The sequence below is a fragment of the Variovorax sp. M-6 genome (assembly GCF_052114385.1).
Taxonomy (GTDB): domain Bacteria; phylum Pseudomonadota; class Gammaproteobacteria; order Burkholderiales; family Burkholderiaceae_C; genus Variovorax.
In genome coordinates this window covers 1-109576 of the sequence record NZ_JBFREQ010000002.1, presented here as the reverse complement: position 1 = coordinate 109576, position 109576 = coordinate 1, and the positions used below count along the sequence as shown (strand labels likewise).

Sequence of the window (109576 nt, the reverse complement as noted above, 5' to 3'; positions counted from 1 at the left end):
GCCTTCACGCTTTCCGATTTCGATTTCGACCTGCCGCCCGAACTGGTGGCCCAGCATCCCGCCGCCGAACGCAGCGCCTCGCGCCTGCTCGACGGCACCGGCGCCGAACCGGTCGACCGCATCTTCAACCAGCTGCCCTCGCTGCTGCGGCCCGGCGACCTGCTGGTCTTCAACGACACCCGCGTGGTCAAGGCGCGGCTGTTCGGCGAGAAACCCACCGGCGGCAAGCTCGAGCTGCTGGTGGAGCGCGTGCTGCAGGGCGCCGAGGTGGTGGCCCACATGAAGGTCAGCAAGAAGCCGCCGGTCGGCACCACGCTGGCGATGACGGGCGGCTTCACGGCCACGCTGCTGGGCCGCTGGCCCGAGGAGGACGGCGCCCTGTTCCGCTTCCGCTTCGACAGCCCGGCCGGCGAAGACCCCTACGCGCTGATGGCGCGCTGCGGCCACGTGCCGCTGCCGCCCTACATCACGCACGCCGATTCGACCGACGACGAGAGCCGCTACCAGACCGTCTTCGCCCGCGTGCCGGGCGCCGTGGCGGCGCCCACCGCGGCGCTGCACTTCGATGCCGCCCTGCTGGCCGCGCTCGACGCCCGCGACATCGAGCGCGCCAGCGTCACGCTGCACGTCGGCGCCGGCACCTTCCAGCCGGTCAAGACCGAGAACATCGCCGAGCACACCATGCATGCCGAGCGCTACGAGGTGCCCGAGGCGACGCAGCGCGCGATCGCCGCCTGCAAGGCGCGTGGCGGCCGCGTCGTCGCGGTCGGCACGACCACGGTGCGCACGCTCGAAAGCTGGGCCAAGAGCGGCGAGGCCGCCGGGGACACGCGCATCTTCATCACGCCGGGCTTCCAGTTCGCGCACGTCGACCTGCTGGTCACCAACTTCCACCTGCCCAAGAGCACGCTGATGATGCTGGTCAGCGCCTTCGCGGGCTACGAACCCGTGATGGCGCTCTACGCGCACGCGATCCACGCAGGCTACCGCTTCTTCAGCTATGGCGACGCCATGCTGCTCGCCCGGGTGCAGCCATGATGCGCAGGCCCTGGCTTGCGCTGGCGATGCTGATGCTGATGCCGCTCGCCGCGGCGGCCCGCGGCTACACGCCGCAAGGCCGATGCGGGGACTATGCGCGGCTCGACATCCGCAGTCCGGCCGGCACCTGCGTCGCGTTGCTCGCCGACGAGAACGAAGGCCTGCGCGCACCGCGACGCGTGCTCGAGATCGCGCCCGGACGCTATTGGGTCGTCGACATGGGCTCGTGGGAGCCGCGCAAGGGCCGCCTGCTCGAGATGACGCTGCCCGCGGACGGCCCGGCGCCGCGCCGCGCGCGCTTCACGGTGCTCGCCGAGCAACTCGACCGCCCGCTCGGCCTGGCGCTCGGCCCGGACGGCAAGGCCTACGTCGGCGAAGCCGGCAGCATCTGGCGCACGCCGATCCCGGCGCCCGGCGGCGCGCTGCTGCGCGAGACGCTGATCGACAACCTGCCCAGGGACGGCAGGCACCCACTGAAGGAACTCGCCTTCGGCCCGGGCGGCCGGATGTACGTCAACATGGGCTCGGACTCCGACGACTGCCGCGATGGCGCGAAGGCGTACCCGCTGCCCTGCCCCGACGGCACCGGTCCGATGCCGCGCGCCGCGGTCTACGAGGGCATCTTCGGCGGCGATGGCTTCAAGCTGCAGGGCTTCAAGCCCTTCGCCACCGGCCTGCGCAACTCGGCCGCGCTGACGGTGCTGGCCGACGGGCCGGCCAAGGGCACCGTGCTGCAGGGCGAGAACTCGATCGACTACGACCCGGCCGACCAGCCACCCGAAGAGCTCAACCGCCTCCAGGCCGGCCGCGACTACGGATGGCCCTACTGCGTGGGCCGCCGCCAGCCGGCCCGCGGCTACGAGGCCCGCTTCGATTGCAGCCGTACCGAGGCGCCCTGGATGCTCTGGCCCGCGCACGTCGCGCCGCTGCAGATGCAGGTCGGGCCTGCCGGCAGCCGTTTCGCCGGCCAACTGCTCGTCGCCTGGCGCGGCCACCGGCCCGCGGGGCACCGCGTGGTCGGCTACAAGCTCGACGCCAAGGGAATGCCGTCGGGACGCCCGATCGACTGGCTCGCCGGCTGGACCGCCGCGCCCGGGGTGCGGCCGCTGGGCCGCCCGACCGGATTGACCGTCGACCGCCAGGGCCGGATGCTGGTGGTCGAAGACTTCAACCGCACCGTACTCATGCTGATGCCCGACGGGCCCGCCTCTGCAAGCCTCCAAAGATGACCACTCCACTGCCTCGCCTGCAATTCGAACTCCTCGCCACCGATTCGCAGAGCCACGCGCGCCGCGGCACGCTGACCCTGAACCACGGCGTGGTGCAGACCCCCATCTTCATGCCCGTGGGCACCTACGGCACGGTCAAGGGCGTGATGCCGCGCAGCCTGCACGAGATGGGTGCGCAGATCATCCTCGGCAACACCTTCCACCTGTGGATGCGCCCCGGCCTCGACGTCATGTCGGCCTTCGGCGGCCTGCACCAGTTCGAGAAATGGGACAAGCCGATCCTCACCGACTCGGGCGGCTTCCAGGTCTGGTCGCTCGGCGCGATGCGCAAGATCAGCGAGGAAGGCGTGAAGTTCGCGTCGCCGGTCAACGGCGACAAGCTGTTCCTCACGCCCGAGGTCTCGATGCAGATCCAGACCATCCTCAACAGCGACATCGTCATGCAGTTCGACGAGTGCACGCCCTACGACGTCGACGGCCACGTGACGACCGAAGCCGAGGCCCGCCAGTCGATGGCGCTCAGCCTGCGCTGGGCAAAGCGCTGCCAGACCGAATTCGCCAAGCTCGAGAACCCGAACGCCCTCTTCGGCATCGTGCAGGGCGGCATGTTCGAGAACCTGCGCGAGGAGTCGCTCGCCCAGCTGGTCGAGATGGACTTCCCCGGCTACGCGATCGGCGGCGTGAGCGTCGGCGAACCCAAGGACGAGATGCTGCGCATCATGGCCCACACGCCGCACCGGCTGCCGGCCCACAAGCCGCGCTACCTGATGGGCGTCGGCACGCCCGAGGATCTGGTCGAGGGCGTGGCGCAGGGCGTCGACATGTTCGATTGCGTGATGCCGACGCGCAACGCGCGCAACGGCACGCTGTTCTCGCGCTACGGCGATCTCAAGATGCGCAACGCCCGCCACAAGAGCGATCCGCAGCCGATCGACGCGAGCTGCAGCTGCCACGCCTGTGCGGGCGCGTCGGGCGTGCCGTGGAACGAGGGCGGGCGCGACGGCTTCAGCCGCGCCTACCTGCACCACCTGGATCGCTGCGGCGAGATGCTGGGCCCGATGCTCACCACCATCCACAACCTGCACTACTACCTGAACCTGATGCGCGAGATCCGCGAGGCGCTCGATGCCGGGCGGTTCGCCGACTTCCGCGCCCGCTTCAAGGCGGAACGGGCGCGCGGAATCTAGGTCTAGGCCGAAGAAGCGAGCGCGGGCATTCGCGTTCGCCTGGGTGGCGAGCGGCGCGGTGCAAGATCAAAATCCACACATGTCCGCATCCACCTCCCTCGTTCCCTCGGCCATCTACCCCTCGCTGGCCGGCCGCACCGTCTTCATCTCGGGCGGTGCCACCGGTATCGGCGAAGCCCTGGTGCGCGCCTTCCATGCGCAGGGCGCGCGGGTCGGCTTCTGCGATCTCGACGTGGCGGCCGGGCACGCGCTGGCGCAGCAACTGGGCGGCCACGACGAACCGCTGTTCCAGGAATGCGACGTCACCGACGTGGCCGCGCTCGGCGCGACCATCGCCGCGGTGCGCTCGCGCTTCGGCCCGATCCAGGTGCTGCTCAACAACGCCGCCAACGACCGCCGCCACCAGATGGCAGAGGTCACGAGCGAGGACTTCGACCGCCTCGTGGCGGTCAACTTCAAGCACCAGTTCTTCGCCGCGCAGGCGGTGGCGGACGACATGCGCGCGCTGGGCGGCGGCTCCATCATCAACTTCGGCTCGATCAGTTGGATGATCAAGGGCGCCGGCTACCCGGTCTACCAGGCCTGCAAGTCGGCCGCGCGCGGGCTCACGCGGTCGCTGGCGCGCGATCTGGGCAAGGCCGGCATCCGGGTCAATTCGATCGTCCCGGGCTGGGTCATGACCGAGCGCCAGCTGCGGCTCTGGGTCAAGCCCGAATCGGCCGCCGAGATCGACGCCGCCCAATGCCTGCCCGGCCGCGTGATGGCCGAGGACATCGCCAGCATGGCGCTGTTCCTCGCCGCCGACGATTCGAAGATGTGCACCGCCCAGGATTACGTGGTGGACGCCGGCTGGACCTGAAACGGCCCGGGCTGCGGCGCCACCGGCGCAGCAGCCGCATCCGCATCCGCCACCGTGCCGCAGGCATGGCAGAACTTGGCGAAGGCGCTCTTGCGCGCGTCGCAGGCGCGGCAATGGTCGAACAGGCCGATGCCGCAGTGCGGGCAGAAGTCGATCTCGTTGTTCTTGAGGTCCACCGGGCGCTCGCAGCCCGGGCAGACGCTCTTGGCCAGCCGCGCCAGCGCCGTGTCGTAGCTCAGTTCGTTGCGGCGCACCGTCTCGGGCTGCGCCTCGGCCAGCTTCTGGCGCGCCAGGTAGCGATTGAGCGCCAGGATGGCGTAGCGCCCGACCAGCACCGTGATCACGATCCCCACTGCATAGCGAACGTAGCCGCCGTAGCTCGGCAGGTAGGGCACCAGTTCGACGAAGAAGGCGAACAACGCGAAGTAGATGAAGCCCCAGACGAAGGGCCACCAGGTGCTCTTGCGTTTCTTCGCGAACAGCCAGCCGGCGATCACCAGCAGCGGCAGCGTGAGCGCCAGCCGGTACAGGAACACCCGCAGCTCGACCTTGCGGTTCTCGGCATCGAGCCGCTTCCGCGCCGCCTCCTCGAGCACCACCAGTTGCTGCCGCGCCCGCTGGCGCGACTGCCGGGCGTCGAGCGCGATCTGGCGCTGCGCGACGACATTGCGCTCGGCCTCGTCCTCCTTGGCTTTCAGTGCGTCGAGCGCCTTGGTGCGAGCGATCAGCTCGCTGTCCTGGTCGGGCTGGGCGGTGGCGTGGCGGGTGGCGAGCCAGTTGCCGAAGGTCTCGCGCGCGGCCCGGCTGGCCTGCTGGGCCGCGACCAGCTTGAGCTCGGCCTGTTCGCGGTCGCGCGCGGCCTGCTGTTCGTTGCGCTCGCCGTCGCGCACGGTGTTGCGCAGCGGGTCGGCCGCCGCGCGGTCGATGAAATCGTCGAGCTCGATCCGGTGTTCGACCCGAGGCAGGTCACCGACGATCGTGCTGCCGAGCCCGACCAGGAAGCTGGCGAACACAATCGCCACCACCCAAAGGCCGCGGCGAAACCACTTTTCGGACAGGCGCAGGGCTTTGCTCATCGCATTCCTCTTCTTGAGACGGTTTGTCGTTCTGGATCGAATGATTCTGGACGATGGCCGGCGTGGGGCCCCGGTTCACGGGAAACACGAACACCCCGGCCAGGATCACTGCCGCGACCATCAGGCCCATCTGCAGCGCCAGCCGCATGAGGTGCCGAGAGAGCGACACGCGCGCCCGGTACTCGCGCTCGTACGGACCGAAGTTGGTGGGCGTCCGGCTCACCACGGGTTCCCGCCTCCGAAAACCACAAACGTGACCAAATACAGATTCATGAAGGTCTCTCGTCCAGGAAATGAAAGTGGGCGGATGATGGTCCACCCCTTCGCCTCCTGAAGCGCTTTGATTCGGGGGTCGCGATACTCTGCGCCGCCGGTATCGCTACTTGATACCAAGCGGCATCCGGCGACCGGCCAGCAGATCCGCACGCGTGAAAGGCCGCTCGATGCCCGCCAGCCGGACGGCAATGACTTCAAGCGCGCCCTGGGTCGGTGCCGGCGTGCCGGGCCGCAGGAACAGCACCGGCGTGGCCAGGCTCAACAGCACCAGCGTCCAGCTCAGGCGTGGATGCGGCAGGCGGTGCTGCCACCAGAGAAAGGTCCCGCTGACCGCCACCCCGATCGCATAGCCCAACACCACTTCCGACAGCGAATGCGCATCGAGCGCCAGCCGGGTGGCGCCGATGAAGGCGGCGAACAGCCAGCCGAGCACCGCTGCGCCCACCCGGACCCGATGCTCCCAGCGCGAGGCCACCAACCAGCAGGCCACCGGCCAGACGCTCGCCGCGATCGCGGTGTGGCCGCTGAAGCCGGTGAAATCGAGCGAGACGCTGCCGATGCCCCAGCCGAGGAAGGCAATCTTCGAAACCGCAATCAGGGCGCCGCCGAGGCCGAACAGCAGCACCCACAGCACCGCCAGGGGCCGGGTACCGCTGCGAATGCCGAGCCACACCGCGATCCAGAGCGCGGCGGGCAGCAGGAAACCGCTGTCACCGAACCAGGTGATCGCATGCAGGATTTGACCGAGGTCGGGCATTGGGCGGGCGTCAGCTGCCGAGCAGCACGCTCACGCGCCGCCGCAGGCTTTCGGGCTGCACCTCCACGCGGGGCACCGCGCTGCCGACATGAAGCCCCACGCGGCTGAAGAGGCCGCGCCGGAACGGCCGTACCATCGCGACGTTCTGGCCGGCGCGCGTCTCGATCCGGCTGAAGTACGAGCCCCACAGATTGGTCAGCGCCATCGGGATCACCGGCGGGTCGATGCCATCGGCGCGGGCGGCGTCGAGGATCTTCATCACGCCGCCCTTGAACGGTTGCAGGCTGCCGTCGCGCGTGATCGCGCCCTCGGGAAAGATGGCGAGCAGGTCGCCCTCGCGCAGCACCTGCACGGCCTCCGCGAAGGCCTTCTCATAGGCCGCCGGGTCTTCCTTCTGGGGCGCGATCGGGATCGCCTTGGCCAACCGGAACAGCCAGCCGAGCACCGGCACGCTGAAGATGCGGTGGTCCATGATGAAGCGGATCGGGCGCGGGCTCGCGGCCATGAGCAGCACCGCGTCGATGAAGCTCACGTGGTTGCAGACCAGCACCGCGGGCCCGTCGGCCGGGATGTGCTCCTGGCCCCGGATGTCGAAACGGTAGACGAAGTGCGACAGCACCCAGGCCACGAAGCGCAGCAGGTATTCGGGAACCAGCATGAAGATGTAGAAAGCGACCACCGCGTTGGCGATGCCGGTGAAAAGGAAGATCTGAGGAATCGTGAAGCCAGCCTTCAGCAGCGCGCCGGCGATGACCGAGCTGGCGATCATGAAGAGCGCATTCAGGATGTTGTTGGCCGCGATGATACGGGCCCGGTGCGTGGGCTGGCTGCGCATCTGGATCAGCGCGTACATCGGCACGCTGTAGAGCCCCGCGAACAGCGACAGCAGTCCCAGGTCGGCCATCACGCGCCAGTGGGCCGGCTGGGCCGTGAACGCGCCCAGCCCCATCTGCGCCACGGGCGGCAGCGCCCGCGACGCGAAGTAGAGGTCGATCGCGAACACGCTCATGCCGATGGCGCCCAGCGGCACCAGGCCGATCTCCACCTGGCGCCGGCTCAGCGTCTCGCACAAGAGCGAGCCGATGCCGATGCCGACCGAGAACACCACCAGCAGCAGCGAGGCCACCTGCTCGTCGCCGTGCAGCACCTCCTTGGCGAAACTCGGAAACTGGGCCAGGAAGACCGCGCCGAAGAACCACATCCACGAGATGCCCAGCAGCGAGCGGAAGACGACCACGTTGCTGTGAGCCAGCTTCAGGTTGCGCCAGGTTTCGCTGACCGGATTCCAGTTGATCGAAAGGCCGGGGTCGGTGGCCGGCGCCGGCGGGATCGCCTGCGCCACCGCCCGTCCGCCCAGCGCCAGCAGCAGGCAGGCCACGGCCACCGTCACATGGCCGACCTGCGGCAGGGCGACCAGCAGGCCGCCCGCGACCTGCCCGAGCAGGATCGCGACGAAGGTGCCCATCTCGACCATGCCGTTGCCCCCGGTGAGCTCGCGCGGCGCGAGCACCTGCGGCAGATAGGCGAACTTGACCGGACCGAACAGGGTCGAGTGCAGCCCCATCAGGAACACGCAGCCGAGCAGCACCACGGCGTCCGCCCGCAGGAAGCCCCAGGCGGCGATTCCCATGATCGCGATCTCGAGGTTCTTGACGAAGCGGATCATCTTCGTCTTGTCGTATTTGTCGGTGAGCTGCCCTGCGGTGGCGGAGAACAGCAGGAAGGGCAGGATGAACAGGGCGCCGATCGCCAGTCCCGCCATGGCCGGCGGCATCCAGCCCAGCTGCAGCTGGTAGGTCACCATCACCGTGAAGGCGAACTTGAACAGGTTGTCGTTGGCGGCGCCCGCGAACTGGGTCCAGAAGAAGGGCGCGAAGCGCCGCTGCCGCAACAAGGCAAACTGGTTGGCGTGGGCGGGCCCTTCGGGCAGACGGGCGGGCGAGACTTCGGCAGGGGTGGTCATTCGAATGGGCGCAGCGGCCTGTTCCTCACGCCGTCAGGGGGGCGGCCCCGGAATTGTGCCGCAGGGTCTGCCGCCCCATCGCCTGCAGCGCATGCAGCACGGGAAGCGCCGCCAGGGCCGCCGTCAGGTGCTTGAGGCTGTGGCCCGACACCAGTTGCTGCGTCGCTTCGAGGATCGCAGGGTCGGCCAGCTCGAACAGCTTGGCGAGCGCATAGAAGAAGACCACCCGGCCGAGCCGGAGGCCGATGGCGCCGGGCACCGGCCGTGCCAGCGCCAGCGCGAGGACCAGCGCCAGGCCACCGAACTGCACCAGTGCCCAGGGCAGCGCATTGCCGCTGCGATGGCAGATCGCCGCCGCCAGCAGCCCGCCGGCGAGCGCGACCCAGGCGGCCGGCCAGCCGGCGCGTGCGCTGACCCGCTCGCACACCGCGACACCGACCAGGCCCGCGAAAGCCACCGCCATGCCGGCGCGATCCGCCGCCAGCCGCGTGGGATCGGGCTGCAGGTGATAGAAGGCCGAGCCGAGTGCGGTGAGGATCAGGCCGGCGAAGAACATCCARGCGCAATCGAGTGCATCGAACGGCAGCGGCTCGGCATCCTGCTGCGCGTCGTGGGCGCGGCCGAGCCAGTGCAGCCAGCGCAGGCCCCAGATGCCAACCACCGCGAAAGGCAGGTTGCTCAGTACGTCCATCGCATTCGGCAGCGCACCCCAGGGCCGGCCGTCGGCGAAGGGCGCGCTGCCCAGCGCCGGGGTCGGCACCGCGGGACCGAAGACCGCAGCGACCGAGAGTAGCGCGGCGAGCGCCAGCAGGGCACGCTCGCGATGGGAGAGGGACGACGGCAGGGACATGGCAGACTCCGATGGGTGGCTCGACGAGGCGGAATCTAGGTTGTCGACCCCGCGCCGGGCATCGAGAATCGATACGGAGCACTTTTTCACCACTTCGGGTATCAATCCGCAATACTCCCTCAGACATGAGCACCACCGTCGATCTGGTCAATGCACTCAAGAGCGAACTCAAGACCGCCCGCATGACCTATGCCGACCTGGCCAGATCTCTGGACATGGCGGAATCCAGCGTGAAACGGATGCTGGCCAAGGGCGACATGCCGCTGACCCGGGTCGACGCGATCTGCCGGGCGCTCAAGATCGACTTCGCCGAGCTGGCGCGCCGGGTGGCGGACGCTCAGCCCCTGCTCAAGGAACTCACCCTCGAGCAGGAGAAGGCGGTGGTCAAGGACAAGAAGCTCCTGCTGCTGRCAATCTGCGTGCTGAGCCAGTGGACGCTGGAGCAGATCGTCGCCGCCYACCGGATCAGCGAGGCCGAGTGCATCGGCTACCTGGTCCAGCTCGACCGGATCGGCATCATCGAACTGCGGCCGCTGAACCGCTACCGGCTCAAGCTCGCCAAGACCTTCCGCTGGCGTCCGCACGGGCCGGTGATGGACTTCTTCCGCGAGAACGTGGTGCTCGACTACTACCGCGGCGGTTTCGACGGCCCCGCCGAGGGCCTGCTGCTGGTGCATGGATCGATCAGCAAGTCCCTGGCGCCGGCCTTCCTCGACCGGCTGCAGCGGGTCGCACAGGACTTCGCCCAACARCACCAGACGGATCAGAAGCTGTCGCCCAAGGAGCGCGAGGGCTACACGCTGCTGCTGGGCATGCGCAACTGGGAATTCGAACTGTTCACGCGCCTGCGCCGGGCCTGAAAAACACGGAAACCGGTTTCTTCGATAAAATCCGGCAGGCAGAAAAGCGGACGCACGCGTCCCACCGATGGCGCAAACTCCCATGAACGCTCAGGTGAATCGCAATGCGATTCGACCACTGCCTATTTTTTGATCAATCGCCGACTGGAGAGTCACCACGCCAAGTGGTGCACCGAGGGAGCAAACCCGCTGCCGGGCGCAGCGGGTGAATCTCTCAGGTCACAGAGACAGGGGGAGCGGCAGTCTGAACCCCGGGTCTTGCCGCTTTCACAGGAAGCGCTAACGCTCGCCGTTCATGCAATCCCAAAAGGATTCGGACATGCGCGTAGTTGTACTCGGCGCCGGCTTGCTCGGCGTGACCTCGGCCTATTACCTTCAGCAGCTCGGTCATGAAGTGACCGTGGTCGATCGGCACGCCACGCCCGCGGCCAAGGCGCGCGGCCTGGCGGCGCCTGCGGACGCGAACCCACCGGCCACGCGGCCCGGACCCGCAGCGCCCCGGGGCGCCCAACGCTGGGCCAGGATGTGCAAGGGCATGCGCCGCCGGCTCACGCGCCTGCTCGACGAGGCCATGGGCACGCCGTCGAAACGCGATCCTCTCGACCATCTCGTGCGCCTGGCCGCCTACAGCCGCAAGAGCGCTCGGGCGCTGCGCGACGAAGCCGGCATGCCGCAGGGGCCGCGGACGGCCGGCCTCCTGAACCTCTTTACCGACCCCGCGGCCTTTCATGTGCGGACGGCCAGTGCGGCCCATTGGTCGAGGCTCGGTTGCGAGGAACGTCTGCTGTCGGCCGACGAAGCCATCGGCATCGAACCGGCGCTGCAGGCGATCCGCGGCAAGCTGGCCGGGGCGACCTACGCGCTCGAGGATCCGGTGCGCGATCCGACGCAGTTCGCGGCCAGCCTGGTGTTCCTCTGCCGAGCGGCGGGGGTGCGCTTCATGACCCGGCACACGGTGGTCTCGCTCGAGGAGCGCGACGGCCGCGTCGACCACGTCGAACTGCTCGATGCCGCCGGCCAGCCCGCCACGCTGCGCGCCCAGGCCTACGTGCTGGCGCTGGGGGCCTCGAGCGTGCCGCATGCCGAAGACCTGGGCATCGATATGCCGCTGCGCTTCGTGCGCGAGTACATCGTCACCATGCCGATCCTGCAGCCGGCGAAGGCACCGCGCATCGCGCTGCGCGACCGGCAGGGCAAGCTGCGCATCACGCGCATCGAAACGGCGGCCGGCGAGCAGCTGCGGGTCCAGGCCGTCGTGCGGGCCGGGCTCGACGAGGAGGCCGAGCCCGACTCGGACCGCTTCCAGGCGATCGTGCGCCGCACCGAAATGCTGCTGCCCGGCGTCGCCGACGCCGCGCAGGCCCGCTTCGAAACCGCCATGCATGCGGTCAGCCCGAACCGGCTGCCGATGATCGGCAAGACCCGCCTGCCCAACCTGTTCCTGAATACCGCGCCCGGCACCCGAACCTGGATCCATGCCTGCGGCGCGGGCAAGTCGATCGCGCGCATCGTCAGCGGCCTGCGGCCCGAGCTCGACTTCGCCTTCAGGCGCCCCTAGCGCGTTTCTGCCGTGCGCCGCTACAATCCGCGCACTGCAGGAGAGCGGGCCCACGGGCCCCACCGAAGGCGCAAACTCCCATAAACGCTCAGGTCGGCTCACTCGATGAGCCTGTACTGCAGTTCACTGTCAAAGCCGTCTGGAGAGCCATCACGCCGCTTGAATGTGCGCGTGGTGCACCGAAGGAGCAAACCCGTTGCGGGCGCAGCGGGTGAATCTCTCAGGTACCGAGGACAGGGGGAGCGGCAACTTGGACTCTCGGTCCGGTTGCTCTCGTTGTCGACAGCATTCCGTCTCCGTTGCGTTCAAGCGCTGCAACCTTCAAGGGTTCTCGATATGCGCGTGATCGTTCTTGGCGCCGGCCTGCTCGGCGTGACTTCGGCTTACTACCTCCAGCAACTCGGCCACGAAGTGACCGTGATCGACCGCCAGGCCACGCCGGCGGCGGAAACCAGCTTCGCCAACGGCGGCCAGATCTCGGTCAGCCATGCCGAGCCCTGGGCCAATCCGGGTGCACCGCTCAAGGTGCTGCAATGGCTCGGCAAGGAAGATGCGCCCTTGCTGTTCCGCATCCGCGCCGACATGCGCCAGTGGCTCTGGGGCCTGCAGTTCCTGCGCGAATGCACGCCGGCGCGTACCCGCCACAACATCGAGCAGATCGTGCGCCTTGGCACCTACAGCCGCGACACCCTGCAGCAGCTGCGGCGCGACACCGGCCTGGACTACGACCAGCGCACCCAGGGCATCCTGCATTTCTACACGACGCAGAAGGAGTTCGACGCGGCGCTGAAGCCGGCCGAGCAGATGCGCGCGCTCGGCTGCGACCGGAGGGTGATCTCGGCCGACGAGGCGGTGAAGCTCGAGCCTGCGCTCTCCCACATCCGCCCGCAACTCGCCGGCGCCACCTACACCGCGGAGGACGAATCGGGCGACGCCAACCGCTTCGCGCGAGAGCTGGTCAAGCTGGCCGAGGCAGCCGGCGTGCGCTTCCTCATGAGCCACACCGTGACCGCGCTGCGCGAAGCCGGCGGCAGCATCGACCACGTCGAGGCGACCGACAACGAGGGCCGCTTCCAGCGCATCCGCGGCGACGCCTTCGTGCTGGCGATGGGCTCGCTGAGCCCGCTCTACGCGGCACCGCTCGGGATCCGGCTGCCGATCTACCCGGCCAAGGGCTATTCGGTCACGATGCCGGTCAAGGACGCCTCGAAGGCGCACCAGGTCTCGTTGACCGACGACGAGTTCAAGCTGGTGTTCTCGCGCTACACCTCGGCCACCGGCGACCGGCTGCGCATCGCCGGCACGGCCGAGCTCAACGGCTACGACCGCGACCTGAACCGGGTGCGCTGCGAGGCCATCGTGCGGCGCGTGGAGCAGTTGTTCCCGGGCGCCGGCAACGCGGCCGAGGCCCAGTTCTGGACCGGGCTGCGCCCGGCGACACCAAGCAACGTGCCGCTGATCGGGGCGACGAAGCTGCCGAACCTGTTCCTCAACACGGGCCACGGCACCCTCGGCTGGACCCACGCCTGCGGCTCGGGCAAGTCGATCGCGCGCATCGTGAGCGGACTCGCGCCCGAGGTCGACTTCGCCTTCACCGGGCGGCGCGCCGGCCTTCAGTCATCGTTGGTGAAGACCGTCAGCACGCCGGTGTAGCCGTACAGGTGGTTGCGGGCGATCTCGCCGGCGGCGAAGAAGCCGACCAGCGGGACATCGCCCAGCGCATGCCGCACGATCTGCAGCTCGGCGCCGGGGGCGCCGAAATGCGGTCCGCCGCGGCCCGAGCAGCTCACGTAGATGGCGCCCGCGATGCGGCGTGCCGGATGCGGCGCGGCCTCAGCCTCGCCGGCCGCGACCGCGCGGGCGGTTGCCAGCGTCTGCTCCTGCGGCTCGAGCTCCTCGCGGATCTCGGCGCAGACGCGCATCAGGTCGGCGCGCGCCGCCTGCGCGTTGCGGCGGCAGAAGCTCATGCGCATGCCGGCTTCGGCGACATCGGCAATCGCCACGCCGCGACGCGTCGGATCGAGCCCGATGATGTGGCGCACCCGCACGTCGGAGCCCAGGTCGCCGGTGCGCCGGATGCCGTCGCTGCCGGCCTCGGCCAGGCCGACCAGGGTGGCGCGCACGGCATCGATCGCCTGCTCGGGCGCCTCGAGCGACACCCGCAGATCGGCCAGCAGCACATCGAGGGCGGGCTCGCCGTCGAGCTCCAGCAGCAGGTTGCCGTCGGCCTTGGTGATCTCGCGTTCGCGCGAAACCGGCTGGCAGCCCTGGGTCACGCGGGAGACCAGCCGCACGCCCTCGCCGAACACCACGCCCGAGAGGCCGCCCGAGAACACGCCGCCGACCGCCCCGTGGCCGCGGATGTTGCCGTTGCCGCCGATCGCGAACTGCAGCGAGCCGACGCGGCCGGACGAGAGGCCGCCGAACAGGTAGCCGGTGTCGGTGCGCTCCGCCATCTCGGCGATCAGCTCGCTCAGTTCGGGCGTGCGCGGGTCGGCGTGCACCAGCGCGGTGTGGGCCGCGAAGCCACTCGTTTCCGAGCTGGCGAGCGGCGCCACGCCCGAGAACACGCGGTATTGGTCGCTCGGCAGCTCGCACAGCATCACGCTGAGGGCCGGTTCGTCGAAATACTCTGCGTTGTTGGCCGCCACGCCGACCCCCACGGTGCCGGTCCAGTCGGTGATTTCGGGCAGTTCGGCGCCCAGGTGATCGAGGATCTCCTGCGCGTCTTCCCCGTAGTGGTCGGTGATGTAGAGCAGGCCCAGGGTCGGGGAGCGCGCATAGTCGGGCAGCGCCATCTGCGCTCGCAATTGGGCCAGCACCAGGCCGGCGGCCATGCGCCATTGCGGGTGGGTGGCATGCCCGGAAGGAAATAGCTTCATGGGCTCGGCTTTCTTGTGTCTCTCAAAGGCGGGGAATCGGCGTCAGCGCGCACGCTTGCGCGCCGGCGCCGGGCGTTTGGCAGCCGCAGCGCCGCCGCGGGTCGCCGACGGCGCCTTCTTTCGAGCGGCCGCCGGCTTGGCGGCGCTCTTGGCCGGTGTCGAGCGCGCGCCCGAACCGACCGCGTCGGCCAGCGGCTGCGCCATGGCCGGCACCTTGAGCTGCGAGGCGTCCTGCAGGGCCGAGCTGGCGATCTGCTGGAACTGCTGCGTGAGGGCACCCCACCATTGCAGTGGATCGACGACGCCTGCCCCATCCGTCGCGGCTGCGGCGGCGGCCTTGGCACGCGCGGGTGCCGAGGCCTCTTCTTCGACTTCCGGCGCCGCCTCGGGTGCCGGTTCGGGTGCGGCGGCCGGAGCCTCGGCCCGGAACGCGGGTGCCGGCGCCGGCGCTGCCTGCCGCGTGAAGGCGCTGGCGAGGTCTTCCATGCGCACGTTCATGCCGCGCAAGGTCGAGAGCGTCATCTTCTGCACCTCGAGCGCCTGGATCGTCGCCTTGAGCGCATGGCCATTCTGCTCGAGCCAGTACTGGACGGTCTTGAGCTCCTGGATGCGCTTGTCGACCTCCTCGACGCTCAGCGTCGGCGCCACCCAGTTCGACAGGCTCGGCAGCCCGGGCACGGCGCTGGGCGATGTGCTCCCGCCAGCCAGGTTCTTCAGGAAGTCGAATCCCGGAACGAACTGACTGAAGGCGAAAGGCTTGCTGGCGTCGCTCATGAGGGTGCTCCGGAAGTGTGGTTCTTGTCCGGGCAGCTTACTCCAAGCGTTCGCATTTTTGGGCTTGCCGGTGGCATCCGGGGCTCGCCATTGCGGCCCGGCTTGTGGACAATGACGACCAGACACAGAAAGTCACATGTCCATCTTCCATCTCGCCTTCCACGTGCGCGACCTCGACGAAGCCAGGCGCTTCTATGGCGACGTGCTCGGCTGCGCCGAAGGCCGCAGCACCGACACCTGGGTCGACTTCGACTTCTTCGGCCACCAGATCTCGCTGCACCTCGGCGAGCCCTTCGCCACCTCGCGCACCGGCCGCGTGGGGGACGTGATGGTGCCGATGCCGCACTTCGGCATCGTGCTCGAACTGCCCGCCTGGCGCGAACTCGCTGCACGCCTGGAGGCGGCCGGGGTCGACTTCGTGCTGAAGCCGCAAGTGCGTTTCGAGGGCCAGCCCGGCGAGCAATGGACGATGTTCTTCTGCGACCCCTTCGGCAATCCGATCGAGGCCAAGGGCTTCAGGTCGCTCGACACCGTCTACGACGCATGAGCTTGTCGGCAGCGCCACCCCAGCCCTCGACGCGCCTCCTGCGCTTCGGCGCGGCGGTGGCCGCGCTGCTGCTCGCCGGCGGCACGGCGCACGCGGTGCAGGACTGCGAGCTCAATGGCCAGGCGGTGAATCCGGCCCATGGCGGCAGCACCGCGGGCAAGACCGGCCTGATGCGCTGCAAGGACCGCGACAGCGGCCAGCTGGTGCGCGAGCAGCAGATCCAGAGCGGCACCTTCATGGGGCTGGTGCGCTTCTACGAGGACGGCAAGCTCACGAAGGAGCACAGCGTGAACGCGCGCGGCAACATGGAAGGCCGGGCCCGCGAGTTCTCGCCCACCGGCCAGGTGCTGCGCGATGCGACCTACGAGGACGGCCGCGAGATGGGCCTGGTGCGCACCTTCTATCCGACCGGGTCGCTGCGCCGCGTGACCTTCTTCGCCGATGTCGCGGGCGAGCGCGCTTCGGTCGAGTTCACCGAGCGCGGCCAACTCTCGGCCCTGCGCTGCGGCGACAAGCCGGTGCTGGCGCCGGTGGCCGACGACGCGAGGCTGTGCGGCTTCGGCGGCGGCGCGTCGAAGGTCGAATTGTTCGACGCCAAGGGAACGCTGCGGTCGCGGCTGTCCTATGTGGCCGGCAAGCGGGTGCGCAGCGAGGAGCTCTACGACAACGGCAAGCCCGCCGCGCAGGACGAGGTGGTGGGTAACCAGCGCACCGAAAGGCGCTTCTCCTCCGAAGGAATCAAGCGCCGCGAAGTGATCTCGCTGATCGGCGAGCGCGGCGTGGTCAAGCAGCGCGACCAGGAGTTCTCCGAGAAGGGCACGCTGGTGCGCGAGCAGCGCTGGAACACCGCCGGGGAGCCGCTGAGCGACGCAAGCTACTACCAGAACGGCCAGCCGCGCAGCAAGTCCGTCTACGGTGTGGGCCGCAATGCGCGCCAGATCGAAATCACCGAATTCCACGACAACGGCCAGGTCGCGGCCGTCGGCCGCTATCTGGCCGGCGATCGCTTGAGCCAGACCCCGATCGGCCCCCACCAGCGCTTCAGCGACGCCGGCATCCTCATCGCCGAATCGGTCTACGACGACAAGGGCCGCATCACGCGCGAACGCGCCTGGGATGCCAACGGCAAGCTGGAGCGCGATGACGAGGTGTTCGAGGACGGCTCGCGCAAGACCTTCGCAAAGCCGTAGCCCGAAGCCGGGTCAGGCTTGCGCCCCCTGGGGGCTGCGGCCCACACGCAGCGGGGGGAACGTGAGGGCCAGCTCAGGCCGGGGCCGGGCCGCCCCAAGGCGGCCTGCGGCCCCCTCGGGGGGCAGCGACCCACACGCAGTGGGGGAGCGTGGGGGCCCGTCAATCCAGCTTGATGCCGGCGGCCTTGATGATCGGGCCCCAGCGCTGCGATTCGGCGCGCGACAGGGCCGCGAACTGCTGCGGCGTGCCGGGCATCGCCTCCATGCCGAAGTCGTTGAAGCGCTTCTGCACCGCCGGCGCGGTGAATGCCCGATTGAGGTCGCCGTTGAGCCTGGCGACGATCGCCGGCGGGATGCCGGCCGGCCCCACGACGCCCTGGAAGGCGAACACCTCGGAATTCGCGACGCCCACTTCCGCCAGCGTCGGCACTTCGGGCAACAGCTTCGAGCGGCTGCCGGAGCCAATGGCCAGCACCCGCACCTTCTTGCTCTGCATGATGGACAGGCCCGAGGCCAGGTCCAGGAACATGGCCGGCACCTGGCCTCCCATCACGTCGGCCATCGCCGGCGCCGCACCGCGGTACGGGATGTGGGTGATGAAGGTGCCGGTGCGGACCTTGAACATCTCCATCGCCAGATGATGCGGCGAGCCGTTGCCCGGCGAGGCGTAGTTGACCTTGCCCGGATTGGCCTTGACATAGGCCAGGAAGGCCTTGAAGTCCTGCGCCGGGAAGTCCGGGTGCACCACCAGCGCCAGCGGGAACTTGCCGATCGCGCCGATGTAGCTGAAGTCCTTTTCAGGATTGAACGGCAGCTTGCTGAACAGGTGCTCGTTGAAGGCCAGCAGCGCGTTGTCGGCCGACATGATGGTGTAGCCGTCGGGCTTGGCCTTGGCGACCAGCTCGGCGCCGATGTTGGTCGAGGCGCCGGGGCGGTTGTCGATCACGATCTGCTGGCCCAGCGTCTGCCGCATGGCCTCGGCCAGGGTGCGCGCGATCACGTCGGTGCCACCGCCGGCCGGGTACGGCACCACCCACTTGATCAGCTGGTCGGGATAGGCGCCCTGGGCGCGGGCCCACGGAGCGGCGGCTGCGGCCGCGGTGGCGGCGAGGGTGGTGAGCAGGGTTCTGCGATCCATCGAATAGGTCTCCTGGTTTCGTGTGTTCTGAAATGTAAGGGGTCCGACCGGCGCCGGGCCGCCCCAAGGCGGTCGGCGCCCTCTCGGGGGGCAGCGAGTCCACGCAGTGACGAGCGTGGGGGTCGTCAAACCGACAGCGACGGCACCGGCAAGCCGTCCAGCGCCTGCGCGAGCGCGGCCCGGCAGCGCGCTTCGTCGCCGACCTGCTCGAACAGCAGCAGCGCGAGCCGGGCGAGGAACAACGATTCTCGCTCGGCGCCGGCTTCGCTGATGGCACGGGCGCACTCGGCGTAGACACGGTCGCGGGCTTCGGGGGGCAGGGCTGTCATGCGGACTCCTTGGTGGGCAGCGCGGCGGCGCGCGCCAGGGCCCGCAGCAGCGCACCCGCGGGCGGACGGCGCCAGCGCGCGGCCACATGGCCGTCGGGGCGCAACAGATAGACGGCGCCCTGCAGCGCGCCGAGCGCCGCGAACACCTCGGGATCGGCCTCGCCCGGCGACAGTTCGCACAGCGCGACCGGCAGCGGCCCGGCCTGTGCCCGCGCCACTTCGGAAGCCAGCGAGGCGTCTCGCTCCTGCATGTTCAGCACCAGCACGGTGAAGGCCGGACCGAGGCGGTCCGTCAGATGCAGGCCCGCGGCCAGCGCCTGCTCGGGCATGACTTCGCCCGCCAGCGGACCGGCGCCCAGCGCCTCGCCTTCGCTCGACAGCATCGAGTCCTCGTAGCCCACGGCCTGCGTCTGGCGCGGGTTGATCAGGTTCGCGATGCCGCGGTGCGCACCCGAGAGCGACAACGCCGCCTCGCGCAGCAGGTCGAAGCCGCGCGAGGGCGGCGACATGAATTCGGTGCTGCGCATCGCGTTCTCGGCATTGATGTGGAAGGCCGCGATGCGCTCCTGCGAGTAGCTGTCGAGCAGCGATGCCTGCGAGACGCCGCGAGCCACCAGCGCCAGCTTCCAGGCCAGGTTGTCGGCATCGTCGAAGCCGGAATTGAGGCCGCGCACGCCGAAGATCGGCATCGCGTGCGCGGCATTGCCGGCGAACAGCACGCGGCCGTGGCGGTAGCTCTCGAGCGTCATCGCGCCGGCACGGTAGACCGAGGTCCACACCGTGTGCCAGGGCAGGTGGCCTTCGCCGATGGCATCGAGATGGCGTTGCACGAAGTCCCGCACCGCCGCGGGCTGCAGCGCTTCCTCGGTGCTCTGGCCCGCGCGCAGCTGGTAGTCGATGCGCCAGATGTCGTCGGGCTGGCGGTGCATCAGCACGGTCGAGCCGGGGTTCCAGGGCGGATCGAACCAGGCGCGGCGTTCGGTCGGATGCGTGCTGTGCAGCTCGATGTCGATGATCACGTACCGGCCTTCGTAGCCGGTGCCGACCAGCTCGAGGCCGAGCGACTTGCGCACCAGGCTCTGGCCGCCGTCGCAGGCGGCCAGCCACTGGCCGCGCAGCGAGTAGTCGCCGAGCGCGTTGCGGGCCGCGAGCACCAGGCCGTCCGCATCTTCCACGAAGCCGGTGAGCTCGGTGCCCCAGCGGATGTCGATCAGGCCGGGCGTGGACGCGTTGCGGCGGCCGATCTCGTCCAGCAGGTACTGCTCGATGTAGTACTGCTCGAGGTTGATCATCGGCGGCAGCTTCTGCCTCTCGTCGTGCGGCATCTCGAAGCGGAACACCTCGTCGGTCTTGTAGAAGCTGCGCCCGCCCGTCCAGGGCAGGCCCTTGGCCAGGAAGGCCGGCAGCGCGCCCAGGCGCTCGATGATCTCGAGGCTGCGGCGCGAGATGCAGGCCGCGCGGCTGCCGACGCAGACCGTGTCGTCGGCCTCCAGGATCACGCTGCGCACGCCGTGGTTCGCGAGCCCGAGCGCGAGCGACATGCCGACCGGCCCACCACCCGCGATCACGACCGGATGGCGGCCGGGCTCGGCGCCCTGCTCCAGCGCCGGCATCCGGGGCTCGAAGCGCGTGTAGTGGAAGGCGCCGACCGAGGGCGGCAACTCGGCGGCGACCGGCGGCAGCGGACCGCCGGCGGCGTCGCCGGCACGCGCAGCGGGGGGATTCACGGCGGCAGTGTTCATGAACGGGATTGTCCCGATGCACCTGCATCGTCGATGTCGTAACTTCGTACGAAGTGCTAACCCTTGAATTGCAATGAAACGCTGGCCCGTCCGTGCCGCCGGCCAGGCCCTGGCGGCGCCCGTCGTCGGCGCCGTGCTCGCGGGCATCGGCACGCCGCACCTGGCCGCCAGCTACCTGACGGCGATGCAGCGCGTGCTGCCCGTGACCTTCTGCACCGTGTTCGCGGCGAGCGCCAACGGCCGCATCGAAACCGTCTCGGCCGCCAGCACCTATGGCCACACGGCCGAACGCACCGCCGAACGCTATGTCGCCGAGCGCTTCGACCGGCTGGACCCCCACATGGCCTGGCTGGCTGGTCGCAAGCTGCCCAAGCGCCCGCAGCTCTGGCTCGGCCACCACCGGGCCGAAGAGGTGGAAGACCCGGCCTACCGGGCCGCGTGCTACGGCGATGTCGGCATCCGGGAACGCAGTTCGGTGCTGCTGCTGCTGCCGACCGGCCAGCGGGCGGCCGTGAGCTTCTACCGCAGCCTCGCCCAGCCCGATTTCGGCGCTGCGGATTTCGCGCTGCTCGAAACCCACGCCGCACTGCTCGCCGACGCGACCGCCGCCCATGGCCGCAGCGCGGTCGCTGTCCGGGAGGCCGCGGAACCGGCGCTGGCATCACGCCTGCTGGGCCTGAGCCTGCGCGAGCGCGAGGTGGTCGGCCACCTGCTGGCCGGCAAGACCGCCAAGGAGACGGCGCGCGAGATCGGCATCGAGCTCACGACGGTGCGCACGCACCAGTACCGGGCGTTCCGGCGGCTGGGCATACGGAGCCTGAAGGAGCTGCTGCGCGGCGCGCGCGCATGAGAGCCCCCACGCTCCCCCACTTCGTGTGGGTCGCTGCCCCCCGAGGGGGCCGCAGGCCGCCTTGGGGCGGCCCGGCGCCGGCCTGAGAGCCCCCACGCTCCCCCACTGCGTGTGGGTCGCTGCCCCCCGAGGGGGCCGCAGGCCGCCTTGGGGCGGCCCGGCGCCGGCCTGAGAGCCCCCACGCTCCCCCACTGCGTGTGGGTCGCTGCCCCCCGAGGGGGCCGCAGGGCCGCCTTGGGGCGGCCCGGCGCCGGCCTGAGCCGGCTACCTCGTCGCCGCCGGGGCCACCACTTCCTGGTCGATCGCGCCGAAGACCGACTGTCCGTCGCGGCCCTTCATCTCGATCCGGATGGTGTCGCCGTACTTCATGAACTCGGTGCTGGGCTGGCCGTCCTGGATGGTCTCGATGCAGCGCTTCTCGGCGATGCAGCTGTAGCCCTTGGGCCAGTCCATGCCGCCCTTCCTCTCGACGCCCTTGTTGCTCACCGTGCCGCTGCCGACGATGCTGCCGGCGCGCACGTTGCGGGTCTTGGCGATGTGTGCAATCAACTGCCCGAAGTGGAAGGTCATTTCCTCGCCCGCATCGCACATGCCGACCTTGCGGCCGTTCCAAGTGCTCTGCAGCGCCAGGTGCACGCGGCCGCCCTGCCAGGCGTCGCCCAACTCGTCCGGGGTGACCGCGACCGGGCTGAATGCGGTCGCGGGCTTGCTCTGGAAGAAGCCGAAGCCCTTGGCCAGCTCGGCCGGGATCAGGTTGCGCAGGCTGACGTCGTTGGCCAACATCAGCAAACGGATGCCGTCGAGCGCCTGCGCCGGCGTGGCGCCCATCCTGACGTCGCCGGTGACCACCGCGATCTCGGCCTCGAAGTCGATGCCGAAGGCCTCGCTGGCGACCACCACCGGATCGCAGGGGCCGATGAAATCGTCGCTGCCGCCCTGGTACATCAGCGGGTCGGTGTAGAAGCTCTCGGGCACTTCGGCATTGCGCGCCTTGCGGACCAGTTCGACGTGATTGAGATAGGCCGAGCCGTCGGCCCACTGGTAGGCCCGAGGCAGCGGCGCCATGCATTGCGCCGGATCGAAGGGAAAGGCGTGCCGGGCCCGCCCGCCGTTGAGCGCATCGTAGAGATCCTGCAGCTGCGGGCTCATGAAGCCCCAGTCGTCGAGCACCTGCTGCATGCGGCTGGCGATGCCGGTGGCGTAGTGGGCGCTGGCGAGGTCGCGCGAAACGACGACGATCTGGCCGTCGCGCGAACCGTCTTTGAGAGTGGCGAGTTTCATGGGTGGCGGCGGATGCCGGCTCGGCATCGCTACTAAACTGGTTGGACGGGCGGCAGTGTACCGAGGTGAACCCTCTACGCCGGCGTCCGTTCCATCCTCGATGCCGCCCGCAGCCCTCCCCGACAGCCCCGACGCTCCGCGCCCGCCCTGGCGCGGGCTCGCGCTGCTGACCGCGGCCGTGGTGCTGGCCCACCTGGCGCTGCTGGGGCTGGCACCGCCGGCCGGCGCCCCGCGCCCCTCCCCGCTGGCCAACACTTTCATCACGCGCAGCATCGTCGTCGCGCCGCCGCCAGCTCCGGCGCCGGCCGCTGCTGCGGCGCCGGTGGTCAAGGCGGCTCCCGCGCCGCCCCGCCCCGTGCGGCCGCGGCCTGCACCCCGGCCCCGCCCCGCGATCGAGCCGGCGCCGGCACCGGCCGCCGCCGCCGCTTCGGTGCCGCCCGAGGCGCCGCCGAACGACCTCATCGCCCAGGCCGAGATCGACGCCGGCAACGCGCAGGCGCCCGAAGGGAACGCCGGTGGGGCCGCATCCGGTGCGTCCGGTGCATCCGGCGCAGGCGGCGGCGAGACGGCCGGCAATATCACCGGCCCGGTGGCGCTGCAGATTTCGGGCTCGGTTCGGCTGGCTTTCGCGGCCACCGCCCAGCAGGGCGCGCAGCCCCTGCAGGGCGTGTTCGGCGAGCTCGTCTGGCTGCAGGACGGCAGCCACTACGACGCGTCGCTGTCGTGGACCTTCCTCTTCAAGACCCTACGCAGCCAGCACAGCGCCGGAAACATCGGACCGACCGGGATCGAACCCCTGCGCTTCTCCGACAAGCGCAAGACCGAAGTCACCTCCCATTTCGAACGCGACAAGGGGCTGGTCGTGTTCAGCAGCAACGCACCGAGCGTGATGCTCCTGGCCGGCGCGCAGGACCGGCTCAGCGTGGTGCTGCAGCTCGGCGCCCTGCTGGCCGGCGATCCGGCGCGCTACCCGAGCGGCGCCGTGATCGCGGTGCAAACGGTGGGGCCGCGGGACGCCGAGATCTGGACCTTCAATGTCGAAGGCGAGGAGGAGCTCACCGTGCCGGCCGGCGATTTCAAGGCACGCAAGCTCACGCGCAATCCGCGCAAGCCCTTCGACGACAGGATCGAGCTGTGGCTGGCCCCCTCGCTGGGCTGGCTGCCGGTACGGATCAAGCAAACCCAGACCAACGGCGACTTCATCGACCTGCAGATGCGCAGCCAGGTGCCATTGCGCGCGTCCAATCCTTGAAAAAACACGCGGAAACAGGCGCCAGCCTACAAAACGTCGATGGATATTGAAACTGGCGCGTTGATTGCTATCTAACCATCATGAATGCCATCGACATCCTGACAGGACCCGACATGCAGATGCTCTACGACTCCGACTCCTTTGTGGTCGTGCACGTGCAGCCGACCGAAGGCGAGGCGCCCGCCGCACCCCACCTGCCGGTGCTGGCGCGCCACGGCTTCGAGATCGTCGACAAGCGCTCGGGCAAGGAGGTCTACCTCGACGGCTCCTGGGCGGAACTGTTCCAACAGCAGATCGCCGCCTGGCAACTCAACACCCCGACCCAGGAAGAGGTCGAGGACACGCTCGAAGGCTACGCCGAGTTGGCACACACTCCGGTTCTGGTCCACTGAGCGGGCACCCGGAGACGAAGGCACGCAGTCAACGATGCCCAGGCGTGTCAGTCCGCCTGGCCGGCGAGCCCAAGCAAGGCCTGCAGGATCGCCAGCCGGCTCTGTCCCAGCACCATGCCCTGCCAGGCAGGCAGTTCGCAATAGAAGGCATCTCGAATGGTTTTCCGGACGATTGCGGCCAGTGCCTGCGGCGCTTCGGGATGCCTGCGCAGCCACGCCTCGCCGCGCAAGGCGTCGACCATTTCTTCGAACGGCACGGTGCCGAACTCGAGCGCCATGAGCGTGCGCCGGGCATCGGGACAGGCGGCATAGATGGTCGAGGCCAGGTGGCCGGTGATGTCTGCCGAGCTGGACGTGCCGGCAAACGGCACTGCGATATCGGCACCCCACCAGCGCCTGGCACGCGCGACCTCCTCGGCGTCGCGCCGGCCGGCGAAGATCTTTTCGCCGTGGCCCCAGGGTCCGAGCCCCGTATGGACGTCGATCCACCCGATCTCCGCAAAAGCGGCCGCCTGCGTTCGCAACACCTGCTCCAGGGTGCGCAGCGACGCACTGCGCGCGGCGCCGCCGAAGAACAGGCCGTCGGGGTGCGTGTACTGCCCCTTGGAGACGGCGTCGCGATAGCGCAAGGCGCCGTGTCGGGCAATGTGGTCGGCCACGGCGCGGCGATTGGCTTCGTCCGGGGGCCACGCGGCCGGCAGCAGCAGCGGATGCAGTTCCGCATAGCCGGGATTGGCCGGCAGCGGGCCGCCGAAATCCTGGGCGTTCCGGTTCAGGTCGATGTTGTCCTCGTTGGTCCGGCTGATCCAGGAGAAGCCGTACGGATTCACTGCGTGGATCAGCAGCAGCGCGACCCCGGAGCGGGCCGCGCGCGCCAGCAGTTCGGCATCGGCCATCAAGGCCAACTGGCACGCCGAGCCGCAGAAGCCCTCGACGCCGTGGGTGGCGGAACTCACGATCAACACCGCCTTGGCACCCTCGGCGCCGATCAGGGCGACGTCGGTGGCCAGCGCTTCGCCCTCGGCGCCCCGGACCTCCAGCCCGAAGGATCGAAGTTCGGCTCGGCAGGCTTTCGCCGCGGTCAGGAAGCGCTCGCGCGCCTGCGCGTAGCTGGCGGAAAAGCTGCGCTCCACGGACGCGGCCAAGGCGGTCTGCGCACTCACCTACTTCGCCTCGAGCTTGATCGACTTCGCGATGGCGCGCAGCCGGCCCGCCTCGGCGGCGTAGCCGCGCGAAGCCTCGGCCAGGGTCGTGGCCGGCGCCATCATGAGGCCCTGCGCTTCGAGCTGGCTGCGCACCGCCGGATCGGCCAGCACGGTGTTGAGCGCCGCATGCAGCCGCTGCACCACCTCCTCGGGCGTGTCCTTCCGGACGAAATAGCCATGCCAGAGGTCGAAGCTGAAATCCTTGAGGCCCTTGCTGTCGTTCACACTGGGGTAGTTCTTGAGCATCGGCACCTCGGTCTTGCCTGACGGCGCCAGCGTTCCGATGATCTTCAAACGGCCCGATTCGGTCATGCCGATGAGTTGCTGCTGGATCGGCGCCAGCATGAAGTCGATGGTTCCCGCGCCCAGGTCCTGCATCAGCGGCGCGCCGCCCTTGTAGGGCACGTGCGTCATCGTGACGCCCAGCCGCTCGCCCAGATGTTCGCCGAGCATGTGATAGAGCGAGCCGTAGCCCACGCTGCCGAAGGTCAGCGGCCGGGTCGGGGAGGCGCTGCGGGCCAGCGCGATGAACTCGTCCATGTCGTTGGCCGGCAGGTCCTTGCGAGCCATCAACACCATCGGCGCCACCCCGATCATCTGGATCAGGCGGAAGTCGTCGCTCTTGTACTTGATGGCCGCATTCGCCAGCGGCACCAGGATGGTCTCGTTGGAAGAACCCTGGAACAGGTAGTAGCCGTCGCTCGGCGCATTGAGCACCTTCTGCGCACCGATGGCGCCTCCGGCCCCACCGAGGTTCTCCACCAGCACCGGCTGGCCCAGCAGCCTGGACAGCGGCGTGTGGATCACGCGGGCGATCACGTCCGACGACCCACCGGCGGGATAGGGGACCATGAGGTTCACGGGCTTCGAGGGGTAGGGATCTGCGGCCCTGGCGCCGACGGCCAGAAGCAGGGTGGCCAGGCAGATCGAGAGCGTCTTCTTGAGGTTCACGGGGGTTCCTTTGGGATTGCGGGGGCGACGGCAGACGGATGCTATAAAAGCCACCCGATTCGGAAAAGACAAAATCTTTGCCTCAAGGATCAGCTTTCGTTATCCCTTCACCGATCCGAGCCCGATGAAGCCCCAGCAACTGCGCACCTTCCTGGCGGTGGCGGAACACCGCAGCATCCACGCCGCCGCACGCGCCTTGTTCGTGTCGCAGCCGGCGGTCACGCGCACGATGCGCGAACTCGAACGCGACCTCGACGTGCCCTTGCTGAGGCGCAGCATCAGCGGCGTGGAACTGACCGAGGCGGGCCTCGCCTTCCAGGTGCGCGCCAGCCTGCTGGTCGAGGAAATGCGCCGCACCCGCGAGGAGCTGCAGTTCATGAAGGAGGGCGCCAACGGGCGCGTGGCGGTGGCGCTGACCTCCACGGTGGGCCTGACCCTGCTGCCGCCGGCGCTGGAGAGCTTCCAGCGGCAGATGCCCCGCGCCCGCGTGAGCATCAACGAAGACCCGGTGCCGCTGGCGCTGCGCAAGCTGCAGGACGGCACGCTCGACTTCATGGTGGTCAATACCCTCTCGGGCAGCCTGGGCACTGCCTTCCACCAGCAGCCGCTGTTCGACATGTCGCTGATGGTCGCGGCCAGGCGGCAACATCCGTGCGCCGCGGCCCGCTCGATACGCGAGCTCAACGAACATCTGTGGGTGGCGCCCGGCTACGCGCCCGACCAGGACTTCGTCGCCCAGCTGTTCGCCTCGCACGGCCAGCCCGCGCCGGCGCGCATGCTCGAATGCGAGTCCTTTGCGATCGCCATCCATCTGCTCACGCGCATGAATGCCTTCGCCCTGCTTTCCGCGGCATTGATCGAGCAGGAGCTGACGCCGCGCGGCGTGGTGGCGCTCTCGCTGCGGGAGCCCATCCCCCCGGCCCGAATCAGCATCGTGACCTTGCGCAACGCCCGTCTCACCCCGACCGCCCAATGCCTGATCGCCTGTCTGCAGGCCCAGCCGCTGCCGGCCGGCATGCGCCGCGCCGAGGCCTGAGGGCAACGCGCGGGTTAGCATCCGCCGATGCGTTCGAAACGGATTCCCGTCCAAGCTCGATATCTTTCCAGCCTCTCACTGGCGCTCGCCGCGATGCTCGCCGCCTGCACGACGACGGCGCCCACCGAGGCGCCGATCTCGCGCCGGGCGGCTGCGCTGCTGCCGACCGACGCGCTGTTGCTGGGCGAACAGCACGATGCCGCCGAACACCAGCAGATCGAGCGTGAAACCGTCGAGGCCTTGGTGCAGAACGGCCGGCTGGCCGTCGTTGCACTGGAGATGGCCGAAGAAGGCAACAGCACATCCCACTTGCCGACCGATGCAACCGAAGCGCAAGTGCAGGCCGCGCTGAGCTGGAACGACAAGGGCTGGCCCTGGACGGCCTACGGTCCGGTGGTGATGGCCGCGGTGCGCGCCGGCGTGCCCGTGATCGGCGCCAACCTGCAGCGCGCGCGCATGAAGGATGCGATGGCCGACGTTTCGCTCGATGCGCAGCTGTCGGACAGCGCGCGCGCCGCCCAGCAGGAGGCCGTGCGCAGCGGCCACTGCAACCTTCTGCCCGAGTCGCAGATCGTCCCGATGACCCGAATCCAGATCGCCCGCGATCGCGCCATGGCGCAGGTCGTCGCGAAGGCGAAGGTGCCGGGCAAGACGGTGCTGCTGGTGAGTGGCGCCGGCCACAGCAACAAGATGCTCGGCGTTCCCCAGCACCTGCCGACCGACGTCTCGGCGAAGGCGGTGAAGATGCAGGCAGGGGATTCCGCCACCGGACCCGGCGCCTTCGACGCCGTCTGGCGCACCCCCGCACTGCCCGAGAAGGACTACTGCGCCGGCGTCAAGCGTTCTTCCTGATCGAGTCCGCCAGCGTGTTGACCAGCGTGTCGATGTGCGACTTCTCGACGATGTAGGGCGGCGCGATCACCAGCACGTCGCCCGCGGGCCGCACCAGCGCGCCCTTGTGATAGCAGTCCAGGAAGATGTCGTAGGCGCGCTTGCCCGGCGCACCGGCGATCGGCGCCAGTTCGACCGCCGCGGCCAGGCCCAGGCTGCGAATGCCCACCACGTTGGGCAGGCCCTTGAACGCGCTGTGGAAGGCATCGCCCAGCACCTTGCCCATGTCGCCGGCGCGCGCGAACAGCTGCTCCTTCTCGAACAGCTCCAGCGTCGCGATGGCGGCCGCGCAGGCGACCGGATGGCCCGAGTAGGTGTAGCCATGGAAGAACTCCACCACGTGCTCGGGCGCCGAGGTCTTCATCATCTCGTCGTAGAGCTTGTCGCGGCAGATCACGCCGCCAAGCGGAATCACGCCGTTGGTCACGCACTTGGCGAAATTCAGCATGTCGGGCACGACGCCGTAGTAGTCCGACGCGAAATTGGTGCCCATGCGCCCGAAGCCCGTGATGACCTCGTCGAAGATCAGCAGGATGCCGTGCTTGTCGCAGATCTCGCGCAGCTTCTGCAGATAGCCCTTGGGCGGCACGTACCAGCCGGCCGAACCGGCGATCGGCTCGACGATGATGGCCGCCACGTTGCTCGGGTCGTGCAGCGGCAGGATGCGCTGCTCGAGGTCCGCCAGCGGGTCCTCGGCCCAGACCGGCTCCTGGTTGTGGATGTAGGCATGGTTCACCGGGTCGTGAATGAATCGCATGTGGTCCACGCGCGGCAGGAAGGCCGAGCCGAACACCTTGCGGTTGCCCGGGATGCCGCCGACCGACATGCCGCCGAAACCGACCCCGTGGTAGCCCTTCTCGCGGCCGATGAAGAGGTTGCGGTGGCCCTCGCCGCGGGCGCGGTGGTAGGCCAGCGCGACCTTCATCGAGGTGTCGGCCGCTTCGCTGCCCGAGTTGCAGAACAGGACCTTGTTGAGGTCGCCGGGCGCCATCGCGGCGATCATCTCGGCCGCCTTGAAAGCGCGGTCGTTGCTGACCTGGAAGGCGGTCGCGTAGTCGAGGGTGTCGAGCTGCTTCTTGATCGCCTCGTTGATGGGCTTGCGGTTGTGGCCTGCGCCCACGCACCACAGCGAGGAGATGCCGTCGATCACCTTGCGGCCGTCGTGGGTGGTGAACTCCATCCCGTCGGCCGCCACGAAGACCCGTGGATCCTTCTTGAACGAACGGTTGGGGGTGAAGGGCAACCACTGGTTGTCCATGTGGAGGTCGTTGAAGGCCATGAAGTCACTCCTGCAAGGTTGGGGCTGGCGGGGAAGTGGCATTTTGGCACCAGCCAGCCGCGCCGGCGGCCCTGCGACAATGGCGGGCCTTATGAACCCCGCGTACATCCTCACCCTCTCCTGCCCCGATCGCACCGGCATCGTCCACGCCGTCTCCGGCTTCCTGCTCGAGCGCGGCGGCAACATCGAAGAAGCGGCGCAGTACAACGACCACCACACCGGCCTGTTCTTCATGCGCGTGCGCTTCGCCTGCGCGCACGGTGAAGCCCAGTTGCGCGAGCAGATCGCCACCCTCGCGGACGAATTCGGCATGCGCTGGAAGCTGCACGCCGCCGCCGAACCGATGAAGACCGTGATCCTGGTCAGCAAGGAAGGCCACTGCCTCAACGACCTGCTGTTCCGCTGGAAGAGCGGTCTGCTGGCGATCGACGTGCGCGCCATCATCTCGAACCACCGCGAGTTCTACCAGCTGGCGGCGAGCTACAACGTGCCCTTCCACCACATTCCGGTGACCGCCGCGACCAAGGCGCAGGGCGAGGCGAAGCAGCTGGAGATCATCGAGGCCGAAGGCGCCGAGCTGGTGGTGCTGGCGCGCTACATGCAGATCCTCAGCAACGACCTGTGCGGCAAGCTGGCCGGCCGGGCGATCAACATCCACCACTCGTTCCTGCCGAGCTTCAAGGGCGCCAAGCCCTACTACCAGGCGCACGACCGCGGCGTGAAGCTGATCGGCGCCACCGCCCACTACGTGACCGCCGACCTCGACGAAGGCCCGATCATCGAGCAGGACGTGGAGCGCGCCGACCACACCGACACGGTCGAGGACCTCACGGCCCGCGGCCGCGACACCGAGAGCCAGGTGCTGGCGCGCGCCGTGAAATGGCACAGCGAGCACCGCGTATTGCTCAATGGGCACCGGACCGTGGTGTTCAAGTAACCGACCCAAGGGAGATCCAAAAATGAAAATTTCGTCCAAACACATCCTGGCCGCGCTGGCCTTCGTCGTCGCGGGCACCGCCGCAGCCCAGTATGTCGGTCCGTCCGGCGTCCGCCTCACGACCGTCGCCGAGGTGCTCAAGAGCGGCAAGAACGACCAGCAGGTGATGCTGCAAGGCGTGCTGCTGAAGAAGGTCGGTCGCGAGAAGTACGAGTTTTCCGATGGCACCGCCACCGTGCGGGTCGAGATCGACGACAAGATCTTTCCGCGCGAGACCATCGACGAGAAGACCCGCGTGGAAATCGTCGGCGAGTTCGAGAAGGACTTCATGACCTCGCCCGAGATCGACGTCGACACCATCCGCCGCCTTCCCTGACGAGCCGCCGCGATGAACGGCCTGCGCGGGATGGCCTGGCTGCTGGTGTTCCAGTCGGCCGGCGAACTGCTCTCGCGCGGCCTGTCGCTGCCGCTGCCGGGCCCGGTGCTCGGCATGATGCTGATGCTCGTGGGACTGCGATTCGACGCCGTGCGCGAGCCGGTGTCCGAATGCGCGAGCTTCCTGCTGGCGCATCTTTCGCTGCTGTTCGTGCCGGTCGGCGTCGGCGTCATGACGCACCTCGCGCTGCTCGGCCAGTACGGCGGGCGCATGCTGCTGGTGATTGCGCTGTCGACCTGGGTCGGCCTCGCGGTCACGGCCCTCGTGCTCTTCTGGCCCGACCGGAAGAATCATTCGCTCTAGCCGCATGCCGCGCTTCGTCGAACTCTGGATCTATCTCTCGGCCACGCCGCTGTTCGGGCTCACGGCCACGCTGGTCGTCTACCTGCTGGCGAACGCGGCGTACACGCGGGCCGGCGGCGCGCCCTGGGCGAATCCGGTGCTGTGGTCGGTCGTCGTGCTCGCCGGCGGCCTGCTCGCCACGCGGGTCGACTACCCGACCTACTTCGCAGGCGCGCAGTTCATCCATTTCCTGCTCGGACCGGCCGTGGTGGCCCTGGCCTGGCCGCTGTGGCAGCGACGCGCCGAGCTGCGCGCGCGCTTCGGCCGCCTGCTGCTCGCCGCGCTGCTCGGCGGCGCTGCCGCCGCCGGTACGGCGGTCGCGCTCGGCTGGGCCGTGGGCCTGCCGCACGACGTCGTGCTGTCGCTCGCGCCCAAGTCGGTGACGGCGCCCGTCGCCATGGGCATCTCCGAGAAGATCGGCGGCATTCCCGCCCTGTCGGCGGTGTTCGCCGTGCTGACCGGCATGATCGGCGCGCTGTCCGGCAAGTACCTCTTCGATGCACTGCGCATCGGCACCGACGCCACGGGCTTCGCCGCGCGCGGCTTCGGGCTCGGCACCGCGGCGCACGGCATCGGCGCCGCCCGCGCGCTGCATGTCGACGCCGATGCCGGCGCCTATGCGGGACTCGCGCTGGGCATGCAGGTCGTGCTGGCCGCCCTGCTCATGCCCCTGGTCTTCAAGCTCTTCCAGTGAAGCGCCCGGCTGCGGGCCGAGGTCTATTTCAGCAGCAGCCGAAGATCGATCGCATCCGTCATCGCCGCATAGCCGGCGTTGCCCGGATGGAGGTGGTCGCCACTGTCGTGCACGGGATTCAATGACTGCGGATTGGACGGATCGCGCAGCGCCGCGTCGAAATCCACCACCGCATGGACGTCGCGGCGGCTGCGGATCCAGCGGTTGACGGCTTCGCGCCTTGCTTCCTTTTCCTTGCTCCAGTAGGTCGAACCCTTGAAGGGCAGCAGCGTGCCCAGCAGCGTCTTGACCCCGCGCGCGCTTGCCTGCTCGATCAAGTGCTGAAGGCCGGCGGTGAGCTGATCCGCGGTGGGCTGGCCGCGGATCGGCCCGGCCGCGCCTTCCGGCATGCTGAAGCCGATGTCGTTGATGCCGAGCAGGATCACGACGTGGGTTACGCCGCGCTGCGCCAGCACGTCGCGCTCGAACCGGGCGATGCCCTTGGGGCCGACACCGTCGGCCAGCAGGCGATTGCCCGAGATGCCGGCATTGATCACCGCGACGGGGGCGGCGCCGCCGGACTTCGCGCGCAGCCTGGCGGCCAGCCGCTCGGGGTAGCGGACCGGGCGCCCTTGCTCCTCGACGGCGCCCGCGCCCTCGGTGATCGAATCGCCAAAGGCCACCACCACGCCGGTGTCGGCCGATCGCGCCGGCACCTGTGCACCCAGCAGCAGGGCGCCCAGCAGCAGCATCGGCAGGCATCGGAAAAACCGCTTCATGAGAAGCGCACAGTCTACGGAAATCCGGGGGCCCGATCGGGGTCCGGCTTTCACCAGGTGTCGACGTAGGCCGTGGCCGGCGGCCGAACCGCAGATGCCGAGGCGAGCCCGCGCACCAGCCAGGCCCGCGTGTCGGCCGGGTCGATGACCGCGTCGATCTCGAGCGTCTGCGCCATGTGGATCGCCTCGCCGTTCGCGTACTGCTGCGCGACCAGCTTCTTGAACAGCGCATCGCGCTCGGCGCCCACCGCCGCCGCTTCGAGTTCCTTGCGGAAGCCGAGTCGCACGGCGCCTTCGAGCCCCATGGCGCCGAATTCGCCGGTGGGCCAGGCCACCGTGAACACCGGGGCGTCGAAGCCGCCGGCGGTCATGGCCTGCGCGCCCAGGCCGTAGCCCTTGCGCAGCACCACCGCGAAGTACGGCACGCGCAGGTGCGAGGCCACCATGAACATGCGGCAGACGTGGCGCACCTGCGCCTGCGCCTCGATCTCGGGGCCGACCATGAAGCCCGGCGTGTCGCACAGCGCCACCAGCGGCAGGCCGTGCGCATTGCACAGCTGCATGAAGCGCGCGGCCTTGTCGGCGGCCTCGACATCGATCGCGCCGCCGAGGTGGTGCGGATTGTTCGCCAGCAGGCCGACCGGCTTGCCCTCGATGCGCGCCAGCGCCGTGACGATGCCGGCGCCGAAGCCGGCGCGCAGCTCGAGCATCGAGCCGGTGTCGGCCACGCCGCGCATCGCGGCGCGCACGTCGTACACACGCAGCCGGTTCTCGGGGATCGCCTGCCGCAGCGCGCGCGGGTCGGCGCATTGCCAATCGCTGGTCGGCCCCTGGAAATACGAGAGGTACTGCTTCGCCGCGGCGACCGCGTGGGCCTCGTCCTTGACCAGGATGTCGATCACACCATTGCGCGACTGCACGCTGCTGGGGCCGATCTGCTCGGGCGCGAAGGTGCCGAGGCCGCCGCCCTCGATCATGGCCGGCCCGCTCATGCCGATGTTGCTGGCCTCGGTGGCGATGATCACGTCGGCACAGCCGAGCAGCGCGGCGTTGCCCGCGAAGCAGCGGCCGTGCACGATGCCCACGACGGGCACCTTGCCCGACAGCGCGGCGAACTGGCTGAAGGTGTGGTTGTTCAGACCCGCGACGATGGGCATGTCGGTGTCGCCGGGCCGCCCGCCGCCGCCTTCGGCGAACAGCACCACCGGCAGTTGCAGCTGGTGCGCGATGCCGAGCATGCGGTCGGTCTTGTGGTGGTTGCGCATGCCCTGCGTGCCCGCCAGCACGGTGTAGTCGTAGGCCATGACCACGCAGCGCGACTTCTCGGGCCCGAACTGCTTCGCGTTGATGCTGCCGATGCCGGTCACCATGCCGTCGGCCGGCGTATGGGCGATCAGGTCCTCGAGCGTGCGGCGACGGGTCTGGGCGGCGATCGCGAGTGCGCCGTATTCGGTGAAGTTGCCCGGGTCCTCGGCCGAGTCGCAAAGGTCGGCGATGTTGGCGCGCGCGGTGCGGCCGCCCTGGGCATGGCGCTTGGCCACCGCGGCGGCGCGGTTGGCATCGAGGGTCGGCGCATGGCGATCGATCACCTTTTGCAGGTCGGGTCGGATCTCGTCGAGATGGCGCTCGTCATGCGCCTCGGCTTCGATCGCGTGCGCGTCCATCGCTTCGAGCCTGACCAGCGACTGGCCCTCGACCAGGTAGTCGCCCGGCGCCGCCAGCAGTGCGAGGACGCGACCGGCCGTGGGCGCATGCAGCAGGTGCTCCATCTTCATGGCTTCGAGCACACCGAGCTGCGCGCCCGCCGGCACCACGTCGCCGACGTCGACCTCGAACTGCACCAGCCTGGCGGGCATCGGCGCCTTGACCACGAGGCCGTCTTCCTCGTCCTGCGGCAATGCCGCCGCTTCGCGGGGGGCGGCCGCAGGCCGCGCCGTCTTCGCGACCGTCGCGTCGATGTGCGCGGCGGCGGCGAGCAGATCGCCCAGGTGGGCTTCGACGAAGCGCGTGTGCACCGCCTGCGACGCGAACTCGGGCCGCGCCGCCATCGCGCGCAGCAGCGCAAGGTTGGTCGCCATGCCGTCGACGTGGCACTCCTCGAGCGCCCGCAGCGAACGACGCACCGCGTCGGCGAAGCGCGGCGACGACGATTGAACGATCAGCTTGGCCAGCAGCGTGTCGTAGTGCGGCGAGGGTGCGAGGCCCGCATAGCCGTGCGTATCGACGCGCACGCCGGGACCGGCGGGCAGGTCGAAGCGCGACAGCGTGCCGCCGGACGGCCGCGCGTTGCCTTGCGCATCGAGCGTCTCGGCGTTGATGCGCCACTGCACCGCGAAGCCGCGCTGCGGCGCCGTGCGCTGCGTATCGACGCCCAGGTCCGCCAGGGTCTGGCCGGTCGCAACGCCGATCTGGAGCTGGACCAGGTCGAGGCCGGTGACCGCTTCGGTCACGGTGTGCTCGACCTGCAAGCGCGGATTGGCCTCGATGAAAACGAAGGGCAGCGTCGCCGACTGGTCGTCGACCAGGAATTCGAATGTGCCCAGGCTTTGGTAGCCGACCGCCTTCGCCATGCGCAGTGCGGCCTGCGTGACCTGCTCGCGCAGCGCTTCCGGCAGCGACGGACTCGGCGCGATCTCGACCAGCTTCTGGAAACGCCGCTGCAGCGTGCACTCGCGCTCGCCCAGGCTCGCCACCGTCTCTCCGTCGCCCAGCACCTGGACCTCGATGTGGCGCGCGTTGCGCATCAGCCGCTCGACGTAGACGCCCTCGACGCCGAACGCGGCCTTGGCTTCGGACATGCAGCGGGCATGGGCTTCCGGCAGCTCGTCGGCCTGGAGGACGGCCCGCATGCCGCGGCCGCCGCCACCGCCGATGGCCTTGACCATCACGCCCGCGCCGTCGGCCTGCTGCGCCGCGAAGAAGGCCTGCGCTTCGGACAGCGTCACCGCGGCGGGGCTGCCGGGCATCACCGGTACGCCGCATTGTTCGGCGAGGGCGCGCGCGCGCGCCTTGTCGCCGAACAACGCGAGCAGCGAGGGCGTCGGACCGATGAAGCGCAGGCCGGCGTCGGCGCAAGCCTGCGCGAAGTCCGCCCGTTCGCTCAGGAAGCCGTAGCCGGGATGCACCGCGTCGCAGCCGTGTTCGCGCGCGATGGCGATCAGCGCCGCGACATCCAGATAGGCCGAGGGCCCGGTCGCGTCGAGCGGCACGGCGGTATCGGCCAGCTGCACGTGCAGCGCCGTGGCGTCATCCCTCGCATGCACCGCGACGCTCGCGATGCCGAGGTCGCGCAGCGCGCGCACCAGCCGCACGGCGATCTCGCCGCGGTTGGCAATCAGAACTTTCTTCAACATCCGGTCAGTCCTTCAGCAGGCGGCGCAGCACCTTGCCGGCACCGGTGGTGGGCAAGGCCTCGATGAAGCTCACCGCGCGCGGCGCCTTGTAGCTGGCCATGTTCTCGCGCGACCAGGCGATCAGCGCGTCGGCATCGAGTTCGACGCCCGGCCTCCTCACGACGAAGGCCTTGACCACCTCGCCCTTTTCCGGGTCGGGTTGCGCGACGACCGCGGCCTGCGCCACGGCGGGATGCTTGATCAGGATGGTCTCCACCTCTTCGGGGAACACGCTGTAGCCCGAGACCTTGATCATCTCCTTGAAGCGGCCGATGAAGGTGAGATAGCCGTCGGCGTCGAGCTTGCCCATGTCGCCGGTATGCACCCAGCCGCCGCGCAGGGTCGCGGCAGTGGCTTCGGGCTTGTTCCAGTAGCCCTTGAACGAGCCCGCGCTGGCGAGCACGATCTCGCCGACCTCGCCCGCCGGCTTGTCCTCGCCCGTGTCGGTGTCGATGATGCGGATCGTGACGCCCGGCACCGCGATGCCCTGCGTGCCCCAGCGTGGCGCGTGGTGCGGCGTGTAGGTGTCGCAGGTATGGGTCTCGCTCAGGCCGTAGGCGGCCTCGAAGGAGCTGCAGTTCTTCGCGAAGCCGCGCCATTGCTGCGCGAGCGGCTCGGTGAAGGCGATGCCGAAGCTGGTGACCGGGTTCATGCGCAGGCTCGACAGGTCGTGGTCCGCGATGCCTTCCACGTGCATGCAGGCCACGTTCATCGGCGCGATGCTGTACCACCAGCTGACCCGGTAGCGGTCGATGGCCTGCAGCGTCGCGCGCGGCTCGAAGCGATGCAGCAGCACCGAGGTCGCGCCGGTCAGCACCGGCACGTTGACGCCCATCAGCATGCCGGCGATGTGATAGAGCGGCGCGATCGACAGCAGCACGTCGCCGCCGGAGACGCCGTTGCAGTCGGCCGCCGCGCGGGTCTTGAAGAGGGCGTTGCCGTAGCTCAGCATCGCGCCCTTGGGCAGGCCGGTGGTGCCGGAGGTGTAGGTCATGAGCGCCACGTCGTCGAGCGACACCTCGACCGGCGCCGGGCGCTGGCCGCTGCGCGTCACCGCGAGGAAGTCCTCGCAGCCGGCCGACAGGTCGCTCGGCTCGCGCGGCTCGCTCCGGGCAGCGGCCAGCTCGGCCGGCAGGTCCAGCGTGGGCGCGGCGGGCAGCAGGTCGGCATAGTGCACGACGAACACATGCGCCAGCGCGCTCGACGCGCGCACCTTGTCGACCACCGGCAGCAGCGACGAGGCCGCGACGATCACGCGGGCCTTCAGGTCGTTGACCTGGTAGGACAGCTCGTGCTCCTTGTTGAGCGGCCCGCTCGGACAGACGACGGCGCCGATCTTCTGGATGCCGAAGTGCGCGGCCAGGTATTGCGGGCAGTTGTTGAGGAACAGCACGACCGGTTCGCCCTTCTCCACGCCGATCGCCTGCAGGCGCGCGGCGAAGGCGTCGCTCGCGGCGTCCAGCTCGGCGTAGCTCACGGCCTGCCCGTACCAGATGCAGGCCGGGTGGGCGCCGCGCTCGCGCGCATGCGTACGCAGGTACTCGTGCAGCGGCTGCTGCGGGCGGTCGGGAAGCTGGATTGTCTCCATCGTGTCACTCTCACAGGGTTATCGATAGGGCTCGGCGCTTGCCATCGCCGCATGGTGCACCAACAATCCTACCCATGGGTATAACTTCGGCGACACAGCACAAACCCTCTGAGCGCGGCCAGGCGCCATCCACACGAAGCGACCTGCCGCAACGCACCGGCCGGCAGCGCACCGCCACGGCGGGCACCGACGTGCAGCGCGAGCGCATCCTGCAGGCCGCCGCGCAGCTCTTCGCCGCGCAGGGCTACGCACACACGACGATGGCGCAGATCGTGCGTGCGCTCGATGCCACCAAGCCTTTCGTTTACTACTACTTCCGCGACAAGCAGGAGATCTTCGAGACGCTGTCGTGGCGGCCCGCGGTCGACTGCTTCACTGCGATGGACTTCGCCGCCGGCGACCCGCGCCCGGCGGTCGACAAGGTCAAGGAAGGCATCGAGCGGCTGATCCGCGCCACGGTGGCGCATCACCCCTGCGCCTTCTTCGCCTACAAGGAGCCGCAGGTCTACCGGCCCGAGTACCTTGCGGCGCAGAAGAAGCTGGCTCACCACTTCTACGACCAGCTCTTCCCGCTGCTCGAGGAGGCCCGCAGCGACGGGGACCTCGACTTCGGCGAGACCAAGATCACCGCCTTCGCGGCGCTGAGCCTGCCCGGCTTCCTCTACAGCTGGTACCGGCCCGATGGCCGCCTGTCGCCCGACGAGGTGGTGGCCGAGCTGTCGAAGCTCGCCTGGCGGGTGCTGGGCCTGCGCGAGCGCCGGACCTGAACCGGGCCCCTCATTTCTTGCACGACACCGGAGACCGCCGATGACATTCCACCGCCTGCTCGCGCCCGCCGCGGCCACGGCCCTGCTCGCGGCCGGCGCTGCCCATGCCCAGCAGACCTACAAGATCGCCTACATCGACCCGTTGTCGGGACCGTTCGCGAACGTGGGCGAGCTGATGCTCACGCACACGCAGTACGCGATCGAGGACATCAACGCCAAGGGCGGCGTGCTCGGCGGCACCAAGCTGCAATTGCTCCAGTTCGACAGCAAGCTCTCGGCGCAGGAGAGCCAGAGCGCGCTGCAGGCCGCCATCGACCAGGGCGCACGCGCCATCGTCACGGGCGGATCGGGCTCGTCGGTGGTCAGCGCCCTGGTGCAGGCGGTCAATCGCTGGAACCAGCGCAATCCGGGCCGCGAGCTGCTGGTGCTGAACCACTCGTCGATCGACCCCGAGCTGACGGGCAAGGCGTGCAGCTTCTGGCACTTCCAGACCGACGCCAACACGGCGATGAAGATGAAGGCGATTGCCAACACCATCAAGAAGACGCCGGATGTGAAGAAGATCTACCTGCTGAACCAGGACTACGCGCACGGCAAGCAGTGGGCGAGCTACGGCCGCCAGCTGGTCGGCCTCGCGCGGCCCGATGTCCAGTTCGTCGGCGAGACGCTGCACCCGATCGGCAAGGTGAAGGACTTCGCCCCCTATCTCGCGAACATCAAGCAGTCGGGCGCCGATTCGGTGATCACGGGCAACTGGGGCCAGGACATGACGCTGCTGCTCAAGGCCGCGGGCGACGCCGGCTACGACCTGCGCTACTACAACCACAGCGCGGGTTCTGTGCCGGGAACGGTGCTGGCGGTATCACAGGCCAAGATGGGCCAGCTCACCTGGGTCGCCGAGTGGCACCCGGGCCAGGCCGACTCGTCCAAGGTCGACGCGCTCGCGAAGAGCTACAAGGCGAAGACCGGCAAGGACTTCCTGGCGCCGCGCATCGAGATGACGCCGCGCCTGCTGGCCGCCGCGATCAACAAGGCCGGCAGCACCGACACGCCCAAGGTGGCGCGCGCCTTCGAGGACCTGAGCTTCGATTCGGTGGTCGGTCCGGTGCGCATGCGCGCCGAGGACCATCAGCTGCTGCTGCCGCAGGTGGTCAACACGATCGCGCCGGTCGACGGCAAGACGGTCAAGGTGGGCTGGGAAGGCACGAACTACGGCTTCCGCACGGATGCAATCTACACCGGGAACGAGTTGGCCCAAGGCACCGACTGCAAAATGACGAGACAGTAGCTCTCCCCCAGGTTGGCTCACTTCGTGTAGCCGCCCCCCCTCTCCGGGGGCAACACCAGCGGCCCGGCGAAGCCGGTTCCGCGGTGTTCCTGGAACTTCGTTTGGGTTGCCCGTTGTCACGCGGGTGCGCTACCGTAGCGCCCGGACACGCAACTCCTGGAGATCCGCGCATGACCCGCACCCTTCGACTGATCGGCGCACCGACCGACATCGGCGCCAGCACCCGCGGCGCCGGCATGGGGCCCGACGCGCTGCGGGTGGCCGGCCTTGCCAACACGCTGGCCGGGCTGGGCTTCGAGGTGATCGATGGCGGCAACCTGGCCGGCCCGGGCACGCCCTGGGAGGTCCCGACCGAAGGGCTGCATCACCTGGACGAGGTGGTGGCCTGGAACCGCCTGGTCTACGACGCGGTCGACCTCGCGCTGGAGGCGAAGCAGCTCCCCGTGCTGCTGGGCGGCGACCACTGCATCGCGGTCGGCTCCATCAGCGCGATCGCCCGGCATGCGCGCCAGCGGGGGCAGAAGCTGCGCGTGCTGTGGCTCGATGCCCACACCGACGTCAACACCGAGACCACCAGCCCGAGCGGCAACATGCACGGCATGCCGGTCTCCTGCCTGCTCGGCCACGGGCCCGCGGCGCTCACCGGCTGGAGCGGCGAGCCCGCGGCGCTGGCGCACGACGCGATCCGGTTTCTCGGCATCCGGAGCGTGGACGCCGAGGAGAAATCGGCGATCCGGGCACTCGGCCTGGGCGTGTTCGACATGCGGCACATCGACGAGCACGGCATGCGCACCACCATGACCGAGGCGCTGCAGGATGTCGACGACGACACCCACCTGCACGTCAGCTTCGACCTCGACTGCCTCGACCCGGACTACGCCCCGGGCGTCGGCACCGGCGTGCGCGGCGGCCCGACCTGGCGCGAGATGCAGCTTTGCATGGAAATGATCGCCGACACCGGGCGGCTGGCCTCGCTCGACGTGGTCGAACTCAATCCGGCGCTGGACGTGCGCAACCGGACGGCGGAGATCGCGGTCGAGCTGATCGAGAGCCTGTTCGGCAAGTCGACGCTGGCGCGTTGACGCGACGCGGCGGCCGCAAAAAGGCGGCGCTTCGTGAATTTTCTCCCGCGGAGAACGAACACCCTCGAACTACATTCTTAAGTATTCTTTTTTGATACTGAGAAACCAAGATGGGCGTGCGGAAGATTGGATTGCTGGTGGAACAGCCGACGGATGGATCGTATTTCTGGGTGATCCACGAAGACGTCCAGCGCGACGGCCGCTTCGAACCGCTGCAGCGCGCCGAACGCTCGTTCGCGACCTACTCGGCCGCGCTGGCGCAGGGCTACGGCGTGCTTCAGCGCCTCTGCGGCCTGACCGGCCTGTCGGCTTACGCGGCCCGCTCGGTCGCCTTGTCTCCGGCCGCCTGATCGTTGCCGCCCGCGCCGGCTCAGCCGCGCGTCGGCGACGGCGGCACCGGGCTGAGCGGCACCTCGATCATCGGCTGTGGCGTCACCACCGGCGACGCCTCGACCGGCCGGCCTTCGGTCGCGGCCGGCAGGAAGCGGTCGATCAGCGAGAAGAAGCGGTCGTAGAAGCGCTCGTCGGTCAGGGTCTCGCTCGCCACCTTGACCAGGGCGTCGTCGCTCGAGCTGAACGGCAGCGACAGCGAACCGATCGCGCCCACCCCCACAGAGGCGGAGTTGTTGACCTTCTTGATGCCGTAGCGGTCCTGCAGCGCGCTGGCGAAGGCGATCGTGCTGCGGGCCCCGTTGCGGCCGTTGCCCTCGCGCGCGCAGACGACCCGGAACTCGACTTCCACATGCACCTCCGCGGCCGGCTGGAAGCTCTTGCGGCCGGTCACGAGGTCGGCATTTCCCGCCGTGATCATGTAGCCCTGGCTCAGCAGTGCGCGCCGCGCGGCCTCGCAGGTCTGCGCCTCGTTGGCGGCATAGCTTCGCGTGTGGGTGGTGGTGGAGTCGAACTCCTCCGGCTCGTAGGACACGCGCCGCGACGGCGCGAGGCTGCAGCTGGCGACCAGGGAGGAGAACAGCAGCAGCGTGGCGGCGGCTGCGCGGCGGGACGGAAGGCGCATGGCGGGCATGGGGGTGGGGCGGAACACGGAATGCTAGCAAGCCGCAGGAGCGCGGCCCCGCTTGGACATGCCGGACGCCCCGTCGTTCCCCGCTCAGGCGCTGCCGTCGACCGGCCGCCCGGTCACGGATAGAGGCCGCGCTCCTCGCGTGCCATCAGGATCCGCTCGCAGGCCACCGCGTAGGTCGCGGTGCGCAGCGTGATCTTGTGCTTGTCGGCGGTGTCCCAGATGTTGTTGAGTGCGTTCATCATGATGCGGTCGAGCCGCACGTTGATCTCGTCCTCGTCCCAGAAGAAGGACGAGAAATCCTGTACCCACTCGAAGTAGCTGACCGTGACGCCGCCGGCGTTGCAGATCACGTCGGGCACCACCAGCACGCCGCGGTCGGCCAGGATGTCGTCGGCGGTCGGCACGGTCGGGCCGTTGGCGCCCTCGAGCACCAGTTTGGCCTTGGTCTTCTGGGCCCGCTCGGCCGTGATCTGGCCTTCGAGCGCGGCCGGGATCAGGATGTCGCAGGCCACATCCCAGAAGGACTCGTTGTCGATCACGTCGCCGCCCTTGAAGCCGACCACGCCGTCGGTGCGCGAGAGCGGCACCAGCTTGGCGAGGTCGAGCCCCTGGTCGTTGACGATGGTGCCGGTGTGGTCCTGCACCGCGACGATCTTCGCGCCGGCCTCGGCGAACAGCTCGGCCGCCACCGAGCCCACGTTGCCGAAGCCCTGCACCGCGATGCGGGCGCCGCGCAGGTCGAGCCCGAGGCGGCGCGCTGCCTCGCGGCCGGTCACGAAGACGCCGCGGCCGGTGGCCTTGACCCGGCCCAGCGAGCCGCCCAGGTGCAGCGGCTTGCCGGTGACCACGCCGGTGGCGGTGCCGCCGACGTTCATCGAGTAGGTGTCCATCATCCAGGCCATGATCTGGGCGTTGGTGTTGACGTCGGGGGCCGGGATGTCGGTGTGCGGGCCGATGATGATGCCGATCTCGCTGGTGTAGCGGCGCGTGACCTTCTCGAGCTCCTTCTGCGACAGCTTCTTCGGGTCGACCCGGATGCCGCCCTTGGCGCCGCCGTAGGGCAGGTTGACCGCGGCGGTCTTGACCGTCATCCAGGCCGACAGCGCCATCACTTCCTCGAGCGTCACGTCGGGGTGGAAGCGCACGCCGCCCTTGCCCGGGCCGCGGCTCAAGTTGTGCTGCACGCGGTAGCCCTCGAAATGCGCAATCGAGCCGTCGTCCATCTCGATCGGGACGTCGACGATCAGCGCGCGCTTGGGGCGCTTGAGCGTCTCGACCCAGCGGGCCAGCCCGCCGAGGTAGGGCACGACGCGGTCGACCTGCGAGAGGTAGGTGCCCCAGGGGCTGTTGGCGGTCGGCTGGACATAGGAGAGGTCAGAACTCATGGCGATCCTTGTTGTTGAACGGCGAGCCGCGACGATAGTCCGGCGCGGCCCGGCGCACCATGACCTATGCGCGAAGCGTTGACGGTTATGCAGCGGCGGCAAGCGAGGCGCCGATGGCCCGGAATCCTTCGCCGAGCTGTTCACCAACGGATGCGGTCTTGACCGGATAATTCACATGCAATGAGCAATCCAGCGCCAGATCTCGACCGCATCGACATGAAAATCCTGAAAATTCTTCAGGAAGACGGTCGCATTTCCAACCTCAAGCTGGCGGAAACCGTCGCGCTCTCGCCCACGGCCGTCCTCGCGCGGGTCCAGCGGCTCACCCGCGAAGGCTTCATCCTCGGCTACGAAGCCCGGCTCGCCCCCGACAAGCTCGGCCGCGGCTTCACGGTGTTCGTCGAGGTGCTGCTCGACCGCACCACGCCGAACGTGTTCGACGAGTTCAAGGCGGCCGTGCAGGCGCGCGACGAGATCATGGAATGCCACATGGTCGCCGGCGGTTTCGACTACCTGCTCAAGACCCGGATGGCCGACATGTCGGCCTACCGGGCGTTCGCGGGCACGGTGCTGTGGCAACTGCCCGGCGTGCGCGAGACGCGCACCTATGCCGTGATGGAAGAAGTGAAAAGCAGCGCGCGCCTACCGCTCTAGCCAGCGAGTCGCCGCTCCCCTTCGGGGAATGCCGCGGAACCGGCTTTGCCGGGCCGCTGGCATTGCCCCCGGTCGGGGGTGGGCGCCCGACACGAAGTGCGGGCAACCTGGGGGCGAGCTCATCTCCCGCCGAAGATCGCCGTCCCGACACGCACCATCGTGCTGCCCGCCGCGATCCCGGCTTCGAGGTCGGCCGACATGCCGAGCGACAGCGTGTCGACCTCGAGGCCCGCCGCGCGGAGCTGATCGAACACCGCCGCGGCGCGCAGGAACAGCGCCCGCTGGGTCTCGAAATCGGCCGCCGGCTCGGGGATCGCCATCAGCCCGCGCAAGCGCAAGCGTGGCAAAGCCGCCACGGCGCGCGCCAGCGGCAACGCCTCCTCGGCCGCAACGCCGGACTTGTTGGCGCCGCCGTCGACGTTGACCTGCAGGCACACCTGCAAGGGCGCCAGATCCGCCGGCCGCTGCTCGGCCAGCCGCTCGGCGATCTTCAGCCGGTCGATGCTGTGGACCCAGTCGAAATGCTCGGCCACGAGCCGGGTCTTGTTGCTCTGCAGGGGGCCGATGCAGTGCCACTCGATGCGCGCGCGCAGGTCGCCCAGCGCCTCGATCTTGGCGACGCCTTCCTGCACGTAGTTCTCGCCGAAAGCCGTCTGGCCGGCCGCATGGGCGGCGCGCACCGCCTCCGGCCCGAAGGTCTTGGACACCGCAAGCAAGCGCACGCTCGCCGGATCGCGTCCGGTGGCCGCGCACGCGGTCACGATTCGGGCCCGAACTTGCTGGAGCTTGTCGTCAATCATCGTCATAATCATCAAAAGCGTATCAAAACGTCACCGAGGAATTGCGTGGACATTACCCAACTGCTCGCCTTCAGCGTCAAGAACAAGGCGTCCGACCTGCATCTCTCGTCCGGCCTGCCGCCCATGATCCGGGTGCACGGCGACGTACGCCGCATCAACGTGGACGCGCTCGACCACAAGGCCGTGCACGCGATGGTGTACGACATCATGAGCGACACGCACCGCAAGCACTACGAGGAGTTCCTGGAAGTCGACTTCTCGTTCGAGATCGATGGCCTGGCACGCTTTCGCGTCAACGCCTTCAACCAGTCGCGCGGCGCGGCGGCGGTGTTCCGGACCATTCCGTCGAAGATCCTCACGCTCGAGCAACTCAACGCACCGAAGATTTTCGGCGACCTGGCGCTCAAGCCGCGCGGCCTGGTGCTCGTGACCGGCCCGACCGGCTCCGGCAAGTCGACCACGCTGGCCGCGATGATCAACTACCTCAACGAAACCGAGTACGGCCACATCCTCACGGTGGAGGACCCCATCGAGTTCGTGCACGACTCCAAGAAGTGCCTGATCAACCAGCGCGAGGTCGGGCCGATGACGCTGTCCTTCGCCAACGCGCTGCGCTCGGCGCTGCGCGAGGACCCGGACGCGATCCTGGTCGGCGAAATGCGCGACCTCGAGACCATCCGCCTCGCGATGACCGCGGCCGAGACCGGCCACCTGGTGTTCGGCACGCTGCACACCTCGTCGGCCGCCAAGACCATCGACCGGATCATCGACGTCTTCCCGGGCGAAGAGAAGGAAATGATCCGCGCCATGCTGTCGGAGTCGCTGCAGGCGGTGATCTCGCAGACGCTGTGCAAGACCAAGGACGGCCAGGGCCGCGTGGCGGCGCACGAGATCATGCTGGGCACGCCCGCCATCCGCAACCTGATCCGCGAAGGCAAGGTGGCACAGATGTACTCGTCGATCCAGACCGGCAGCGGCCAGGGCATGCAGACGCTGGACCAGAACCTCACGGAACTCGTGCGCCGCAGTGTCATTTCCTCCGCCGAAGCGCGCGGGAAGGCCAAGATCCCCGAGAATTTCCCCGGCTGACCAGCCCTGCAGCAGCCGCACCCGGAGTATCGATATGGAACGCGATCAAGCCAGCCAGTTCATCAACGACCTGCTCAAGCTCATGGTGAGCCGCAACGGCAGCGACCTGTTCATCACGGCCGACTTCCCGCCCGCGATCAAGGTCGACGGCAAGGTCACCAAGGTATCGGCCCAGGCGCTCGGCGCGCAGCACACGCTGGCGCTCACGCGCTCGGTCATGAACGACCGCCAGACGGCCGAGTTCGAGCGCACCAAGGAGTGCAACTTCGCGATCTCGCCGACCGGCATCGGCCGATTCCGCGTCAATGCCTTCGTGCAGCAGGGCAAGGTCGGCATGGTGCTGCGGACCATTCCGGCCAAGCTGCCGACCATCGACGGCCTGGGCATGCCGCAGGTGCTCAAGGACGTCGCGATGACCAAGCGCGGCCTGACCATCCTGGTCGGCGCCACCGGCTCGGGCAAGTCGACCACGCTGGCCGCGATGATCGATTGGCGCAACGAGAACTCCTACGGCCACATCGTGACGGTCGAGGACCCGGTCGAGTTCGTGCACCCGCACAAGAACTGCGTGGTCACCCAGCGCGAGGTCGGCATCGACACCGACAGCTGGGAGGCGGCGCTCAAGAACACGCTGCGCCAGGCGCCCGACGTGATCCTGATGGGCGAAATCCGCGACCGCGAGACCATGGAGCACGCCGTGGCCTTCGCCGAGACCGGCCACCTGTGCATGGCGACGCTGCACGCCAACAGCGCCAACCAGGCGCTGGACCGGATCATCAACTTCTTCCCCGAGGAGCGCCGCGCCCAGCTCCTGATGGACCTGTCGCTGAACCTGCGCTCGCTGGTCTCGCAGCGGCTGATCCCGACCGAGGACGGCCACGGCCGCATCGCCGCGGTCGAGATCCTGCTGAACACGCCGCTGATCTCCGACATGATCTTCAAGGGCGAGGTCGGCGAGATCAAGGAGATCATGAAGAAGAGCCGCAACCTGGGCATGCAGACCTTCGACCAGGCGCTGTTCGACCTGTTCGAAGCCAATGCGATCAGCCTCGACGACGCGATCCGCAATGCCGACTCGGCCAACGACCTGCGGCTGCAGATCAAGCTCAACAGCCAGCGCGCCCGCACGACCGATCTGTCAGCCGGCACCGAGCACTTCGCGATCGTCTAGGCTCGCCCCCAGGTTGGCTCACTTCGTGTAGCCGCCCACCCCCTGCCGGGGGCAACACCAGCGGCCCGGCAAAGCCGGTTCCGCGGTGTTTCACAAACGGGCCTGGCTACGCCGGCCGAAGCCAGGGCGCGCTTGTTCATCGGCTGCGCGCAGCGCGCCTGTTCGTGGGCAGCCGTGGAACCGGCTTCGCCGGGCCACTGGCTGCGCCCCCGGTAGGGGGTGGGCGCCCCGACACGAAGTGCGGGGCAACCTGGGGGCGAGCGACAATACTTTTCATGAGCAGCCTCAACCCCAAAACCTACGACCCCGTCCCTTCGCAGAAGGTGGCATTCCTCGGCCTCGGCGTGATGGGCTATCCCATGGCCGGCCACCTCGCGCTGGCGGGCCACCACGTCACGGTCTACAACCGCAGCGCCGGCAAGGCCAAGGACTGGGAGGCGGAGTTCAAAGCGCAGGCCGCGGCCTCGGTGAGCCACTCGGCCACGCCGCGCGGCGCCGCGTCCAACGCCGACATCGTGTTCTGCTGCGTCGGCAACGACGACGACTTGCGCTCGGTGGTGCTGGGCGAGAACGGCGCTTTCGCGGGCATGGCCAGGGGCTCGGTGTTCGTCGACCACACCACCGCCTCGGCCGACGTGGCGCGCGAACTCTCCAAGGCGGCGCTCGAACGCGGCCTGCAGTTCATCGACGCCCCGGTCTCCGGCGGCCAGGCCGGCGCCCAGAACGGCGCGCTGACCGTGATGTGCGGCGGCGACCCGGCCACCTTTGCCAGGGTCGAGCCCGTGATCGCAGCCTTCGCGCGTGCCGTCACGCTGCTCGGCGAGAGCGGCGCGGGCCAGCTCGCCAAGATGGTCAACCAGATCGCGATCGCCGGATTGGTGCAAGGCCTGTCCGAGGCCATCGCCTTCGGCCAGCGCGCCGGCCTCGACATGAACGCGGTGCTCGCCGTGATCGGCAAGGGCGCCGCGCAGAGCTGGCAGATGGACAACCGCGGCAAGACCATGATCGAAGGCAAGTTCGACTACGGCTTCGCGGTCGACTGGATGCGCAAGGACCTCGGCCTGGTGCTCGACGAAGCCAAGCGCAATGGCGCGCGGCTGCCGGTGACCGCGCTGGTCGATCAGTTCTATGCCGACGTGCAGCAGGCCGGCGGCAAGCGCTGGGACACCTCGAGCCTGATCACCCGGCTCAAGTAGGAAGAACTCAGCGGACCGGCGAGGTCGTCACGCCGCCACTGGCCGGAGGCGTCGACGACGAAGGCAACGGCGGCAGCGGCTCCATCGGCGGCAACGGAACGCTCGAACGCGAGGCCGGTGCGCTGCTCGGCGAACCGGTGCCGCCCGGCTGGGACTGTTGCTGCAGCTGGTTCTGCAATTCGGCTTCGCTGACGATCTCGACCACCCGGACCACCTTCGTGACGCCCGAGACGCCGCGCGCGATGTCGGTCGCGCGATCGGTCTCGTGGCGGGTCGCGATGCCCATCAGGTAGACCGTGCCGCGCTCGGTCACGATCTTGAACGAGTTGGCGAAGATGTCCTTGGCATCGAGCAGCGAGGCCTTGACCTTGCCGGTGATGAAGGTGTCGTTGGAGCGATCCTGGAAGGTGCTCGGCGGACCGACGATCAGTTCGTTGACCACCGAGCGCACGTTGTCGACCCGCCGCACCACGTCCTCGACGCGGCGCTTGTCGGCTTCGCTGCCGACCGTGCCCGTCAGCAGCACCTGGCGGTTGAAGCTGGTGATGCTCACGTACATGTTGTCGTTGGCGATCTCGCGCACGCGTGCACCGCCGCGCAACTCGATGGCCTGGTCGTCGACCTGCGCGCCCGAGCTGCGGCGGTCGGTCGCCACCATGCCGACGCCGGCGGCCGCAGCCCCGCCCACCACCAGCGGCACGCAGGCTGTGAGGCCGGCGACCAGCAAGGCGCCTGCGGTCAAAGCCATCGCGATGCGTTGAGTGGATGTCGTCGTCATAGGGTGAAGCCTTCCGGTGCGTTGTGTGCCGCGAAGAGTTTAGCCGAGGGCCTCAGGGCGACAGCAGGGACGAATCGCTGTCCTGGTCGCCCAGCAATTGCGCATCCACGCCGTCGCACAGGCAGTGCAGCGCCAGCAGGTGAACCTCGTGGATGCGCGCCGCGCGCTCGTGGGGCACGCACACCTGGACGTCGGTCTCGCGCAGCGCGCGGCCCACGGCCCCGCCGGTGCCGCTGCCCGTGGGGGCGGCGTTGCCGAGCAGCGCCACCACCGTCATGTCGCGCGCATGCGCGGCTTCGACCGCCGCCAGCACGGCGGCGGACTGGCCGCTGACGCTCAGCACCAGCAGCACGTCGCCGGCCTGGCCCAGGGCACGCACTTGGCGCGCGAAACGATCGGCACCCAATGATTCGGCCGTGTCGGCGGCGGGATCGGTGGCATCGCCGGGCAGTGCGATCGCCGCCAGCTCGGGGCGATCGCGCTCGAAGCGGCCGACGAACTGCGCCGCGAACTGAGCCGCCAGCAAGCCGGACACGCCAGCGCCGCAGGCGAGGATCTTGCCGCCGCTGGTGACGCAGGCCAGCATGGCCTGCATGGCTTGGGAGATCGGTTTTCCGAGCAGCGGCCCGGCCTGGTATTTGAGGTCAGCACTGTCGATGAAGTGCTGCTGAATCCGTTGCTCTAGCATTTGGCCCGGATGATAACTGCGGGGCCCTGGCCGACTCTCGAAACAAAACGTGATTCGCCCCGCTCAGCCCGCGTCGAACGCCCCCTGGAGCCACTCGATGCGCTCTTCGACCAGCACGACGTCGAAGCGGCAGGGCGGCAGCACGCGCAACCTGCTGATGTAGTGCCGCGCCGCGAACACGATGCGGCGCTGCTTCGCACCCGTGATGCTGCCTGCGGCGCCGCCATGCGTTGCGCTGGCACGACCGCGAACCTCGACGAACACCAGGGTGCCGTCGCGCGGATCGCGCATGATGAGGTCGATCTCGCCGCCGCCGCGGCCGGGGGTTCGATAATTGCGCGCGACCAGGCCGAGCCCGGCCGCCTGCAGGTGCTCGAGCGCCGCGTCTTCGGCCGCGTCGCCGCGCTGCTTGGTCGTCGGCTGCGATGTCCGCCCTGCCGCCTTGTTCTGGAGATAAGCCATTGACTTCCATCGCTCCCGCTTCGTTCGGCGCCGCCCTGCTCGCCGCGCGCGATGCCGCGGGTGCGCAGCATTATCCGCAGGCCACGCTCTACGTGGTCGCCACGCCGATCGGCAACCTGGCGGACATCACGCTGCGCGCACTGCACGTGCTGCAACTGGTCGACGCGGTCGCCTGCGAGGACACGCGGCACACGCAGAGCCTGCTGCGAGCCTACGGCATCGACCGCCCGGGCGCGCAACTGCTGGCCCTGCATCAGCACAACGAGAGCGAGGCCGCGCAGGCGGTGATCGCGCGGCTGGCCGCGGGCGAGCGCATCGCCTACGTCAGCGACGCCGGCACGCCGGGCGTCAGCGACCCGGGCGCGCGCCTGGTGGCGGCGGTGCGCGAAGCCGGCCACCGCGTGCTGCCGCTGCCCGGCGCGAGCAGCGTGACCACCTTGGTCGGCGCGGCGGGGCTGGTCGCGGCGGGCGACCCGGGCAGCGGCTTCGTGTTCGCCGGCTTCCTGCCGAGCAAGGCGGGCGAGCGCGATGCCGCGGTGCTGCTGCTGGCCGACGAGCCGCGCAGCGTGGTGCTGCTGGAGGCGCCGCATCGCATCGAGGCGCTGGCGCGTTCGCTCGCCAGCCTGGGCGACCGCAAGGTGACCGTGGGCCGCGAGCTCACCAAGCAGTTCGAGGAGATCGCGACCGTCGCCGCCACCGCCCTGCCCGACTGGTTCGCCGCCAGCCGCGACCGCACGCGCGGCGAGTTCGCGCTGGTGCTGCACCCGAAGCCCGCGGCCGCCGATGACGGCGTGGAGGGCGAACGCGTGCTGCGTCTGCTGCTGGCCGAGCTGCCGGTCAAGAGCGCGGTGCGGGTCGCGGCCGAGATCAGCGGCGCGCCGCGCAATGCGCTCTATGAGGCGGCGCTGCGCATGCGCAAGGACGACGACGAAACCGCCGACTGAGGCGCGGTCATTTGTCGAGTTCCGGGTAGGCCCGGAAGATGCCGTCCTCGTTGAAGGCGATCCGCCGCGGGCTGCGCAGGTAGTCGCGCACCCGTTGCCGGCGGCGCACGTTGGCATGCAGCCTGGCGACCGCGGGGGTCTCCGCCAGCGCACGCGCCGTGGCCTTGGGGAAGGCATAGCGCAGCCCCGCCACCAGCTGGAACAGCGAGAGGTCGGCGTAGGTCAGCGCGTCGCCGACCAGGTGCCGGTCGCCGTCCGGATTGCGCTCGAGAATTTGCTCGAACCAGCCGAGAAACTTCGGAATGCGCTCCTCGCGGAAGGCCTTGGCGCGTGACTGCGCCGCCTCGCGCTGGTCTTCGTAGTAGAGCCCGGTCGACAGCGGATGGTGCGTGTCGTGCGCCTCGGCCACGCAGTCGGCGACGGTCAGCTGGATCTGGTGCGTCCAGAGACCGTCGGCCTCGCCCACGCCCGCGAGCCCGAGGCGCGGCCCCAGGTACAGCAGGATCGCCGCGGTCTGGCCGACCACGATGTCGCCGTCGACCAGGAAGGGCGGCGCGAACGAAGGTCGCGGGTTGGCCGGATCCCCGAGCCGGCGTCCCAGATTCGATTCGCCGCCGCCCTTGGATGGCGCTTCGCGCGCGACGTCGACATAGGCGGCACCGGCGGCCTCGAGCGCGAGGCGGACGAATTCGCCGCGGCCCTGGATCGTGGGCCAGTAGTGGAGCTGGTAGGTCAAGCGTCCTCCGCGTGACGATGGGGAGACTGCAAGGATACGGGGCGGCGTCTCGCCGTGCCCGCTACACTCCGGCTTCATGAGTCCCTCGGCTTCCCTCCGCGTCCAGCGGCCCACGGCAACGATCCCGCCCCGCGCGATGATCGCCGCCGTGCGCGCACGCCGCGTGTCGGTGCTGCTGCCGGACCTCCAGCCGGCCGCAGATTCCTAGGCCCGGCAGTCCGCTTCTTTCCCCTTTCAGCGCAAAATATCGACCGCCGGGCATCCAAGCCGCGCATCAGCGGCCGGCTCCCCGGGGTCGGTTCGCGTTCGACTGGAGAAGCTTCTCGTGATCCTCACGATGCCCACCTTGTGGCCCCCCTGGCTTGCGCGCCTGACGGAACTGCGCATCGACGTCAACCACGGCCCGAAGCGGCTCGACGGCGAGATCAGTTCCATCTACGACCGCATCCACAAGCCGGGCGACCGGCTGCATGGCATTCCCGAAATCCCGCTGAGCGACCCCGAACTCGTGATCCGGCATCGCGAGGCCGACGGCGAGTTCTATGTCTACGTGGAAGACATCCGCCGCAGGCAGCTGGCCGGCTACACCGTCTTCAACCGGCTGATCGAAGTGCATCGCCGCGCCGACCGCTACGTCCGGGCGCCGCATTCCAAGTACGACCCGCAGTACCAGCGGCGCGGACTGGCCACCGCCGTCTACCGCTGGGGACTGGATGCAGGCCTGTGCCTGCTCACCGGCGCGCGGCAGTCGCCCGCCGCCCACGCGCTCTGGCACAAGCTCGCGGCCGACTACGAACTGGGCTACGTCGACCTGCGCGACAAGACCCTGACCTACCTCGGGCACGAGATCTCGCCGCAGGTGCTGGGCGAGTTGCACACGCGCATGCTGCTGCTCGGCCGCGGCTGGACCCTGGCCCGTTTCACCGCCGCGACCGGGATGCGCTGAAGGGCCGAGGACGCTCGACCGACCCCGTCCACCTCATCGAATTGACCGAGAATCCGGGCCGATGCGCTTGACGATGGCCCGCCCCCTGATGTTGATTGCCGGGCTGCTGCTTGTTGCAGCCCCGGCAGCGGCCGACGAGCGCGCGCAGACGCTGGCGCGGCAGAACGGTTGCATGTCCTGCCACGGCATGGTCCACAAGCAGGTCGGCCCCGGCTTCGCGCAGGTCGCGGCACGCTATCGAGCCGATGCCGCGGCGCCCTCGCGCCTCGCGGGCCGGATCCGCAGCGGCAGCGTCGGCACCTGGGGCCGCGTCATCATGCCGCGGCAGCCCCAGGTGAGCGAGGCCGAGGCGAAGCTGCTGGCGCAATGGGTGCTGGCGCAGCCCTCACCGCCCTGAAGCGGCGGCCGCTCAGTGAGCGACCGATTTCGAGAACGCATTGACGACCACGACACCCGCAATGATGAGTCCGAGACCGACGATCGCCGGGCCGTCCAGCGACTGGCCGAACCAGAGCCAGCTGACGAGCGAGATGAGGACGATGCCGACGCCCGACCAGATGGCGTAGGCGATGCCCGTCGGCAGCACGCGCAGCGCAAGCGACAGGAAATAGAAGGAAATGGCATAGCCGGCCACCGTGGCCAGGCTCGGCCACAGCCTGGTGAAGCTGTCGGAGGCCTTCAGAAAGCTGGTCGCCAGGACTTCAACGACGATCGCGACGGCAAGGTAGACGTAGGTGAGGGACATGCGCGCACTCTACCCAATGGCCAAAGACGCGCGGTCCTCGATCGCCGAGACGCGTGGCCGCACCGGCGATCTCGCCCAACCTGGTCAGGCCGGATCGAATCCTGCGATCTGCCCGAGTGCCGACGCCAGCTCGCGCTCCTCTGCGCGGTCGAGCTGAAGCCTTTGGAGTTCGGCCCGGTAGCAGGGCAACATCAACGCCGCCGTCAGGGCGTGCACATCGTTGCTTCGCGCAAGGTAGTCGTTGCACGCGGCAATGCTTCGATGGATGTCAAGCGCCAGTGCCACGCGGGCGGAAGTGCGTTGTCGCGGTTCATGGAATTCAAGCGCCTCCATACGACCCCATGTCGGCCTTCACCCCGAGCCCTTGCATGAACGCCGGCGGATCGAACCCTTCCTCGGCGTACCTCTTCTGGATCAGTGCCCTGGCCGCAGCCATCGCGTCCGCGCTCGCCCACTCGACCACCGTCGCCACATTGAATTCGCTGGTGTCGCCCACCTGGGTCAGCACCAGGTTCTGCCTGCATCCGGGCATGGCGCCCAGCGCCCGGTCGACCCAGCGCAAGCGTTCGAGAAAGACCGCAACTACGTCCTGGGGCACCGCGAACTTGTCGATGCGATACACGGAACCCGATACCTGGTTTGCCATTGAAAACTCCTTTGGATGCGCGCTGGATTGCCCGCAGGACCTGAAGTTTCAAACCTCAAGTAAAGTTGAGGTCAAGCGATTCCGGAAAATTCATGCTGAAACCAGAAGACATCTCCGCCACGCTCTCGGTCGGCGAAGTGGCGCAGCGCAGCGGCGTGCCCGTGTCCACCCTCCATTTCTACGAGGCCAAGGGCCTGATCAGCAGCCACCGGACGGACAGCAACCACCGCCGCTATCCGCGCGCCGTGCTGCGGCGCGTCGCCTTCATCCGCGTCGCGCAGCGCGTGGGCATCGCGCTGTCGGACATCGCCGAAGCCCTGGACACCCTGCCCACGTCGGCCGCGCCCAGCCGCGCAGACTGGGCGCGGCTGTCCGCCAACTGGAGGGCCGAGCTGGACGAACGCATGGCGCAGCTCAAGAAGCTGCGCGACACGCTCGACGATTGCATCGGCTGCGGCTGCCTGTCCATCGACCGCTGCCGGCTGCGCAACCCCCTGGACAAGCTGGCGGCGGAGGGGCCGGGCGCGCAACGCCTGTGGGTCAGGCACGAGGCGACCGACTGAGCGCACGCCTGACGGCCTGACACCGATGCGACCGGGATGCGCCACAGGGCCGGCGACACTCGCGTGCGACCCGCAACCCGTCACCCCTGGATGGTTCATGCACACACAACCCCTCTTCGCGATGACGGAGCGACAAGCTCTGCACCAGGTCATGCGCAGCTACCCGCTCGCCACGCTGATCACGGCGGCGACCGGCACCGTGGAAGTCAACCTGCTGCCGCTCGAGCTGTCCGACCATGGCCCTCACGGCCGGCTGTCCGGCCACGTGGCACGGACCCACTCGCTGTGGACGACGGCATGTTCGCCAGGGTTCGAAGCAACCGTCGTGTTCCAGAGCCCGAACGCCTACATCTCTCCCCGCTGGTACGTCAACGGCCAGCGCAGCGGCCGCAATGCGCCGAGCTGGAACTACGTGGCCGTGCAGGCCCGGGGCTCGCTGCGATTCATCGAGGAGGCCGGCTGGATGGCTGCGCACCTGGCATCGCTGACCGCAACGCAGGAAGCCGCACGGGCAGAGCCCTGGTCGGTCGACGACGCCGCGCCCGGATTCCTGACTGAAACGGCGCGGAGGCTCGTGGGTTTCGAGATCGAGATCCGGGAACTGGCCGGAAAGCGATTTCTCTCGCAACAGCGCACCGAGGCCGACCGGCAAAGCCTGGTGCACCACCTGTCGCTCGAAGCGTCGCCGGCCGCCCGCGCGGTCGCGACCCTCATCCGGCCCTAGCGGCTTCGGTTGGCTACCAGCGCACCTTCTCAATCGCTTTCAATGAGGATCGGCGGGCGCGCCGAGCGCACGAGCTGGAAGCCCTCGCGCCGCACCGCGTACAACGGCAGCCGCATGCCGGCCTGCTCCGCTTTGCGGCGCAGCCGGCTGGCGATGACGTCGAGCCGCTTGGGATCGAAGTCCCGGGCATCGCGGTCGATGCTCCGGATGACCAGTTCGCGGCTCACGGCCTCGCCGTCGGCTTCCATCAGGCACGCCACGAAGGCGCGCTCGGTGGTGGTGAGCTTGAGCTGCAGGCCCTGCGGATCGCGCAGCACCCAGCCGCCCTCCGAGAGATGCCACGCGCCCGGGGCTTCCAGCGCCATCGGTGGTGCCGGCAGCGGCGATGCGGCCGGCGGCATCATGGCCCGCACCCGGCGGCCCAGCGCATGGATGGTCGCCACCAGCTCCTCGATGTGGAGCGGCTTGACCATGTAGACATCGGCGCCATGCCGAAGCGCGTCGATCCGGTCTTCGACCGCCCCCCGGGCCGAGGCCATGACGATGCCGATCGGGCCCGAGGCCCGCAGCGCCGACGCAATGGACAGGCCATCTTCGCCGCGCAGCCCGATATCGAGCACCGCGACCTCGCACGGCGCGAGCACATGGGCCTTGTAGAACGCCGCGGCATCGGCCACGCCGCGCACCTCGAAGCCGGCGCGCTCGAGCAGCAGCACGATTTCCTCGCGCAGGTCGTCGTCGTCTTCGACCACGCAGACGCGAAGCGCAGAGGATGCGTCGGCCCGGTTCATGCGCCGCGCCCGCGACGCGGCACCGGAACCCGGCGCTCAGTGCGCTGCGGGCCCATGCGACAGCGGCAGTTCGAAACGAAACACCGAGCCCCGGGCATCGGAGCGCAGCAGCACGACCGTGCCGCCATGCCCACGCGCGATCTCGCTGCACAGGAAGAGTCCCAGCCCGGTGCCGCTCGCACGATGCGAGTCCGCGCCACGAAAGAAGCGCTCGAAAATTCTTGTCTGTTCATCCGCCGGAATGCCTTCGCCATGGTCCTCGACGTCCACCCAGGCGATCCGGTCGCGGACGACGAGGCTGATGCCGACGTCGCGAGCCGTCGGCGAGTACTTGAGGGCATTCTGCACAAGGTTGTGCAACGCGATCTCGAGCAGCGCCCGATCCCCTCGCAGCGGCACCGCATCGCGAGGCAGCGCCAGCCGCACCCGCGACCGATCGGCGGGGCCGAGGGACTGGGGCATCGCCTCGATCAGCGCGCGCAGGTCGATCGGCTCCGCCTTCAGGACCACGCGATCGGCGTGCAGCCGGTCTTCCGCCAGGCAATTGACGACCAGCAGGTTGAGCCTCTGCACCGCGCGCCGGATCTTGGCCAGACGCGGCTGCAGCTCGACGCCGGGCAGGCCTATCGACTGCGCGGTCGCATCGATCACGGCGAGCGGCGTGCGGAACTCGTGCGACACCAGCGAAACGAACTGACGCTGCTGCCGCAAGGCCCCACGCTCGGCCGCCAGCGCGACCTGCAGCTGGCCTTCGGCCTGCCGCCGCAGTTCGATCTCGTCGGCCAGCAGCGACAGGCTCCGGTCCAGCTCCAGGGTGCGAAGCCGCACTTTCTCCTCGAGTTCTCGCTCGGCTTTCAAGGCATCGTCCAGCGCGCGCCGGCGCGCATGCCGCAGCTGGATCTCGGCCCGTCGCGTGCGGTCCGCGACGGTGACGGCGAGCACCAGCATGTAGATCAGCCGCACCGCCGCCCAACTCGGCCCCAGGCCTTCGTCGGGGCCGATGTCCGCCAGGCCCAGCCAGCGAAGCCGGCCCAGTGCGCTCGACAGCGCAATCAGCAGCAGCATCGCCGCCGGCCAGGCGAACTGCCATTGCTGCTTGACGAGGATCAGCCAGCCCACCATGCCGGCGCCCGCGAGCAGGCCCGCCAGGTCGATGACCGCGCTCCACGGCCCCAGCCAGTCGTGCTCGCCGACCAGCGCCGGGACGCCGGCCAGCAGGGTGAGCAAAGCGAAGACATCCACCACAGTCGCGGCCCGCGGCGCATGGCGCCTGAAGTCGAACAGGCGCGACACGAACAGGATGGTGGTCGCCTGGAACAGCGCCTGCAGGGCGCCGCGCAGGCTCAGGCTGCCCACCACTTCCGGCACCGCCATCGAAGGCAGCGTCTGCCAGGCATGCAAGGCCACCGCCGAGAACATGACGAGCGCGAAGTGGAGGAACAGCGCGTCGCGCAGCCAGCGCCAGAAGATCAGGTTGAGCATCAGCAGCGCGAAGGCCGCGCCCATGCTGGTGTTGAGGTAGAGGCTCAGCTGGCGCTGCTGGCGCTCGAAGCCGGCGGGCTGCAGCACTGCGAAGCCGTCGACGCCGGGTGTGTTCTCCAATCGCAGGTAGTGGTGCACCCCCGGCCGCTCGGGCTCCAGCTGCAGCGCAAAGAACAGTTCCGTGCCCACGTAGCGCCAGTTCAGCGGGTACTCGCGCCCGGCCTGGGGCGCGGCCTCGCCGGCCGGCGTCGAAGGGGCATACAGGAGTGCCGTGCCGGGCCGCACGGCCCGCACGCGCAGCAGCCACTGCGGCGGCGCGCCCGGGGTTCTCGCGAGCGCCAGGCGGACCCAGCACACCATGCCGTCCCCGCAACGCAGCGAGCCGCTGTCGGCCGCAACGAAGCCGGCATCGTGCCGGCCCGACAGCACGTCCTCGGGCGGCAGCGACGCGGCCGGGCCGCGCAGCACCTCGATGGCGCCGGCCAGGGCGAACGGCTGCGACACGCCATCGTTGGCATCCACCGTGGCCGCCCGCGCCGGCCATGAGGCGCCGAGTCCGACGCTCAGGACCCACGCGATCAGGACACGGCGACACCAGGCAAGATCAGTGAAGGTGCGCAGTCCCTGCACGGCTGACCGCGATGAAGACCTTGCGGACGCGCACGGCATGGCGCAGGGACGCGACCCCGCCGAGCTTGGATCCCTTGATGCCGGGCGTCACGGTCAGGCTCGCGGATGGACGGGAACGCGGGCTCAATGTCGCAGAAGGGTTGTTGGCTGGAGCTTGAAAATGTAACAGTCCTGCGACTCAGTCACCCGAGCGGTTGATTTCGGTGCGTACGCGGGGGGTGACAGGCGCTCTTGAGCCATAGGCTTGAAGGGTTGCGGCTTCGAGTTGCAGCGAGGCGGGCGGAGAATGCGACCATGACACTTGGTCGTACGTGGGCTGGCTTCGCGCGATCCGGGGCTGCCCGCACGAACGTCGGACCCAAGGAGTCCAGATGTCCTTGCTCAAGACCGTCCGCGTCGTCCGTGGGGTGCTGGACGGGCCCCTTGTTCGACCGGTGCGAGTGCGTTGGCAACGCGAGCTGTTCCTTTCAAGCGAAGGGGCCGGGGCCTACTATGGCGTGTTCGGCAGCTTCGCCGACGCCCGTGCCTGGCTTCCTCGGAGCAAGGAGTTCGACCATGCCCCGCTCGCAGCTCACTACATTGAAGTCCGCTGCAGAATGGTCTTTCCGTACGACTATCCCGTCATGCTGTGGCTCGAGCGCGCATTTCAAGGCGGGGCGGCCCGGGTGCTCGACTTCGGTGGGTCGGTCGGTGTGCACTACTACGCCTACCGCCGCTACATCGCCATGCCGGCCACCTTGGCATGGCGTGTGGTCGAGCTTCCGACGATGGTCTCCATCGGGCGAAGCCTGGCGGCCGCGAATGCGGCGACGGCCTTGTCATTCACCGAAGATCTGCCGCAGGCCGTCGTGGCGGCAGACAGTGACATATGGCTCTCCGCAGGCGCCATTCACTACATGGAGGACGCGCGACCTGCGCTGCTGCTGGAGCGGTGTGCCGTGCGTCCCAAGCACATCCTGCTGAACAAGCTTCCTCTCTACGGAGGCGAAGACTTCGTGACCTCGCAGAACATCGGCGATGGTTCATTCGCCCCGTTGCATGTCTTCAACCGAAGACGCTTCATCAGAGACATCGAGGAGGTCGGCTACACACTCTGGGACAGCTGGGCCGTGCCCGAACGCGCCCTGTACTTGAGCGGCGATTCGGAACACAGGCTCCCAAGCTTCACCGGGCTGTATTTCGTGGACAGCCAGCTCATCCCCGACAAGTCGAGAGTGCCCCCCTACAAGGCGGTCGACTTTCGCTTCCTGTAGCGATGGCCGGTCAGGCCAGGCGCCGCGCGCTCACTTCGCCGGCGCCGGTCGCACGCTCAGCGCCACCGATTCGGTGATGTTCGCAACCACCTGGTCGCCCACCTTCACCTCGCGCAGCACCTGCGGATCGCGCACGTGCACGTCGGTCAGCTGGCCACTGGTCCCCCTGAGCGTGACGATCTTCTTCTTGCGGTCGACGCTGAAGACATTGGCCACGATGGTCGTGCGCGTGGTGGCGACGCCGCCCGGCCTGGCGCCCTTCGCGGCCACGGCGGCCGATTCGGTCTCCACCCGCTCGCGGATGCCGTCGCCGCCCTTCCTCAGCGCCAGGGCGACGCCGATGCGGTAGCTCAGGCGGACCCGGTCGCCGACCTTGACCTGCTCGAGGTTCCTCACGGCCGGATCGACCCGCAGATCGGAGATATCGCCCCTCGGGCCCTTGATCGACACGATGCGGTTCGCCACGTCCACCGCGGTGATCTCGCCGGTGACGGAGAGCACGGCCGAGCCGCCCCGGGCGTCCTCGAGCTCGATGGCCTTGCGGGCCGGCTCGGTCTGCGCACTGGCGGTGCCGGCGAAAAGGGTCAGTGCGGCGCATGCCGCGATCAAAGCCTGTCTTTGGTGAATGTTCATGTTTGACCTGCGTGGGTGAGTGGGCGCACTCACCTTACGCGCGCGCAGATCGAATGTCACTTGCACTTTGGTGCAAGTGCGGCAGGCGAAGAAAAACCCGCTACGTCGGTGAACGTGCGGGTTTTGGGGCTTGAAGAGCCGATAAAGAGGGGTATCTGGTCCGCCGCCAGAAACCACATTCGCCCCGCAAACCCGCATGAATGCTGGGCTCGAGGACACGGCGGGCAGAATATGCCCCCAAATGTGCCCCCAAGCCCGGAAAAATGACGAAACTGACCGATGCCAAGCTCCGAAACCTGACCGCCCTTGGAAGGCACTTTGATGGAGGCGGCCTGTACCTCGAGGTCACTGCAGCTGGTGGTCGCTACTGGCGGATGAAGTATCGGTTCGGAGGCAAGGAAAAGCGCCTGGCATTCGGTGTGCATCCGACCGTTGGCTTGAAGGAGGCACGGGAGCGACGGGATGCGGCCAAGCAGGCTCTCGACCGCGGCATCGATCCCGGCGAGCAGCGCAAGGCAGCAAAGGCCCAGGCCGCCTTCGAGGCGGTCAACACGTTCGAGGCCGTCACGCGCGACTGGTTGGCGCACCAGGCGGGGCGGTGGGAGGCGATCACGCTGCAGCGAACCCAAGCCTCGCTCGAAGCCGACATCTTCCCGGAGCTGGGAAAGCGACCGATGGCCAGCATCTCGGCCCGCGAAGTCATGCAGGCCGTGAAGAAGATCGAGGCTCGTGGCGCCAGCGAGATGGCCACGCGGGTGCTGCAGCGGATCAAGTCCGCATTTCGGTTCGCGGTGACGCATGAGCGGATCGAGAGCAATCCGGTGCTCGACCTCGTGCCCTCCGAGATCCTGAGGCCGCGAAAGATCCAGCATCGGCCAGCGCTCGCAGAGGGGGATCTGCCCGAGTTCCTGGCGAAGCTGGATGCCTACGAGGGCGACCCGCACACGTTGCACGCGCTTCGCTTGTTGATGCTCACAGCAGTGCGGCCAGGTGAGGTGCGGGGCGCTCGCTGGAGCGAGTTCGATCTGCCTGCGGCGCTTTGGCGCATTCCCGCAGAGCGCATGAAGATGCGCGCCGCGCACGTCGTGCCACTATCGAAGCAGGCGGTCGCAGTGGTGGAAGCGATGCAGCCGCTCAGCGGCGAGCGTGAACTGACTTTCCCGAGCCCGTTCTATCCGAGCAAGCCGCTGAGCGAGAACACGCTCAACAGCGCGTTGGCGCGCATGGGCTACAAGGGTGAGGCCACCGCCCACGGGTTTCGTGCGCTGTTCTCCACGGTGGCGAATGAAGCGGGCTGGAATCCCGATGTGATCGAGCGACAGCTCGCGCACGTCGAACGCAACCAGGTCAGGGCGGCTTACAACCGAAGCGCTTATCTGGCCGACCGCGCCAAATTGCTCCAGTGGTGGGCGGACTACTTAGAGGGACGAAAGGCCAGCAAGTCTGACGGCCTTCCCCTCGCTACCCAGCTACGCAACGAGCTGGATCAAGCCATCTAGGCATCCAAAGGGCTCGTTCGGACCACAGATGTCGTTGGCAATGTTGGTTCGCATGTCCGCTCTGTATTTCGAAAGCAGTCAGTAACAATCTCAATCTTTGGATCGTCTGGGTTTTCGAGTGAAAAGCTGTTGCTCGGCCCAAAGACTCAACATGCCAGATTGGTCCGAGACAACGGTTTTTCCACTAGGCGTAAAAACTGTCACGAATGACTCTTCGATTGGCCTCGCAATTGTTTTTTCTGCATTCATCCATCCCATTACCCTCTTCTGAGTCAATGATTCAAGGATGCTGGATGTCGTTGTGCCATGCTTTGCCGCGAATTCAACAAAATCCAGATCGTCACACCGAAGGGTTCCGTCTTGAGCCGCACGCATCAACGCGACAGATTCCACCACGTTCGTATCGTGTGGCGTCCACGTTGAATCTTCTGGCTCAACATCGACGCTTGGGAGATGTTCAATGAAGTCCATCATAAAACCAGTCTGCCTCCTACCGTCAATCTCCCCATCAAAATACTTTTGGCGTAGAAAGGGCGCGAGTTTCTCTTGGTTTAGAGAGTCGTCCATGGGCAGCAGAATGTCGAGTTCAGTGCCAATCTTCGTCCACAACATCTCAAGCATGAGGCGTGTGGGATTTTCAGCATTGGATGCCATGGTGTTCCACCACCCCTCTACGTCATCCTGCCGGTCACAGTAGGGCATACCGTTGAGCTTTAGAACCGAATTGTTTCGGCAGACCACCAATGAGGGCAACGACATCATTCCTCTATCCGGACCTGGCCCCTGCCCAAGCAGATAACTGCTGATTCCTTTGCGAAGACTCAGTTCGTCCACATAACCTTCGTAGCCCAAAATGATGCGAACAGGGGCTAGATGTTCCATCAGAGTTATGTGATGAATCATCTGAAGCGGCTCAGGTAGGCCACTCACATCGGAAAACTTCGGGTAAAACCCAGTCGCTCTGGCAAAGTTCTTATGGGCAAAAGCAATGCTTTTTCCACTGTAGCCACCGGACGCCTCGAAGGCTTTGTGAAGTTGAGCGACTTTCATCATTTTTGTGAAAGCATCGGCAAGTGAGTCGCCATAGAGGGTCTTCTTCACCTCAAAGACAGCTAGCACGTCTCGTATAGGCCAAACCACCTTATCTGTATAGGGAATTTTTCGGCCTTCACCCTTTACCAGCAAAACATCGGCTTGATTGCTTTTCTCGCCAGCAAGGCCTTCTATGAATCCCTCAACAACCTGCACTCCCAACTCATTTGGGATTGCACGCCCGACAATATCTCGGGTCAGTCCCTCGTACATATCGCCGATAGTCGGGCCATGCTTAATGTCATGCCGCTTCAACACCGCTGCCTCTTTAGTTCTGAGAGCCTCTAGCAATTCCGATAGTGAAGTAATCATTTCTAAAAAATTGTTATTTCAGTCTATGTCACATGGCAAACAAGAGAAGGAAAATTTCGAGGCGGAATTGACAGCATCTCAGGGGTGAAGGCACGAAGGCCTGCTTCCAATTTGAAGCACGCATTGCTCCAAATGGATTAACCTTCTACTCCCGGCCGAACGCGGTCACATGCTCTAGATTTGCCTGTTTGCACGGATGCCATTTCATCCAGCACATGTCCGCAAATCCAGCAGACGTGCCAGCGCTTTTGCGTACTCCAACGGGTCTCCCAATGTGAAATTCGAACCGGATGTGTTTGAGTTTCTGAAACCCGCCCAACTGGCAAGGTCCGCGACCAGCCACGCCGGTGCTGTCTTCTGATAGTGGATTCGCAGATACCGCTCGCCATTTCGCAGGTCGTAGAGTTCCATCGAGCTCAGCTTGAAATCGTTCTGCAAGAACTTCAGCTTGGAGAAAGGCTCCTTTCCCGGCGGACGTATGCCATCGGACGTCAGCCAGCGGCGCAAGCCTGACACCTCGTAGATGCTGCGCAGCTCGTCGGTTCGGTCCGGCGGCCACGACTCGGCCCTCGGCGCTGTCGCTTGTGCACTGAGAGGCCGGGCTGGAGGGATGGTGGAGGCGGGCGGGCTGGTGGGGTGCGTGGCGCGGAACCTCGCAACTGCCGGCGGGGCGCTCGATACGGTCGGCAGCGCCGTGGCGTTGCCCAAGAGTCGATCCAAAATCGGTCGACCGCCCAAGCACTTCAAGCCGAGTGAAGCCGGCAGCGCTTGGGACTTCGGATAGACGACGACGTTTGCCCGCGTGCTGGGGTAACTGAAGCCCCAGTTGTCGATGCTGCGTTGAATCACGAGCAGCTTATCGGTCTCATCGGCGAGGAAATGCGCAAGCTCCCGGGCGTGCGCGCTGCTCGGCGCCTTGCGAATGAGTTCACGGCTACCGAACTTCGCGGAACGATACGGCACCATCTGAAGAACAACTACACGTCGAGAGATCTCATCGTATGCGTCATCCAGCGAATAGCCCCGCTCGCCCGCCAACGCCTGGGCGATTTCGGCGAACCCACCGCCCGTTTTCCAGTAGCTGGCACCAGGCGAATCCTTCAGGTCAGAACGTACGTCGTAGAACGCTCGAGCGCCAGGTGCATGTGTCTGGTGGAGATTCGCGGCCAAGCACTCATCGAGCACAGCGGCGCCGTCGGGGTTGCGCTGGCGCCATGCGGCGTCCTTCGCCGCATCGAAGTTCGGATTGAGCATGAAGAGCACGATGTCTGCGTGACGAATGCTCCCGTTGGCGGGAATGGGTGGCACCTGCAGATGAAGCTGATGTGGGCCGGGTGGCCCTGCAGCCACGAAAGGCTCATCTTTGGGGTGGACGAAGCGGTCTCGCGAATGCGTCCCCATCTCCCTCCAGAACTCTTCGAACCGCTTGATTCCGTCCTGCACCGCATTCCTTTCGCCGCGACGCGGCCGTCATGCCGTGGAGAGTACCAAGGCTCAGCCTTCGAGCGCACACATCCCGCCCCAGACCCCCGGCGCGCTATCGAGACCCCGCCCCGCCGGCGGGCTAAATGTCCCTCGTTCATCGAGGGTGTCGGGAGGGCCTTCAGCCAGCGCTGGCGCGGCTTTCGAGACCCTCGGAAGGGGTCGGGACGTGACGAGATTCGACGGGTTCTGACGGCCTCTCCGCGCCTCGGCCGCGAGCTCGTGACGTCACGCGCCCAAAGAAAAAGGCACCTGCAATCCGCAGGTGCCTCTCAGCGTCGATTGATAGCTACGGCCGTGACGTTACGCGGCGGACTCCAGCTGCTCCGAGCCGGTGCCGCCCTGGCCTTCCGCCATCGCCCGCCTCTTCCGATCGAGCGCGACGGCCGCCGGCGTCGTGAAGTGCCTGCGATCGTTGAACGGGCCGAGGTCCAGCGCGCCCAGCTCCTCGACCCGAACCCGGTCCCATTCGGGCAGCTCGCGGGCCAAGTCCATCAGCGCCTTCCAGACGAACTGGGCGCGCAGCTGGTCGACGTCGTCGGACAGCTTCTCGATGTCGCGATTGCCGGGGATGTGCGTCGCCAGCGCTACCGCGCGCCCCATGGCCTGGCCGCACTCCTCCAGCGCCTGGCAGACCTCCATGCGCGCGTAGGCCGCGCGTGCGTGCGCATGCGCCACCCGGAAGGCCTCGGCGATGCAGGAGGCCTCAGCCCTCAGCTCGAGCGCGCCGGCCTCCGACTGGGCGAGCGCGCTGCGCAACTCTTCGGCGATGGCCAAGGCATCGTTCTTGGCGAAGAGCGCGGCCTTCACCTCCTTGGTGACGATGTGGCTCGCCTTCGCGAACAGGCTCTGGAAGGTGCCTTGCGCCTCGGCAGCGCTGGCCTCGTGCGCGGCAATCTTGGCCCTCAGATCCGCCTGCACGGCCAGCATGTCGGCGTAGCCCTTGCCGGGGCCCTCCTCGTGCGCTTGGCGCGCGCCCGCCAGGTCCTTCAGGGCGTTCTTGTAGGCCTGCGTGGCCTGGTCGAGGTCTTCCTTGATGTCGCTCATGTTGGTCTCCCCTCAGCAATCGGTCATGTGGATCTCGGCCTTGGCGGTCTTGCCGTCGGCGGTGGTGAATTGCAGCGTGGCCTTCTGGTCGGCGCCGACGAACTCGCCGGTGAGGCCATGGAGGCGCTTCCTGGCCTCGGTGTAGGCGGCGATGGCGGCCTGCAGGTTGTCGTTGGCCGCGCTGAACTCTTTGCGGGCCTGGATCTCGTTTGCGAACATTTTTTTCCCCTGTGGTGATGGTTGATGTGTGACAGCTGGCTTGAGATGACTCGACGCCTTCATCCGGTGTCGAGCCACTCGATGAAGCCGGCCTCGGTCAAGGCGTGGCGGATGCGGATCGAGGTGGCGGGCGTGAGCCGGGGCAGGAGCGCCCCAAAGGCCGCACGCAGCCTTTGCAGGCGCCCTCGATCGGCCGCGACGTCCTCCAGCAGCTGCTGGGCCTCTGCAGCGGCCTTCTGTGCCCTGGCCTTCTGCTCGGCCAGGTCGCGCCCGAGGATCTCCACCTGGCGGGCCAGGCGCATGTTCTCGGTCAGCAGCGTGCCGGCCACAGTGGTGGAGTGCGCCGCGGTCTCGGCCTTCTTCTTGGCGCGGTGCCGGCGTTGCCGCTCGGCCGGAGTGAGGACTCGACCAGGCTCGGCAACGGAGATCTCGGCAGGGGTAGGGACAGCCAGAACCGCTCGGTTTTCGTAGTTCATCGCCAATCCCGCCTAGAAATCTGGTGGGACATGTGGGACAAGTGGGACAACAAGCAATGGCGCGGGTTTGCGCCGTTTTGAACTCGTGGGACGCTGGTGGGACACGTGGGACAAATCGGCTGTTTGCTTACATTTGTCCCACCTGTCCCACGATGCGCTTTTGACTCGTGGGACGCGCAAACCCGCATGGATGCTGGATGTCCCACTTGTCCCACGTGTCCCACCGGTTTTTCAGCAAGGTCAAACCGGAGGGCGCTTTGGCACGTGATGGCGATCATTCGCCGCCCTCCAACACCTGCCTGTTCACCACGTAGACGCGCGTCAGGCCGAGACCCGGCAGCCGGGGTTTCTGGCTGGACTTGCCATCGTTGCCGGGCACCAGCCATTGCGCCGAGATCAGCACCTTGGTGGCGTGCCGGAGATCGAAGCCGGCGCAGACCTCGCGCTTGAACACCTCGGGCAGCACCAGGTACTCCCGCTCGCCGTCGATGTCCTTGCGGAAGAAGCCCGCGCGGTTCGCGACCCGCTGCTCGAAGCGTGCGGTCAGATCCTCGAAACGGCTGGAGCCGTGCACCTCGAAGAAGGCGCGCACCTGGTCCATCAGCGTTCGGTCTTCCCGATTGCCCGCGCTGCCGAATGTCTCGATCCAGCTCGCGAAGCACTGCGCCGCCGCTGCCGTCGACGCACCGGCCTTCCAGCCCGTGACCCCGGCCTTGGTCGCCAGTTCGCCCGCGATCGCCACCAGGCCGAAGCGTTGCGCCACGCGCATGACCTGGCCGGAGGCGTCCTTGGGCACCTGCGCGGCCACGAAGGCATCGATGCCGGCACGCACCTGCACCGCGAGGGTCGGCCGCTGCCGCACCAGGGCATCGAGCCATGCCGGGCCTGCTGCGCCGTGGAACTGCGCGCAGGCCCGTTTGAGATCCTGCGCCAGGCCGGCCGGCGTCTCCGAGCCGTTCAGCTGCTCGAACATGCCCATGCCGGCCCCTGCTTCGGCGTCGATCTCGACCAGGCGGATTTCCTGGCCGGCTTTGACCTGTTGGCCGCTCTTCGCCATGACGGATGCCAGGCTCTCTTCGCCGCTGGACAGGAAGACAAGCCGCCAGCTCTGCGCCTGGCGCGCGGCCCCGGTCTTGGTCGCTCTGCCCTTGCCCTGGCCGTTGGCGAGCATGTAGACCGCCTCGCCGGCGTCCTTGGCCGGGCACTCCGACAGTTCATCGAGGATCAGGATGCCGTCGTTGTGCAGCGCCGCGATGCCTTCGAGGCCGTTGGCGGTGAACCGCCAGCTGCGCTTGTACTTGGTGGGGTGTCCCCACACCGAGGACGCCACGATCTGCGCCGTGCTCTTGCCGGTCGAACTGGCTCCACGGAAGTGGAAGCCGCCCGAGTCGCCGCCGGCACACTCCAGCAGGGCACCGGAGAAGGCCGCAGCGATGCCGAAGACCAGGCGGCTGTTGCCCACGGCACGCGCGGCCACGGCCTCGCGCCACTGCGCCAGGTCGCCCGATAGGGCGAAGGCTGGCTCGACCGCATGCACGTTCTGGAACACGGTGATCTCGTCGCCCGAGGCGTACTCGCGACCGGGCATGACGAAGAGATCGCCGTGCCAGCCCATGCGGTTGACACAGCGCGCGAACCGGCCCGGGTTCCAGACAAGCATGTAGGTCTGCAGGTGTTGGCGGCCGCTCTGGTTCGCCGCGATGGTCAAGCCCTGGTCCGCGAGGGCCCGGCGCATGTCCGCGCCATCGGTCTGCAGCATCTGCGTCGGCAGCGCCATCTCGTGCTGCACGCCTGAAGGGTCCTTCCAGCGCAGCAGCACGCCCCAGGAGACGCTGTGCTCATCGCGCGTGCGCGCCACGACGTACAAGGTGCTGCAGATCCACGTGCGGCGTTCTGCGCCCGTCTCCGGGTCCCGCGCGACGAACCACACGCCGTCCTTGTCGGAGACCTCGTAGCGGCCATTGCCGAACTCCATGGTCTGGCGGCCGGCGAGCACGGTGACGGCCGCCGACAGCTGCGTGAGGGCGTTGCCCTTCGCCAGTTCGTGGTGGCTGCTCTCGCGGCGCGCACGCTCGACCTGGTCGGAGAGCATCGCGACACGCACGCCGAGGGCATCGGCCTCGGCCTTGCGGCAGCGCTCGAAGTCGACCACGGGCAGCGCAGCGAGGCGCTGCACGGCATCAGCGAAGGCCTCGGCGGAGATCGGTCCCATGGTGGTGGGCTCGGCCTTCGCTGCGACGTCACGCTTGCGCGGCTTCGTTGGCGTCTTGGCTGGCACCTTGGCCTTGATCGGCGCCGGTGCCTTGGTCGAAGCCTTGCCGGCCTTCTTCGACTTGCGGGCGAGCGCTTTCACTGGCGCATCCGCCTTGATGTCTTGCGCCGCATCAGCATCAGCAATGTCGGGCCTCTGGTCCTTCATGGCCGCCTCCAGTCGCCGCGGTCGGCCCACACGTCCGCCCAGTCCGCGCCCACGATCGGTGGGATGAGGGTGTGCACGCACACGCCGCAGGCATTGGCCCTGCGCTCCAACTCGCGCGCCGCGCGCTGGCCCGTCTCGTTCACGTCGTTGTCGCCGAACACATACAGCTCGTGCGGCGTGCGCGGCCACTGGAAGTTCTTCATGCCGGAAGCGGAGACCGTGGCCCAGGTGGGCACTCTGGATCCTTCGGCCGCTGCCAGAGCGGTTTCGATGCCCTCGGCCACGCCCAGGCGGTAGGCGCCTTCGATGATGGCCGGAGGCGCCAGGCGGATCGCCGCGCCGCGCATGTCGCCCGTAGTGCCGGTGAGCTTCTTCGGGGTCGGCACATCGGCCTTCTTGCCGTCATCGGTGAGGTACGTGCGGTGCAGCGCGACCGTGGTCAGTTCGGCCGGCATGTGCGGGCCATCGGGATAGGTCTCGACCTGCACCGCAGCCAGCATCGCCGGATGCGTGCCGAGCTTGATCGCCTTGCCCTGGTCATCGATGTCCCAGTAGTCCAGCGATGGATGCAGGCGCAGCACCTCGGGCACCTTGACCAGGTCGAGGCCTCGGTTCTTGAGGTACTTGTGCACCGGGTCGCCTTCGGTGACCGCGACCGACTCGCGCCAGAGGGTGTCGATGCGCTCGCGGTTCTTGCGCATGGCGGCCGTCTTGTCGCGGTTGGACTGCGCGCGGTGCTCGGCCATGCGCTGCTCGTGCATGCGGCGCTCGGCCGGCGTCATGGCGTCGGTGTTGGTCGCGCACCAGGTCACGTAGAGGCCCGTGCGCCAGTCCCAGAAGGCGCCTGCAGCCGTGCCATCGAGGTGCAGCACGTAGCCGCCGGCGGTGTCGCCCTTCTTGCTGTTGGTGCTGAAGCGGTGAATGCGGCCATCGGGGACGATCGACTCCGGCGCCGCCATGCCGTGCGCGGCCATGCTGGCGGCGAACTGGTCGACGGGGTGCATGGTGGCCTTGCTCATGCTGCGGCTCCTGCCTGAAGAGGTTGGATGCGCCAGGCAGCGCGGGCGAGGCGGCCGGGACGGCGCAAGGGGCGGACGGCGGTGCGTCGGGTCGGGGCCTTCACGGTGGCACCAGGCACTGCCGCAGCAGGGGCAGCAGTACCAGGCGCGACTGATGGCCGCGACGTCATCGGCTTGCGTCCGAAGGCCAGCTCGAAGAGCGTCGCTTCGACGCCCTGCAGGCAATCGGCCAGGCGGTGCACGGTGCCCGTGAAGGCCTCCACGTCGAACGCATGGTGGTCGCGGCAGCGGTGCCCGATGACGTCATAGAGCGCGCAGAACGTGTGGCGCACGCTGAAGACGATGCGGCCTTGCGCCTCGATGGCATCGGAGAGGTCCGAGCCGGGCGCTTCGTCGCGGCCGATGGCGGCCATGCCATCGATCAACGGCTCGGCCTTCGCGAGTTGCTCGCCGAGGTCGCGCAGCAGGACGGCCACGCTTTCCACGCGCATGTCGGCGGTGGTGTCGGCATTGGACGCGCCGCAGTCGCTGAGCACGCGCAGCAGCTCGCGCACGGCGCCGAGGACTGCATCGATGCGCTCGCACTGGTTGCGCAGCGTGGCACTGGTGTGCGGCGCAGGCGTTGAGGGAACGGGGGAAGAAGACGCGCCTGAACAGGCGTGGGATTGCGCAGGCGCGCAGGAGCAATCAGCCATGAATGGCCTCCAAGGATGTCGATTTGCAACAACCGACGCACCCGAGACCAATCGAGGGCGGCGGCTCGACGGGTTGGTCTACCGGGACATCCTTGCGGAAACCGGCCGGGCTCGCGCCCGCCCGCCGAGCCGCCAAAAATGGAGGCACGAACGACGAAGCCGCAGACCCTGCGGGGAAACTGCGGCTTGCGTCGCAGGATGTCAACGGGAGACCAATCCCGGCCACGCCTCTTTTTGACGTGACGGGCGTAGTATAGCCAGCGGCCTCCCAGAGGGCACACCGCGCTGCTAACGCCACCGACGAGAGCATGGGAACCGCAGCGCAGGGCTTCATGCGTGCGCCTTTCGGGGGTTCGGTGCAGGGCGTTTCGCGGTGGTGTCGATCACTTTGCGATGCGCCGCTTGGCTGGAGGATGCGCGCGGCGTCTTGGTCGCCGAGGCCTTGCGCACAGTGCGCGGCATCTGCGGCGCCTCGGCTTGCGCAGTGGATGGCCGCCCCGCCATCCATCGCTCGAGGTCCGACAGGCGCCAGGCCACGGCGCGCTCGCCGACGCGCACGGCCTGCGGGAAGGCACCGGCCTGAAGGTAGCTGTAGATGCTGCTCCTGCCGAGGCCTGTCAGGTGCTTGACCTCGGGCAGACGCACCAGGCGATCCACGGCGACGCTGGCCGGTTGTTGCTTCTTCTCTTTCATTGCTTTCTCTCCCTTTGCTGTGCGGTGCCGGCCCCATGCCGGCTTGCCGCTTTCGATCGACAACACTTCTCCATGCCTGCGCATCGGTGCGCAGGCACAGGCCTTCGAAACGGGTATGGCGCGCGCCAGGCGCGCTGGATTCGCCCTATGCGGGCGGCGGCATGGGCGAGGTGGGCAGCGTCATGAGCTGCTCGACCAGCACCTTGCGGCGCACGTGCTTGCTCAACGGCAGGCGAATCTTGGGATCAGGGATTGCGGACGGTGACAGCGTCCGGTGGATCTCGGTGACGGCGGCGAACGTGTGGCCGCAGGCCGTGTTGCTGCAGGCGAAGTAGGTCTCGCGAGAGAGGTCCGAAACCTCGTAGCTACTGCGAACGTGCGCGGTGCTCTTGCAGTGCGGGCATCGCATCTTCATGGCTGCTTGGCCTTCATTCTTCGTTCTCCCTGGTGCTTCTTTTTGTGCATGGGGAGATCGTCCAACGGGAGTCGCTTTCGTCCAAGCGATTCCCTTTGTAGATCGGCGATCTACAAACGTTGGTTGGAGTGCACGCAAGTCAGGTGAGATCCGCGACGCGTCGCGGGGCGCCGTTTGCGACCCGGGCAGCCCTTTCTAGAGCGCGCGGATGTCCTCAGCTTGCCGTTGGGGTCCAAAATGGCCTGTGGTCGATCCGCCTCCGAAGCGCGCGCACGACCACACGGCAGTCAACAATCGGCCACAACCCATCGTTCGCCGACCAAGCCGAATCTCCGATCAGCTGACGTTGGAGGCGTGTGCACAACCGTTTCGATAGGGGCGCGACGGTCGATTCGCGGCAGGCTGTATCGCCAGTCCGCCGTGGTGACGGCGGAACCTAGAATTGGCGGATAAGGGTCTGAGGAGAAGCATATGGCCACGGCCAAGCAGGACTACGTTCGCTTCTTGCGGTGGTTGCACTCGTTGCAGCCGGCCGCTCCTGACCACGTCAGGCAGTTCGCGAACATGGTGCACGGCGACTTCGAGGCCGTCGCCGAAACGGCGCCCCAACGTCACGCCCGAGCCGCCCACTTGGCCGCCCTCGCTCGTCAAGGCTTGGCGACGACTGCTAGGGACATGCCGGAGGGCCAGGACGAAGACCAAGCGGCGGAATGGCCATGGACACGGCTTCGCAGCCTAGCAGTCGGGCCATTTCGCGGCTTCGTGCGCGAGGAGGTCTTCGACCTGCAGCGCCGGGTAGTTCTCTTCTACGGGCCCAACGGAGCGGGTAAGTCCAGCATTTGCGAGGCGATCGAGCGCGCCATGCTCGGGTCGGTCGAGGAGGCAGGTTTGAAGCGCCTCGAAGAGGCCGCGTATCTGCGCAACATCTATGCTGGCCGCTTCGCGGAGCCAAGACTCACAGTGACGGGCGCTGATCGCCGGGAAGCGCCCGTTCGCGCGAACGCGGACCTCTACCGCTTCTGCTTCATCGAAAAGAACCGAATCGACGCCTTCTCGCGAATCGCGCAGCGTCCGCAGGGGCAACGGGCGGAGCTGATCGCCACGCTGTTCGGCATGGAGAAGCTCAACGACTTCTGCAATCGCTTCAACGATCAGATCGATCCTGCCTTGGTCGTCGACGCTCGCAAGCAGAGGGACTTGCGACTCAAACAGGAAGCTTTCGCGCGAGACCGTGCGACGGCGAATGGCGAAGCCGAGACGCTCGCGCAGCACGACTCAGAAAACGAGGCCTACGCCGCGGCGTTCAGGCCCGAGACGACCTTCGCCCGCCTGCAGGAAATCATTGGATCGACGGAGGCGCCTGGTCGACTCGCCGAGCTGGACGGTCTGCTCAACGCGGTGCCAGGGTCAGTGATCGGCGTGGACAGCGTCAGCCTCGCGGCGGCTTTCGAATTCGCCAACACTGCGGCAGAGGCGCTGTCCACCACCACGCACGAGCTGCAGCGTCGCGCGAGCCAAGTCTCGTTCCGAGTACTGTATGGGGCGGTGGTGGCGTTGGAGACCGAACGCGCCGATCGGTGCCCCGCCTGCGAAACCCCACTGGACCAAGTAGCCCGCAACCCATTCGAGAAGGCGCGCGGAGGGTTGGGTGAACTCCGCGAGATCGCCGAGATGGAAGAGCGCCAAGACCGGCAGCGTGGCGCGCTGACGACGGCTTCGACCGAACTGCGCGCCGCACTGACGAAGCTCTCAGGCTTCGTCGTGACGCAAGGAGAGGCGGCCTCGGTCGTGGGCCGGCATCTGGTGGCGCTTCTGGCGCGGCCTGAAGGCGACGGCTGGTGGATGGACGTCTATCAGCCGAAGGCCGGGCAGGAAGACGGGCCGGCGTCTCTCGAGCAGCTCCTTGCCGTGGCCGAACGCGTCTTCATCGCCGACCAGACCATCCGGGCCCAGCACGATCGACGAGCTGAGCTCGCCGCTGAGCGCGAAGATCTGCTCGCGCGCCAGCGCCACTTCGATCAAAGAAAGCAGGCTCGCCAGAGAATCGTCGACGACGCGACCGCCGCACGCGAGAGCATCGCCGCCTTCGACGCGGCCAACGCGCGCCTCATCGCCGACGCCGAGCAGGAGCGGCTCGACATCTTGCGCGACGCACCGGTGCGCGACGCTTACGACATGTTCCTCCCCTATCTGCGGCGTTTCAGAAACGAGCTACCCGGCATGCTGATAGCGGGCCTCGGCGATGTGGCTCGTGACCTCTACAACGACTTCAACCGCGGCGACCGCGACGAGGACAAGCTCGCCCACCTCTACCTGCCGCTCACAGGCGAGCAGCGCATCCAGCTTGCGTTTCGAGGCGCCCCTGGCCGGCGCGTCGACGCGCTGCAAGTGCTGAGTGAAGGTCATATCCGATGCCTCGGGCTTGCGATCCTTCTGGCCAAGGCCACGAGCATCGGCTCGCCACTCTTGATCTTCGACGATGCCGTGAACGCGATCGACCACGACCATCGCCACGGCATAAAGGAGACGATCTTCGCCGGCGACCGCTTCCTCGCGACGCAGATCCTGGTCACGTGCCACAGCCCCGAGTTCATCAAGGACGTCAAGAACGCCATCCCGCGCGAACGGCGCGGCGATTGTCAGGAATACGCCCTCACGCATCACGAGGGCGACCACCACCCGCGCGTGCATCGGGACGTGCCCAGTAGCGCCTACATCGACAAAGCCCGAAACGATCTCGGCAGATTCCAGCTGCGCGACGCGCTGGCGAATTCCAGGCGCGCCTTGGAGATGCTGTCAAACAAAACTTGGAAGTGGCTGGGCTCACACGAGTTGGGTGAGCTCAGGCTGACGATGCATGGCCCGACCTCGCCGCTGAACGTGCGGGACCTGTGCGACTCGATCCGCGTCAAGCTTCGCGACAGCGCCACGTTCGACCACCCCAGCAAAGTGCCCATGCGCGACGCCCTGGAGGAAATCCTCAACGCCTCGAACCTGACGTGGAAATACCTGAACGGCGGAACGCACGAAGAGGAGGACCGGGACGAGTTCGACCGGGTCGAAGTGGAACTCGTTGTGTCCCGCCTGGAACGCATCGACGCCCTGGACCTGCGCACTCGCAGATGATCGCCTGGTCGGGGAGCGGAGTGCCGGACCCATGCCGCTAGGCCGCGCCGACGTGCTGCGGATCGAGGCCAGGCTGCTCAATGAGTGACCGCCTTTTAGGAGGCCTTAGATCGCAACGGGCCCTGAGCCGACCAAGCCAGCGTCTGATCGGCCGCCAAAAACCTGCCGTTCAAGCCAGCAATACGTGGATCTCGGGCGGCCGGTGCTTGCGAGAGCCTTCGGCCCTTGGTTCACTCGCACAGTCGGCTGCGCCGTGCGAGATACTTGACGGGTCAGGGAAGGAGAAAACGTGGCATTGGTCAAGATTGCGGGCACAGACAGTGTCTCCAAATTCAACGAGATTTTCAGCGCAGCTCATGCAAGGTGCCAGCGCGGCGGGGGTCTCCAGTACGAGCCACATTTTGTGCGGAGCCTTATCTCCGGACCAACCGTCGCAGCTTTGAACAACGCGTGTCCCAGTCTCTACGATGGCGCCAGGAACAAGGTGAGTTTTCGTGCGGCGTTCTTGCACCAATCCCCTTTCGCTAGTTTCACGGCTTCCGGAGCGGCGCTTTGCCGGCGTGAACTTGCAGACGCGATGTTTGTTGCCTATGTGACCGAACCCGATGCCGCGGGTGTGCACACGGTGGTCCGTCGTTCAGCGTGCCTGCTGATGTTCAAAACTTCCGATGAGCTGAACCCTAGAGCTTTTGCCTTTGATCCGGCAGCCGGCCCTCCCCCCTCTGGGACGGACGAACAGCAGTTCTACCTCTTCAACAGGTGGCCATCGTTCGAACTGCAGACAGGCAGCAAGCTCGCACCGAAGGTGCATGGCAACTTCGACATCGCGGTGCAGGGAGTTGCCCCCCCCACCACTTCGCACGATGTCGGCAAGTTCGCTGTGGTCTGGCAATCCCCGGCGAGCTTCCCGTCGACCTGGTTGGTCGATGCGAATCCGGTGCACTGGCTCGCGGGAGAGCCCATTCCGAACTTCTTGATGAAACCGCAGGATGCGTCGCTCGGAACGCTGCTCGATGAATTCATCGGAGGGGACGCTGACATCGGTCGAGACTTCTACCCGCAGCCGCCTGCCGTGCGGAACTGGAACGCTCTCATGGGCACACTGCTGGGCTACCCGCTGCCTGGACCGGCAGCGCTAGGATCGCCATTGCCAAGCGTCAATGGCAACTTAAGGAACAAGAGCTGGGCAAGTCAACTTCGAGACGTTAATCCGAATGGGCTTGGATTCATGACGTTGAACTCGGGGCCAGTCGGAATGGGGTTGATCGAAAGTGTCGATGCCGCGTTCGCGACCATCGCGCAGCACTCGCGCGAGTTGACTGGTTCCAGCGCGTGGCCGTTCGCTACATACCCGGGGTGGGGCTACTTTGGACGATCGGTCGGCAATCTGCAGGGCCATGTATTGGCTGAGGATGACGAAGGAAGCCCCTTTCCGGTTCTGATCGCAACCGTCAGCAGATTTCAGTCCGAAGAGCAGCCACGAGAATCTTCTCGGTTGACGCTGAGTATGCGAGCTGACGCTTGCCAGCTCGCAGCTCGATGCCTCCGGGAACTCAGGAGCGCACTGCCCTGAATTGCCGTCCGACTCGGATGAAAGGAACCCGGGTGTCCCGCCTTGGAAATTCGGCCGCGCCATGTTCGACACGGCGGCGGGGCAAAGGCGTCGTCGACCAGCTTGCGGCTCACCTGGCAGCGACAGCGCTCGGTCAGCGCAGCTTCAACTCCGCTACAGATGAATGCGAGAGCGACCTGTCCTCGGTGGCAGCTCATGGCCGCATCCTGCCTGTCGACCCTAAGCAAGACTGCGTCAATCGTCGACGTTTTGGTATTGCTCGATTTGGCACGCATAGGTACCCGGCTGGGTCGAGCACACCGAATAAGCGTGAGGCGGGGTGCCTGCACAGCCCGCCAGGGCGGACAAAAGAATCGCACTCGCCATCTTTTTCATGCCCCTCCTATCAGCGGTCTGCCGGCCGGATTGAGCGGCATTCTCTGACGTGACGAGGATGCCTTCCCAGTTGCCGCGAGCATAGCCAGCCGGGGTGTCGTCGGGAAGGCCCCGTTGCGGCCGTTGGGTTCGATCCCGATGCCGGTGATCCCCGATCGTCGAACAGGGCGCCAACGCCGCCGCCCGTCCCGGACGCCCCTTCAACTCGCAGAACACCAGCTGGGGGTGTAAGCCACGGGGGCATATCCAGAATGTGCCCCCACTTCCAGAATCTATGCCCCCAAAATGTGCCCCCATGTGCCCCCGGATGCTGGCAAACTCCGGCGGACCGTGTCGGACGCCCAGCGAGGTGTTTTCAGAGGAGAAATGAAAAAGTCCGGAAGAGTTTGAACTCTTCCGGACTTGTATCTGGTCCCGCCGCCAGGAATCGAACCTGGATCTCAGCCTTCGGAGGGCCGAATTCTATCCGTTGAAATACAGCGAGAGGGTGCTTCCGGAATATCGGAAGCCTCACATTATCGCCGATCAGCCGGCGCTCGCCACGGGTCGGTCGAATCCAAGCCCTTCGAGGTACACCCGGAAGGTCTGGCGCCCGGTCGCCACGAGGTCGAAAGCGGCCGGGTCGAGCAGCCAGTTCTGGATCAGTCCGCTGATCAGCGCATGCAGCCCCTGGGCCGCCGCCGCCGCCGGGATCGGCAGCCGCTTGCGGGCGCGGCGGGCGCCGGCCACCATCGCCTTCTCGAAGTCGATCACGCAGGTGTTGCGCGCCGCGAGGTGGCGCTGTTGCACCGACTCCATGTCGTGCGTGTACTCGACCTTGTGGGTGGCGATCTCGAAGACGCGGCGCACCTGCATGTCGGTGGTCATCAGCTTCAGCGCCTCGACCATCTGGTACTCGACGTCGTCCATCGGGCCGACATTGGCGCCGAGCACCGCCTTCGCCACCTCGTCCTCCAGCGGCAGCCTGACGCGTTCCATCATGGCGTTGAAGAGCGCCGCCTTGTCCTTGAAGTGCCAGTAGATGGCGCCCCGCGTCGCGCCGGCCTGGTGCGCGATCTGCTGCAGCGATGTCTGGGAAACCCCCTGGGCCTGGAACAGCACCTCCGCAGCGTCGAGCAGGCGGTTGCGCGTCTCCTGGGCCTCCTCTTTGGTGCGTCTGGCCATTTTGTCGTCTCCCCTTCTTAGAATCCCATCGCTTGGGCAAGGTCGTCACTATACATCCATGAATGTATGTAAACTACGGCTCTTTTCCCGATAGTCAAGATCGCCGTGTTGCTTTAGGCACCCGCGCGATCGCGCACCGTCCCCGTACTCCCTTCAAAGGAATCACATGCCCGACCTGCATGTCTCGCGCCCACTGTTGTTTTCGCCGCGCCTCGCCACCGTTGCCGCCGCCGTCGTGCTCGTCGCACTGACCGCCTGCAGCAAGGGCGAAGCAACGAAAGGCGGCGCCGGCGGCGGCGCCCCGCCCGCGCCCGAAGTCGGCGTGGTGGTCGCGACGCCGACCAATGTCGGCCTGGTGACCGAACTGCCGGGCCGCCTCGAGGCCTCCCGCGTGGCCGAGGTTCGCGCCCGGGCCGCGGGCATCCTGCTGCAGCGCGTGTTCCAGGAAGGCAGCGACGTCAAGGCCGGCCAGGTGCTGTACCGCATCGATCCCGCCCCCTACGCCGCCGCCGCGCAGAGCGCCGAGGCCAGCCTCGCGCGCGCCGAAGCCAACGCGGTGCAGGCCCGGGCCCTGGCCGAGCGCTACAAGCCGCTGGTCGAGGCCAACGCCGTCAGCAAACAGGAATACCTGAACGCGGTGGCCGCGCAGAAGACCGCCGAGGCCGATATCGCAGTGGGTCGCGCCGCGGTGCAGACCGCCAAGATCAACCTGGGCTACGCGACCGTGACGGCGCCGATCGCCGGCCGCATCGGCCGCTCGCTGGTGACCGAGGGCGCACTGGTGGGCCAGAGCGACGCCACGGCGCTCGCCGTGATCCAGCAGATCAATCCGCTGTACGTGAACTTCACGCAGTCGGCCACCGACGTGCTGCGGCTGCGCCGCGCGATGCAGGAGGGCCTGTTCAAGCGCGCCAGCGGCGGCGACGCAGCCAGCGTGCGCATCGTGCTGGAGGACGGCACCGAGTACGCGCAGTCAGGCCGGCTGCTGTTCTCCGACCTGACGGTCGACCAGACCACGGGCCAGATCACGCTGCGCGCCGAGGTGCCGAACCCGAAGGGCGACCTGCTGCCGGGCCTCTATGTGCGCGTGCGCCTCGAACAGGCCCAGGCCACCAATGCGATCACGGTGCCGCAGCAGGCCGTCACCCGCACCCAGCAGGGCGACACGCTCACGGTGGTGGGCGCGGACGGCAAGCTGAGCAAGCGCACGGTGAAGATCAGCGCCGCCCAGAACAACCAGTGGGTGGTGCTCGACGGCCTGAAGGCCGGCGAGCAGGTGATGGTCGACGGCTTCCAGAAGCTGCAGATGATGCCGCCCGGTACGCCCGTGAAGGCGGTGCCGTGGACCGGGCCGAAGGCTTCCGCGACCCCGGCCCCTGCCGCCTCGGCGGCTGCCGCTCCGGCTGCGGCCGCGAAGTAAGGAGCCCGCCCGCATGGCCAAGTTTTTCATCGACCGCCCGATCTTCGCGTGGGTGATCGCACTGTTCATCCTCGTGGTGGGCGGCGTGGCGATCACGCAGCTGCCGATCGCCCAGTACCCGCCGGTGGCCCCGCCGGCCATCGTCATCAACGCCGCCTACCCCGGTGCCTCCGCCCAGACGCTGGAGGACAGCGTGCTGTCCGTCATCGAGCGCGAGATGAACGGCTCGCCCGGCATGATCTACATGGAGTCGGTGGCGCAGGCCGACGGCACCGGTTCGATCACGATCAGCTTCGCGCCCGGGACCGACCCGGAGCTGGCGCAGGTGGACGTGCAGAACCGGCTCTCGCGCGCCACGCCGCGGCTGCCCGCGGCGGTGACGCAGCAGGGGGTGCGGGTCGACAAGTCGAACAACAACTTCCTGCTGTTCACGATCCTGTCGTCCGACAACCCGGCCCTCGATCCGATCGCCCTCGGCGACTACGCGGCACGCAACATCGTGCCCGAACTGCAGCGCGTGCGCGGCATCGGCCAGGCCCAGCTCTTCGGCACCGAACGTGCGATGCGGATCTGGCTTGACCCGGCCAAGATGCACGGCTTCAATCTGTCGTCGGCGGACATCAACGCAGCGATCCGGGCGCAGAACGCGCAGGTGGCCTCGGGCACCATCGGCGACCTGCCGAACGTGACCGGCCAGGCGATCGCGGCCACGGTGGTGGTCAACGGCCAGCTCAGCAACGTCGAGCAGTTCGGCAACATCGTGCTGCGCGCCAACACCGACGGCTCGGCCGTCCGGCTGCGCGACGTCGCCCGCATCGAGCTGGGCGGCCAGGCCTACGCGACCTCGGCGCGCCTGAACGGCGAGCCCGCGGTGGGCATCGGCGTCCAGTTGGCGCCGAGCGGCAACGCGCTCGAATCCGCCAAGCTGATACGCGCCAAGATGGAAGAGCTCTCGCACTTCTTCCCGCAAGGCGTGAAATGGGACATCCCCTACGACAGCTCGCGCTTCGTGAAGATCTCGATCTCGCAGGTGGCCGAGACCCTGGTCGAGGCCGTGGTGCTGGTGTTCCTGGTGATGTTCCTGTTCCTGCAGAACTGGCGCTACACGATCATCCCGACCATCGTGGTGCCGATCGCGCTGCTGGGCACTTTCGGGGTGCTGCTGGCGCTCGGCTTCTCGATCAACGTGCTGACCATGTTCGGCATGGTGCTGGTGATCGGCATCGTGGTGGACGATGCGATCGTGGTGGTCGAGAACGTCGAGCGCATCATGAGCGAGGAAGGGCTTTCGCCGCTGGAAGCCACGCGCAAGGCGATGAAGCAGATCTCGGGCGCCATCATCGGCGTGACCGTGGTGCTGATCTCGGTGTTCGTGCCACTGGCCTTCTTCGCCGGCTCGACCGGCAACATCTACCGCCAGTTCTCGGCCGTGATGGTGGCGGCGATCAGCTTCTCGGCCTTCATGGCGCTGTCGCTGACACCGGCGCTGTGCGCCACGCTGCTGAAGCCGGTGGAAGCCGGCCATCACCATGCCAAGACCGGCTTCTTCGGCTGGTTCAACCGCGGTTTCTCGCGCACCGCCAAGGGCTACGAAAGCCTGGTGTCGCGCATCCTGCGCCGCGCCACGCGCTACCTCGTGATCTACGCGGCGATCATCGGCGCGGTGGTGTTCGCCTACATGCGGGTGCCGACCTCGTTCCTGCCGCAGGAAGACCAGGGCAACATCATCGTCAACGTGCAGCTGCCGCCGGGCGCGACCCAGGAGCGCACGCTCGACGTGATGAAACAGGTCGAGGGCTTCATCCTCAAGCAGCCCGAAGTGCAGAGCATGGTGGGCGTGCTGGGCTTCAGCTTCTCGGGCCAGGGCCAGAACGCAGGCCTCGCTTTCGTGACGCTCAAGGACTGGGACAAGCGCAAGGAAGCCGGCCAGTCGGCCGAAGCGCTGGCCGGTCGCGCCTTCGGAGCGCTGTCGGGCGTGCGCGATGCCTTCATCTACCCGCTGAGTCCGCCGCCCATTCCCGAGCTGGGCAACGCCAGCGGCGTGACCTTCCGCCTGCAGGACCGCGCCGGCGCGGGCCACGAGGCGCTGGTGAATGCCCGCAACCAACTGCTGGGCATGGCCGCCCAGAGCAAGATCCTGACGCAGACGCGCCCCGACGGCCTGGAGGACGCGCCGCAGCTGCAGATCGATATCGACCGCGACAAGGCGAATGCGCTGGGCGTGACCTTCGACGCGATCAACACGACGCTGTCGACCGCGCTGGGCTCGAGCTACGTGAACGACTTCCCGAACCGGGGCCGCCTGCAGCGCGTGGTGGTGCAGGCCGATGCGCCGGCGCGGATGCAGCCGGAAGACCTGCTCAAGCTGAACGCGCTCAACGCGCAGGGCAAGCCGGTGCCTTTGTCGACCTTCGCGAGCACGCGCTGGATCACGGGCGCGCAACAGACCGTGCGCTACAACGGCTACCCGGCGATGCGCATCAGCGCCAGCACGGCGCCGGGCTACAGCACCGGGGCGGCGATGGCCGAGATGGAGAAACTTGCCTCGCAGCTGCCGGCCGGCTTCGGCTACGAATGGACCGGCCAGTCGCGGGAAGAAAAGCTCGCCGGCTCGCAGGCCATCATCCTGTACGGCTTCGCGATCCTGGCGGTGTTCCTGTGCCTGGCCGCGCTGTACGAGAGCTGGACGATTCCGCTGGCGGTGATCCTGGTGGTGCCGCTGGGCGTGCTGGGCGTGCTGCTGGCGACCATGCTGCGGTCCTATTCGAACGACGTGTACTTCCAGGTCGGGCTGATCACGATCATCGGCCTGTCGGCGAAGAACGCGATCCTGATCATCGAGTTCGCGAAGGACCTGCAGGCGCAAGGCAAGGGCGTGGTCGAATCGGCGCTCGCCGCCGCCCACCTGCGGTTCCGGCCGATCATCATGACCTCCCTGGCCTTCGGTCTCGGCGTGCTGCCGCTGGTGCTGGCCTCCGGCGCCGGCTCGGCGAGCCAACGCGCCATCGGCACCGGCGTGCTGGGCGGCATGGTCACGGGCACGGCGCTGGCCGTGCTCTTCGTGCCGGTGTTCTTCGTGGTCGTGCGCACCTTCTTCAAGGGCAGCGCACGTCAACACGAGGCCGACAAGCGCCATGCGCAGGCCGCCGGCATCGAGGAAGAAAAACATGACTAAGCAATTCATATCCACGGCCCTGGCAGGCGCAGCCGCGCTGATGCTGGCGGGCTGCTCGCTGATCCCGACCTACGAGCGCCCGGCGGCGCCGGTGCCGGCCACGTTCCCCAACGCGGCGGCGGCTCCGACCGCGCCCGGCCAGCCGCAGGCCTCGACCATCGCCTGGCAGGACTACTTCACCGATCCGCGGCTGGCCAGGCTGATCGAGACCGCGCTCGCGAACAACCGCGACCTGCAGGTGGCGATCCTCAACATCGAGCAGGCGCGGGCCCAGTTCCAGATCACCCGCTCGGCGCTGTTCCCGACGCTCAACGCGACGGCCAGCGGCTCGCGCCAGAGTCCCTCGCTCACCGGCCCGGGCGTGGCATCGAGCTACACGGTCGGCCTGGGCGTCACGGCCTGGGAGCTCGACTTCTTCGGCCGCGTGGCCAGCCTCAAGGACTCCGCGCTGGCCCAGTACCTGGCCACCGAGGAAGCCCGCAAGGCGACCCAGATCAGCCTGGTGGCCGCCGTGGCCAACGGCTGGCTGGCGGTGCTCGGCGACGACGAGGCGCTGGAGATCACGCGCCGCACCATGGTCACGCGCGACGACTCGCTCAAGCTCACCAAGCTGCGCTTCGACAACGGCGTGGCCTCGGAGATCGACTATCGCTTCGCCGAAGCGCAGGCCGAGACCGCGCGCGCTGCCTACGCCCAGCAACAGCGCCTGCGGATGCAGGACGAGAACGCGCTGGCCCTGCTCATCGGCGCACCGGTGCCGCCGGAGACCACCACCGGCAGCCCCGAGGGGCTGCAGGCGCTGGCGCCGATGCAGGAACTGCCGGCCGGCCTGCCTTCGGAGCTGCTGACCGAGCGGCCCGACATCCGCGCGGCCGAGCAGCAGCTGATCGCGGCCAATGCCAACATCGGTGCCGCACGCGCCGCCTTCTTCCCGCGCGTGACGCTGACCACCTCGATCGGCACGGCGAGCACCGAGTTCTCCGGCCTGTTCGACAGCGGTTCGAAGGCCTGGGCCTTCGCGCCGCAGATCACGCTGCCGATCTTCGATGCCGGGCGCAACCAGGCCAACCTGGACTCGGCCCGCGCCGGCCAGAAGATCGCGGTGGCGCAGTACGAGAAGTCGATCCAGTCGGCATTCCGCGAGGTGGCCGACGCGCTCGCGGGCCGCGCGACCTACGACGACGAACTGCGCGCCCTGGTGGCCCAGTCCAAGGCCGAGGAGGTGCGCTTCCAGTTGTCCGACATGCGCTATCGCGGCGGCGTGTCCAGCGGGCTCGACCTGCTGGACGCCCAGCGTTCGCTCTTCACCTCGCAACTCGCGACCGCCCAGGTCCGGCAGGCAAGGCTGCAGAACCAGGTCGTGCTCTACAAGACCCTGGGCGGCGGCTGGGCCACCAAGTGACGGCCGAGGGCCCTCGGGGCCGGCCCGGACGGCCGGGCCCCGGGGGGCTCTCTATAATCCGCGGTTGATCCAAAAAAAGCCCCCGATACTGAGGACGCAATGAGCGACGCACCGCACAACCAGGCCGCAGAAGAAGCCCACACCGGCCCGATCAAGAATCCGAAGCAGCTGCTGCTCGCGGTATTTTTCTCCTTCATCGTTCCGATCCTGATCATCGTCGGCCTGGTCTCGTTCGTCGTGTCCGGCACCCATCCCTCGGGTTCGGAGCAGGGCGAAGGCATGTCGCTCTACGGCGTTTCCAAGGACGTGCGCGATCGCGACATCGCCGATCGCCTCAAGAAGGTCGGCTCGGTCGAGATCCGCGACGCCAACCGCCCGCTCGCCACCGGCGAAGCCGTGTTCAAGGCCCAGTGCGTGGCCTGCCACGGCGCCCCGGGCATCCCGGGCGCTCCGCACCAAGGCGATGCCGCGGCCTGGGGCCCTCGCATCGGCCAGGGCTACGCCACGCTGCTGGAGCACGCGCTCAAGGGCAAGGGCGCGATGCCGGCGCAAGGCGGCGGCGACTTCGAGGACACCGAGATCGGCCGCGCGGTGGTCTACCTGGCCAACGCCGGCGGTGCCAAGTTCCCGGTGCCCGAACGGGCGGCCGCGGCGGCCCCCGAAGGCACGGCGGCGGCCGATGCGGCCCCGGCGGCCAAGTAGCCCGGATCGCCCCCACAACAAAAAGCCCGCGCGATGCGGGCTTTTTTGCGTTCTGTGAGCGCCTGCGCTCAGAGCGGATGCGCAGGCTGGCCCGCCGCCGGGCTCAGCACGTGCCCGAAACGGGCCGGAAGATCCTCGGCGCGGACGTTTTCGGGCACCCAGCGCCCCTGCTCGATCGCCTCGGCCGCCAGGCCCACGTCCTGCGTGTGGACCAGGCCCAACCCGATGTCGGCGACCAGGTAGAGCTTGCCGGCGTCGTCGAGCAGGCAGGCCGTGGGTTCGACCGGCCGGCCGCTGTGAGACGTGACCGAGAAGTCCTCGGCCACGCGCCAGATCCACGGCGCGGCCTCGAGTTCGACATACACCCGCTGCGGCCCGTTCTGGAAGAACCACTGGCCCCGCTCGTCGTGCTCGTAGTTGCGCTGGATGAAATCGATCAGCTTGTCGTGCCGCAACTGCGAGCCCTTGGCCTGCGCGAACGGCCCCATGGCCTGCGTGCCGTCATCGCGCATGAACCAGTTGCCACGCGCATCCAGCCCGAGCCAGCCGTAGCAGTGCGGCACGTTGGGCCATTTGGCCAAAGCCTGTTTGACGATGTCGTCCATAAGCATATTTTGCTCCTCCCCAGGTTGCCCCGCACTTCGTGTCGGGGCGCCCACCCCCCACCGGGGGCAACACCAGCGGCCCGGCGAAGCCGGTTCCGCGGCGTTCCACGAAGGCGGGCCTGGCTTCGCCTGCCCATTGGGTCAGGGGTGGTCTTTCAACCAGTCGATGACGCGTTCGGGCATGGCGCGGACGTGGCCGGGGGGTGCCCCGAGCGGGAAACCCACGTGGCCGCCGTGGGCGGGCTGCCAGAGCGTCACGTGGCTGCCGACCTCGTCCTGGCGCGGCAGGCTGGCCGCCGGCACGAAGGGATCGTTGATGGCGTTCACGGCCAGTGCCGGAATCCGGATCCGGTGCAGGTGCGGCTTGGCCGAGCCGCGGCACCAGTAGTCGTCGGTGCCGCGGAAACCGTGCAGCGGCGCGGTGAACACGTCGTCGAAGTCATGGAGGTCGCGGGCCGCGAGCAGCTTCTCGCGGTCGAACAGGCCCGGGTGCTGGGCCAGCTTGGCCAGCGCCTTGGGCTTCATGGTCGACAGGAACATGCGCGTGTAGACCAGCCGGTTGAAGCCGCGGCCGATGGCGGCGCCGCCGGCGGCCAGGTCCAGCGGCGCCGAGACCGAGGCCACTGCGCTCGCCAGCTTCGAGGCTTCGCTGCCGGCCTCCTCGGCCCAGCGCAACAGCGCATTGCCGCCGAGCGAAATGCCGACCGCCCGCATGGGTTGCGCGGGGTCCCGACGCTCCCGCAGCCGCGCAAGGATCCAGCCGATCTCCTCGAAATCTCCCGAGTGGTAGGCCCGCGGCGCCAGATTCAGTTCGCCGCTGCAGCCGCGGAAATGCGGCACTGCGTAGTCCCAGCCCTGCGCGTGCGCGAAGGCGCCGAAGACTTCCGCGTAGTGGCTGCGCGACGACCCTTCGAGGCCGTGGAACAGCACCAGCAGCGGCCGCGGTCCCGCTCCGGCGGCATCCAGGAAGTCGACGTCGATGAAGTCGCCGTCGGGCGTGGTCCAGCGCTCGCGCCGGTAGTCGGGCAGCGGCACCTCGGCGCGCCGGGCATACAGCGCGGGCCAGATGGTCTGCAGGTTGCCGCCGGGCAGCCAGCGTGGCGCGACGTATTGCATGGTTCAGTGCAGGGTCTGCGGCACCTCGCCGGCATCGCCGGGCTCGTGCGCGCTGCCGGGACTCGCGTGGTGCGCGACCATGCGCCAGCCCTGCGCGGTGCGGTGGTAGACGTTGGTGGCCAGCACGAAGGCATGGCGCGGCCCCTCGGCCGTCAGCACCTCGATGCGCTCCAGCACGTTGTGCACCGCGCTGGCGAGCGACTCGACCTTGCGCACGCGCGCCGGCGTGGCCTGGATCGTGCCGTTGCCGAACATGTGCTCGAAGGCCGCGCGGATCGCCTCCGGCCCAACCAGCCTCGGGCCGCCGGGATGGACGCAGAACACCTCTTCCTCGTCGGCCCAGCAGTTCATCAGGGCGTCGACGTCGCCGCGCTGCAGCGCTTCGTAGAAAGCGGCTTCGACGTCGTCGGCGGTGCCGCCGATGGCGCTGGCGCGGAGTTTGGCTTTGGTGGACATGGGTGGTACTGCCGGAAGTAGTGATTCTGCATCCGTCGCGTGACCGGCGCGCTCAGCGAGGCGCAGCCACCCAGCCTTCCACCACCGCGCTCAGTTCGCCCTGGGTGGCGCGCCACACCAGCTCGGGGGCGGCCACGTGCACGCCGGTCGGGGCGAGGCGCAGCGCGACGTCGATCAGTTCGGCCACCTTGGACGCCCGCACCGGCTGCTCGCTGGCCGGCACCATGAAGCGGGCGATCGACAGCATCCAGGCCGCCAGCCGGTCGCCCAGGTTCGCGAAGCGGACCGCCGCCGGCTTGCGCGCCGAGCGCACCAGCAGCACGCGCTCGAAGCCCAGCGCCACCACGGCCTGCTCGTCGAGGCTGGCCAGGCCGTGCTTCAAGGCCTCCGGCAGCCGGCCCTGGTCGTGCGGCTGGACCACCGCCAGCGTCTGGACGCCGCAGGCGCGCAGCCAGCCCGCGAGCGCCGGCAGTTGCGCCGGCTCGGGCGTCCACAGCGCGCGCTCGCGGTCGTAGTAGAGCCGAGGCGGCTCGAACAGCACCAGCGCGGTGTCGGCCCTGACCAGCGGCCACTGCGCGATCGGCAACGCCGGCGTCAGCACGGTCTCGACGCCGCGCAGGCCGTCGCGGATCGGCTCGCGCGCCAGCACGAGGGTGTGGTCGAAGCGATGGCGGCCGGCCAGCCGCCGAACCAGCTCGTGGCCGAGCGCGCCGGTCGCGCCGGCGATCAGCAGCGTGCCCTTCGGCGGGCCGCCGTCCGAGCCCGGCACAGGCCTGCGATTCGCGGCCTGCAGGGCCTGGAAAGGATCGATCGCCATCCATCTATGCTACCTTTGCCGACTTCGCACAGAGAGGGTTCGGACATGTTGAAACGCTGGCTTCTGATCATCGTCGCGGCGCTGTCGCTCGCGGGCTGCGGCTACAACGACTTCCAGCGCCTCGACGAGGCCAGCAAGTCGGCCTGGAGCGAGGTGCTCAACCAGTACCAGCGGCGCGCCGACCTGGTGCCCAACATCGTGGCCACGGTCAAGGGCCAGGCCAACTTCGAGCAGGAGACACTGACCAAGGTGATCGAGGCGCGGGCCAAGGCGACCTCGATCCAGGTCACGCCCGAGACGCTCAACAACCCCGAGGCCTTCAACAAGTTCCAGCAGGTGCAGGGCGAGTTGTCCAGCGCGCTGTCGCGCCTGATGGCGGTGTCGGAGCGATACCCCGAGCTCCAGGCCAACCAGGCTTTCCGCGACCTGCGCGTGACCCTCGAAGGCACCGAGAACCGCATCACCGTGGCGCGCAACCGCTACATCCAGACGGTCCAGGAATACAACGTGCTGGCCCGCAGCTTCCCGACCAACCTGACGGCCAAGGTGTTCAGCTACCAGCCCAAGGCCAACTTCACGGTTCAGAACGAAGCCCAGATCTCGACCCCGCCGACGGTCGATTTCAGCGCGCCGAAGAAGTAAGGCGCGGCCCATCACCATGACGGCTGGTGTGCGCATCCGGCAGGCGCTGACGGCCTTCCTCCTGATGGCGGTGGCGCTGTTCGGCGCCCAGGCGCAGGGCCTGCTGCCCGTGCCCGCGCTGAACGCGCGCGTGATCGACCAGACCGGCACGCTGAGCGCGGCCCAACGCAGCGCACTCGACGCCAAGCTGCAGGCCTTCGAGCAGAAGAAGGGCTCGCAGATCGTGATGCTGATGGTCGCGACCACCCAGCCCGAGGACATCGCGAGCTACGCCAACCGGGTCGGCAATGCCTGGAAGATCGGCCGCAAGGCGGTCGGCGACGGCATCCTCGTGGTGGTGGCCAAGGACGACCGCAAGATGCGCATCGAGGTCGCGAAGACCCTCGAAGGCGCAGTGCCGGACCTTGCCGCCGCGCGCATCATCGACGAGGCCATGAAGCCACGCTTCCGGCAGAACGATTTCGCGGGCGGCCTCGACGCGGCGGCCGACCAGCTCATCGCGCGCGTCAACGGCGAGGCACTGCCCGAAGTCGATGCACGCGGCGGCGACTTCGGCGACGGCCAGGGCTCCGCCCGCGGCTTCGACTGGCAGGACCTCGGCATCTTCCTGTTCGCGGCGGTGCTGGTCGGCGGCCCGATCGCGCGCCGCATCCTGGGCAAGATCCCGGGCTCGCTGGCGCTGGGCGGCCTGACCGGCGTCGTGGTGATGGTGCTGACATCGAGCCTCGTGATCGCCGTGCTGGCCGGGCTGGGCGCCCTGCTCTTCACGCTGCTGTCGATGGCCTTCGGTGCGGGCCCGGCCATCGGCCGCCGGGGCGGTGGCGGTTTCGGCGGCGGTGGCTTTGGCGGCGGCGGCTGGGGCGGCGGTTCGTCTTCTGGCGGCGGCGGCTTCAGCTCCGGCGGCGGCGGCGATTTCGGCGGCGGCGGCGCCTCGGGAGACTGGTAGCCATGACATCGCCTTCTTCTTCACCATCCTCCGCCTCGCTCTTCGCTCGCCTCGGCCGCCTGTGGCGCCATCGCTGGACCGACGAGGCCGACGTGCGCCGCGCGTTGCCGGCCGAACTGCTCGAGCGCCTGACGCGCCGCGTGGCGGCCAGCGAGCGGCGCCACAGCGGCGAGGTCCGCATCTGCGTCGAGGCCGGCCTGCCGCTGTCCTATCTGTGGCGCGGCGCGCCGGCGCGCGAGCGCGCGATCATGCTGTTCGGCAAGTTGCGCGTGTGGGACACCGAGCACAACAACGGCGTCCTGATCTATCTGCTGCTGGCCGAGCATGCGATCGAGATCGTCGCCGACCGCGGCATCGATGCCCACGTCGACGCCGAGCAATGGGCCGCGATGGCGCAGCGCATGGGTGCCGCATTCCGCGAGGGGCGCTTCGAGGACGGGCTGACGCAGGCGCTCGAAGAAGTATCGGCCTTGCTGGTCGCGTACTTTCCGCTGGCCGAGGGTCAGGCGGATCGCAATGAGCTCCCGGATGCGCCGGTGGTGCTGTAGGCAGCGGAATTGATCAGGTCGGCGACGCCGACGCCGACGCCGACGTGGGCCGTGGTTTGAACGAACGGCTCGACCTGACGAAGGCGAGCAGCGGTCTTTCCGTCAAGCCGTACGCAATCAACGCATAGACCACGCAGGACGAGAAAGTCAGGCCCCAGAAAACCGCGCTGGAGCCCGGACCCGCCGGGACGGCGATCCGACCGGAAAGCCAAGCGGCGGCCCATACCGCCATCACGACCATGTGAGAGAGATAGAGCGTGTAGGAGCAGTCTCCGAGAGCAACGAGAGGCTTCCAGACTCGCAGCCCTGCACGCTCTGCCGCGGCCATGCCCAAGAGCAGAAGCGAATAACCAGCGCCGATCAAGACCACACGGTCGATCGATGCGGTGGAGATCACATCCGACCCATCGACGGCGCCGAGCATGCAGGCTAGGACGACGAGCGCCAATCCCGAAACTGACAGCCCCACGGCCCGAGCACCGGAAAGACCTGCTCCGACTGGCGACACCCACAGGCAGCCAGCCAGAGCCCCGAAGATGAACTCGACGCCGAACGGATGCACGACGACGCGCTGATAGACGTCGGCCGGAACATCGCCGAAAGCCCGGAAGAGCAGAACACTCGCCAGCCACGCGGCCAGCACCCACGGCACTTTTTTCTTCGGAACAAGCATGAGCATCGCGAACACCAGATAGAACCAAAGCTCCAGCGTCAATGACCAGGCGACCACCAGGAGAGGCAGGGCTTCGGACGGAAGCAGAAGGAAGGATCCCCACAGGTCAATTTGTCGACCCGACTTGTTGATCATGGATGGCAGCAGAAGCTGAACCGTCACAAGCGTGAAGAAGTAGATCCAATAGGTCGGATAGATGCGGAAGGCCCGATGCAACAGAAAGCTCGCTGATTCCGTCAGCCCCTTGCGGTTGGCGGTGGTCATCGCCATGACAAATCCACTGACAACGAAGAAGAGATCCAGGCCAGTCTGTCCGAAGGTGAAGAGATCGGGTAGAACCGGATGAGACAGGAACTTTTGATCGAAGCCGTAGGCGTGGAACCCGAGCACCATGAGCGCGGCAAGTCCGCGCGCGGCCTGGAGGGTGTGTATTTTCTTCATGGGGTACACGCCACAGACCGAGGCGATTTCGAACCAACGAGTGGCTGAGGACGCCTGGCGGATGCAGACCTCTTCATTGAGCGTGGGTCACCCTGGCGGCCAATCGGGCATGCCCGCAAACTCGCGCGACGACGCGTTTGGAGAGCATCCGAACGGCGACGTCAAAACCATTGACGACGTCATCGGGGTTCTCGACCATGGCTTGCATGCTCGCGAATCGATACCTCGGATCGGCCGGTATGCTCCAGGCCGTGTCCCCGGAGGCGTCGGCTCCGTAGTAGAAGAAGTCGGTCGAGAGCCAGTCCGCTGAATCGGGAGCAGCCATGAGATGGGCCGACACGTTCACTCTCGGCTCGTAACTGCTCGACCACAACCGGGTCGCCATGCCTGCATCGGCAAATGCGACACACAGCACTGCCTCCGGGCGACGCGATTCTCGGTCGTCGCGGCGGCGCAGCGTGTTCGGCACAGGCGTGACGCCTTCGGCCTTCGATGTCTCGAAGCCTGCCGAGGTCAGATCGACAAGCAGATTGGCGATGAGCTTGGCGCCCAGCAATTCGCGAGTGACTCCCATCCTCTGACGGAAAGTCGCACATCTTCCTTCTTCGTCGTTCGTCCGGAGCGTCGCGACGGACATGAAGGCGGGTGCCAAGTTGCTGTCCCGGAATTGCAGCTGGGCCGGCGATGCGACAGGCATCAGTGCGATGGCTGGCGTGTCGGACTCCTCGTTGGGTCGACGCGACTCGGGACAATGATTCGACGCGCCCATCCTCGAATGCGGCATCAAGGCTGCCGACGCATATCGCTCTGTTCTCACTTCGCTCCCCTCTTCTCTAGAAACCGCTGTCGGGCTGACGTGCCACGTGCACTGCACAGGCCAATTCATTCGCCCGCGAGTCGGCAGTCAATCTGAGAAATAGAGGGTGAACGGCTTGGCCAACACACTTTAGAAATCGCACGCAGAGACGTCTACGAGAACGCTCCGAGGGATCCGTCAGAAACGTCCGCGATGTCGCTCGAAAGAGAGTTCTTAGTTCGGATCAGACGAGTCTCATGGATGAGTGACCGAGTCGCTCGGTAGCCTCATCCCTTGATTCACTTTTGAACTTTTCGCCAACAATGCTCAGCCAACGAACTCTCATAGAAAAGCTCTTGACCTTCGCCTGCGTCACGCTGGCCGGTTGTGGCGGCGGCGGTGCCGATGGCACCTTCTCCGACATGGCCCCACCTCCTTCAGCAAGCTCGAAGGATTCGGCTGTATCCATGGAGGCGGCCAAGCCGCCGACCGCTTGCACGATCGAACTCTACGGCGACTCCATCATGGCGGGCAATGGCTCCGCCGAGACGCCGGCAATGACGCTACAACGCGTGCGGCCCGGCCTCGAAGTCGTCGCGGACCATTCGGTAGCGGGCATGCAGCTCGCGGCGTTGGCGACGGTGTTTTCGAGCGAAGCGCGCAGCGCCCGCATCGTGGTGATAGAGAACGGCGTGATCGACTCATGGCGTGGGTTGCCGCCGAACAACTTCAAGGCCGCACTCGAAGCACTGATCTACCAGCTTCGCGCCGAGGGTCGCACGCCGGTGCTGACCGGCTACTCGCGGCAGGCGCCGAACGCCATTCTTTCCCTAGAGGCCATCGCGCGCCGGGACGCATATGATGGCCTCGCTCGGTCAGTCGCCGCCGCCGCCGGCATCGAGTTCGCAAATTGGGGCTCGGTGCAATTCGAAGGCGCAAACGATCTTCTGGATGGCGTGCACCCCAATAAGGACTACAGCGACCGCCTCGTCGAGCGCCTTGCCGTCACCCTCGACAAGGTGGCGCCGGAATGCGTCCCTGTGCAGACCGAGTCGCAGGTGGGCGAGACAAAGCCATGATGCACAGCGACGAGCCCGCAGCGGCAAGAGCCGGTTCGTTATCGAATCAAAGTTCCAGGTTCATCGGGCGATGTCCGCGCAGCATGTTCGTGCAAACGGTTTTAGCCAGCGCCGCGCGGCCTTGAAGCCGTGGCGGCTTCAAAGGCCAGATCATCAGCCTATGAAGACGATGACCTGTTCCTGCGGAACTTCCTCAAGGGCTACAGCAACTCAACCAATTCGTCGACCGGGGCCGTCACCGTGTGGTGCATCCACGCCCAGTGCGACGACCAGCCGCGCCGCGCCGGTCGTCATGCCAGCGATCCGGCCTGGGTCAGCAGATCGACCGCGTGCTCGCGCAAGTCGATGGCTCCGCGGCCCCGGGTATCAGATTCGTCCATCCGGCGATTTTGCAGGAACGCTGAAGCGTCGACGCCATGGGCGCGCCGGGCCTGCGTGCTACCAGTTCGTCCACTTGAGCTCGCTGGCCGCCGAGGCCACGGTGCGTTCGATGAAGCGCACCCCGCGCGCGCCCTCTTCCACGCGCGGATAGTCGGCTGCGAGCGGATCGGCGGGCCGACCCTCGAGCCGGGCGCGGATGTCCGCAGCGATGCCGCCGTACACATTCGCGAAGGCCTCGATGAAGCCCTCCGGATGGCCGCTCGGCAGCCGGCTCGCGCGCCGGGCCGACTCGGCGAGCCACGGCGAGCCGCGCGTGAGGATGCGCTTCGGGCCGTCGTGCGGAAAGTGCGTGAGTTCGCTCGGCTGCTCCTGCCGCCAGACGAGCGTGCCGAGCGTGCCCGAGACGCGCAGCCGCAAGTCGTTCTCCAGGCCGGTGTTGACCTGCGACGCCACCAGCACGCCGCGCGCGCCGCCGCGAAAATGCAGCAGCAGGCTGCCGTCGTCGTCCAGCGGACGGCCCGGCACCAGCGAACTGAGGTCGGCGCAGAGGCTCTCGATCTCGAGGCCGGTGACGGTCGCCACCAGGTTCTCGGCATGCGAGCCGATGTCGCCGATGGCACCCGCCGCGCCGCTCATCGCGGGGTCGCTGCGCCAGGCGGCCTGCTTGTTGCCCTCGCCTTCGAGCCGCGTCGCGAGCCAGCCCTGGTTGTATTCGACGACCACCTTGCGGATCTCGCCGATGTCGCCCGCGCGCACCATCTCGCGCGCCTGTCGGACCATCGGGTAGCCGGTGTAGTTGTAGGTGACGCCGAACACTGTGCCCTGCCGCGCCACCGCGGCGACCAGCGCATCGGCCTGTTCGCGCGTGTGCACCATCGGCTTGTCGCACACCACATGGAGGCCGGCGTCGACGAAGGCCTGCGCCACCGGGTAGTGGACGTGGTTGGGTGTGACGATCGAGACGAAGTCGATGCGCTCGCTCGCGGGCCGCCTCAGTTCGTCGTCGAGCAGCGCGCGCCAGTCACCGTGGTTGCGGTCATCGGGCAGGAAAAGATCGCGGCCCGAGGCCTTGGCCTTCTCGGGGCTCGACGACAGCGCACCGGCGACCAGTTCGATCTGCCCATCGAGCGCGATGGCCTTGCGGTGCACCGCCCCTATGAAGGCGTCGCGGCCGCCGCCGACCATGGCGTAGCGCAGCCTGCGAGAAAAAGTGTCGTATGTCATGCAGTTTCAAGCGCCGCGAAGCGCGCCCTTGGTGGAACACCGAGGAACCGGCTTTGCCGGGCCTCTGGTGTTGCCCCCGGTAGGGGGTGGGCGCCCGGACACGAAGTGCCGGGCAACCTGGGGGCGAGCAATCAGAACGGCGAGTCAGGGTGGTAGAAACTCTTCGCGTTGTCCTTGGTGATCAGCACCGAAGGAATGATCGTCGTCGCCGGCAGCTTCTCGCCCTTCAGCCGGGCCTCGGCCGTCAGCTTGATCGCGTCATAGATGAACTTCGGCGAGTAGCTCACGTCCGCCTGGATGCGCGGGTCCTTGCCGTCCATGATGGTCTTGACCATGCCCTTGGCGCCGGCACCGCCGAACACCACGAGGATGTCGTCGCGCTTGGCCTGCTCGATGGCCTTCAGCACGCCCACCGCCATGTCGTCGTCGGCGGCCCAGATGGCGTCGATCTTCTTGAAGCGTGTCAGGTAGTCCTGCGTGACCTTGAAGGCGTCGTCGCGGTTCCAGTTGGCGTACTTGGCGTCCAGCAGCTTGATGTCCGGGTAGTTCTTGAGCACGCTGTTGAAGGCGTCCATGCGCTCGTTGTCGAGCGTGGTCGCGATGCCGCGCAGCGCCACCACGTTGCCCTTGCCGCCCAGCTTCTTGGCGATGTACTCGGCCGGGATCTTGCCGAAGGCGGTGTTGTCGCCGGCGACGTAGGCGTCCTGCGCGCTGGTGTCGGTGAGGCCGCGGTCGACCACCGTGACGTAGGTGCCCTTGGCCTTCACCTGAGCGACCGGCTTGGTGAGCGCGGCCGACTCGAACGGGAAGATCACGAGCGCGTTGATCTTGCTCACGGTCGACAGATCCTGCAGCTGGTTCGCCTGCTCGGGCGCGTTGGCCGCGGTCTTGATCGTGATCTTCAGGTCCTTGTGTTCTTTCTCGAGGTCCTTCTTGGCCTGGTTGGCCCAGTAGTTGATGCCGCCCATGAAGCTGTGCGTGGCCGCCGGAATCGACACGCCGAGGTTGACCGGCTCGGCTGCCAGCGCCGGGAAGGCCGCGAAGCTCGCGGCGGCGACGGCGCTCAGCGCCAGGCGTCGGGTGATGGATGTCATGCTTCTTGTCTCCTGTGGTGAATGAACTTGAACGAACGAGAAACGTTGGCGGCCTAGCGCCGGCCGCGCTGAAGAAACGCCACGACGATGATCACGATGCCCTGCACGGCGGCGTTGAGGTACACGCTGATGATGCTGGTGAGGTTCAGGATGTTGCTGATGACCGAGAGCAGGATCGCGCCGATCACGGTGCCGGTGATGCTGCCCGCGCCGCCCTTGAGCGCGGTGCCGCCGACGATCACGGCCGCGATCGCCTCCAGCTCCCACAGCAGGCCGGTGGTCGGAGAGGCCGATCCCAGCCGCGGCACGTAGAGCAGCGTCGCGATGCCGACGCAGACGCCGAGCAGCACGTAGGTCATGATCTTCACGTGGTCGACGCCGACCGCGGCATAGCGCGCCACCTGCTCGTTGGAGCCGATCGCCTGCACGTAGCGGCCATAGGCGGTGCGGTTGAGGATCAGGCCACCGATCACCGCCACGATGAGGAACACCCACACCGGCACCGGGATGCCCGCGAGGCTCGCGTAGTACACCGGTGCATAGAGGTCCGACAGATCGTTGTCGAGCGTCAGCGCGCCGCCGTCGGCGAAGTAGGTCAGGAAGGCGCGGAAGATGCCGAGCGTGCCGAGCGTCACGATGAAGGGCTCGATCCGGCCCTTGGTGATCAGCAGGCCGTGCGCCAGGCCGAACACGGCGCCCAGAACCACAGCGAGCACGGCGCCCAGCACCACCGCCAGCAGCGGCGAACCGAGCGCCGGGCCCATCGCATTGATGGACATGATCACGCAGCCCGCGATCAGCGCCGCCATCGAGCCGACCGAGAGGTCGATGCCGCCCGAAATGATCACGAAGCACATGCCGACCGCGATGATGCCGATGAAGGCGGTGCGGGTGAGCACGTTCATCGCGTTGTCGAGCGTGGCGAAGTCGCCGTTGAGCAAGGTGCCCGCGATGCACAGCAGCACCAGGCCGATGACCGGGCCGAAGCCGTGCAGGCGCTCGGTCCAGCTGGACTTCGATTCGCCACGGTGGGTTGCTGCGGGGGTCTCAGGCGTGGACATGGGCGGTTCCGGTGGCATGGGCGATGAGATCTTCCTCGGTCAAGTGCTCCGCATCGAGCGTGGCCACGATGCGGCCCGCGCGCATCACCGCAACGCGGTGGCACAGGCCGATCAGCTCCATCAGCTCGGAAGAGACGACGATCACGGCCAGCCCCTGGCGGGCCAGTCGCTGGATCAGGAAATAGATGTCGCGCTTGGCGCCGACGTCGACGCCTCGCGTGGGCTCGTCGAGCACCACCACTTTCGGTTGCGGCTGGAGCACCTTGGCCAGCGCCAGCTTCTGCTGGTTGCCGCCCGACAGCGACGAGGCGCGCGCATCGAGGTCGCCGGTGCGAATGCCGTAGTCCTTCACCGCCTCGGCCAGCGCAGCGCGCTCGGCGTCGGGCTTCAGCCACGGTTGCGCATAGCGCTCGAGCGCCATCAGCGTGAGGTTCTGGCGCAGACCGAGGTTCACGTGCAGGCCCTTGCCCTTGCGGTCCTCGCTCAGGTAGGTCAGGCCGTGTTTCGCCGCGTCGCGCGGGTTGCGGAAGCTGCGCGCCTGGCCTTCGATCTCGACCGTGCCGCTCGCGGGGCGCAGCCCGAGCAGGCCTTCGAAGAGTTCCGTGCGGCCGGCGCCGACGAGCCCGGCGAAGCCGAGGATCTCGCCCGGACGCACCTCGAAGCTCGCGTTCTGCGCCCAACCGGGCACGATGAAATCCCGCACCTTCATGGCCGGCGCCGTCGCCGTGACGACCGCATCGCGCGGCGGATAGAGGTCCGCGAGTTCGCGCCCGACCATCAGGTTCGCCATCTGGTGGCGCGTGACCTCGGAGGTGAGCGAACGGGCCACGAAGCGCCCGTCGCGCATCACGATCACCTCGTCGGTCACCTGCTCGACCTCGTCGAGCTTGTGCGAGATGTAGACGATGGTCACGCCGTCCGCGCGCAACTGCGCGATCAGTTTGAACAGACGCTCGGTCTCGCCGGGCGTGAGCGTGGCGGTCGGCTCGTCCATGATCAGGAGCCGCGCATGGCGCGAAATGGCCTTGGCGATCTCGACCAACTGCTTCTCGGCCACGATCAGGCGCCGCACCTTGGTGCCCGGGTCGATGTCGAGCCCGACCTCCGCCAACGCGCTGGCCGCGTCGCGCGCCATCGCGACGTCGTCGAGCAGCCAGCCCCTCTTCTTCTCGTGGCCGAGGAAGATGTTCTGCGCCACCGTGAGGTCCTCGGCGAGGTTGAACTCCTGGTGGATCAGCACGATGCCCAGCGCCTCGGCATCGCGCGAACTGGCGAACCGCTGCGGCTCGCCGTTGACCTTGAGCGTGCCGCCGGTCAGCGGCTCGTAGCCGGCGAGGATCTTCATCAGCGTGGACTTGCCGGCGCCGTTCTCGCCCAGCAGGCCGTAGACGCGGCCCGGCTCGAGCGAGAAGCTCACGCCGTGCAGCACCTCCACCGGGCCGAAGGCCTTCACCACCTGGTCGAACTCGACCGCGACGGATCTCTTCACAGCAGAACCTCCGTGCTTCGCACTGCGGTGCGAGCGCCTTCGGGCGGCCGGGCGGCGCTCATGGCGCCACCCCGCGCGCCTTCAGCGTCTCCTGCATCGCGAGCACGCCGGCGCCGATCAGCCCGGCCTGCGCGCCCAGAGGCGTGTACTGGATCTCCAGGTGCCGCGTCGACAGCGCCAGCGAGCGCTGGTAGACGCTCTGCCGCACGGCGGCGAGGAACAGCGGCCCGATGCGCGTGATGCCGCCGCCGATGAAGACGTGCGACGGATTGAAGAAGTTCACGATCGACGCGAGCATTTGTCCGATCAGGCTGCCGGCGCGCTGCACGATGGCATTGGCGGCGGCATCGCCGGCGCGGCTGGCCTGCCCGACGTCGACCGCCTCGATGCGGCCCTGCATCCGCAGGCACTCGGCCAGAGCGGCGCTCTCGCCGGCTTCGGCGGCCTCCACCGCCATCCGCGTGATCGCCGGACCGGCCGCCATCGCCTCGACGCAGCCCAGGTTGCCGCAGTGGCAGCGCGGGCCCTCCTGGTCGACGCAGATGTGGCCGACGTCGCCCGCCGATCCGGCGGCGCCACGGTACACCTCGCCGTGACAGACGATGCCGCAGCCGATGCCGGTGCCGACCTTGATGACCAGGAAGTTGGATAGCGAACGCTTCAGCCGCCAGAGCTCGCCGAGCGCCATCAGGTTGACATCGTTGTCGACGAACACCGGCGCCGCATAGTCCTCGCGCAGGTAGTCCCGGATCGAGAAGCTGTCCCAGGCCGGCATCAGCGGCGGGTTCACCAGCTGCCCGATCTCGAAATTGACCGGGCCCGGCACCCCGATGCCGATGCCCAACACCTGCCTCGCCTCAAAGCCCAGCCGTGCAAGCAGCTCGCGCACCAGCACGCGCACGCGCGCCAGCACCACGCCCGGGCCTTCGCGCACGTCGGCCGCTTCCGCGTGATGCGCGAGCACCTGGAGGTCGAGTCCGAGCACCGCGACGTCGAGGCTGGTGGCGCCGATGTCGACGCCCACCACGACGCCGAGGCCGGCATGCAGCCGGAGATTCTCGGGCCGGCGCCCGCCGGACGATCGCTGCAGGCCCGCCTCGGCAAGCAGGCCCTGCTCGACCAGGCCGGCGATCAATGAATTGGCCTTGCTCTTGGAGAAACCGAGCTGCTCGGCCATGCCATGGCGCGACCCGCCGGCCGACCAGAAGGTGGTCTCCAGCAGGAGCATCTCGTCTGCGGTCAATCGGCTCCAGGGGGCCAAGTGCGTGTCTCCGTATTCGTTCTTCGCCGTTTCGCCCGGTGGAGCGAGTCGAAGCGAATACTAGAGGCGGCGCTTCAGCCGAACAAGTCTTAACTTCGGCCAAATGAAGGCCAAAGATAGGGCTCCAAGCTTCCCCAAACGCAAAAGCCGCCCGAAGGCGGCCTTTGCAGCATCAGCGCGCAGGCGCGCTTTACTTCTTTTGGCGGTACTTGCGCAGGGCCGCCAGCTGGGCGGCCATCACAGCCAGTTCCGACTGGGCCATCGCGATGTCGATGTCGGTCTTGGCGTTCTTCAGCGCTTCCTCGGCCGCAGCCTTGGCGACGTTGGCCTTCTCGTCATCGAGGTCCTTGCCGCGGATCGCGGTGTCGGACAGCACGGTCACGGTGGTGGGTTGCACTTCGAGAATGCCACCGGCCACGAAGACGAATTCCTCGCCGCCGTCGGCCGTTTCGATGCGCACCGCGCCGGGGCGGATGCGCGTGATCAGCGGCGTGTGGCGCGGGTAGATGCCGAGCTCGCCGGCTTCGCCGGGGAGCGCGACGAACTTGGCCTCGCCGGAGAAGATCGACTCCTCGGCGCTGACCACGTCGACGTGAATGGTGCCTGCCATGGGGATTCCTTAAGCGACCTTCTTGGCCTTTTCGAACGCTTCGTCGATGCCGCCGACCATGTAGAACGCTTGTTCCGGCAGGTGGTCGGCTTCGCCGTTCACGATCATCTTGAAGCCGCGGATGGTCTCGGCCAGCGGCACGTACTTGCCGGGCGAGCCGGTGAACACTTCAGCCACGTGGAAAGGCTGCGACAGGAAGCGCTGGATCTTCCGGGCGCGGGCCACGGCCAGCTTGTCTTCGGGCGCCAGTTCGTCCATGCCCAGAATGGCGATGATGTCGCGCAGTTCCTTGTAGCGCTGCAGCGTGCCCTGCACGGCGCGGGCCACGTTGTAGTGCTCTTCGCCGACCACCAGCGGGTCGAGCTGGCGCGAGGTCGAGTCCAGCGGGTCCACGGCCGGGTAGATACCGAGCGAAGCGATGTCGCGCGACAGCACCACGGTGGAGTCCAAGTGGGCGAAGGTGGTGGCGGGCGACGGGTCGGTCAAGTCGTCGGCCGGGACGTACACGGCCTGGATCGAGGTGATCGAGCCGACCTTGGTCGAGGTGATCCGCTCTTGCAGGCGGCCCATTTCCTCGGCCAGCGTGGGCTGGTAGCCCACGGCGGAAGGCATCCGGCCCAGCAGTGCCGACACTTCGGTACCGGCCAGCGTGTAGCGGTAGATGTTGTCCACGAAGAACAGCACGTCGCGGCCTTCGTCGCGGAACGACTCGGCGATCGTCAGGCCGGTCAGCGCCACGCGCAGACGGTTGCCCGGGGGCTCGTTCATCTGGCCGTAGACCATGGCCACCTTCGAGTCCTCGAGCTTCTCGAGGTTCACGACGCCGGAGTCGGCCATCTCGTGATAGAAGTCGTTGCCTTCGCGGGTGCGCTCACCGACGCCGGCGAACACGGACAGGCCCGAGTGCGCCTTGGCGATGTTGTTGATGAGCTCCATCATGTTCACGGTCTTGCCGACGCCGGCGCCGCCGAACAGGCCCACCTTGCCGCCCTTGGCGAACGGGCAGACCAGGTCGATCACCTTGATGCCGGTTTCCAGCAGGTCCTGCGAGGGCGAGAGTTCGTCGTACGCGGGTGCCTTGCGGTGGATCGAGGCGGTCAGCGCCTGGTCGACCGGGCCGCGTTCGTCGATCGGCGAACCGAGCACGTCCATGATCCGGCCCAGCGTGGCCTTGCCCACGGGCACGGTGATCGGAGCTTGCGTGTTGGTCACGATCAGGCCGCGGCGCAGGCCGTCGGAAGAACCCAGCGCAATCGTGCGGACCACGCCGTCGCCGAGCTGCTGCTGCACTTCGAGGGTCAGCGCGCTGCCTTCGAACTTGAGGGCGTCGTAGATCTTCGGCATCTTGTCGCGCGGGAATTCCACGTCGACCACGGCGCCGATACATTGAACGATCTTGCCTTGAACTGCTTCTGCTTGAGCCATGTCTGCTCCGATAAAAATTTAAATCTGTTGAGGGCCGAGGGGCTCAGACGCCCGCGGCCGCCGCGGCGCCCGAGACGATTTCCGACAGCTCTTTGGTGATGCCGGCCTGGCGGGTCTTGTTGTAGACCAGCTTGAGCTCGTCGATCACATTGCCCGCGTTGTCGGTCGCCGCCTTCATGGCCACCATCCGTGCCGAGTGCTCGGAGGCCATGTTCTCGGCCACCGCCTGGTACACCAGCGATTCGACATAGCGCACCAGCAGTTCGTCGATCACGCTCTGCGCATCGGGCTCGTAGATGTAGTCCCACGAGTGATGGCCCGACTCGGTGCGAAGCGTCTCCGCGGCCAAGGGCAGCAACTGTTCCACCAGCGGCTCTTGCTTGATGGTGTTGATGAACTTGGTGTAGCAGAGGTACACGGCCGAGATCTTGCCTTCGGCGTAAGCGTCGAGCAGCGTCTTGACCGGCCCGATGAGCTTGTCGAGGTGCGGCGTGTCGCCCAGCTGCGTGACGTGCGCGACGACGCGGGCGCCGATGCGGTTCAGGAACCCCAGGCCCTTGTTGCCGATGGCCACCGACTCGATCGCGTTGCCGGCGCTCTGCGCCTCGCGCAACTTGGCCGTCACCGCGCGCAGCAGGTTGGTGTTCAAGCCACCGCACAAGCCCTTGTCGCTGGTGACGACGATGAAGCCGACCGCCTTGGCGTCGCTCGTCTTCATGAAGGCGTGCGTGTACTCCGGGTTCGCCTGGCCGAGGTTGGCCGCGATGTTGCGGATCTTCTCGCTGTAGGGGCGGGCGGCGCGCATGCGTTCCTGCGCCTTGCGCATCTTGGAAACCGAGACCATTTCCATGGCCTTGGTGATCTTCTTGGTGTTCTCCACCGATTTGATCTTGCCGCGGATTTCCTTACCAGCTGCCATGAGCGTTCCTTCCTTGGTCGTCGATCAGGCGAACGACTTCTTGAACGCGGCGACCGCCGTGTTCAGTTCGGCTTCGGCGTCCTTGTCGAGCGCCTTGGACTGTTCGATCTTGTCGAGCAGCGCGCCATGGCTGGACTTCAGGAACTGGTGCAGCCCGTGTTCGAAAGCCAGGATCTTCTTGATTTCGATGTCGTCCATGAAGCCCTTGTTGACCGCGAACAGCGTCGCACCCATCAGCGAGATGGGCAGCGGGCTGTACTGCGACTGCTTGAGCAGTTCGGTCACGCGGGCGCCGCGGTCGAGTTGCTTGCGGGTCGCTTCGTCGAGGTCGGAGGCGAACTGCGCGAACGCAGCCAGTTCACGGTACTGCGCCAGGTCGGTACGGATACCGCCCGACTGGCCCTTGATGATCTTCGTCTGTGCCGACGAACCCACGCGCGACACCGAGATACCGGCGTTGATGGCGGGGCGGATGCCGGCGTTGAACAGGCTGGTTTCCAGGAAGATCTGGCCGTCGGTGATCGAGATCACGTTGGTCGGAACGAAGGCCGACACGTCGCCGGCTTGCGTTTCGATGATCGGCAGTGCGGTCAGCGAACCGGTCTTGCCCTTGACTTCACCCTTGGTGAAGGCTTCGACGTAGTCGGCGTTGACGCGGGCTGCGCGCTCGAGCAGGCGGCTGTGGAGATAGAACACGTCGCCGGGGTAGGCTTCGCGGCCTGGCGGGCGGCGCAGCAGCAGCGAAACCTGGCGATAGGCCACGGCTTGCTTGGACAGGTCGTCATAGACGATCAGCGCGTCCTGGCCGCGGTCGCGGAAGTACTCGCCCATGGTGCAGCCCGAGTAGGCGCTGACGTACTGCATGGCGGCCGATTCCGAAGCGGAGGCGGCGACCACGATGGTGTATTCCATCGCGCCGGCTTGTTCCAGAGCACGCACCACGTTCTTGATCGACGAAGCCTTCTGGCCGATCGCGACGTAGACGCAGGTCATGTTCTGACCCTTCTGGTTGATGATCGCGTCGATCGCCACGGCCGTCTTGCCGGTCTGGCGGTCGCCGATGATCAGCTCGCGCTGGCCGCGGCCGATCGGCACCATCGAGTCGATCGACTTGAGGCCGGTCTGCATCGGCTGGTCGACCGACTTGCGGGCGATCACGCCCGGAGCGACCTTCTCGATCACGTCGGTCATCTTGGCGTTGATCGGACCCTTGCCGTCGATCGGCTGGCCCAGTGCATTCACCACGCGGCCGATGAGTTCGGGACCCACCGGCACTTCCAGGATGCGGCCCGTGCACTTGACGGTGTCGCCTTCGGAGATGTGCTCGTACTCGCCCAGGATCACGGCGCCGACCGAGTCGCGCTCGAGGTTCAGCGCCAGGCCGAACGACGGCGTGCCGTCAGCCGACGGCGGGAACTCGAGCATTTCGCCCTGCATCGCGTCCGACAGGCCGTGCACGCGCACGATGCCGTCGGTCACCGACACCACGGTGCCTTCGTTGCGAATGTTCGCGCTGACGCCGAGACCCTCGATGCGGCTCTTGATCAGTTCGGAAATTTCTGCGGGATTGAGTTGCATGACTCTTTCCTTCTTTCTTTGTAAGGGGCTGACGGCCTCAGGCTGCCAGCGCAACTTTCATTTGTTCAAGGCGCGCTTTGACGGAGGTGTCGAGCACTTCGTCACCGACGACCACACGAATGCCGCCGATGAGCGACGGGTCCTGCTGGACCGTGAACTGCAACTTGCGGCCGAAGCGCTTTTCGAGCGCGGCGGAGATGTTGGCCAGGGCGGCGCCGTCGATCGGGAAGGCGCTGTACACCACGGCATCCGACGAGCCGGTCTGCGCGTTCGCCAGCGTGCGGAACTGCTTGGCGATCTCGGGCAGCGCGGTGAAGCGGCCGTTCTCGAGCAGTGCCATCAGGAAGTTGTTCGCGTGAGGCGGCAGCGGCGAACCGTGCACGCTGGCGACAACACCGAGCACCTGCTCGGGCGTGGCCTTGGGATTGTCCGCGAACTGAAGCAGATCGGGGTTGCCGGCGATGGCCGCGACGTCGTCGAGCCAGGCGCCGGTGGCGCCCAGGTCCGACGAGGACGCCTGGAACAGCGCTTCGGCGTAGGGACGTGCGATGGTGGCGAGTTCGGCCATGGCGTGATCAGAGTTCGGTCTGCAGGCGGGCCAGCAAATCGGCGTGGACGGCCGGATTCACTTCCTTGCGCAGGATCTGCTCGGCGCCCTTGACGGCCAGCGCGGCGACTTGCTCGCGCAGGGCCTCGCGCGCCTTCACGGCTTGCTGCTCGGCTTCGACGCGGGCGGCCGCAACGATCTTGTTGCCTTCTTCCGTGGCGCGGCCCTTGGCCTCTTCAACGATGGCCTGCGCACGACGTTCGGCATCGGCAAGACGCTGGGCGGACTCGTTGCGCGCCTGGCCGAGTTCGACTTCCACGCGCTTGTTGGCGGCGGACAGTTCGCTCTTGGCGCGGTCGGCGGCTGCGAGGCCATCGGCGATCTTCTGGGCACGATCGTCCAGCGCCTTGGCGATCGGCGGCCACACAAACTTCATCGTGAACCCGACAAGAATCAGGAACACGATCATCTGGACGATCAGGGTACCGGTAATGCTCACTTTTCACCCTCTCTTTGGGAATGAATCCGAGGCCATTCAGCGCGGAACGACATGGGTTCGACGAGAAAGCCTGGACCCGATTACTTCGGCAGGTTGGCGATTTGCGAGAGGAACGGGTTGGCCGTTGCGAACCACAGCGCGATACCGGTACCGATGATGAACGCGGCGTCGATCAGACCAGCCAGCAGGAACATCTTGGTTTGCAGTTCGCCCATCAGCTCGGGTTGACGTGCAGCCGACTCGAGGTACTTGCTGCCCATGATGCCGATGCCGATACATGCGCCGACAGCGCCCAGACCGATGATCAGGCCGGCGGCCAGTGCGACAAAGCTGATAACTTCCATGATGACTCCTAGAGGACTTTGGTTGAAGAGAAAAGAAAAAACGAAAGCAGATGATCAGTGGTGATCGTGCGCCTGGCCGATGTAGACCAGCGTCAGCATCATGAACACGAAGGCTTGCAGCGTGATGATCAGGATGTGGAAGATGGCCCAGGCCGTGCCTGCGATGATGTGGCCGAGCGCCAGGAAGATGCCGGTGGCGGACAGCGTCCAGGCGCCGCCCATCAGGGCGATCAGCAGGAAGATCAGTTCGCCGGCATACATGTTGCCGAACAACCGCATGCCGTGCGAGACCGTCTTGGCGACGAACTCGATCATCTGCATGGCGAAGTTGAAGGGGTACAGCGCCCAGTGGTTGCCGAAAGGCGCCGTGAAGAGCTCGTGGACCCAGCCGCCGAGGCCCTTGATCTTGATGTTGTAGTACAGGCAGATCAGCAGCACCGACACCGACAGACCCATGGCCACCGAGAGGTCGGCGGTCGGCACGACACGCATGTAGGCGTGGTGCGGGTCGCCGCCAGCGATGCCGAAGATCTTCGCCCAGATGGCCGGGAACAGATCGACCGGGAACAAGTCCATCGCGTTGAGCATGAAGATCCACACGAAGATCGTCAGCGCCAGCGGGGCGACGTACTTGCGGCTCTGCGCGTTGTGGACGATGCCCTTGGCTTGCTGGTCGACGACCTCGACCAGGATCTCGACCGCAGCCTGGAAGCGCCCCGGGACGCCCGAGGTGGCCTTGCGGGCGGCCAGCCAGAGGATCCAGCAGCCGACGACGCCGAGCAGGATCGAGAAAAAGAGCGAGTCGTAGTTGAAGACGGTGAGATCGGCCACACCTGCAGGCTTGGAGCTTTGCAGATGCGTCAAATGGTGAACGATGTATTCACCAGCGGTCATTCCGTGTTCCGCAGCGTTTTCAGCAGCCATCCGTTACTCGTCTCAAAGTTTCAGGCGCTTGGGGGCCAGCATCACCGCCACCCAAGCCGCCTTCATTGTCACCACCAAGCCCACCAGCATCGCCGGCCAGCTCAGCGCCGTAATCAGCCTTGGCGCGGCGATCAGCATCGCCACCGTCAAGGCCATCTTGACCATTTCCCACAAAAAGAACCCGAACACCGCAGTGCCCGGATTCAGGGACGCAAAGCGCCCGGTCAGCCCTCGTGCGAACACCGCAGCGGGAATGACCACTGCCAGCGCGCCGTATCCGGCGGACCATCCCAGATTTTGCCTCCCGGTCAGACCCCAGGCGGCCAACGCCACCAGCAAGCCCGCCACGACCTGAATCGCGATCACGCGCCACGGCGAGATCAACGGCTTCCTGTCGCGCAGCCGCTGGGCCTCCTCGGCGGTCAGCGGCTTGAAGTCGTCTTCCGGGTCGGTGATGTCCTCGGGGACCTCCCTCGATGCATTGCGGGCGATTGTTTTCATTTCGAATGAAGCCCGGATGACGACCCAGAATTTCTACAAAGCCATTGATTATAAGTAAAAACCCATGGCATTCCGCCAGCCCGTACGGCGGAGGAGGAAAAGTTCCCTTGGCGCGCGCCGAGGGATCCGCAAGCCGCTTGGGAAAGTCCCGAGCGCCCCCACCATAATTCCTCTCATGCACCCGATCGCCGACGCCCTCCCCGACGCCCTCTGCTACCTCGACGGCAGCTACACGCCGCTGCGCGACGCCAAGGTCAGCGTACTCGATCGCGGCTTCATCTTCGGCGACGGCGTCTACGAGGTCGTGCCCACCTACGGCGGCCAGCCCTTCTGCTTCGACGAGCACATGGCGCGGCTCGAGCGCTCGCTGGCCGAGCTCCAGATCCGCAATCCGCACTCGCCGGCGCAATGGCGGGCCATCGCGATGCGGCTGGTCGACGCCGCGGCACCGGCGCAGCGCGCGGGCATGCAGGGCATCTATATCCAGGTCACGCGGGGCGTGGCGCCGCGCGACCATGCGATGCCGCAGGGCCTGGTGCCGACGGTGTTCATGATGGTGAACCCCATGAAGCCGGTCGCCGATGCGGTGCGCGCCAAGGGCGTCGCCTGCGTGAGCGCGCCCGACTTCCGCTGGCAGAAGGCGCACATCAAGGCCACCAGCCTGCTCGGCGCGGTTCTGGCGCGCCAGATCAGCGTCGAGGCCGGTGCCGCCGAAACCATCATGTTCCGCGACGAGGGGCTCAGCGAGGCCTCGTCCAGCAATGTCTGGGTCGTGAAGGACGGCGTGGTCAGCGGCCCGCCCCGGGACCAGCTGGTGCTGGCGGGCATCCGCTACGGCCTGATCGAGCGCCTCTGCGCCGACGCCGGCATTCCCTTCACGCTGCGCCGCATCGCCCGCGACGAGGTCTTCGGCGCCGACGAACTGCTGCTGTCCTCGGCCAGCAAGGAAGTACTGCCGGTGGTGACGCTCGACGGCCGCAGCATCGGCGCCGGCAGCCCCGGCCCGATCTACCAGGCGCTCTACGCCGGCTATCAGCAGGCCAAGGCCCGCAGCCCCCAAGACCAAGGAGTCCCCGCATGACCACCGCACCCGACGCCCCGCTCGACGCCCGCAAGGAATCGTTGATCGAATACCCCTCGCAGTTCCCGATCAAGGTCATGGGCGCGAAGGCAGACGGCTTCGTGCACGCCGTGACGCAGATCGCCGAGCAGTTCGATCCGCAGTTCGACGCCACGACCATCGAGCTGCGCAACAGCAAGGCCGGCAACTACCTCGGCGTGACGATCACCGTGACCGCCACCAGCCGCGAGCAGCTCGACGACCTCTACCGGGCGCTGTCGAGCCACCCGATGGTGAAGGTGGTGCTCTGACCGCTGCGCTCGAGACGCGGCTGCTCGGCCGCGTCGACTACGCCCCGACCTACGCGGCGATGCGGCAGGCGACGCGCGAACGCACGCCCGAGAACCCCGACCAGCTCTGGCTCTGCGAGCATCCACCGGTCTATACCCAGGGCCTGGCGGGCAAGGCCGACCATGTGCTGAACCCCGGCGAGATCCCGGTGATCCAGACCGACCGCGGCGGCCAGGTCACCTACCACGGCCCCGGCCAGGTGGTGGCCTACCCCCTGATCGATCTGAAGCGGGCCGGCTACTACGTGAAGGAATACGTCTACCGGATCGAGGAAGCCGTGATCCGCACGCTGGCCCATTTCGAGGTCACGGGCCACCGCGTCGCCGGTGCGCCCGGCATCTACGTGCGGCTGGACGATCCGTTCTCGCATGCCGCGCTGACCGGGCCCCAGCACCCCGCGGACCCCTTCCGCGGCCTCGGCAAGATCGCCGCGCTCGGCATCAAGGTCAGCGGCCACTGCACCTACCACGGCGTCGCGCTCAACGTGGCGATGGACCTGGAACCCTTCACGCGCATCAACCCTTGCGGCTACGCGGGGCTGCAAACCGTCGATCTTTCTACAATCGGCGTTCAAACAACCTGGGACGAAGCCGCGCAGGTGCTGGGCCACAAGCTCGGCATCTACCTCGCGCCCTGAGCCCCGTCAAAGAGAAGCCATGAGCACAGCGCAGGGCCACCCCAAGCAAGCTCGCGCCACGGTGCGCAGCACGGAGGTTATTCAATGAGCACACTCGACGTTGTCCGCGACGCCCAAGGACCCGAAAGCTACAACCCCCTCGCCAAGCAGAAGGCCGCGGCCAAGCTGTCGCGCATCCCCGTCAAGGTGGTGCAGGGCGAGGTGCTCAAGAAGCCCGAGTGGATCCGCGTCAAGGCCGGCTCGCCGACCACCCGCTTCTACGAGATCAAGCAGATCCTGCGCGAGAGCAACCTGCACACGGTCTGCGAGGAAGCCTCGTGCCCCAACATCGGCGAGTGCTTCGGCAACGGCACCGCCACCTTCATGATCATGGGCGACAAGTGCACGCGGCGCTGCCCCTTCTGCGACGTCGGCCACGGCCGGCCCGACCCGCTCGACACCGACGAGCCGCTCAACCTCGCGAAGACCATCGCCCGGCTGCGCCTCAAGTACGTGGTGATCACCAGCGTCGACCGCGACGACCTGCGCGACGGCGGCAGCCAGCATTTCGTCGACTGCATCCGCAACATCCGCGAGCTCTCCCCGAAGACGCAGATCGAGATCCTGGTGCCCGACTTCCGCGGCCGCGACGACCGCGCGCTCGAGATCCTCAAGGCCGCGCCGCCCGACGTGATGAACCACAACCTGGAAACCGCGCCGCGCCTCTACAAGGAAGCGCGACCGGGCAGCGACTACCAGTTCAGCCTCAACCTGCTGAAGAAGTTCAAGGCGCTGCACCCTCAGGTTCCGACCAAGAGCGGCATCATGGTCGGCCTCGGCGAGACCGACGAGGAGATCCTGCAGGTCATGCGCGACATGCGCGCGCACGACATCGACATGCTGACCATCGGCCAGTACCTCTCGCCCAGCAACAGCCACCTGCCGGTGCGCCGCTATGTGCACCCGGACACCTTCAAGATGTTCGAGGAAGAGGCTTACAAGATGGGCTTCAGCCATGCCGCCGTCGGCGCGATGGTGCGCAGCAGTTACCACGCCGACCAGCAGGCGCACGCCGCAGGCGTCTAGGGCGTGTTCACCCTATTTCCAGGGTCGCGAAGGCATGCCAAGACGGGCCAATCAAGGCGCGCGACGCCGCATGTGCGTTGGCACATGCAAGGAGTGCAACGCGGAGTGGCACGTCTTGGCATGCCTTCCCTTCGGGTTGCCCGGCCTTCCCTTCGGGTTGCCCGGC

General features: G+C 67.6%; 108 protein-coding genes, 1 tRNA gene and 3 riboswitches (1 of these 112 cut by a window edge). Of the genes, 47 read left to right on the top strand and 62 right to left on the bottom strand.

Features of this window, described 5'->3' with window-relative positions:
• From queA to AB4Z46_RS02945, 4 genes are all read left to right on the top strand, one after another.
• On the top strand, positions 1-1038 hold the 3' portion of the coding sequence (gene queA / locus AB4Z46_RS02960) for a tRNA preQ1(34) S-adenosylmethionine ribosyltransferase-isomerase QueA (RefSeq protein WP_442281988.1). The gene continues 6 nt to the left of window position 1, outside the view; the window shows 1038 of its 1044 coding nt (coding positions 7-1044); its start codon lies off the left edge, out of view; its stop codon occupies positions 1036-1038.
• Positions 1035-2267, top strand: coding sequence for a PQQ-dependent sugar dehydrogenase (locus AB4Z46_RS02955; RefSeq protein ID WP_442281987.1), 1233 nt, complete (start codon positions 1035-1037; stop codon positions 2265-2267). Before queA ends, AB4Z46_RS02955 begins: the two co-directional genes overlap by 4 nt.
• Positions 2264-3454: a tRNA guanosine(34) transglycosylase Tgt gene (gene tgt, locus AB4Z46_RS02950; protein WP_442281986.1), complete on the top strand. Its 1191-nt coding sequence runs from the start codon at positions 2264-2266 to the stop codon at positions 3452-3454. The genes AB4Z46_RS02955 and tgt overlap by 4 nt, the downstream gene beginning before the upstream one ends.
• Before the next feature lie 79 nt (positions 3455-3533).
• Positions 3534-4313 carry an SDR family NAD(P)-dependent oxidoreductase gene (locus AB4Z46_RS02945; RefSeq protein WP_442281985.1) on the top strand — a complete coding sequence of 260 codons (780 nt, stop codon included), beginning with the start codon at positions 3534-3536 and terminating at the stop codon, positions 4311-4313.
• Here AB4Z46_RS02945 and AB4Z46_RS02940 read toward each other — a convergent pair.
• From AB4Z46_RS02940 to AB4Z46_RS02925, 4 genes are all read right to left on the bottom strand, one after another.
• Positions 4286-5389 carry a serine endopeptidase gene (locus AB4Z46_RS02940; RefSeq protein WP_442281984.1) on the bottom strand — a complete coding sequence of 368 codons (1104 nt, stop codon included), beginning with the start codon at positions 5387-5389 and terminating at the stop codon, positions 4286-4288. The two genes, AB4Z46_RS02945 and AB4Z46_RS02940, sit on opposite strands and share 28 nt — an antisense overlap.
• A gap of 379 nt (positions 5390-5768) precedes the next feature.
• Positions 5769-6422, bottom strand: a complete 654-nt coding sequence (locus tag AB4Z46_RS02935) for a phosphatase PAP2 family protein (protein WP_442281983.1) — start codon at positions 6420-6422, stop codon at positions 5769-5771.
• Between the two features lie 10 nt (positions 6423-6432).
• The gene (locus AB4Z46_RS02930) at positions 6433-8385 is read right to left on the bottom strand and encodes an MFS transporter (RefSeq protein WP_442281982.1); all 1953 of its coding nucleotides are present in this window, start codon (positions 8383-8385) and stop codon (positions 6433-6435) included.
• A 25-nt stretch (positions 8386-8410) separates the two neighbouring features.
• On the bottom strand, positions 8411-9235 hold the full coding sequence (locus tag AB4Z46_RS02925; RefSeq protein WP_442281981.1) for a hypothetical protein: 825 nt from the start codon (positions 9233-9235) through the stop codon (positions 8411-8413).
• 125 nt (positions 9236-9360) lie between these two features.
• Between AB4Z46_RS02925 and AB4Z46_RS02920 the strand changes: the two genes are divergently transcribed.
• The 3 genes from AB4Z46_RS02920 to AB4Z46_RS02910 all read left to right on the top strand — a co-directional run bounded on the left by AB4Z46_RS02920 (position 9361) and on the right by AB4Z46_RS02910 (position 13306).
• The gene (locus AB4Z46_RS02920; RefSeq protein WP_442281980.1) at positions 9361-10095 is read left to right on the top strand and encodes a helix-turn-helix domain-containing protein; all 735 of its coding nucleotides are present in this window, start codon (positions 9361-9363) and stop codon (positions 10093-10095) included.
• 134 nt (positions 10096-10229) lie between these two features.
• Positions 10230-10336, top strand: a riboswitch (glycine riboswitch).
• A 78-nt stretch (positions 10337-10414) separates the two neighbouring features.
• Positions 10415-11653, top strand: coding sequence for an FAD-dependent oxidoreductase (locus tag AB4Z46_RS02915; RefSeq protein ID WP_442281979.1), 1239 nt, complete (start codon positions 10415-10417; stop codon positions 11651-11653).
• A gap of 27 nt (positions 11654-11680) precedes the next feature.
• Positions 11681-11782: riboswitch (glycine riboswitch) on the top strand.
• Positions 11783-11900, top strand: a riboswitch (glycine riboswitch).
• Positions 11901-11989: 89 nt separating this feature from the next.
• Positions 11990-13306 (top strand): D-amino acid dehydrogenase, encoded by a 1317-nt coding sequence (locus AB4Z46_RS02910; protein ID WP_442281978.1) that lies wholly within the window; start codon positions 11990-11992, stop codon positions 13304-13306.
• On the opposite strand, the gene AB4Z46_RS02905 is transcribed toward AB4Z46_RS02910, so the two are convergent.
• Both AB4Z46_RS02905 and AB4Z46_RS02900 read right to left on the bottom strand, forming a co-directional pair.
• Positions 13267-14535 carry an FIST signal transduction protein gene (locus tag AB4Z46_RS02905; RefSeq protein WP_442281977.1) on the bottom strand — a complete coding sequence of 423 codons (1269 nt, stop codon included), beginning with the start codon at positions 14533-14535 and terminating at the stop codon, positions 13267-13269. The genes AB4Z46_RS02910 and AB4Z46_RS02905 overlap by 40 nt on opposite strands.
• Positions 14536-14577: 42 nt before the next feature.
• Entirely contained in the window at positions 14578-15309 is a 732-nt protein-coding gene (locus AB4Z46_RS02900; RefSeq protein WP_442281976.1) for a PhaM family polyhydroxyalkanoate granule multifunctional regulatory protein, read from the bottom strand.
• 136 nt (positions 15310-15445) lie between these two features.
• On the opposite strand from AB4Z46_RS02900, the gene AB4Z46_RS02895 reads away from it, so the two are divergent.
• Together AB4Z46_RS02895 and AB4Z46_RS02890 are read left to right on the top strand one after the other, a co-directional pair.
• Entirely contained in the window at positions 15446-15856 is a 411-nt protein-coding gene (locus AB4Z46_RS02895) for a VOC family protein (protein WP_442281975.1), read from the top strand.
• A complete protein-coding gene (locus AB4Z46_RS02890) occupies positions 15853-17046 on the top strand; it encodes a hypothetical protein (protein ID WP_442281974.1) in 1194 nt (397 codons plus the stop codon). The genes AB4Z46_RS02895 and AB4Z46_RS02890 overlap by 4 nt, the downstream gene beginning before the upstream one ends.
• 160 nt (positions 17047-17206) lie before the next feature.
• Here AB4Z46_RS02890 and AB4Z46_RS02885 read toward each other — a convergent pair whose 3' ends face one another.
• From AB4Z46_RS02885 to AB4Z46_RS02875, 3 genes are all read right to left on the bottom strand, one after another.
• On the bottom strand, positions 17207-18184 hold the full coding sequence (locus AB4Z46_RS02885; RefSeq protein WP_442281973.1) for a Bug family tripartite tricarboxylate transporter substrate binding protein: 978 nt from the start codon (positions 18182-18184) through the stop codon (positions 17207-17209).
• Positions 18185-18309: 125 nt separating this feature from the next.
• Positions 18310-18513 (bottom strand): hypothetical protein, encoded by a 204-nt coding sequence (locus AB4Z46_RS02880; protein WP_442281972.1) that lies wholly within the window; start codon positions 18511-18513, stop codon positions 18310-18312.
• Positions 18510-20255 (bottom strand): FAD-dependent monooxygenase, encoded by a 1746-nt coding sequence (locus tag AB4Z46_RS02875; protein WP_442281971.1) that lies wholly within the window; start codon positions 20253-20255, stop codon positions 18510-18512. The genes AB4Z46_RS02880 and AB4Z46_RS02875 overlap by 4 nt, the downstream gene beginning before the upstream one ends.
• A 73-nt stretch (positions 20256-20328) precedes the next feature.
• Between AB4Z46_RS02875 and AB4Z46_RS02870 the strand changes: the two genes are divergently transcribed.
• Entirely contained in the window at positions 20329-21105 is a 777-nt protein-coding gene (locus AB4Z46_RS02870) for a LuxR C-terminal-related transcriptional regulator (protein ID WP_442281970.1), read from the top strand.
• A 264-nt stretch (positions 21106-21369) separates the two neighbouring features.
• On the opposite strand, the gene AB4Z46_RS02865 is transcribed toward AB4Z46_RS02870, so the two are convergent.
• Positions 21370-22386, bottom strand: coding sequence for a fumarylacetoacetate hydrolase family protein (locus tag AB4Z46_RS02865; RefSeq protein WP_442281969.1), 1017 nt, complete (start codon positions 22384-22386; stop codon positions 21370-21372).
• 100 nt (positions 22387-22486) lie between these two features.
• Between AB4Z46_RS02865 and AB4Z46_RS02860 the strand changes: the two genes are divergently transcribed.
• Positions 22487-23638, top strand: a complete 1152-nt coding sequence (locus tag AB4Z46_RS02860; RefSeq protein ID WP_442281968.1) for a DUF3108 domain-containing protein — start codon at positions 22487-22489, stop codon at positions 23636-23638.
• A 113-nt stretch (positions 23639-23751) separates the two neighbouring features.
• Positions 23752-24030 carry a BTH_I0359 family protein gene (locus tag AB4Z46_RS02855; protein WP_286371057.1) on the top strand — a complete coding sequence of 93 codons (279 nt, stop codon included), beginning with the start codon at positions 23752-23754 and terminating at the stop codon, positions 24028-24030.
• A 47-nt stretch (positions 24031-24077) separates the two neighbouring features.
• On the opposite strand, the gene AB4Z46_RS02850 is transcribed toward AB4Z46_RS02855, so the two are convergent.
• Together AB4Z46_RS02850 and AB4Z46_RS02845 are read right to left on the bottom strand one after the other, a co-directional pair.
• A complete protein-coding gene (locus AB4Z46_RS02850; protein WP_442281967.1) occupies positions 24078-25193 on the bottom strand; it encodes a M14 family metallopeptidase in 1116 nt (371 codons plus the stop codon).
• Positions 25194-26186: a Bug family tripartite tricarboxylate transporter substrate binding protein gene (locus AB4Z46_RS02845; RefSeq protein WP_442281966.1), complete on the bottom strand. Its 993-nt coding sequence runs from the start codon at positions 26184-26186 to the stop codon at positions 25194-25196.
• A gap of 124 nt (positions 26187-26310) precedes the next feature.
• Between AB4Z46_RS02845 and AB4Z46_RS02840 the strand changes: the two genes are divergently transcribed.
• Entirely contained in the window at positions 26311-27222 is a 912-nt protein-coding gene (locus AB4Z46_RS02840) for a LysR family transcriptional regulator (RefSeq protein WP_442281965.1), read from the top strand.
• Between the two features lie 93 nt (positions 27223-27315).
• Positions 27316-28074 carry a ChaN family lipoprotein gene (locus tag AB4Z46_RS02835; protein ID WP_442281964.1) on the top strand — a complete coding sequence of 253 codons (759 nt, stop codon included), beginning with the start codon at positions 27316-27318 and terminating at the stop codon, positions 28072-28074.
• On the opposite strand, the gene AB4Z46_RS02830 is transcribed toward AB4Z46_RS02835, so the two are convergent.
• Positions 28058-29392: an aminotransferase class III-fold pyridoxal phosphate-dependent enzyme gene (locus AB4Z46_RS02830; protein ID WP_442281963.1), complete on the bottom strand. Its 1335-nt coding sequence runs from the start codon at positions 29390-29392 to the stop codon at positions 28058-28060. The two genes, AB4Z46_RS02835 and AB4Z46_RS02830, sit on opposite strands and share 17 nt — an antisense overlap.
• Before the next feature lie 91 nt (positions 29393-29483).
• On the opposite strand from AB4Z46_RS02830, the gene purU reads away from it, so the two are divergent.
• From purU to AB4Z46_RS02810, 4 genes are read left to right on the top strand one after another with little or no spacing between them, the layout of a single operon-like run.
• Entirely contained in the window at positions 29484-30329 is an 846-nt protein-coding gene (gene purU / locus AB4Z46_RS02825) for a formyltetrahydrofolate deformylase (RefSeq protein WP_442281962.1), read from the top strand.
• 22 nt (positions 30330-30351) lie between these two features.
• The gene (locus tag AB4Z46_RS02820; protein ID WP_442281961.1) at positions 30352-30705 is read left to right on the top strand and encodes a YgiW/YdeI family stress tolerance OB fold protein; all 354 of its coding nucleotides are present in this window, start codon (positions 30352-30354) and stop codon (positions 30703-30705) included.
• Positions 30706-30717: 12 nt separating this feature from the next.
• Positions 30718-31068 carry a CidA/LrgA family protein gene (locus AB4Z46_RS02815; protein WP_442281960.1) on the top strand — a complete coding sequence of 117 codons (351 nt, stop codon included), beginning with the start codon at positions 30718-30720 and terminating at the stop codon, positions 31066-31068.
• A 4-nt stretch (positions 31069-31072) separates the two neighbouring features.
• Entirely contained in the window at positions 31073-31801 is a 729-nt protein-coding gene (locus AB4Z46_RS02810) for an LrgB family protein (protein WP_442281959.1), read from the top strand.
• Between the two features lie 23 nt (positions 31802-31824).
• On the opposite strand, the gene AB4Z46_RS02805 is transcribed toward AB4Z46_RS02810, so the two are convergent.
• The 3 genes from AB4Z46_RS02805 to AB4Z46_RS02795 are packed head-to-tail and all read right to left on the bottom strand — an operon-like array spanning position 31825 to position 37539.
• Complete coding sequence (locus tag AB4Z46_RS02805; protein WP_442281958.1) at positions 31825-32559, bottom strand: SGNH/GDSL hydrolase family protein; 735 nt, start codon at positions 32557-32559, stop codon at positions 31825-31827.
• A 50-nt stretch (positions 32560-32609) separates the two neighbouring features.
• Positions 32610-35912 (bottom strand): carboxyl transferase domain-containing protein, encoded by a 3303-nt coding sequence (locus tag AB4Z46_RS02800; protein WP_442281957.1) that lies wholly within the window; start codon positions 35910-35912, stop codon positions 32610-32612.
• A 4-nt stretch (positions 35913-35916) separates the two neighbouring features.
• The gene (locus AB4Z46_RS02795) at positions 35917-37539 is read right to left on the bottom strand and encodes an AMP-binding protein (RefSeq protein ID WP_442281956.1); all 1623 of its coding nucleotides are present in this window, start codon (positions 37537-37539) and stop codon (positions 35917-35919) included.
• A 74-nt stretch (positions 37540-37613) separates the two neighbouring features.
• Here AB4Z46_RS02795 and AB4Z46_RS02790 point away from each other — a divergent pair, with 74 nt between their 5' ends.
• The 4 genes from AB4Z46_RS02790 to AB4Z46_RS02775 all read left to right on the top strand — a co-directional run bounded on the left by AB4Z46_RS02790 (position 37614) and on the right by AB4Z46_RS02775 (position 41026).
• Positions 37614-38306, top strand: coding sequence for a TetR/AcrR family transcriptional regulator (locus AB4Z46_RS02790; protein ID WP_442281955.1), 693 nt, complete (start codon positions 37614-37616; stop codon positions 38304-38306).
• Positions 38307-38346: 40 nt separating this feature from the next.
• Positions 38347-39594, top strand: coding sequence for a branched-chain amino acid ABC transporter substrate-binding protein (locus AB4Z46_RS02785; protein WP_442281954.1), 1248 nt, complete (start codon positions 38347-38349; stop codon positions 39592-39594).
• A 170-nt stretch (positions 39595-39764) separates the two neighbouring features.
• Entirely contained in the window at positions 39765-40676 is a 912-nt protein-coding gene (gene rocF / locus AB4Z46_RS02780; protein ID WP_442281953.1) for an arginase, read from the top strand.
• A 110-nt stretch (positions 40677-40786) separates the two neighbouring features.
• Positions 40787-41026 (top strand): hypothetical protein, encoded by a 240-nt coding sequence (locus tag AB4Z46_RS02775; protein ID WP_442281952.1) that lies wholly within the window; start codon positions 40787-40789, stop codon positions 41024-41026.
• A 20-nt stretch (positions 41027-41046) separates the two neighbouring features.
• Here the strand turns inward: AB4Z46_RS02775 and AB4Z46_RS02770 are convergent, their stop codons facing one another.
• The gene (locus tag AB4Z46_RS02770; RefSeq protein WP_442281951.1) at positions 41047-41691 is read right to left on the bottom strand and encodes a DUF2242 domain-containing protein; all 645 of its coding nucleotides are present in this window, start codon (positions 41689-41691) and stop codon (positions 41047-41049) included.
• A gap of 122 nt (positions 41692-41813) precedes the next feature.
• Positions 41814-43085, bottom strand: coding sequence for a Glu/Leu/Phe/Val family dehydrogenase (locus AB4Z46_RS02765; RefSeq protein WP_442281950.1), 1272 nt, complete (start codon positions 43083-43085; stop codon positions 41814-41816).
• Between the two features lie 180 nt (positions 43086-43265).
• Between AB4Z46_RS02765 and AB4Z46_RS02760 the strand changes: the two genes are divergently transcribed.
• A complete protein-coding gene (locus tag AB4Z46_RS02760) occupies positions 43266-43739 on the top strand; it encodes an Lrp/AsnC ligand binding domain-containing protein (RefSeq protein WP_442281949.1) in 474 nt (157 codons plus the stop codon).
• 119 nt (positions 43740-43858) lie between these two features.
• Here AB4Z46_RS02760 and AB4Z46_RS02755 read toward each other — a convergent pair whose 3' ends face one another.
• On the bottom strand, positions 43859-44545 hold the full coding sequence (locus tag AB4Z46_RS02755) for a YggS family pyridoxal phosphate-dependent enzyme (RefSeq protein ID WP_442281948.1): 687 nt from the start codon (positions 44543-44545) through the stop codon (positions 43859-43861).
• Between the two features lie 39 nt (positions 44546-44584).
• Between AB4Z46_RS02755 and AB4Z46_RS02750 the strand changes: the two genes are divergently transcribed.
• The 3 genes from AB4Z46_RS02750 to AB4Z46_RS02740 all read left to right on the top strand — a co-directional run bounded on the left by AB4Z46_RS02750 (position 44585) and on the right by AB4Z46_RS02740 (position 47995).
• Complete coding sequence (locus tag AB4Z46_RS02750) at positions 44585-45628, top strand: type IV pilus twitching motility protein PilT (RefSeq protein WP_442281947.1); 1044 nt, start codon at positions 44585-44587, stop codon at positions 45626-45628.
• Between the two features lie 34 nt (positions 45629-45662).
• Positions 45663-46799 (top strand): PilT/PilU family type 4a pilus ATPase, encoded by a 1137-nt coding sequence (locus AB4Z46_RS02745; protein WP_442281946.1) that lies wholly within the window; start codon positions 45663-45665, stop codon positions 46797-46799.
• Between the two features lie 275 nt (positions 46800-47074).
• Positions 47075-47995 (top strand): NAD(P)-dependent oxidoreductase, encoded by a 921-nt coding sequence (locus tag AB4Z46_RS02740; protein WP_442281945.1) that lies wholly within the window; start codon positions 47075-47077, stop codon positions 47993-47995.
• Positions 47996-48002: 7 nt separating this feature from the next.
• Here the strand turns inward: AB4Z46_RS02740 and AB4Z46_RS02735 are convergent, their stop codons facing one another.
• From AB4Z46_RS02735 to AB4Z46_RS02725, 3 genes are all read right to left on the bottom strand, one after another.
• Positions 48003-48773 carry a BON domain-containing protein gene (locus AB4Z46_RS02735; protein WP_442281944.1) on the bottom strand — a complete coding sequence of 257 codons (771 nt, stop codon included), beginning with the start codon at positions 48771-48773 and terminating at the stop codon, positions 48003-48005.
• A 52-nt stretch (positions 48774-48825) separates the two neighbouring features.
• A complete protein-coding gene (locus AB4Z46_RS02730; RefSeq protein ID WP_442281943.1) occupies positions 48826-49461 on the bottom strand; it encodes an SIS domain-containing protein in 636 nt (211 codons plus the stop codon).
• 63 nt (positions 49462-49524) lie between these two features.
• On the bottom strand, positions 49525-49923 hold the full coding sequence (locus AB4Z46_RS02725; protein WP_442281942.1) for a YraN family protein: 399 nt from the start codon (positions 49921-49923) through the stop codon (positions 49525-49527).
• On the opposite strand from AB4Z46_RS02725, the gene rsmI reads away from it, so the two are divergent.
• The gene (gene rsmI, locus AB4Z46_RS02720; RefSeq protein WP_442281941.1) at positions 49923-50867 is read left to right on the top strand and encodes a 16S rRNA (cytidine(1402)-2'-O)-methyltransferase; all 945 of its coding nucleotides are present in this window, start codon (positions 49923-49925) and stop codon (positions 50865-50867) included. The genes AB4Z46_RS02725 and rsmI overlap by 1 nt on opposite strands.
• Before the next feature lie 7 nt (positions 50868-50874).
• Here rsmI and AB4Z46_RS02715 read toward each other — a convergent pair whose 3' ends face one another.
• A complete protein-coding gene (locus AB4Z46_RS02715) occupies positions 50875-51603 on the bottom strand; it encodes a glutathione S-transferase (protein ID WP_442281940.1) in 729 nt (242 codons plus the stop codon).
• A 337-nt stretch (positions 51604-51940) separates the two neighbouring features.
• Between AB4Z46_RS02715 and AB4Z46_RS02710 the strand changes: the two genes are divergently transcribed.
• Together AB4Z46_RS02710 and AB4Z46_RS02705 are read left to right on the top strand one after the other, a co-directional pair.
• Positions 51941-52549, top strand: a complete 609-nt coding sequence (locus AB4Z46_RS02710; protein WP_442282242.1) for an N-acetyltransferase — start codon at positions 51941-51943, stop codon at positions 52547-52549.
• 61 nt (positions 52550-52610) lie between these two features.
• The gene (locus tag AB4Z46_RS02705; RefSeq protein WP_442281939.1) at positions 52611-52946 is read left to right on the top strand and encodes a c-type cytochrome; all 336 of its coding nucleotides are present in this window, start codon (positions 52611-52613) and stop codon (positions 52944-52946) included.
• 12 nt (positions 52947-52958) lie between these two features.
• On the opposite strand, the gene AB4Z46_RS02700 is transcribed toward AB4Z46_RS02705, so the two are convergent.
• The 3 genes from AB4Z46_RS02700 to AB4Z46_RS02690 all read right to left on the bottom strand — a co-directional run bounded on the left by AB4Z46_RS02700 (position 52959) and on the right by AB4Z46_RS02690 (position 53940).
• The gene (locus tag AB4Z46_RS02700; protein WP_442281938.1) at positions 52959-53294 is read right to left on the bottom strand and encodes an SMR family transporter; all 336 of its coding nucleotides are present in this window, start codon (positions 53292-53294) and stop codon (positions 52959-52961) included.
• An 84-nt stretch (positions 53295-53378) separates the two neighbouring features.
• Entirely contained in the window at positions 53379-53627 is a 249-nt protein-coding gene (locus AB4Z46_RS02695; RefSeq protein ID WP_442281937.1) for a hypothetical protein, read from the bottom strand.
• Entirely contained in the window at positions 53614-53940 is a 327-nt protein-coding gene (locus tag AB4Z46_RS02690) for an antibiotic biosynthesis monooxygenase (RefSeq protein WP_442281936.1), read from the bottom strand. Before AB4Z46_RS02690 ends, AB4Z46_RS02695 begins: the two co-directional genes overlap by 14 nt.
• Positions 53941-54032: 92 nt before the next feature.
• On the opposite strand from AB4Z46_RS02690, the gene soxR reads away from it, so the two are divergent.
• Positions 54033-54503, top strand: a complete 471-nt coding sequence (gene soxR, locus AB4Z46_RS02685) for a redox-sensitive transcriptional activator SoxR (RefSeq protein ID WP_442281935.1) — start codon at positions 54033-54035, stop codon at positions 54501-54503.
• A gap of 97 nt (positions 54504-54600) precedes the next feature.
• The gene (locus AB4Z46_RS02680; RefSeq protein ID WP_442281934.1) at positions 54601-55227 is read left to right on the top strand and encodes an FMN-binding negative transcriptional regulator; all 627 of its coding nucleotides are present in this window, start codon (positions 54601-54603) and stop codon (positions 55225-55227) included.
• A 29-nt stretch (positions 55228-55256) separates the two neighbouring features.
• Here AB4Z46_RS02680 and AB4Z46_RS02675 read toward each other — a convergent pair whose 3' ends face one another.
• The 3 genes from AB4Z46_RS02675 to AB4Z46_RS02665 form a co-directional block, all read right to left on the bottom strand.
• Positions 55257-56018, bottom strand: coding sequence for a response regulator transcription factor (locus AB4Z46_RS02675; protein WP_442281933.1), 762 nt, complete (start codon positions 56016-56018; stop codon positions 55257-55259).
• A 36-nt stretch (positions 56019-56054) separates the two neighbouring features.
• Positions 56055-58022: an ATP-binding protein gene (locus tag AB4Z46_RS02670; RefSeq protein WP_442281932.1), complete on the bottom strand. Its 1968-nt coding sequence runs from the start codon at positions 58020-58022 to the stop codon at positions 56055-56057.
• 82 nt (positions 58023-58104) lie between these two features.
• On the bottom strand, positions 58105-58257 hold the full coding sequence (locus tag AB4Z46_RS02665) for a hypothetical protein (protein ID WP_442281931.1): 153 nt from the start codon (positions 58255-58257) through the stop codon (positions 58105-58107).
• 244 nt (positions 58258-58501) lie between these two features.
• On the opposite strand from AB4Z46_RS02665, the gene AB4Z46_RS02660 reads away from it, so the two are divergent.
• On the top strand, positions 58502-59383 hold the full coding sequence (locus AB4Z46_RS02660; RefSeq protein ID WP_442281930.1) for a methyltransferase, TIGR04325 family: 882 nt from the start codon (positions 58502-58504) through the stop codon (positions 59381-59383).
• Positions 59384-59413: 30 nt separating this feature from the next.
• Here AB4Z46_RS02660 and AB4Z46_RS02655 read toward each other — a convergent pair whose 3' ends face one another.
• On the bottom strand, positions 59414-60016 hold the full coding sequence (locus AB4Z46_RS02655) for a hypothetical protein (RefSeq protein ID WP_442281929.1): 603 nt from the start codon (positions 60014-60016) through the stop codon (positions 59414-59416).
• 263 nt (positions 60017-60279) lie between these two features.
• Between AB4Z46_RS02655 and AB4Z46_RS02650 the strand changes: the two genes are divergently transcribed.
• Positions 60280-61515: a tyrosine-type recombinase/integrase gene (locus AB4Z46_RS02650; protein ID WP_442281928.1), complete on the top strand. Its 1236-nt coding sequence runs from the start codon at positions 60280-60282 to the stop codon at positions 61513-61515.
• Positions 61516-61605: 90 nt separating this feature from the next.
• Here AB4Z46_RS02650 and AB4Z46_RS02645 read toward each other — a convergent pair whose 3' ends face one another.
• The 10 genes from AB4Z46_RS02645 to AB4Z46_RS02600 form a co-directional block, all read right to left on the bottom strand.
• Positions 61606-62919, bottom strand: a complete 1314-nt coding sequence (locus AB4Z46_RS02645) for a DUF6602 domain-containing protein (protein ID WP_442281927.1) — start codon at positions 62917-62919, stop codon at positions 61606-61608.
• A 204-nt stretch (positions 62920-63123) separates the two neighbouring features.
• Positions 63124-64362: a hypothetical protein gene (locus AB4Z46_RS02640; RefSeq protein WP_442281926.1), complete on the bottom strand. Its 1239-nt coding sequence runs from the start codon at positions 64360-64362 to the stop codon at positions 63124-63126.
• A gap of 342 nt (positions 64363-64704) precedes the next feature.
• Positions 64705-65448: a hypothetical protein gene (locus AB4Z46_RS02635; RefSeq protein ID WP_442281925.1), complete on the bottom strand. Its 744-nt coding sequence runs from the start codon at positions 65446-65448 to the stop codon at positions 64705-64707.
• A gap of 12 nt (positions 65449-65460) precedes the next feature.
• Positions 65461-65667 (bottom strand): hypothetical protein, encoded by a 207-nt coding sequence (locus AB4Z46_RS02630; RefSeq protein ID WP_442281924.1) that lies wholly within the window; start codon positions 65665-65667, stop codon positions 65461-65463.
• A gap of 59 nt (positions 65668-65726) precedes the next feature.
• Positions 65727-66143, bottom strand: coding sequence for a hypothetical protein (locus tag AB4Z46_RS02625; protein WP_442281923.1), 417 nt, complete (start codon positions 66141-66143; stop codon positions 65727-65729).
• 274 nt (positions 66144-66417) lie between these two features.
• Entirely contained in the window at positions 66418-68562 is a 2145-nt protein-coding gene (locus tag AB4Z46_RS02620; protein ID WP_442281922.1) for a DUF927 domain-containing protein, read from the bottom strand.
• Entirely contained in the window at positions 68559-69581 is a 1023-nt protein-coding gene (locus AB4Z46_RS02615; protein WP_442281921.1) for a DUF7146 domain-containing protein, read from the bottom strand. Before AB4Z46_RS02615 ends, AB4Z46_RS02620 begins: the two co-directional genes overlap by 4 nt.
• Positions 69578-70135 (bottom strand): hypothetical protein, encoded by a 558-nt coding sequence (locus AB4Z46_RS02610; RefSeq protein ID WP_442281920.1) that lies wholly within the window; start codon positions 70133-70135, stop codon positions 69578-69580. Before AB4Z46_RS02610 ends, AB4Z46_RS02615 begins: the two co-directional genes overlap by 4 nt.
• Positions 70136-70606: 471 nt before the next feature.
• Positions 70607-70969 carry a helix-turn-helix transcriptional regulator gene (locus tag AB4Z46_RS02605; RefSeq protein ID WP_442281919.1) on the bottom strand — a complete coding sequence of 121 codons (363 nt, stop codon included), beginning with the start codon at positions 70967-70969 and terminating at the stop codon, positions 70607-70609.
• Between the two features lie 145 nt (positions 70970-71114).
• Complete coding sequence (locus tag AB4Z46_RS02600; protein ID WP_442281918.1) at positions 71115-71384, bottom strand: ogr/Delta-like zinc finger family protein; 270 nt, start codon at positions 71382-71384, stop codon at positions 71115-71117.
• A 471-nt stretch (positions 71385-71855) separates the two neighbouring features.
• On the opposite strand from AB4Z46_RS02600, the gene AB4Z46_RS02595 reads away from it, so the two are divergent.
• Both AB4Z46_RS02595 and AB4Z46_RS02590 read left to right on the top strand, forming a co-directional pair.
• Complete coding sequence (locus tag AB4Z46_RS02595) at positions 71856-74510, top strand: AAA family ATPase (protein WP_442281917.1); 2655 nt, start codon at positions 71856-71858, stop codon at positions 74508-74510.
• Between the two features lie 289 nt (positions 74511-74799).
• Positions 74800-76083 carry a hypothetical protein gene (locus AB4Z46_RS02590; protein WP_442281916.1) on the top strand — a complete coding sequence of 428 codons (1284 nt, stop codon included), beginning with the start codon at positions 74800-74802 and terminating at the stop codon, positions 76081-76083.
• Between the two features lie 784 nt (positions 76084-76867).
• On the opposite strand, the gene AB4Z46_RS02585 is transcribed toward AB4Z46_RS02590, so the two are convergent.
• A tRNA-Arg gene (locus tag AB4Z46_RS02585) sits at positions 76868-76942 on the bottom strand.
• Positions 76943-76983: 41 nt separating this feature from the next.
• Complete coding sequence (locus AB4Z46_RS02580; protein ID WP_442281915.1) at positions 76984-77622, bottom strand: TetR family transcriptional regulator; 639 nt, start codon at positions 77620-77622, stop codon at positions 76984-76986.
• Positions 77623-77788: 166 nt separating this feature from the next.
• On the opposite strand from AB4Z46_RS02580, the gene AB4Z46_RS02575 reads away from it, so the two are divergent.
• The 4 genes from AB4Z46_RS02575 (at position 77789) to AB4Z46_RS02560 (ending at position 84321) form a co-directional block, all read left to right on the top strand.
• Positions 77789-79042 carry an efflux RND transporter periplasmic adaptor subunit gene (locus AB4Z46_RS02575; RefSeq protein WP_442281914.1) on the top strand — a complete coding sequence of 418 codons (1254 nt, stop codon included), beginning with the start codon at positions 77789-77791 and terminating at the stop codon, positions 79040-79042.
• 13 nt (positions 79043-79055) lie between these two features.
• Positions 79056-82217: an efflux RND transporter permease subunit gene (locus AB4Z46_RS02570; RefSeq protein WP_442281913.1), complete on the top strand. Its 3162-nt coding sequence runs from the start codon at positions 79056-79058 to the stop codon at positions 82215-82217.
• Positions 82210-83619 (top strand): efflux transporter outer membrane subunit, encoded by a 1410-nt coding sequence (locus AB4Z46_RS02565; protein ID WP_442281912.1) that lies wholly within the window; start codon positions 82210-82212, stop codon positions 83617-83619. The genes AB4Z46_RS02570 and AB4Z46_RS02565 overlap by 8 nt, the downstream gene beginning before the upstream one ends.
• A 99-nt stretch (positions 83620-83718) precedes the next feature.
• Positions 83719-84321: a c-type cytochrome gene (locus AB4Z46_RS02560; RefSeq protein ID WP_442281911.1), complete on the top strand. Its 603-nt coding sequence runs from the start codon at positions 83719-83721 to the stop codon at positions 84319-84321.
• 68 nt (positions 84322-84389) lie between these two features.
• Here the strand turns inward: AB4Z46_RS02560 and AB4Z46_RS02555 are convergent, their stop codons facing one another.
• The 4 genes from AB4Z46_RS02555 to AB4Z46_RS02540 all read right to left on the bottom strand — a co-directional run bounded on the left by AB4Z46_RS02555 (position 84390) and on the right by AB4Z46_RS02540 (position 87315).
• Complete coding sequence (locus tag AB4Z46_RS02555) at positions 84390-84926, bottom strand: DUF2946 family protein (protein ID WP_442282241.1); 537 nt, start codon at positions 84924-84926, stop codon at positions 84390-84392.
• A gap of 141 nt (positions 84927-85067) precedes the next feature.
• Positions 85068-86042, bottom strand: a complete 975-nt coding sequence (locus AB4Z46_RS02550) for a YheT family hydrolase (RefSeq protein WP_442281910.1) — start codon at positions 86040-86042, stop codon at positions 85068-85070.
• Between the two features lie 3 nt (positions 86043-86045).
• The gene (locus AB4Z46_RS02545; RefSeq protein WP_442281909.1) at positions 86046-86498 is read right to left on the bottom strand and encodes a YybH family protein; all 453 of its coding nucleotides are present in this window, start codon (positions 86496-86498) and stop codon (positions 86046-86048) included.
• A gap of 52 nt (positions 86499-86550) precedes the next feature.
• On the bottom strand, positions 86551-87315 hold the full coding sequence (locus AB4Z46_RS02540; RefSeq protein ID WP_442281908.1) for a hypothetical protein: 765 nt from the start codon (positions 87313-87315) through the stop codon (positions 86551-86553).
• Between the two features lie 45 nt (positions 87316-87360).
• Between AB4Z46_RS02540 and AB4Z46_RS02535 the strand changes: the two genes are divergently transcribed.
• Genes AB4Z46_RS02535 through AB4Z46_RS02525 form a run of 3 tightly spaced genes read left to right on the top strand, consistent with a single transcriptional unit; the run spans position 87361 to position 89451 of the window.
• Complete coding sequence (locus tag AB4Z46_RS02535) at positions 87361-87957, top strand: LemA family protein (RefSeq protein ID WP_442281907.1); 597 nt, start codon at positions 87361-87363, stop codon at positions 87955-87957.
• A 16-nt stretch (positions 87958-87973) separates the two neighbouring features.
• A complete protein-coding gene (locus AB4Z46_RS02530; RefSeq protein ID WP_442281906.1) occupies positions 87974-88903 on the top strand; it encodes a TPM domain-containing protein in 930 nt (309 codons plus the stop codon).
• A 2-nt stretch (positions 88904-88905) separates the two neighbouring features.
• Positions 88906-89451, top strand: a complete 546-nt coding sequence (locus tag AB4Z46_RS02525; protein ID WP_442281905.1) for a TPM domain-containing protein — start codon at positions 88906-88908, stop codon at positions 89449-89451.
• A 13-nt stretch (positions 89452-89464) separates the two neighbouring features.
• On the opposite strand, the gene AB4Z46_RS02520 is transcribed toward AB4Z46_RS02525, so the two are convergent.
• Together AB4Z46_RS02520 and AB4Z46_RS02515 are read right to left on the bottom strand one after the other, a co-directional pair.
• Entirely contained in the window at positions 89465-90565 is a 1101-nt protein-coding gene (locus AB4Z46_RS02520; RefSeq protein WP_442281904.1) for an acyltransferase family protein, read from the bottom strand.
• Between the two features lie 73 nt (positions 90566-90638).
• A complete protein-coding gene (locus tag AB4Z46_RS02515; RefSeq protein WP_442281903.1) occupies positions 90639-91262 on the bottom strand; it encodes a hypothetical protein in 624 nt (207 codons plus the stop codon).
• A gap of 455 nt (positions 91263-91717) precedes the next feature.
• On the opposite strand from AB4Z46_RS02515, the gene AB4Z46_RS02510 reads away from it, so the two are divergent.
• Positions 91718-92440, top strand: a complete 723-nt coding sequence (locus AB4Z46_RS02510) for an SGNH/GDSL hydrolase family protein (protein WP_442281902.1) — start codon at positions 91718-91720, stop codon at positions 92438-92440.
• A gap of 438 nt (positions 92441-92878) precedes the next feature.
• Here the strand turns inward: AB4Z46_RS02510 and AB4Z46_RS02505 are convergent, their stop codons facing one another.
• The 14 genes from AB4Z46_RS02505 to AB4Z46_RS02440 all read right to left on the bottom strand — a co-directional run bounded on the left by AB4Z46_RS02505 (position 92879) and on the right by AB4Z46_RS02440 (position 106297).
• Entirely contained in the window at positions 92879-94045 is a 1167-nt protein-coding gene (locus AB4Z46_RS02505; RefSeq protein WP_442281901.1) for a Gfo/Idh/MocA family protein, read from the bottom strand.
• 131 nt (positions 94046-94176) lie between these two features.
• Positions 94177-95139, bottom strand: coding sequence for a substrate-binding domain-containing protein (locus AB4Z46_RS02500; protein WP_442281900.1), 963 nt, complete (start codon positions 95137-95139; stop codon positions 94177-94179).
• Between the two features lie 53 nt (positions 95140-95192).
• Positions 95193-96218: an ABC transporter permease gene (locus AB4Z46_RS02495; protein WP_442281899.1), complete on the bottom strand. Its 1026-nt coding sequence runs from the start codon at positions 96216-96218 to the stop codon at positions 95193-95195.
• On the bottom strand, positions 96187-97689 hold the full coding sequence (locus AB4Z46_RS02490) for a sugar ABC transporter ATP-binding protein (RefSeq protein WP_442281898.1): 1503 nt from the start codon (positions 97687-97689) through the stop codon (positions 96187-96189). Before AB4Z46_RS02490 ends, AB4Z46_RS02495 begins: the two co-directional genes overlap by 32 nt.
• Positions 97690-97747: 58 nt before the next feature.
• Complete coding sequence (locus tag AB4Z46_RS02485; protein WP_442282240.1) at positions 97748-98917, bottom strand: ROK family protein; 1170 nt, start codon at positions 98915-98917, stop codon at positions 97748-97750.
• 223 nt (positions 98918-99140) lie between these two features.
• A complete protein-coding gene (locus AB4Z46_RS02480) occupies positions 99141-99560 on the bottom strand; it encodes a F0F1 ATP synthase subunit epsilon (RefSeq protein WP_442281897.1) in 420 nt (139 codons plus the stop codon).
• Positions 99561-99569: 9 nt separating this feature from the next.
• Positions 99570-100985, bottom strand: coding sequence for a F0F1 ATP synthase subunit beta (gene atpD, locus AB4Z46_RS02475; RefSeq protein WP_442281896.1), 1416 nt, complete (start codon positions 100983-100985; stop codon positions 99570-99572).
• A 43-nt stretch (positions 100986-101028) separates the two neighbouring features.
• Positions 101029-101904: a F0F1 ATP synthase subunit gamma gene (atpG, locus tag AB4Z46_RS02470; protein WP_442281895.1), complete on the bottom strand. Its 876-nt coding sequence runs from the start codon at positions 101902-101904 to the stop codon at positions 101029-101031.
• A 24-nt stretch (positions 101905-101928) separates the two neighbouring features.
• Positions 101929-103482 (bottom strand): F0F1 ATP synthase subunit alpha, encoded by a 1554-nt coding sequence (gene atpA / locus AB4Z46_RS02465; RefSeq protein ID WP_442281894.1) that lies wholly within the window; start codon positions 103480-103482, stop codon positions 101929-101931.
• A gap of 37 nt (positions 103483-103519) precedes the next feature.
• Entirely contained in the window at positions 103520-104050 is a 531-nt protein-coding gene (locus tag AB4Z46_RS02460) for a F0F1 ATP synthase subunit delta (protein WP_442281893.1), read from the bottom strand.
• A gap of 7 nt (positions 104051-104057) precedes the next feature.
• Positions 104058-104528, bottom strand: coding sequence for a F0F1 ATP synthase subunit B (locus AB4Z46_RS02455; protein ID WP_442281892.1), 471 nt, complete (start codon positions 104526-104528; stop codon positions 104058-104060).
• Positions 104529-104608: 80 nt separating this feature from the next.
• A complete protein-coding gene (atpE, locus tag AB4Z46_RS02450) occupies positions 104609-104872 on the bottom strand; it encodes a F0F1 ATP synthase subunit C (RefSeq protein ID WP_019657641.1) in 264 nt (87 codons plus the stop codon).
• Between the two features lie 54 nt (positions 104873-104926).
• Positions 104927-105796: a F0F1 ATP synthase subunit A gene (atpB, locus tag AB4Z46_RS02445; RefSeq protein ID WP_442281891.1), complete on the bottom strand. Its 870-nt coding sequence runs from the start codon at positions 105794-105796 to the stop codon at positions 104927-104929.
• A 12-nt stretch (positions 105797-105808) separates the two neighbouring features.
• Positions 105809-106297 carry an ATP synthase subunit I gene (locus AB4Z46_RS02440; protein ID WP_442281890.1) on the bottom strand — a complete coding sequence of 163 codons (489 nt, stop codon included), beginning with the start codon at positions 106295-106297 and terminating at the stop codon, positions 105809-105811.
• A gap of 175 nt (positions 106298-106472) precedes the next feature.
• Here AB4Z46_RS02440 and AB4Z46_RS02435 point away from each other — a divergent pair, with 175 nt between their 5' ends.
• From AB4Z46_RS02435 to lipA, 4 genes are all read left to right on the top strand, one after another.
• Positions 106473-107378 carry a D-amino acid aminotransferase gene (locus AB4Z46_RS02435; RefSeq protein WP_442281889.1) on the top strand — a complete coding sequence of 302 codons (906 nt, stop codon included), beginning with the start codon at positions 106473-106475 and terminating at the stop codon, positions 107376-107378.
• Positions 107375-107668 carry a YbeD family protein gene (locus AB4Z46_RS02430; protein ID WP_442281888.1) on the top strand — a complete coding sequence of 98 codons (294 nt, stop codon included), beginning with the start codon at positions 107375-107377 and terminating at the stop codon, positions 107666-107668. Before AB4Z46_RS02435 ends, AB4Z46_RS02430 begins: the two co-directional genes overlap by 4 nt.
• Positions 107665-108345 carry a lipoyl(octanoyl) transferase LipB gene (lipB, locus tag AB4Z46_RS02425; RefSeq protein WP_442282239.1) on the top strand — a complete coding sequence of 227 codons (681 nt, stop codon included), beginning with the start codon at positions 107665-107667 and terminating at the stop codon, positions 108343-108345. The genes AB4Z46_RS02430 and lipB overlap by 4 nt, the downstream gene beginning before the upstream one ends.
• Before the next feature lie 84 nt (positions 108346-108429).
• Complete coding sequence (gene lipA, locus AB4Z46_RS02420) at positions 108430-109410, top strand: lipoyl synthase (RefSeq protein ID WP_442281887.1); 981 nt, start codon at positions 108430-108432, stop codon at positions 109408-109410.
• Positions 109411-109576 lie beyond the last annotated feature (166 nt).

What these genes read in the sequence shown, in the direction of transcription:
- AB4Z46_RS02955 (WP_442281987.1), top strand. Translation starts at nt 1,035, where the DNA reads ATGATGCGCAGGCCCTGGCTTGCGCTGGCGATGCTGATGCTGATGCCG.
- tgt (WP_442281986.1), top strand. Translation starts at nt 2,264, where the DNA reads ATGACCACTCCACTGCCTCGCCTGCAATTCGAACTCCTCGCCACCGAT.
- AB4Z46_RS02945 (WP_442281985.1), top strand. Translation starts at nt 3,534, where the DNA reads ATGTCCGCATCCACCTCCCTCGTTCCCTCGGCCATCTACCCCTCGCTG.
- AB4Z46_RS02940 (WP_442281984.1), bottom strand. Translation starts at nt 5,389, where the DNA reads ATGAGCAAAGCCCTGCGCCTGTCCGAAAAGTGGTTTCGCCGCGGCCTT.
- AB4Z46_RS02935 (WP_442281983.1), bottom strand. Translation starts at nt 6,422, where the DNA reads ATGCCCGACCTCGGTCAAATCCTGCATGCGATCACCTGGTTCGGTGAC.
- AB4Z46_RS02930 (WP_442281982.1), bottom strand. Translation starts at nt 8,385, where the DNA reads ATGACCACCCCTGCCGAAGTCTCGCCCGCCCGTCTGCCCGAAGGGCCC.
- AB4Z46_RS02915 (WP_442281979.1), top strand. Translation starts at nt 10,415, where the DNA reads ATGCGCGTAGTTGTACTCGGCGCCGGCTTGCTCGGCGTGACCTCGGCC.
- AB4Z46_RS02910 (WP_442281978.1), top strand. Translation starts at nt 11,990, where the DNA reads ATGCGCGTGATCGTTCTTGGCGCCGGCCTGCTCGGCGTGACTTCGGCT.
- AB4Z46_RS02905 (WP_442281977.1), bottom strand. Translation starts at nt 14,535, where the DNA reads ATGAAGCTATTTCCTTCCGGGCATGCCACCCACCCGCAATGGCGCATG.
- AB4Z46_RS02900 (WP_442281976.1), bottom strand. Translation starts at nt 15,309, where the DNA reads ATGAGCGACGCCAGCAAGCCTTTCGCCTTCAGTCAGTTCGTTCCGGGA.
- AB4Z46_RS02895 (WP_442281975.1), top strand. Translation starts at nt 15,446, where the DNA reads ATGTCCATCTTCCATCTCGCCTTCCACGTGCGCGACCTCGACGAAGCC.
- AB4Z46_RS02890 (WP_442281974.1), top strand. Translation starts at nt 15,853, where the DNA reads ATGAGCTTGTCGGCAGCGCCACCCCAGCCCTCGACGCGCCTCCTGCGC.
- AB4Z46_RS02885 (WP_442281973.1), bottom strand. Translation starts at nt 18,184, where the DNA reads ATGGATCGCAGAACCCTGCTCACCACCCTCGCCGCCACCGCGGCCGCA.
- AB4Z46_RS02880 (WP_442281972.1), bottom strand. Translation starts at nt 18,513, where the DNA reads ATGACAGCCCTGCCCCCCGAAGCCCGCGACCGTGTCTACGCCGAGTGC.
- AB4Z46_RS02875 (WP_442281971.1), bottom strand. Translation starts at nt 20,255, where the DNA reads ATGAACACTGCCGCCGTGAATCCCCCCGCTGCGCGTGCCGGCGACGCC.
- AB4Z46_RS02870 (WP_442281970.1), top strand. Translation starts at nt 20,329, where the DNA reads ATGAAACGCTGGCCCGTCCGTGCCGCCGGCCAGGCCCTGGCGGCGCCC.
- AB4Z46_RS02865 (WP_442281969.1), bottom strand. Translation starts at nt 22,386, where the DNA reads ATGAAACTCGCCACTCTCAAAGACGGTTCGCGCGACGGCCAGATCGTC.
- AB4Z46_RS02860 (WP_442281968.1), top strand. Translation starts at nt 22,487, where the DNA reads ATGCCGCCCGCAGCCCTCCCCGACAGCCCCGACGCTCCGCGCCCGCCC.
- AB4Z46_RS02855 (WP_286371057.1), top strand. Translation starts at nt 23,752, where the DNA reads ATGCAGATGCTCTACGACTCCGACTCCTTTGTGGTCGTGCACGTGCAG.
- AB4Z46_RS02840 (WP_442281965.1), top strand. Translation starts at nt 26,311, where the DNA reads ATGAAGCCCCAGCAACTGCGCACCTTCCTGGCGGTGGCGGAACACCGC.
- AB4Z46_RS02835 (WP_442281964.1), top strand. Translation starts at nt 27,316, where the DNA reads ATGCTCGCCGCCTGCACGACGACGGCGCCCACCGAGGCGCCGATCTCG.
- AB4Z46_RS02830 (WP_442281963.1), bottom strand. Translation starts at nt 29,392, where the DNA reads ATGGCCTTCAACGACCTCCACATGGACAACCAGTGGTTGCCCTTCACC.
- purU (WP_442281962.1), top strand. Translation starts at nt 29,484, where the DNA reads ATGAACCCCGCGTACATCCTCACCCTCTCCTGCCCCGATCGCACCGGC.
- AB4Z46_RS02820 (WP_442281961.1), top strand. Translation starts at nt 30,352, where the DNA reads ATGAAAATTTCGTCCAAACACATCCTGGCCGCGCTGGCCTTCGTCGTC.
- AB4Z46_RS02815 (WP_442281960.1), top strand. Translation starts at nt 30,718, where the DNA reads ATGAACGGCCTGCGCGGGATGGCCTGGCTGCTGGTGTTCCAGTCGGCC.
- AB4Z46_RS02810 (WP_442281959.1), top strand. Translation starts at nt 31,073, where the DNA reads ATGCCGCGCTTCGTCGAACTCTGGATCTATCTCTCGGCCACGCCGCTG.
- AB4Z46_RS02805 (WP_442281958.1), bottom strand. Translation starts at nt 32,559, where the DNA reads ATGAAGCGGTTTTTCCGATGCCTGCCGATGCTGCTGCTGGGCGCCCTG.
- AB4Z46_RS02800 (WP_442281957.1), bottom strand. Translation starts at nt 35,912, where the DNA reads ATGTTGAAGAAAGTTCTGATTGCCAACCGCGGCGAGATCGCCGTGCGG.
- AB4Z46_RS02795 (WP_442281956.1), bottom strand. Translation starts at nt 37,539, where the DNA reads ATGGAGACAATCCAGCTTCCCGACCGCCCGCAGCAGCCGCTGCACGAG.
- AB4Z46_RS02790 (WP_442281955.1), top strand. Translation starts at nt 37,614, where the DNA reads ATGGGTATAACTTCGGCGACACAGCACAAACCCTCTGAGCGCGGCCAG.
- AB4Z46_RS02785 (WP_442281954.1), top strand. Translation starts at nt 38,347, where the DNA reads ATGACATTCCACCGCCTGCTCGCGCCCGCCGCGGCCACGGCCCTGCTC.
- rocF (WP_442281953.1), top strand. Translation starts at nt 39,765, where the DNA reads ATGACCCGCACCCTTCGACTGATCGGCGCACCGACCGACATCGGCGCC.
- AB4Z46_RS02775 (WP_442281952.1), top strand. Translation starts at nt 40,787, where the DNA reads ATGGGCGTGCGGAAGATTGGATTGCTGGTGGAACAGCCGACGGATGGA.
- AB4Z46_RS02770 (WP_442281951.1), bottom strand. Translation starts at nt 41,691, where the DNA reads ATGCGCCTTCCGTCCCGCCGCGCAGCCGCCGCCACGCTGCTGCTGTTC.
- AB4Z46_RS02765 (WP_442281950.1), bottom strand. Translation starts at nt 43,085, where the DNA reads ATGAGTTCTGACCTCTCCTATGTCCAGCCGACCGCCAACAGCCCCTGG.
- AB4Z46_RS02760 (WP_442281949.1), top strand. Translation starts at nt 43,266, where the DNA reads ATGAGCAATCCAGCGCCAGATCTCGACCGCATCGACATGAAAATCCTG.
- AB4Z46_RS02755 (WP_442281948.1), bottom strand. Translation starts at nt 44,545, where the DNA reads ATGACGATGATTGACGACAAGCTCCAGCAAGTTCGGGCCCGAATCGTG.
- AB4Z46_RS02745 (WP_442281946.1), top strand. Translation starts at nt 45,663, where the DNA reads ATGGAACGCGATCAAGCCAGCCAGTTCATCAACGACCTGCTCAAGCTC.
- AB4Z46_RS02740 (WP_442281945.1), top strand. Translation starts at nt 47,075, where the DNA reads ATGAGCAGCCTCAACCCCAAAACCTACGACCCCGTCCCTTCGCAGAAG.
- AB4Z46_RS02735 (WP_442281944.1), bottom strand. Translation starts at nt 48,773, where the DNA reads ATGACGACGACATCCACTCAACGCATCGCGATGGCTTTGACCGCAGGC.
- AB4Z46_RS02730 (WP_442281943.1), bottom strand. Translation starts at nt 49,461, where the DNA reads ATGCTAGAGCAACGGATTCAGCAGCACTTCATCGACAGTGCTGACCTC.
- AB4Z46_RS02725 (WP_442281942.1), bottom strand. Translation starts at nt 49,923, where the DNA reads ATGGCTTATCTCCAGAACAAGGCGGCAGGGCGGACATCGCAGCCGACG.
- AB4Z46_RS02710 (WP_442282242.1), top strand. Translation starts at nt 51,941, where the DNA reads ATGCCCACCTTGTGGCCCCCCTGGCTTGCGCGCCTGACGGAACTGCGC.
- AB4Z46_RS02705 (WP_442281939.1), top strand. Translation starts at nt 52,611, where the DNA reads ATGCGCTTGACGATGGCCCGCCCCCTGATGTTGATTGCCGGGCTGCTG.
- AB4Z46_RS02700 (WP_442281938.1), bottom strand. Translation starts at nt 53,294, where the DNA reads ATGTCCCTCACCTACGTCTACCTTGCCGTCGCGATCGTCGTTGAAGTC.
- AB4Z46_RS02695 (WP_442281937.1), bottom strand. Translation starts at nt 53,627, where the DNA reads ATGGAGGCGCTTGAATTCCATGAACCGCGACAACGCACTTCCGCCCGC.
- AB4Z46_RS02690 (WP_442281936.1), bottom strand. Translation starts at nt 53,940, where the DNA reads ATGGCAAACCAGGTATCGGGTTCCGTGTATCGCATCGACAAGTTCGCG.
- soxR (WP_442281935.1), top strand. Translation starts at nt 54,033, where the DNA reads ATGCTGAAACCAGAAGACATCTCCGCCACGCTCTCGGTCGGCGAAGTG.
- AB4Z46_RS02680 (WP_442281934.1), top strand. Translation starts at nt 54,601, where the DNA reads ATGCACACACAACCCCTCTTCGCGATGACGGAGCGACAAGCTCTGCAC.
- AB4Z46_RS02675 (WP_442281933.1), bottom strand. Translation starts at nt 56,018, where the DNA reads ATGAACCGGGCCGACGCATCCTCTGCGCTTCGCGTCTGCGTGGTCGAA.
- AB4Z46_RS02660 (WP_442281930.1), top strand. Translation starts at nt 58,502, where the DNA reads ATGTCCTTGCTCAAGACCGTCCGCGTCGTCCGTGGGGTGCTGGACGGG.
- AB4Z46_RS02655 (WP_442281929.1), bottom strand. Translation starts at nt 60,016, where the DNA reads ATGAACATTCACCAAAGACAGGCTTTGATCGCGGCATGCGCCGCACTG.
- AB4Z46_RS02650 (WP_442281928.1), top strand. Translation starts at nt 60,280, where the DNA reads ATGACGAAACTGACCGATGCCAAGCTCCGAAACCTGACCGCCCTTGGA.
- AB4Z46_RS02645 (WP_442281927.1), bottom strand. Translation starts at nt 62,919, where the DNA reads ATGATTACTTCACTATCGGAATTGCTAGAGGCTCTCAGAACTAAAGAG.
- AB4Z46_RS02635 (WP_442281925.1), bottom strand. Translation starts at nt 65,448, where the DNA reads ATGAGCGACATCAAGGAAGACCTCGACCAGGCCACGCAGGCCTACAAG.
- AB4Z46_RS02630 (WP_442281924.1), bottom strand. Translation starts at nt 65,667, where the DNA reads ATGTTCGCAAACGAGATCCAGGCCCGCAAAGAGTTCAGCGCGGCCAAC.
- AB4Z46_RS02625 (WP_442281923.1), bottom strand. Translation starts at nt 66,143, where the DNA reads ATGAACTACGAAAACCGAGCGGTTCTGGCTGTCCCTACCCCTGCCGAG.
- AB4Z46_RS02620 (WP_442281922.1), bottom strand. Translation starts at nt 68,562, where the DNA reads ATGAAGGACCAGAGGCCCGACATTGCTGATGCTGATGCGGCGCAAGAC.
- AB4Z46_RS02615 (WP_442281921.1), bottom strand. Translation starts at nt 69,581, where the DNA reads ATGAGCAAGGCCACCATGCACCCCGTCGACCAGTTCGCCGCCAGCATG.
- AB4Z46_RS02605 (WP_442281919.1), bottom strand. Translation starts at nt 70,969, where the DNA reads ATGAAAGAGAAGAAGCAACAACCGGCCAGCGTCGCCGTGGATCGCCTG.
- AB4Z46_RS02600 (WP_442281918.1), bottom strand. Translation starts at nt 71,384, where the DNA reads ATGAAGATGCGATGCCCGCACTGCAAGAGCACCGCGCACGTTCGCAGT.
- AB4Z46_RS02595 (WP_442281917.1), top strand. Translation starts at nt 71,856, where the DNA reads ATGGCCACGGCCAAGCAGGACTACGTTCGCTTCTTGCGGTGGTTGCAC.
- AB4Z46_RS02580 (WP_442281915.1), bottom strand. Translation starts at nt 77,622, where the DNA reads ATGGCCAGACGCACCAAAGAGGAGGCCCAGGAGACGCGCAACCGCCTG.
- AB4Z46_RS02575 (WP_442281914.1), top strand. Translation starts at nt 77,789, where the DNA reads ATGCCCGACCTGCATGTCTCGCGCCCACTGTTGTTTTCGCCGCGCCTC.
- AB4Z46_RS02570 (WP_442281913.1), top strand. Translation starts at nt 79,056, where the DNA reads ATGGCCAAGTTTTTCATCGACCGCCCGATCTTCGCGTGGGTGATCGCA.
- AB4Z46_RS02565 (WP_442281912.1), top strand. Translation starts at nt 82,210, where the DNA reads ATGACTAAGCAATTCATATCCACGGCCCTGGCAGGCGCAGCCGCGCTG.
- AB4Z46_RS02560 (WP_442281911.1), top strand. Translation starts at nt 83,719, where the DNA reads ATGAGCGACGCACCGCACAACCAGGCCGCAGAAGAAGCCCACACCGGC.
- AB4Z46_RS02555 (WP_442282241.1), bottom strand. Translation starts at nt 84,926, where the DNA reads ATGGACGACATCGTCAAACAGGCTTTGGCCAAATGGCCCAACGTGCCG.
- AB4Z46_RS02550 (WP_442281910.1), bottom strand. Translation starts at nt 86,042, where the DNA reads ATGCAATACGTCGCGCCACGCTGGCTGCCCGGCGGCAACCTGCAGACC.
- AB4Z46_RS02545 (WP_442281909.1), bottom strand. Translation starts at nt 86,498, where the DNA reads ATGTCCACCAAAGCCAAACTCCGCGCCAGCGCCATCGGCGGCACCGCC.
- AB4Z46_RS02540 (WP_442281908.1), bottom strand. Translation starts at nt 87,315, where the DNA reads ATGGCGATCGATCCTTTCCAGGCCCTGCAGGCCGCGAATCGCAGGCCT.
- AB4Z46_RS02535 (WP_442281907.1), top strand. Translation starts at nt 87,361, where the DNA reads ATGTTGAAACGCTGGCTTCTGATCATCGTCGCGGCGCTGTCGCTCGCG.
- AB4Z46_RS02530 (WP_442281906.1), top strand. Translation starts at nt 87,974, where the DNA reads ATGACGGCTGGTGTGCGCATCCGGCAGGCGCTGACGGCCTTCCTCCTG.
- AB4Z46_RS02525 (WP_442281905.1), top strand. Translation starts at nt 88,906, where the DNA reads ATGACATCGCCTTCTTCTTCACCATCCTCCGCCTCGCTCTTCGCTCGC.
- AB4Z46_RS02520 (WP_442281904.1), bottom strand. Translation starts at nt 90,565, where the DNA reads ATGAAGAAAATACACACCCTCCAGGCCGCGCGCGGACTTGCCGCGCTC.
- AB4Z46_RS02515 (WP_442281903.1), bottom strand. Translation starts at nt 91,262, where the DNA reads ATGCCTGTCGCATCGCCGGCCCAGCTGCAATTCCGGGACAGCAACTTG.
- AB4Z46_RS02505 (WP_442281901.1), bottom strand. Translation starts at nt 94,045, where the DNA reads ATGACATACGACACTTTTTCTCGCAGGCTGCGCTACGCCATGGTCGGC.
- AB4Z46_RS02500 (WP_442281900.1), bottom strand. Translation starts at nt 95,139, where the DNA reads ATGACATCCATCACCCGACGCCTGGCGCTGAGCGCCGTCGCCGCCGCG.
- AB4Z46_RS02495 (WP_442281899.1), bottom strand. Translation starts at nt 96,218, where the DNA reads ATGCCACCGGAACCGCCCATGTCCACGCCTGAGACCCCCGCAGCAACC.
- AB4Z46_RS02485 (WP_442282240.1), bottom strand. Translation starts at nt 98,917, where the DNA reads ATGCTCCTGCTGGAGACCACCTTCTGGTCGGCCGGCGGGTCGCGCCAT.
- AB4Z46_RS02480 (WP_442281897.1), bottom strand. Translation starts at nt 99,560, where the DNA reads ATGGCAGGCACCATTCACGTCGACGTGGTCAGCGCCGAGGAGTCGATC.
- atpD (WP_442281896.1), bottom strand. Translation starts at nt 100,985, where the DNA reads ATGGCTCAAGCAGAAGCAGTTCAAGGCAAGATCGTTCAATGTATCGGC.
- atpG (WP_442281895.1), bottom strand. Translation starts at nt 101,904, where the DNA reads ATGGCAGCTGGTAAGGAAATCCGCGGCAAGATCAAATCGGTGGAGAAC.
- atpA (WP_442281894.1), bottom strand. Translation starts at nt 103,482, where the DNA reads ATGCAACTCAATCCCGCAGAAATTTCCGAACTGATCAAGAGCCGCATC.
- AB4Z46_RS02460 (WP_442281893.1), bottom strand. Translation starts at nt 104,050, where the DNA reads ATGGCCGAACTCGCCACCATCGCACGTCCCTACGCCGAAGCGCTGTTC.
- atpE (WP_019657641.1), bottom strand. Translation starts at nt 104,872, where the DNA reads ATGGAAGTTATCAGCTTTGTCGCACTGGCCGCCGGCCTGATCATCGGT.
- atpB (WP_442281891.1), bottom strand. Translation starts at nt 105,796, where the DNA reads ATGGCTGCTGAAAACGCTGCGGAACACGGAATGACCGCTGGTGAATAC.
- AB4Z46_RS02440 (WP_442281890.1), bottom strand. Translation starts at nt 106,297, where the DNA reads ATGAAAACAATCGCCCGCAATGCATCGAGGGAGGTCCCCGAGGACATC.
- AB4Z46_RS02435 (WP_442281889.1), top strand. Translation starts at nt 106,473, where the DNA reads ATGCACCCGATCGCCGACGCCCTCCCCGACGCCCTCTGCTACCTCGAC.
- AB4Z46_RS02430 (WP_442281888.1), top strand. Translation starts at nt 107,375, where the DNA reads ATGACCACCGCACCCGACGCCCCGCTCGACGCCCGCAAGGAATCGTTG.
- lipA (WP_442281887.1), top strand. Translation starts at nt 108,430, where the DNA reads ATGAGCACACTCGACGTTGTCCGCGACGCCCAAGGACCCGAAAGCTAC.